The following is a 113,559-nucleotide window of genomic DNA, read 5'->3' as shown; positions in this document are numbered from 1 at the left end:
TCCATGGCGGCTCTTTCCTTGGCGGCGGCCGCGCCGCCGGCGGCGGGGCAGGGCTGGCCCGAGCGGCCGGTGCGCATCGTCGTGCCCTATGCCGCGGGGCAGGGCGCCGACATCCTGGCGCGCCTGCTGGCGGACGAGCTCGCCAAGCGGATCTCGCAGCCCATCGTCGTGGAGAACCGGGCGGGCGCGGGCGGGAATATCGGAACCGCGGCGGTGGCGCGCGCGCCCGCCGACGGCCATACCTTCCTGCTGGGCACGAACGCCACCAATGCCGCCAACGAATTCCTCTACGACAGCCCCGGCTTCAATGCCGCCACGGATTTCGCGCCGGTGGCCATGATCGGCCTGCTGCCCATGGTGATCTCCACCTCGACCGCCGACTTCCCCGTCAACGGCATCCCCCAATTGATCGAACAGGCGCGGGCCAAGCCCGATACGCTGAACGTGGGCCTGCCCAGCACGACGGCGCAAGTGGTTTTTTCGGAATTCGTGCGCGCCGGCAAAGCGCCTTTGTTCGCCGTGCGCTACAAGTCGTCCGGCCAATCCATGACGGACGCGATCGGCGGGCGCATTCCCTTGGTCATCGATACGGTGACGGCCACGCGTCCGCAGGTGGAAGGCGGCAAGCTGCGCGCCCTGGGCATCACCTCGTTGAAGCCCACCGACATGCTGCCGGGCGTGAAACCCGTGTCCGAGCAGGGCGTGCCCGGTTTCGACATCGTCGCCTGGGATGCGCTGTTCGCTCCGCGCGGCACGCCGGCCGATGCCGTCAAGGCCATGAGCGACCACGTCCAGGCCATACTGCGCCAAGCCGATGTCCGTAAAAGAATGCAGGATATCGGGGTGGAGCCGCTCATCATGAACGCCGACGAGCTGGGCGAGTTCGTGAAGAATGAACGCAAGAAGTGGGGCGATATCATCAAAGAAGCGGGAATCAGCCTGGGTTAAGCGGGAAGCACAGCGAAGTCGGCGCCAACGAGAGCGCGTTGACTTGTTTTTAAAAAGAATGCATTATGCATTTTATGTTTTCAACAGGAGCATACAAGTGAGTACAGTGGAAGAGATCCAAGCCGCGGTCGGCAATGCCCCGGCGGAAGGGCGCATCACGGACGAGGCCGTTGCGGCGGCGCGCGCGATGATTGGTTTGCAGCTGCGGCCCGAAGGCCCGTATCTGCAGGACGCGACGGCGGACACGCTGCGCAACTGGTGCAACGGCATCGGCGATTTGAACCCTCTTTACCGCGAAAGCGGATACGGGGCGGGCACCCGCTACGGCACCCAGATCGGCCATCCCATGTTCCCCATGGCATTCGGCTGGCTGGGGCGCACGCGCTGGGGCCTGCCGGGCGTGCATGGTTTCTATGCCGGCAACGACTGGGAACTGTTCCGCCACGTCCGCCCGGGCGACCGCGTCTCCGCCATCGAGCGCGTGGTGGGCGTCGAAGAAAAGGAAAGCAAGTTCTCGGGCCGGCTGGTGCTGCAGTACGTCGAGGCCTCCTACTTCAACCAGCGGGGCGAGCTGGTCGCCCGCGCCCTGGGAACCTGCACCCGCCACGAGCGCAAGGCGGCGCGCGACACCGGCAAGTACAAGGAGATCGAGCAGCATCAATACAGCAACGAAGAACGCGATCGCATCGATCAGATGGTGCTCGACGAGCCCAAGAACATCCGGGGCTCGGCCGTGCGCTACTGGGAGGAAGTCGAAATCGGGGAAGAGCTGCCGACCATCGCGCGCGGGCCTTTGTCCTTGATGGACACCATGGGGTTTCTGGTGGGCTGCGGGCGCGGCCATACGCACGGCGTGGTGCTGCAGGCCGCCGTCAAGCACCCGGGCCATTTTTTCCGCAACCCCGAAGCGGGCGGCGGGGTGGAATATACCGGCATCGGCCACCACCGGGAGTCCGTCGCTAAAGAAGTCGGCGTGCCGGGCACGTACGACTACGGTCCGCAGCGCTCGTCCTGGATGTGCTCCCTGGTCACCAACTGGATGGGCGACGCCGGCGTGCTCAAGCGCGTGCGCACCGAGATGCGGCGCTTCAACATCATGGGGGACACCACTTACTGCAAGGGCAAGGTCGTGCGCAAATACGTGAAGGACAACGTCGGGCTGGTCGATATCGAACTGGCCGCCGTCAATCAGCGCGGCGAAGTCACCACGCCGGGGCTGGCCACCGTGGCCCTTCCTTCGCGGGAGGTCAAGCATTCGGTGTTCATCGACGGCTCGGGCATCGATCTCGAATTGCCCGTCGTCCGCTGAGGTTTCCCCGGTAAAGCTGCGAGGCAGTCCTATGCATCCGAATGAATCGCCACATGTCGCGGACCAGCCCCTGGCGGGGTGCAGAGTCCTGGAACGGTCGCGTACGGTCGCCGCCGCGTACGCCGGCCGGCTGCTGTCGTCCATGGGCGCGGAGGTCGTCATGCTGGAGCCGCCCGGCGGTTCCCGGCTGCGTCGGGCCGGCCCCCACGTGCAGGAAACCGGGGAAAGCGCGCTGTTCGCCTATCTGGCGGTCGGCAAGCGCAGCCTGGTCTGCGACCCCGGCGGCGCGGAAGGGCGCTCGCTTCTGGCCCGCGAACTGTCGGCGGCCGACATCCTGATCGACGACACTCCCGTCGCCCTTCGCGGCGCCGAGGGGCTCGACCCCGAGGCGGTCGGGAAGATCAACCCCGCCGTGGTCCATGTCAGCGTCCTGCCTTTCGGCGCGGCCGGCCCCAAGGCGGGCTGGGATGCCGAAGAGGTCAATCTGCTGCACGCCGGCGGGGAAGGCTATTTGCTGCCCAACGGCCTGTCGATCGAACTCTTTCCGGAACGCCCGCCCCTGAAGATCCACGGCCACTTCGGCAGCTACCAGGGCGGATGCATGGCGGCCCTGGGCGCGCTTTCCGCCTGGTGGGCCGTGCCCGAGGCGGGCGGGCAGTATGTGGACGTCTCGGTCCAGGACGCCGTGCTCGCCGTCGGCGCGTTCGCGCTGCAGCGCCTGGGCGACGGCTCCCTGGAGCACCGCAGCGGGCGCAGTTTCCGATACGGCGGGGTGTTCGAGACACAGGACGGATACATCGAGCTGCTGACGCTGGAGGACCGGCAATGGGCTTCGCTGGTGGAACTCCTGGGCGATCCGGCATGGGCCCGGGATCCCGAGCTGCGCGATCCGCTCGTCCGCAGCGCCCGGGGCGGTGAGATCAATGGGCACGTGCGCGCCTGGATGGCCCGCCACCGGGCCGACGACATCGTCGAGCGGGCCCAGCAACTGGGCGTGCCCGTGGCCAAGTATCGCCCGCCCGGCGAAGTCGTGAACGGCGAACACGAGCGCGCGCGCGGCCTGTTCGCGCAGGGCACGCTCCAGAGCGGGAAAACCGCCGCTTTCCTGACGGCGCCTTTTCAGTTTCGCCGCAGCCCCCTGGCGGGCGGCGGCCGCGTGCCCGAACTCGATGAAATGGCCCAGGAGATCCCACTATGAGCGGCACACCCAGGGCTCCGCTGCACGGCGTGCGCATCGCCGATTTCACCATCCATGCGGCCGGCCCATTCTGCACGCATCTATGGTCGCAGCTCGGGGCGGAATGCATCAAGATAGAAAGCCAGACCCGGCTGGACGCCTTCCGCAAGCCGCATGCGGTCTACGGCAGGATGTCGGCGGCCACCTTCGACCAGGTTTCCGCCAACAAACTGTCGGTGCGCCTGAATTTGAAGCAGCCCGAGGCGGTCGCCCTGGCAAAGCGGCTGGTGTCCGTGTCGGACGTCGCCGCGGAAAGCTTCCGCCCGGGCGTCATGAAGCGGCTGGGCCTGGATTTCGACGCGCTGAAGGAAGCGAAGCCCGACATCGTCCTGCTTTCCCTGTCGTCCTGCGGACAGGACGGCCCCGATTCCCATTTCGCGGGCTATGCGCCGCTTTTCGGCGCATGGGGCGGGCTGGGCTGGATGAGCGGATACAGCGACGGGCCGCCGGTCGAAATGCGCCACGTCATGGACCACGCCGCCGGCACGCATGCGGCCCTGGCCCTGCTGGCGGCCTTGCACCAGAAGCGGCGCACGGGCCGCGCGCAGCACGTCGATCTCGCCGCCCGCGAAGTCGCATCGGCCATGATAGGCGAAGCATTGATCCTGGCCAGCCTGGGCCAGACGCCGGAGCGCATGGGCAACGCGGATTCAGCCATGGCGCCGCATGGCGTCTATGCCACGAATCGCCCGGACCGCTGGCTGACGCTCGCGGTCCGCGACGATGCGGAATGGCGCGCCCTGCTGCGCGTGCTGGGCCAGGAGGATGCGGACCCCCGCTACGCGTCCGCCGCCATGCGCTTGCGCCACCGTTCCGAGCTGGACGCGCAGCTTGCGCAGTGGCTCGCCCGCCATGACGCGGACAGCCTGGCGGAGCGCCTGCAGCAAAACGGCGTGTGCGCGCACGTATCCTGGAACATGCGGGACATTGCCGCCGATCCCCATTTGCGGGAGCGCGGGTCCGTGGTCGAAGTCAGCGGGCCCGGCATTCCGGCGCGGCTCGCGGTCGGGTCGCCGATCCGCTTCAGCGCGACACCGGAAGTCGGCATACGCAGGTTGACGCCCGAGCTCGGGCAAGACGAAGATTATGTATTTGGCGAACTATTGGGCTTGAACGCGGCGCAGCGCGCCGACCTGCAAGAACGCGAGATCATTTTCTGACTGACGAAAGGACTTCACCATGCAAGACGACAAGACAGGCTCCTCCATCTACCTGGTTCTCGACATGGAGAACGACCTGGTGCATGCCGACGGGCCCAACGGCAAGGCGGCATACGGCGAACAGGTGCGCGGCCGGCGGATACTGGAACATACCCGCCGCGCCATCGACAAGGCGCGCGCGGCGGGCGTGCCCATCGGTTTCGTGCGCGTCGGGTTCTCGCCGGACTACCGCGAATGCCCGCCGGCCTCGCCCATCTTTTCCGGCGCCCGCAAGAACGGGATCTTCAAGCTCGGGGAATGGGGTACGGAAGTCCACCCCGACCTGGGCCGGCAGCCGGGCGATCTCGATATCGTGAAACACCGGGTCAGCCCCTTCTATAGCACCACGCTGGAAGCCGTCCTGAGAGCCAAGGGGATACGCCGGATCTACTGCTCGGGCATCTCGACGAATGCGGTGGTGCAGGCGACGGTCCGCGAAGGGCACGATCGCGACTACGAAATGGTGGTGCTGGAAGACTGCTGCTGCGGCCTGAGCGCGGAAGAGCACGAGAACGCCATCAAGAGCCTGCAGCGGTTCTGCACCATCACCAATTCCCAGGACGTCGTTTTCGAGTAGCGGCATGGATGCACGGGTTGCGGCCATTTAGCAGGTAAACTCCGGGGTGTCGAGAATCACAGGCCCCAGTCGTTTCATTCCGGTCGGGCACGCAACTCAGGCTGAACCTATGGACTACAGAACGAAAGAAGAACAGGTTGCGGATTATCTGCGCGAGCGCATCATTTCGGGGGTCTATCCGCGGGGCTCCCGGCTGAAGCAGGCCGAGATCGCCGAGCAGCTGCAGCTGAGCATCACGCCGGTGCGCGAGGCGCTCAAGCTGCTGGAGGCCGAGGGCTATGTCGAGGGCGGTTCTTACCGGGGCGCCCGCGTCGTGCCATTCGACGAGGCCGCATCGAACGAGATCCTGCAGCTGCGCCTGATGCTCGAATCGCAACTGGTCCGCAGCGCGATCGAGAAGATCACGACGGACGACATCGACGAGCTGCGGGCGCTGGCGAAGGAGTTCGAGCAAGCTTTCGCGTCGGGCGACCGGGCGACGGCCCGGGGCATAAACTACCGGTTCCATCGCCGGCTCTACGATATTGCGGAACTGCCGCAAACACTGCATTTCGTCCAGATCCTGTGGGCGCGCTATCCGTTCGATCTCATCAATTCGGCGGAAGGGCGGGGCAAGGATGCGGTGGCGGAGCACGACGAGATCCTGCAGGCTTTCGCGGCCGGGGATGCGGCGGCGGCGATGCTGGCGATGCGGCGGCATATCGAATCAGGCTGGGCGGTGCTCCGGACGGTGCAGAAGGATGGGGCGTAGGCGCGGCGACGCCCCAGGCTCCGCTCACTCCACACTGAGCTTCAAATCCCTGATCACGCCTCCCCACCGGTCGATCTCCGTATTGAGAAACCGCCCGAATTCCCGCGGGCTCATGTTGCCCTCCGCATTGAAACTGTGCTTGGCCATCTGCTCACGCACATTCTGCTGCTGCAGCACCTTGTTGCTCACTTCATTGAGCCGATCGATGATGGCGGCCGGAGTGCCCGCCGGCGCAAAGATTCCGAACCAGGCAGTGATGTGCAGGTCCGGGTAGCCGGACTCGACCAGCGTCGGCACGTTCGGCAGTTCCGCCAGGCGATTCTTGCTCGTCACCGCAAGGGCGCGCAGTTTGCCGGCTTCGATGTGCGGAATCACCGCGCTGGGCGTCGAAAAATACATTTCGACATGGCCGCCGAGCAGATCGGAGACCGCCGGCCCGCCGCCCTTGTAGGCGACGCTGACGATGTCGACGCCAGCGCTTTTCTTGAAAAGCTCCCCGGCCAGGTGCGCCGTCGTGCCCACGCCGGAATTGGCGAAGTTGATGGTGGCCGGCTTCTTTTTCGCGAGTGCGATCAGTTCCTGTATGGATTGGGCGGGTACTTTGGGATTGACCACCAGCACCAGGGGCAGGGTCGCCGCCAGCGCGATGGGCGCCAAGTCCTTCTTGGTGTCGAAGGGCAGGTGCTTGTACAGCGTCGCATTGATGGGAAACGAGGTGATGGGCATCACGAGGGTATAGCCGTCGGGCGCGGCATGGGCGACATGGTTCACGCCCACGTTGCCGGCCCCGCCGGGCCGGTTCTCGACGATCACCGGCTGGCCCAGCTGCTTGGACATCTCGTCGGCCAGGAGGCGGGCGGTGAAGTCCGTGCCGCCTCCCGGCGCGACGGGTACGACGAGGTTGATCGGCTTGCTGGGGTAAGGGCTCGCGGCGGCAACGGAGCAGCCGGCCAGCAGGATGATCAAGCCTCGCTTTACAAGGGTGAATGGCCTTTGCATTGAATCAGTCTCCTATATTGGTTTAATAGTTGCATTATGCAGAATGCATTTTTATTCAGCCTTTCATTGCCACATCGCATCGTTGCAAGCTCGATGCGCGATATTCGCGCACATCAAAGGATTTCTGGAAGAAAGGCGGACGGAAAAACGGGGCGTCATATGCGCCCTGCTCTGTAAAATAATGCATTCTGCATTCAATGTCAAAGCTTATGCGCAGCGAGCGCGCAGCCCGTATGGCGCCGCCGCCCACGGAAGGAATCAGGCCGAAGGGGGAGGGTGTGTGCGAGCTCGCGCAAGCATGAGGCGATCGAGCGCATTGGCGAACGCGCGGCGGTCCGACTGGCTGAGCGCCGCGGGCCCCCCCGTGTCGACGCCCGCGCTGCGGAGCTCTTCCATCATGTCCCGTATTGCGAGGCGTTCGCGTATGGTGTCGGCGGTATAGCGCTCGCCCCGCGGACTGAGGGCGATTCCGCCTTTATCGAGGGTCTGGGCCGCCAGCGGGATATCGCTCGTTATGACGAGATCGCCGGGATTCAAGCGCTGGACGATGTAGTCGTCCGCCACATCGAAACCGCCTGGTACCTGGATGGCCCGCAGCCATGGGGAAGGAGGCGTGCGCAGCATCTGGTTGGCCACCAGCGTGAGATGCCGCCGCCATCGCTGCGCCGCCAGGTACAGGATGTCCCGGATGACGGCGGGACAGGCGTCGGCATCGACCCAGATGTGCATGCTATTGAGTTTTCAATGCGGATGGAGCGCCGGCGACGCCGGGTTCAGTACGTGCCCATGTAGTCCCGCTTGCCGATGGGCAGGCCGTTGTGGCGCAAGATGGCGTAGGCGGTCGTGACGTGGAAGAAGAACTGGGGCAGCCCGTAGTTCGCCAGATAGGTTTGGCCATCCAGCTTTTTCTCTTTCGGCGTGCCACGGCGAAGCACGATTTCCCTGGCCTCGCTGCCTTCAAACTGTTCGGGGCGGACGCTGTCCAGGAAGCCCAGCGTGCGGGCCAGGAGCGCGTCGAGATCCGCAAAGGTTTTTTCCGCGCCTTCGTAGGCGGGAACCTCGACACCGGCCAGACGGGCTGAAATCCCGCGCGCGAAATCGGAGGCCACCTGCACTTGCTTGATCAGGGGGTACATGTCCGGGAACAAACGCGCCTGAAGCAGAGCGTCCGGCTCGATGTTTCTTTCGGCGGCATGCGCGCCCGCCTGCGCCACGATGGCTTTCAGCGCCGTCAGCATTTGCTTGAAAACGGGCACGGAATGGATGTACATGGGATTGGTCATGGTTTTCCTTGATTCGGTTGAAGGCCAACCCGCACTGTAGCCCGAATCGGGCGCCGGCGCTGCGGCGTTTGTACGGTCATGGGATCAAGGGCCTTCGGGCGGCGGCGTTCGGCTCGATCGTCGGCCGGCATGCCTGTCGCGATGCCGGCCGATTGCAGGATGGTTAGTTGGCCACTTCCTGGTTGAAGCGCTCCACCCATTTCGCAATGTTGAGGTTCACCCACTTCTCGTCGAGCGTCACCATATCCTCCGGCTTGGGCATTTGAGCAGCCAGAGTCTCCGGAACCTTGGCGCCCTTGACCACCGGGCCCATGTTGGTATTGCTTGCAAGCTTTTCGTTTACGCTCTGCTCGAGCACGAAATTCACATATTGCGCGGCCAAATCTTCCTTGCCGCTTTTGATGATCGTCATGACGTCATAGTTCATGATGGCCGGCCGGGGGCTTACCACCGCGACAGGCAAGCCGGCGTCGGCGACGCGTTTGGCTGCCGCGGGCGTTCCCATCATGACTGCCGCTTCGCCCTGCGACAAAGCGGTACGCGCCTGGGCGTCCGAGGTATAGAAAATCGCGACCTGAGGCTTCAGCTTTACGAGCATCTCGAACCCCTTTTCATCGTCCGTCACGGAACCGCCGTTCGCCAGCGATGCGGTCATCAGGCTACGCCCCTGGTACATGGACATGGCTGGTATCGTGACCTTCCTGGCCAGGTCTTTGCGCGTCCATAAGTCGGTCCATTGCGTAATGGGTTCTTTGATCAAGTCGGTGCGATAGACGATCGAGATGGGATAGCCATAGGCGGCAACATAGTGCGAGGTCGAGGCGCCGGGCATGACGTTGGCGAGATTCGGAATCTTGTCTACCGGCAGGGGCACAAAGAGATCCGCGTCGGCAACGGCGCGTTCCGCGACCGATGCCGTGGTGAACCAGACGTCGGCGGGAGGCTTCGTCTTCATTGTCTGCAACTTGACGAGCCCCTCGCCGGACGAGGCCTGCGTCACCAGATTGACGTCGATGCCTGTCTTCTTCGTGAATTCCTTGCTGAGGTCGCGCAGGCCGGATTGCCAAGTGGTGCCCCAGGTCATGATATTGATGGACTTGTCTGCCGCAGCGGCCGGAGTGGCTGCACCGAAACCGGCTGCGAGCGCAAGTACTAGAATTTTATTGATGGGTTTAATCACAAATCGCTCCTTTGGTCTTTCTGTGGGGTGTAAAAAAGCATAGCGGCGCCGTTCGGAGCCTAGAGGTTCCCGGTGTGTCGCCGCTGGTCAAGCGCTCGGTTCAAGCTATACAAGAGATGGCTGCGAACCAGCTTTTCGGCACGCTTGCCGTCTCTGGCTCTCAAGGCATCGATGATTTCCTGGTGTTGTTTGAGCGCTGTTTGGGTATGGCGTTTCTGGTAGTGCAGCAGTTGGGAGGCATGCAGGAAGAACTCCTGGAATCCCTCCACCATGTGGATGAGCCGGGGGGCCCGGGACGCTTTCAGAATCGCTCCATGAAAGAGGTTATTGAGTTCCGTGCGCCGTTCGTAGTCATTCAGCTCGAGTGCGCGATGCCTATCCTGGATGGCTTGGAGTTCTTGCACCTCTTCGTCAGTGATGCGTTCGGCGGCCAGCCGCGCAGCCGTCCCTTCCAAGGCCTCGCGAATGGCATAGATGTCTTCCAGCTCATGCGTCATGTCCACCACTTCAACGCCGCCATAAGGCAAGGGCTGGACCAGCTGATCATTGATCAGGCGCGAGATCGCCTCGCGAACCGGCGTTCGACTCACTTCCAGCTTTGCGGCCAGTTCCAGCTCCACCAGCCGAGTGCGCGCGGGCAGGCCGCCGTCCATGATGGCCGTCCTCAGGCGGCGGTAGATTTGATCGGCCGCGCGCACTGCCGGCGTGGCGGTTGGCAACAGAGACATGGCTTCGTCTTTTATTTGTTTCATGGCTTGCGTATTAAAGTGGTTGGGCGTCCGGCAGTCGTTTTCGTTTCTGCCGGGCGCAAACGGCCGCAGTGCTAAGTGCACCGTGCGTTGCTAGTGTATTGGGCTCAGCAACCACGTCAAGGCAGCACATTTCAGTCCCGGTGGCTCGTGGCGTCGGGTGGCGACAGCCGGCGAACGAGCGCATTCCATTCCAGGGTCAGCGACGAGTTCTCCGGGTCGCGCCGGTGTTTTTCCACGCTGACCTCATACTGCCTTGCGGTGTGTTCGCATACGTCCGCCGGCACTTCCGATATGGGCATGCCGGTAGCCTGGAAAGCGATTTGGGCCTGGCAGGCGCATTCCAGGTTGCGCATGAGGATGAAGGCCTCCGCCACATCGCGGCCCAAGGTCAGCATGCCGTGGTTGCGCAATATCAAGGTTCTGTGCGTGGGACCTAAATCCTTGACGAGGCGTTCGCGCTCGGTGAGATTCAGGGCGATGCCCTCGAAGTCGTGATATGCCACGCGGTCATAGAATTGATAAGACCACTGGTTCGCGGGCACCAGGCCGCAAGCCAGCGATGAAACCGCGACACCCGCCACAGTGTGCAGGTGCACGACGCAGCCCGCGTCCTCTCGGGCGCCGTGAATGGCGCTGTGGATGGTGAAGCCGGCGGCGTTCACGTTATGGGGAGTGTCTTCGATGATCTCGCCGTCGACGCCGATCTTCACCAGGGACGAAGCCGTTACGTCGCGAAAAAGCACGCCGTGTGGATTCAGAAGGAACTGGTCATGATGACCCGGCACCCTCGCGGAAATGTGAGTCCAAATACTGTCTTCGAATCCCAGCAGAGCCACCAGCCGATAGGCGGCGGCCAGATCTTCGCGAACCTTGCGTTCATCGTCGGACCAGTTTTTCTTTGGCATGTGAATGTTTCCCTATAGCACTGCGGTTGCGGCAATTTCGACTAGATAGCCGGGGGCGAGTTTCGATTCCACGCATGCGCGTGCCGGAGCATTGCGGGGGGCGACCCAGCCATCCCAGACGCTGTTCATCGCGGCGGCGCTGTTCATGTCGGATAGCCAGATGGTGGCTTGTACGAGGCGTCGTTTGTCGATTCCGGCACTTGCCAGCAAGGAATCCAGCTGCGCCAGGATGTCAGCCGTCTGGCCGGCAACGTCCAGACGGGTGTCCCGGCTGACCTGCCCAGCGATGTAGACAGTGCTGTTGGCGACGACGACCGGACTGTAGCGTTGTTTCGGATTCAGGCGCTCGATGGGAGCGGATGTGGCTTGGGTCATGGTGGTGTTCCTGTATCGATCAGTATGGTTGCGGTGTGTTTATAGGGTTCGGCTTCCGGCTGTAAGTGGCCTTACGTGGCCAGGAACGGGAACTCGATGCCAGGGTCCCGTCCGGTCATGAGTGTGGCCAGGGCTTTGGCGGAGCCGGCGCTCTGGGTCCAGCCCAGCGTTCCATGGCCCGCGTTGATCCACAGGCCTTTGATCTTCGTGCCTCCGATAAGCGGTACGCTGCTGGGCGTGGCCGGGCGCAGGCCCGCCCAATAGCAGGGATCGCCGCCGTCTTCCATGCTGCGTGTGTCGCAGGCGCCGGGAAAAATGGCGTCGATCCGTTGCGCAAGGGCATGGCAGCGTATCTTCGCGATCCGGGTGTTCAAGCTGCGGTCATAACCGGCTATGGCCACGGTGCCGGCCACACGGATGCGGTCACCCAGGCGGCTGAGCGCCAATCGCTTGTCCTCGACGACCGATGCCCAGGGCGCGCGGTCGCCGTCGAGAATCGGAAAGGACGCGCTATAGCCCAGACCTGGATAGATGGGCGCATCCAGCCCCACGGTTCGCAACAGTCGCGGCGTGAACACGCCTGCGGCCACGACGATCGCGTCGGCACGCCACCGTGCGGGGATGCTTGACGGGCCCGCTTCCTGAACGATCACGCCCGTTTGCATACCGCCCTCTTGCTGGAGGCTGTGAACCTTCGTGTCCCAGGAAAAGGAAACACCTCTTTTCACGCAGGCCCGGGCCAACGCTTCTGTGAATAGATATGCATTTCCCGTCTCGTCGCTGTTGCTGTAGCTGCCTCCCGCGATTTGATCCTTGTAAGAGTGCAATGCAGGTTCGATCGACACCAGTTCTTCTGTGCTCACAAAGCGGCGGTCCACGCCGAGCGCCCGATAGAACGGCTCTGCGGAGCGTGCGGCGTTGAACGCTGCGGCATCGGAGTAGAAATGCACGATTCCCTTTTGCAGGCGCGCATACTGAATAGGCACTTGCTCCAGTATCTCGTGCAGCGCCTGGTGGCTATAGCGCCCCAATGCGAATATGCGGCGGAAATTTCGTTCATACGCGGCATCCGAACACTGAGTCAGGAACTGAAGGCACCAGCGCCACTGGCGCCAGTCTAGCCGCGGGCGCAGCAACAGCGGCGCGCCAGCGTCGAACATCCAGCGCAATGCCAGCCAGGGCGCCCTTTTATTGGCCCAGGGTGCGCTGTAGCTTGGCGAAATCTGCCCTGCGTTGGCGAAGCTGGTCTCCAGCGCCGGGCCGGAGCGGCCATCTATCACGTGAACATCCCAACCGCTTTGGCGCATATACCAAGCGGTACAGACACCCACTACCCCGGCACCGATCACGATTGCTTTCATGCTTGTATCCTGCCTCGTTGGCGCTTCAATAGCCACGGGCCCGGTCGACCCAGGTCCGTGGCCGCCCACCGGCACGGATGGCCAGCAGGTTGTCCAGCATCTGCCGCACGATTTGGTCATTCGGTGTACGGGCGCCTACATGCGGCGTCACGGTTATGCGCGGATGCTTCCAATACGGATGCTCGGGCGGTAGCGGTTCTTCGTGGAATACGTCCAGCGTGGCATGGGCAAGGAGCCCGGTGTCCAATGCAGAAAGGAGGGCGTCCTGATCCACGTGTTCGCCTCGGGAAGCGTTGATGACATGCGCATGCGGCGGCAATTGGCGAAGCACGCGCTCCCCGATGAAACCCTGGGTATCCGGAGTGAGCGGCAGCAGGCAGACCAGGGTGTCGCAGCCACTCAGGAAATCTTCCAGAGACTCGGGTCCCGCGAACTGCGTCAGTGCGGCCGGCATGTTCAGCTTGATATCGCGCGCCCAGCCGCGCACTTGAAACCCCAATTCCAGCAGTGTCCCGGCGCATGCCGCCCCGAGCTGACCCTGCCCCGCGATGCCCACGCAGTGTTCGCCGGCGGACTGCATCGGGTGCCGCAGCCATCGCCCTTCGGTTTGTTGAGCGGCATAGGCTTTGAATTGCCGCTGCTGGTTGAGGACCGCCCAGGCCACATAGCCTGACATGGCTCTGGACATGTGAGAATCGGTGACGCGGCAGACGGACAGGTCATCGGGCAGGCTCCGCAGGGCGGGATGCAGGTGGTCAGTTCCTGCTCCAAGCGACTGAATCAGTTCGAGCTTCGGATAGCGATGCAGGGCGTCGGGAGCGGGGTACCAGCAAAGCGCGACATCCACCACGGCAGGATCCGTGACCTGATCCGGCGATAGCCACGCCACTTCAGGCGCGACCCGCAGGAACGCGTCGGCCAGGAAGGCGTGCAGGTCGAGCACCGTGCTTTCCGCTACGACCGTTATCGCCTTCAGTGGCTCGGTCCCTGCGCTTGTCGAGAGCATATCCATATGCGCGCGCCCGATTGTCAGGCGACCACGGGAGTGGTTGCCCGCACTTCCGGACGGTCCCACACCGAAGCATAGGCTGCGGCAAGCCGCGGATAGCGAGTACGCCAGCCGAAGTCCGCATAGCGCAGGTCGAGGTAGCCCAACGCTGCAATGGTCGCAATCTCGCCGACATTGAGCGGCGCTCCGGGTACCGGCGCAGCAAATTCATCCTGCAGCGCCTCCAAGGCCGCTTCAAGCTTTTCCATTTGTGCGGCCGTCCAGTCGGGCCAACGCAAACCCTCGGGGCGAAGCGCATTTTCATATCGCAGCCCGACAGCAACGTCTAGAATCCCGTCGGCCAGCGCCTGCTGACGCAGCAGACGCCAGCGACCTGCGCCTTGTGCGGGCAGCACCGCGTCGTCGGGAGCCAAGGCGCATAAATACTCCGCTATCACCTTGGAGTCGACCAGGGCCAGCCCATCGTCAGTGATCAGGGTGGGGACTTTTCCCAAGGGGTTGCGTGCGGTGATGCGCGGGTCCCGCTTGAGCGGACTGGCTGCGCTGGGTAACCACTCAATGCAATGGTCGAGGCCCAGGGCATGCGCGAGCAGCACGGTCTTGCGCACAAATGGCGAGGAAGTGGAATAGAGCAGCTGCATCTTCTTTATCGTTGTCGATGAATGTTCAGAGTGATGGAAATCCGCATTGCTGCTATACGACGGCGCGATCGGGTGCAGCGGCGCGCGACACATAGCCAGGCAGCAAAGGCTCATAGACTTTCCAGAGCGACGCCAACGCATCGAGCGGTTCGGACTGGTCGTCTATGCGTAAATCGACGATCGGCCAACTCTGGCAATCGGACACTTGTATGCCGGCGGATCGCAATACCCTGGTTTCACCTCCTTGGCGAAGTCCCGCCTGCAGCGCCAGAATCAGCCGCTCGCTCAGCGAACAGCCGGATGCCTCGGCAAACGCATCGACCATGGCTTGCGGCACGCCGTCATTGGCGAGCAGGTTGCCTGCCGCGGCGCAGCCGGAGCCGATTGCGCTTGCCACCGTAGGTAGCGCTGAGGCACCCGTGTGCTGCGCCACCCGGCCTCGACTATCGATCACCTGCAGCTGGCGGTATGCCTGGCCTGGATCACCCGCTACCAGCATCGCCACCACCTGGCTGGCAGTTTGGTCCCGCATCAGCAGGTCGAGACCCATGGGTCCCAAAGCCGGGTCGGTGAGGTTCTGTGTGGCGACGGCGCCCACACCGGCACGGGTCCATGCGCACCGGCTGGCCACACAGACGCTGGACGAGGTCACCGCGACGCCAAACTGGCCGGTGAGTTCGCAATGTGCAACGATGGAGAACGTCATGTGTACAGCTCCTCCTGGATAGGCGCCAATGGACCGATGTGGCGATAGGCGCGGTCCGCGTACAGCAGCCCGCCTCGCGCACTGGACGCGACCTGTTCTACTCGGCCGATCAGAATGTAGTGGCTGCCGAAAGGCATTTCGCCCGCCAGAGTGCAGTTGAAGCTCGCCAGTGCTCCGCGCAATTGCGGGGCGCCGTTCTCGACTTCATCCCACTCGGCGCAGGCGAAGCGATTACTGCGCCATTGCGCGATTCGCCCCGCGAAGCTGTCCGCAACATGGGTTTGGTCGGTGGCCAGCAAATTGACGCATACGCGCCGGTTTTCCCGGATGAGCTTCAACACGGGGCTTGCCTGGTGAACGCATGCCAACACGCTGGGAGGGTCGGCCGATAATGAGCAGAACGCGCTGACGGTGACGCCGCCCCGTCCGGCTGGCCCGTCGGTCGTCAAGACAGTCACCGACGCGGCCGCATGGCGCATGGCATGCAAGAAGTCGCTGCGCAGTGTCCCGGCATCGCATATCGTTCCGGCGTGGCGATCCTCTCGGGAGCGAGTGGAACCATCGAGGGCGCAAATCATGTCGAAACTCCTTTTGAAGCGCAATCTGGAAGAATTGGTTGGATCGCAATGGCCATGGGTTACTCGACACGGAACATGCGATTGAGGCCCACCATGCGGCTCGCCAGCAGCACCAGCCCGGTGGAGATCGCGATCAGTATTACCGCCATGGCAGCCACCGTCGGATCATCGAAGTCCCGGATATAGCTATAGCCTTCCACGGGAAGCGGCGAAACCTTGGTGGTTGAAAGAAAGACCGAAATAGAGAAATTGTCGATGGCTTCGACGAACACGAAAGTTCCGCCCGCAAGCAAGCCGGGACGCAATTGCGGCAGCACGATTCTCCAGAAGACGGACCAGTTGCTCGCGCCCAGATTACGAGCGACTTCTTCGAGTTCGGGGCGCAGCCCGTGCATATTCGCGACCAGAGCCCGGACGCCGAAGGGGATACTGAAGCACGTCATGCCGATCACCAAGCCGGTGAAGCCGGGACCGACGCCGATGGCGCTCAGATAAATCAACAAGGCAATACCCGACACCACGCCGGGAATGACGATGGGCGACATGATCAAGGCGTTGACAAGATTCTGTCCGCGGAATTCGCAACGCACCAATGCGTATGCCGTCGGGATGGAGATGACGATGCTCAGCGGCGTGACAATCGCCGCCATCTTCATGCTGACCCAGAACGCATTCATGAAGCGTTCATTTTCGAAGAAGTTGACGAACCACTTCAAGGACAGGCCGGTCATCGGCAGTGAAAAATAGGCGCTGGGGTTGAAGGAGTAGAGGATGATGAAAAGCACCGGTCCCAGCATGAATGCGGCCGTGAACAACGCCACGGTCAGCGTCCCCGGGCCGTATATCTTGAAGTCCTTATGCATGCTGAATCCCTGCTGGCTGATGGTGGCGCACGACCATGCGCTGCATGGTTGCGAATGCCCAAACGAAGAACAGCGCCACAATGAGGAAGATCGTTGCCGTGGCGGCCGCAAATGGAAAATCGAAGCTTGTGAATATGTGCTCGTAGATGCTATTGGCCACCATCCGGACACGTCCGCCGCCCAGAATCAAAGGGAACACGAACGAACTCAAGGCCAATGCAAAGGCCAGCGAACTGGCGGAGATGATGCCCGGCAAGGACAATGGCAGGGTGACGAGCAGGAAGGATTGCGGACGCGATGCCCCCAGGTTGATCGCCGCCTCTTCGTAAGCCGGATTGATGTTCTTCAGAGGCCCCATCATCGTAAGCACGAAAAAGGGCAGAATGAAATGGAGCAGGGCGATGAACACCCCGAGCTCGTTGTAGACCAGTTGCAAAGGCTCGGCGATTACGGAAAGTTTCATCAATACGGTGTTGACTGCGCCATTGTTTCCGAGCAGGATCAGCCAGGCATACGCGCGCGTGACCGATCCCGACAGGAAGGTCATCACAATGGAGACCAGCAGGAAGTTTCGCAGCGCACTGCATTGTGTTCGCACGATGATGTACGCCACTGGATAGCCCAGCAGGAAGGAAGCGATCATGAGCTTCGTGGAAATCCATAAGGTGTCCCAAAGCACATTGAGATCGGTGGCCGACGTGAAGTAGCGCTGGTAGTTGGCCAATGTGATCTTGTCGCCGAGCTGTGCGGTGCCTGGAATGGCTTCTAGAAAGCTGGTGTTGAGGAATACCGCATAGGCGCTGAAAAACAGCCCCATGACGACAAACGCCGGAGCCAGATTCCATGGCGAGGCGCGATGCACAAGAGGGTCTTTAGCAGGGGCCATCGCTCATCGCTCCAGTATCACGCAGTCGTCCATGTGCGCCACGAGATGAACCGGCTGCCCGCGGGACCATAAGGCATCGGTCTGGCTGCGCGGCTGTTCCACCATGACCGTCCCGAACCCGGGGACTTCCACTTCATAGTTCACGACATTGCCGAGGTTCACGCAGTATCCGACAGTGCCTTTGAGCATGATGGAGTCGTCGCCTTGCTGGACGGCGTCCGCCGCGATGGCGCGCATGGCGCTCGGGCGCACTGCGATGCGCACGTCCGCCCCTGCGGAAAAACCGCCCCTTCTCAACATGCGGCCGGCCGTGCCGTCGGCCAGCTGAACCTCGCATGCACGGTCGTCATGCGAAGAAACGCGACCCTGCAGGATGTTCGAGCTGCCGATGAAGGTCGCCACGAAGTGTGATTTCGGCGTGTCATAAATTTCCAGCGGCGTGCCGAACTGTTCGAGCACACCGTGATTCATGACGGCGACATAGTCCGAGATCACCATGGCTTCCTGCTGGTCGTGCGTCACGCAAACCGTCGTCACACCGACGCTCTCCTGCAGCTTGCGCAATTCGACCTGCATCTCTTCGCGCAGATTCTTGTCGAGCGCTCCGAAGGGTTCGTCGAGCAGAAGCACCTTGGGGTCGGTCACCAGAGCGCGAGCCAATGCGGCCCGCTGCTGTTGGCCGCCGGAAAGCTGCGCGGGCACGCGATCGGCCAGATGCGACAGCTTGACCATCTCGAGCGCTTCCATGGCTCTTTGCTTGGCCTGTGCCTTGGGCACTTTTCGCATCTTCAAGCCGAACATCACGTTCTCGGCCACAGTCATGTGCGGAAAGAGCGCATAGTTCTGGAAGACCATGGCGGTTTGGCGCTGAAAAGGCGGCACCGCCGCGACATCCACGCCGTCGAGCAGAATGCTGCCTTCGCTGGCGCCGATGAAGCCGGCGATGATGCGCAGCAGCGTAGACTTGCCGCACCCACTGGGGCCCAGCAGCGTCAGCAGGGCACCGGGTGGAACGTTGAGGTGAATGTCTTTCAACGCATGGAAAGCACCATAATGTTTATGGATATGACGGATTTCCAGGCCCACGCCTTGCGGGCCGCTTTTCAAACTGGACATACGGTCAGCTCCAATTAGGCAGGCAGCGCCACCCCGGCGAGTTTCGCCGCGCGAGCCATCGAGCTCTTGCGGTCAAAACTGTTGTACAGGGACATGGCTTGCACCGATGGAGGACTTTCGGCGAACATCGCATACGCACACATGCGGCCGCCGAAGCTGGTCGCCGTCAACTCCGCTGCCAGGTTGAGGACTTTCAGGCGCTCGGCCGCGGACACCTTTCCGATCCGGAAATACTTCTGCACGTCGGGTCCGGTCAGCGGGCTGTCGAGCATTGCTTCGTCCGGCTGCATGACCGCGGTTCCACCGGCAAGGTCACGCAGTATCTGCGCCATCTCGTAGAAATGGCTCGAGGCATAGACGCGGCCGGCGTTCTGGATAGATAGATTGGGAACTACCATTCCGCTCTCGCTGACCTGATATTCCGATTCCGAAGCGAAGATGAAGGCACGGATGGTTTCGCGATACCCCATCAGCTTAGAGATCTTTTCGCGGATCGGGGGAACATTGGCCAGCCCGGTGTGCTCGGTGATCAAGAGCGCGGCGCCCACCAGTATGTCCGCCTTGGCATAGGAGCGATTCAGGAAGCCCTGTGCCGCCCAATTATGCAGGTCCTGGCGAATGAGCGCCGCCAATTCCGGCTTGCGTGAAAAGATGACGTTTTCCCAAGGCACGAATACATCGTCGAATACGATGAGCGTGTCCAGTTCATCGAACCGCGAAGACAAGGGCCTGTCGAACCCATTGGGTGTTTCGAAGTGGGGTGCGCGGCAGATGTGGCGCAGATTGGGTGAATTCAGCGGGACGATGCAGGCCACGGCATAGTCGGTGTTCTCGGGCACCCAGGCCCCGACCGTTGGTTTGACGAAAGCCGCATGTGCATAACATGCGCCGGTTTCGAATTTCGCGCCACGGATCACAATGCCGTCTTCCCGTTCTTCCACGACACGGGTAAACAGGTCGGGGTCATCCTGCTGGAACGGCTGCTTGCTGCGATCGCCTTTGGGATCCGTGTTGCCCGAGGTCAGGAACCAGTTGTTGCGTTGCAGTTTCTTTAGCCAATTGACGGCATTCTGATGATAGCGTGTGTCGTATTTGTCGAGCAGCGCCTTGCGGTCCTGCATCACAAACAGAGGGGTGACGGTTTCGTCGCCGAAGCGGTCAATTACCGGGCTTACCTCGTTGAGGATCGCGGCGGTCATTTCGCGCCGATTGCGCAGGTCTTCAATGGTGTCCGGCGATTTGTAGACGCGGCTACAGAGCTCTCCGTCTTCATTCACGAACCCGAATATATCCCTATAGCGCTCGTCATGCTGAAGATCATAGAGCTTGGCCATGGTGTCGATCATGGGGCGGATTGCAGGGTGGGTCGTGACGTCGTCCACTTGTTTGCCGCCTATGAATACTTGGCGTCCGTCCTTGAGGGATTCGCGATACTGCTGGCCGTTCATCAGTGCCATGGTTTCAACCTTTCGAAGAATTGAGAAGTGAGGGAATGCGTTCGATCAGGCCGCACAGGAGTGCGCCGCGGTCCACCAGGCTCTGCACCTCGATGGTCTCCTGGCGGCTGCAAATGTCGTGGCAGACGGGGCCAAGCCCGTCGAGCGTCGGTATGCCCATGGCAGCGGTGAAGTTTCCATCGGAGCCGCCGCCGGTGGGAGGAAATTCAAATACTTTCACCGATAATGCGTCGGCGACAGTCTGGGCAGCCTGCATCAATTCGCGATTCAGATCGGAAGAAAATGCCGGCCGGGTAAGCTGGCCGCTGAGTACAACGCGGACCCGCTCGTCCTTGCGGTCCCGGGCGATTCGCTCAATGGCTGCCTGTAGCTGCTCTGCTTGGGTTTGCGTGCGTGCGCGCAAATCGATGGCCATGTGGGCTTCGCCGGGTACCACTTGCCGGGCGGAACCGCCCTGGAGCACTCCCACGTTCACCACCATGCCCGCTTCAGGCTGCGAGAGCCCGTCCAGCGGCGCCACTTTCAACGCCAGTTCTCGAAGCGCGCTTACCCCTTTGTGATAATTGCTGGCGCAGTGGGCGCTGCAGCCCGTCGCATGGAGAAAATAAGCGCCCAAGGCCCCGCGCGCGGTGACGATGCCGCCGCCCGCACGGCCGGGTTCCAGAACCAGCACCACATCAGCGTCGGCGGCTTCTTCTTCGATCAGGCTGCGGCTGCCCACGCTGCCGAGTTCTTCGTCGGGCACAAAAACCCATTTGACGCTTTCAAGCGGCGTGCCGCCAAGTTCCGTCAGCGTCCGCAGTGCGTGCAGCGCCATGACGAGACCGCCCTTCATGTCGCCGACGCCCGGGCCAGTGGCTATCTCTTCCCCGATCATTTCGAAAGGCCATTCCTTGGCCGTTCCTTTTGGCCAGACCGTGTCCAGGTGACCGAGAATCAGCAAGCGTCCCGTGCCTCCATCGCGGCGTTCGGCGATGAGCATGTCGCCCCGGCCATCGACGTTTCGTCGGCGCAGTGCGAAACCTTGTTCAGCCAGGCGCTGCGCGAAGACTGCGGCCACCGCATTGACACCTTCGGCGTCATATGACCCGCTGTCGATGTTTACGATCCGTTCGAGCAAAGCAAGCATGTCGGACAATTGCGCACGCAGTCGGCTTTGGTATTCGTATAGTGGCAAGAGAAGCCTCCGGATTTGCAGTGCTTTCAGTGATGAGAAGAGCACTCTTGGTATGTATTTTTGTATTCCGTATTGTATGCAATGATATTTGTTAAGGTCTAGGTATTTTTTGCGAATTTACAGCGTACAAACTTGTCACAATGAAGCCAAACGAGTTTTTCATTGAAAAATTATCAGCTCATAATTTATTGATTTTCAATGAAAAACTTTATAAACAAAAGGAGAAATTTAGATTTTTGCCAAACATGTGCTATTGGTGAAATCCCTAGTAATTTCTGAGTTTGTAGGCAATTGCTGCATGCAGGATTTAAGGAGAAAAGTGAGTTTTTTTTGTTGTTTTCATGGATTAAGCATCAACTCAGGCGCTTGAGCTGCAAGAGCGCGATCGCATCCGTACGGAATGGGCTTTTCAAGGGCGAGAGGCGGCCGTTGAGCAATTGGGGCTCACTGTGGATGAACGGCGAGATGAAGGGCGCGCAGCGACGAAGGCTGCATTTTTCGCAGCCAGCAAGATGAAGGACGAATGAGCTCGTCAAAAAGAACAAGGGCTTACAGACCGAAATCTGTAAGCCCTTGGTTTTGTTGGTCGGGACGGCGGGATTCGAACTCGCGACCCCTTGCACCCCATGCAAGTGCGCTACCAGGCTGCGCTACGCCCCGAAACTAACGGCATGTTCGAAGCTTTTCAAAGCTTCAAAAACCCTTAGCATTTGACTGCAACTTCGCTTGCGGCGTATTTGCCGTAACGCGAAGACCGTAACTATAGCACAATATTTTTTGTTGTGGGAATGGGCCTGGCAAGCCGTTTCCGGCCGGCGCATCGGCCGCTTGGAGCAGGCGATATGGCTCATGGGCGCGCGGCGGGCGCGCCGCTATACTCTTTGCAAAAATCCAGGCATCGGGGGGAATCATGCGCACCAAGGCGGCGATGTTCAATGAACTCGAAAACCTGCTCGATGACGACCCCAGCGTGGCGCAGACCTTGCTGGGCGTGGGCAGCATGAAGCTTGCCTGCGGCATGCTGGCTGCGTTCGCCGAACTCAAGGGACTGGAGGTCGACCGGCAGGCGGTGTCCGACTTCCTGCTCGAGGTCGCCGGCATGGAGGACGACCGCAATCCCGACGAAGACAAACCGGCCAATCAAGAACCTTAGCGTACCGCCTCAAGCCAGCTGCGCCTGGGCTAGCCGCGCGAAAAGGCCGCCGGCCCGCATGAGTTCGTCGTAGCTGCCGGTTTCCACGATCCGTCCCGCGTCCATGACATAGATGCGGTTGGCTTTGAGCACCGTGCTCAGCCTGTGGGCCACCACGATGCGCGTGACCGAGAGCCTGTCCAGATGCTCGGTGATGGCGGCCTGCGTCTGGTTGTCCAGCGCGCTGGTGGCCTCGTCGAGCATCAGGATGCGCGGCTTGGAGACGATGGCTCTTGCAATCATCAGCCTTTGGCTCTGACCGCCCGACAGGGTGTCGGCGCCGTGCGAGACGGCCGTGTGCATGCCCATGGGCATGCGGTCGATGTCTTCCCCCAGGCCGGCCCGGTGCGCGGCGTCCCAGGCTTCTTGCATGGAGGCTCCCGTCATGCCGGCAATGTTGTCGAACAGCGTGCCCGACAGGGGCTTGCTGTTCTGCATGACCACGCCCATTTGCCGCCGCACCGCCACGATGTCCAGTTCCCGCAGGTCTTGCCCGTCCAGCAGTATGCCGCCGGAATCCGGCGTCTCGAAGCCCAGCAGCAGCCGCAGGAGCGTCGACTTTCCGCAGCCCGAGGGCCCGACGATGGCGATGAATTCGCCGGGCCGGGCCGTGATCGATACGTCGTCCACCGCCGGCGGCCCGTCGCTGCCGTAGCGGAACGAAACATGGTTGAACTCGACGGCGCCGGAGAGCTCGCCCGGGTCTTCCTTGCCTTCGCGGCCTTCGGTTTCGGCCCGCAAAATGGGGGCGACGCTTTGCAGCAGCGGCTGAACGGCGCTCAGCTCGCGCATGGCCCCGAGTATCTGCAGGATGCCGCCATTGAAGTGGCCGAAGGCGACGAGAAAGCCGGCGCAAGCGCCTATGGTCATGGCTTGCGGCCCACCCGCGTCGATGGACGCGCCCAGCAGCGTGAAAAGCAGCGCCAGGACGGCGAGGCCGTAGAACCCGTTCAGCAATGCCTGCAGGCTGTCGTAGCGCGTGGCGGCCAGCTGCTGCCGCTGCGCGGCGGAAAAGAGCCGCGCCCATTTTCCGAAGGCCCATATCTCCGAGGCCGACAAACGGATTTTGTCGATGCCGTTGATCAGCTGCAGCCCCAGGCCCTGCAGCTTCCCGCCGTATTCCGCCAGCGCTTTTTCCCGGTGCGCCAGCGCGCGCCCGAGCAGGAGGGCGAGGCCGGCGTAGGCCAGGGCGGCCGCCGCGGCCCAGGCGCCGGCGCGCAAGTCGTAATACAGCAGCAAGGCCAGGCTGAACGCGGCGAAAGCGCCGCTGAGGGCGGCCTGGGCCACCGCTCCGGACAGGGATTGTTCGAGGTGGTTGACGGCGCTCGCCCGCAGCGCCAGGTCGCCCGCGGAATATTCGCGGAAAAAGCGCACGGGCAGGCGCAGCAGTCGGTCGACGATGGCGGACTGCATCATGGGGCCGCCTCGGCCCCGGATGCGGCTGAAAGCGACCGAGCCGACGAACGCCATGATGAAGCCGGCCACGCCCGCCAGGCCCAGGGCGATGCCGGCATGCAGCAGCCGGCCATGATCCTGTTCGGGAAGCACGGCGTCGATCAGGTATGCCAGCATGATGGGCGCGGCCAGGCCGAGGATGCCGGCGAACAGGGCGGCCGCGGCCAGCGTCAGCAGGTCGCCGCGCGATCGCGCCGCCACGCGCCGCAGCAGCGGCGCCCAGCCCTGCGGGGCCGCGGGCAGCGGCGCGGTGAACGCCATGGCGTGCGAATCGATCATTTCCATCGCCTCGGGTCCGGACCATGTCCGCCCGCCGGTGGGGTCCGCCACCATGACGCTTTTTCCCGTCCTGGGTATGAGCGCCATGGGCCGGCCGTCGTCGCGCGCACGGCAAAGCAGGGCCGAAGCCGGTTCGGCCGCCGGGCCGGCGCGCAGCCTGACGACGCGCATGCGCAGGCCGCTGGCCTGGACGATGTCGCGCAGCGTGGGCGCCCTGCCCTCGTCGCCGCGCATGCGCTGCGCCGGCAGGCGTATGTCGAAGCCTTCATGGCGGCCGATCCATCGCATGGCCTGGATCAGCGCGGGCAGCCCATGATCGGCGTGGTCGCGTTCCGGGACGCCGCCGTCCAGTACCCCGCGCAGCTGCCGCAGGCTGCGGGTCCAGTCGCTGTCGCCGGCCTGGCGCCGCAAATGCAGGCGGTTGTATTCATCGACGTCGGACAGGCGCAGGTTCAGCGCGAGCGCGCCGGGCAGGACGTCATGCAGGGCTTGCAGGCCGGCCCACAGTTCGCCGTCCGCGGCGATCTGGGCCGTGTTTTTCGCGGCGACGGCCAGGTCCGCCGAACTCTGGATCCAGGCCGAGGGAGCCAGCGGGAACAGGCAAGCGCCGGGGCCCGGCGGGAGATCCTGCGTTCCCAGGAACCATACGGCATCCCGGGGCAGATCCAGCCAGATCACGCCGAGCGCGCTGCTGCTGCGGGTGTGGGCGGGTATGGTGCAGGCTTCGCCGGCGTGGATGGACTGGTGGATGAGGGGGCTGGGCGAGGCCCAGCGCGCCAGGCCTTCGGTCAATGCGCTTATCCACCGGTCGATGGGCGGGGCGAGCTCGTCCGGCCCATCGACCCGGGCGCAGAAATCGCGCAGGGCGCCGCAAGACAGGCGATGAATGCGGGTATCCGCGTGCGGCACCGCCAGCAGGCCCAGCCCGGCGCGGGTCCATTCGGGATGATCCAGCCCGAACAGCAGCGTGTCGGGCCCGACGGACGCCAGATGCCGCCGGGCGCCATGGGCGCCGTCCTTGCCGATTTCGGTGATGAACAGCTCGATGCGGCCGCGCTCGAGCCACCAGCATTCGTCCGCCGCATTCAGCAGGAAGGATTGATTGCCGCCGACCACGCATGCTTTGCCGGCGGCTCGCAGCAAGGCATGCAGGCCGCCGTGCGCGTCTTGCGACGCGGAGTGTTCAATATTCGACGAGTCCACGGTATGCGCCTTCCATCCGCATCAGCTGTTCATGCGTTCCGCGTTCCACGATTCTGCCCTGGTGCAGCACGAGTATCTGATCGCAATCCCGTATCGTGCTCAAGCGGTGGGCAATGATGATGCAGGTGCAGCCGCGCCGCCGCAGATTGGTGATGATGGCTTGTTCCGTGACGGTGTCCAGCGCGCTGGTCGCTTCGTCCAGAATCAGCACGCTGGGATTGCCGGCCAAGGCGCGCGCGATCTCCAGCCGCTGGCGTTGCCCGCCGCTGAAGTTGCGGCCGTTTTCTTCCACGGGCCCGTCGTAGCCGCCGCGCCGCGACATGATCACGTCGTGGATCATGGCGTCTTTGGCCGCCTGCACGATCTGGTCGATGGGCAGCGTGGCGTCCCACAGCGACAGGTTGTCGCGCACCGTGCCTTCGAAAAGGACGATGTCCTGGTCCACGACGGACAGCGATTGGCGCAACAGGGCGCGCGGAATGTCGGCGATGGGCCTGCCGTCGAAGGACAGGTCGCCGTCCCAGGGCGCCAGCATGCCGGACAGCACGCGGGCGATCGTGCTTTTCCCGCTGCCCGACGGCCCGACGATGGCGATGCGCGCGCCGGCCGGGATGTCCAGGTCCAGTTGCTGGATCAAGGGCGGATCCAGGGGGGAATAGCCCACCGTCACCTGCCGCAGGCCGATCCGACCGCTGAGCCGCAACGCCTGCCGCGTGGCGCCCGGCGTGTCGACGCTCGGCGCGAATTCCTTGGCGACGGGATGGCGCAAGGTGTCGTCGATCTGCGCCAGCGGGCCGCGGGCGCCGTGCACCGCCCGGGCGACGGCCATCAGCTCCTGCATGGGGAAGGGCAGCAGGCCCAGGACGACCATGAAGGCGACCAGCATGCCCACCGACATTCCGCCCTGGATGACGTAGGCTCCGCCCATGGACAGCACCAATGCCGCGGATATGGCGGCCGTGAGCACGGGCAGCGCGTCCGCCAGGGCCTGGCGCCGCGCCGCGCCTTGCCGGGCGTTGGCGAGCAGCGCCTGCAGGCCGGACCAGCGGGAAAAGAACAGGTCGTCGGCGCCGGTGGCCTTCAGGGTTTCGATGGATTGGATGCCCTGCATGAGTTCGCCCTCCATTTTCATGGCTTGCAGCGCCTGCTGCTGCGCCGCGTCGCCGAGGCGATGCTGCAGCATGGCGAACAGCGCCGCGTTCAACGCCGCGATCAGCAGGCACAGGGCTGCCAGGGGCGGGTGGTATTGCAGCATGAGAACGGAGAAAAAAGCCAGCGCGCTGAGGCTGAGGATGAGCCTGGCCGCATAATGCGATGCGAACCGGGCGATCTGTTCGGCCAGCGGGAGCCGGGCGCTGATCATGCCGCCATGGCGCTGGCTGAAGAAACTGGAAGGCAGCCGCAATATGTGCCAGGCCAGCCGGCTGCCCAGCACCAGGCTCAGCTTGACGTGCAAGCGCGCCAGCAGCCGCGCGCGCAGCCAGTACAGCGCACCCGCGAGCGCGCCGGCCGCCAGGGCGGCGAGCACGAGCGCATCCAGCCAGCCGGGCGGATTCCCGAGCAGAGGGTAGTCGACGAAGATCCGGTTGAGCGCCGGCCCCAGCATGGCGAAGCCCCCGAGCAGCGCGCTGCAGACGGCCGCCGCCCAAAGCGCCGTGCCGGATCCCCGGGTGGTGTCCAGCAGCGTGCGCAGAACGCCGCGGGGCGTGCCTTGCCTGCGGAATTCCGGCCCCGGGGCGAATACCAGGGCGATGCCGCTGAACATGGCGTCGAATTCTTCCCGCCCGACCCGGCGGCGCCCCACCGCGGGGTCGTTCAGCTGAAAGCCGTCGCCCCTGCGGCCTTCCAGGACCACGAAGTGATTCATGTCGACGAACAGGATGGCGGGCAGCGGTATGTGCGCGAGATCCGCCGGTTCGAGCCGCATGCCCTTGGCGTCCAGGCCCAGCGAGCGCGCGGCTTTCAGTATGTTGACCGCCTTGCTGCCGTCGCGCGATACGCCGCACAGCATGCGCAGCTGCTCGAGCGATTCCCATCTTCCGTGGTGGGCCAGGACCATGGCGAGGGCGGCGGCGCCGCACTCGCTGGCTTCCATTTGCAGGATGGTGGGCGTCCTGCGGATCCGGCTCGCATCGCTCTTGCCCATGGTCATTGCGCGGCCCGGGGCGTCGGCCCGAGCAGGCGGTCGAGCACGGGCAGGACCAGGCTGGCGATGCGCCGCCGTTCGATGATGAGGCTGGCGGTCGCCATGGTTCCGGCGTCGATGGCGGCGTCCGGGCCGCGCCCCGATGACCAGAGATAGCCGCCGCCCGCGCCGGGCGCGCGCCGGAGCTGGATCTCGACCTCGAAGGGCGCGCCTTCGCGCAGCAAGGTATCGACCAGGGTCGCATTGTTGAGGCGCCGCATGATGCCCTCGCGGCTGGAAGGAATGCGCCCGACCTTGGCCACGGTTCCGTAAATGAAGCCGTCTTTCTGGGGCAGGACGGTGGACGGCATGACTTGCGCATCCATGCCTTCATGGATCTTCTTGCCGTCGCGGTTGGAGACGAAGACGAAGGCGCGCAAGCCGCCTTGATCGCCGGCGGGGTCGGCAAGCAGGCGCATGACGGTCTGTCCGGGATGGACAAGGTCGCCGGGGTTGACGCCGATTTCAACGGCCGTGCCGGCGGTCGGCGCGACGACGACGCGGTTTCGTTCGTGTTCGCGCTCGAAGTTGGCCAGTTCGCGTTCCAGGGTTTCGGCGCGCAGGCGCGCATCGTGGACCCGGATGGGGTCGGCGTCCTGGCGGCGCAGGGTGTCGAGCAGGCCGCGGACCCCGTGCAGTTCCGCCTGCTTGGCTTCGATCGCGTCGACCGCGGCGGGCCGGCTGATCGTGGCCACGGCTTGCCCGGCGTCGACGTGCCGGCCTTCGGAGACCAGGATGCGTTCTATCTGCCCGCCGCCGGGGGCGCTGATGACGGCGACGCCGCTGGCGGAGAGAATGATGCCTTGCCCATGGACTTTGACCGGCGCGAAGGAGACGAGGCTCCAGGCGGCCAGCGCGACGACGGCGAGCAGGACGGCGGCGATGCCCGCGGCGTGCGCCGGACGGATCAGTTGCAGGGATTGGTCAAGCTGATCCGGGCCGGCAGTGTGTTCGAGCGCTTCCGGGCGGAACAGCTTGTTCATGCCATATTGGGTCGGAACAGGCTGAGAAATTGCTGGAGTTCGCTGGACGGGCCGTAGCCCTTGCTGACGCCGCCCGCGATGCCAAGCAACTGGGCGTCGTCGAGCACGGCCCCGCGCAGCGGCGGCGCGGCTTCCGGCGGGTGGTCCAGCATCATGCCCAGCGCGCTGGCGGCGTCGGCCGCGAACCGGACGTTCACGCCCTTGGGCACTTGTATGCCCAGCGCATTCAGGGCCGCGTGGGTGTCCCGCTTGACCAGCGCATGGAAGTCGGAATCCTGGTGGAAACGCTGGGCGAGCTGGCAGAGCGCATTGTCGGAGGGTGTGGCATCTTGCAGCATCGCGGCTCCCGGGTGATTGGACATGCGCGTGACGGACTCTTTTCACATGCCTTTGTTATATTGATTCAATTGTAGCGAAGAACTGTATCCAACGGTAATTGAGTTTTTATGGCAACGCCCAAGAAAAAATTGTTGATCGTGGCGGATGATCATCCACGCATACGCCAGGCGCTGGAAGACATCATCAGGGAATTGCACGGGTACACCACTCTCTATACCTCCGCGCAGCCGCGCGAGCTGCTGGCCTTGGCCGAGCGCCGCCTGGAGCACACCGAAGATTTGATGGTGGCCGATGTCTCCCTGCCCGAAGGCGCCCCGGCCACGCCAGCCGCCGCTTCGGGCGCCGATACGCCGCTTATGGTGGTGTCGATGCAGGAAAGAGGCATCACGGCCAACTGGTTCGTCGCGATCGACGACGAACGTGGCGCGGGCGCCACGACTTCACGCATCCAGGCGGCACTCGAGCAGCGCAAGCTGATCATGGAGATCATCCAGAGCCTGAACAGCGATGTCGCGGATCAGGAAAGCCGCATACAGGAGCCGATGTCGCAGGTGCCGAGCGCGCAGGATCTCACGCGGCTGGGCATTACCTTGCGGCAGGCGGAGGTATTGGTGCTGCTGGCCGATGGGCTTACGAACAAGGAAATCGCCCGCAAGCTGGATGTGTCGGAATGGACGGTGAGGCATCATGTGAGCTCCATCCTGGAGCGCCTGGAGGTCGGCAACCGCGGCAAGGCGGCGATTTTCGCCCGGAGGCTGGCGCAAGCGGGGGTTTGAGCCGCCGTCTCTCAGCCCACCTGGAACTCCGATTCGGGGTAGCGCACCCGGCTGCGTTTCTGAGTCGCCAGGCTATAGACCAGCGTCAGGGGCCCGATGCGGCCCACGAACATCAGGACCGCCACCAGCACCTGGCTGGGAGTGGTCAAATGCGGCGTGAAATCGCGGCTGAGCCCCGTCGTGCTCACCGCCGACACCACCTCGAACAGAATCGTGATGAAAGGCGCCTGCTCGAAAATGCTCATCAGCAGCGTGCCCGTGAAAATCAGCGCGCTCGTCACAAAAAGCAGCGCCAGGGACTTCTGCACGGTGTCCGGCGCGATCGAACGCTTGAACAGCACCACCTCCTTGCGGTGGAAAATATACGAATACACCGCCGCCAGCAGCACGATGAAAGTGCCCACCTTGATGCCGCTCGCCGTGCTCAGCGAACCGCCGCCGATGAACATCAACAGCATCAGCACCAAAGTCGTGCTGTCACGCAGCTGGGTGATGTCTATGCTGGTGAAGCCCGCCGTGCGCGCCGTCACGCTCTGCATCCACGCGGCCAGCGCCTGCCCGTGCAGGGGCAGGGCGCCCAGGGTGGCCGTATTGTTGAATTCCAGCAGCCAGATCGCGGCAAAGCCCGCCAGGTTCAGCGCCAGGGTCGCCACCAGCATCAGCTTGGTGTAGGGCATGAGCGTGGCCCAGCGTTTTTTATGCGAGACGTCGCTGAGCACCGAGAAGCCGATGCCGCCCAGGATGATGCTGCCCGTGATCACGAAAATGGTCACAGGATCATCCACGAAGTGGGCCAGGCTGAAAGGAAAGAGCGACAGCCCCGAATTGTTGAAGGCGGCTATCGTATGGAAGACCGCCTGGGATGCGGCGGTGGGCAGCGGGAATTCCCGCCACCACCACAGCGTCAGCACGATCGCGGCGGCGCCTTCTATGCATAGCGAGATCTTGATGACCGACAAGGCCGTGCGCTGGATCTTCGAGACGCTGGTCTGGTTGAACGCTTCCAGCGCCAGCGCCTGATGCTGCAGGCTCATCTTCTTGCCCAGCGTGATGGCCGCCAGCACCGCGAAAGTGACGAAACCCAGGCCGCCCAGCTGCACGAGCGAGATCAGCACGATTTGCCCGAAGGCGGTAAGCGTGGCGCTCGGATCGAAAATCGTCAGGCCGGTGACCGTCACCGCCGAAGTCGCCATGAAGAAGGCTTCGAACAGGCCGATGGGTTCCCGCTGCGAGAACGGCAGGCTGAACAGCGCGGTGCCCAGCAGGATCAGCGCGAAGAAGCCCGCGGCCAGGATGACGGGCGGGCTGGCACGCAGCATGCCCGTGCGTTTGATGCGCTTATAAGTATGATAGCCCTGCAGGGGCAGCCAATTACGCATGAATGTCAGACGAGCTTGGGCGCAATGGTTTTCAATGCCGATAGCTGGCCCAGCAGCACGAGCACGTCTTTGGCGTGCAGGGCGAAGTCGCCGGGAGGATGAACGGTGACTTGGGTCCTGCGCTTCACCAGCAAGGCGTGCAGCGATTCCTTCCCGTCTTTCAGCACCTGGTTCAAGGGCACGCCTTCGAGGTGTTCGCTGACGTCGATTTCCACGACGAATTCGCCGTTCCCGATGGAAATGTAGTCGTTCACCATGGGATAGCTCAGGGCCTGCGCCACGCGTATGCCCATTTCCTCTTCGGGGTGAATGATGCGGTCCACGCCCAGCTTGCTCAGGATAAGGTGCTGGGCATGCGAGGTCGCCTTGACCCATATGGGCTGTATGCCCAGCGATTTCAGGTGGACCACGCACAGCAGGCTGGCCTGGACGTCTTCGCCGATGGCCACCAGGATCACGTCGTAGTTGCTCAGGCCCAGCTCTTCGAGCGCGGCGCGGTCGGAGACGTCGGCGATGACGGCGTGCGTGATCTGGTCGGCGTGCTTGTCGATGACCTTGGGGTCGGTGTCCACGCCGAGCACGGAATGCCCCATTTTCATGAGTTCAAGAGAGGCGGCCGAGCCGAAGCGGCCCAATCCGATCACGGCGAACTGTCCCATGGATTCCACTCAAAAATGCTTGGTGACAAATAGCCTCATACGATAGCCGGATTGCGAAATTAACTCAAATTCTGGTAAAAACCCTTATAGACATATGAATTGTCCTTTACACTGTGTGGTTTTCCGGTGTGTTTACGGTCGATGCGGCCTGGAATCATTCAATCGTGATGAATATGGCAAGTTTGTTTGACCCCTTGGCTTTGGGGGCGGTAACACTGAAGAACCGGGTCGTGATGGCGCCGCTGACGCGCAACCGCGCTTCCGAAGGCAGAGTCCCCAATGACTTGATGCGCATGTACTACGCGCAGCGCGCAACGGCCGGCCTGATCCTGTCAGAAGCCACGTCGGTCTCGCGCCAAGGAGTGGGCTACCCCGCGACGCCGGGGATATGGTGCAGCGCCCAGGTGGAAGGCTGGAAAAAGATCACCCGCGCCGTCCATGAAAAAGACGGAAAGATCTTCCTTCAGCTATGGCATGTGGGGCGCGTGTCCGACCCGGAATACCTGAACGGGGAAATCCCCGTGGCGCCCAGCGCCATCGCCTGCGAAGGCAACGTCAGCCTGATCCGGCCCAAGCGCCCGTACGTCGTGCCGCGCGCGCTGCACATCGAGGAAATCCCCGGCATCGTCAACGATTTCGCGGAGGCGGCGCGCAATGCCTGGGAAGCCGGTTTCGACGGCGTCGAGATCCATGCCGCCAACGGCTATCTCATCGACCAGTTCCTGCATGACGGCAGCAATCACCGGAACGACGAGTATGGCGGCCCGATCGAGCACCGCGCCCGCCTGCTGCTCGAGATCGTGGACGCATGCATAGGCGTGCTCGGCGCGGGCAGGGTGGGCGTGCATCTGTCTCCGCGGGGCGACGCCCATTCCATGTCGGACTCCGATCCCCGCGCTTTGTTTTCCTATGTGGCCGGCGCCCTGGGCAGCCGGGAAATCGCTTTCCTGTGCCTGCGCGAGCGCCTGGGCGATGACAGCCTCATGCCCGAGATCCGCCGCTTGTTCGGCGGTCCCGTGATCGCGAACGAAGGCTACGGGCTGTCGACCGCGCAAAGCGTCGTCTCCGGCGGCTTGGCCGATGCGGTGGCTTTCGGGAAGCTTTTCATCGCCAACCCCGACCTGGTCGCGCGCTTCAAGACCGGGGCGCCGCTGAATGAATGGGATGCGGCGACCTTCTATACCGAGGGCAGCAGAGGCTACACGGATTATCCCTGCCTGGGCGGCGCGCCTTCTCTGCTGAAAGAGGCGTGTTCTTGAAGCGCCGCACAAAAAGCTTTCCCGCCGCGCTCAAGGCGTGCTAACTTTTGGTCATGGGCCGATACGCGGTTCCCGGCTTCTTCGAAGGGGGATCGGGCAAGGCGTTCATTTTCAGGAGATGGTGTGAAAGCGCTAGCAGTGAGTTTGGGAGTGGCGGTCTGCCTGTCGGGATGCGCGATGGGCATACAGAAGGGGGCGGATTCTCCCAGTGTGAGCTACACGGTTCCGCGCAATTACCAGACGGTATACCTTCGCGTCCAGAATCAGGCTGGCGAGTGTTTGCGGGGCAAGGGCCATTACGATGTCTATGCGGAGGTCGATCCCGCGATGCAGACGGGGTTGGTGGCGGTGCGCAGTCCTTTGGGCGCCGAGGTGGCGCGCACGGAGATCAAGGCTGTGGATGCCCGCAATACGCAGGTGACCCATACCGTTTGGGGCCATAGCCCCTGGGACGGCTCCGCGCTGAGCGCCATGCGGCAGTCGGTGATGATCGATACGTCGGTTTGCGTGGCTTATAAATAGGTCGTTGCTTCCGGGCGCTCGGGGGGCGGCCCCTGGCCGCACCCCGCGTCAAAGCCGCGCTTTCACCTGGGCCGATACGGCCGACATATCGGCGCGGCCGGCGAGCGCGGCCTTTACGATCGCCATGACCTTGCCCATGGCGGCGCCGCCGCCGGCGCCCTGGGCTTGCACCTCGGCGATGGCCGCGGCGATCGCGGCCTCGATCTCGTCCGGCGTGGCGGCCTGGGGAAGGAATTCCTGCAGCACGGCCATTTCGGCCTTCTCCTGCTCGGCGGTCTCCGTGCGGCCGGCTTGTTCGAACGCGGCGATCGATTCCCGGCGCTGCTTCACCTGTTTCTCGATGATCGCGGTGATGTCCGCATCGCTGAGTTCGCGCCGGTCATCGACCTCTTTTTGCTTGATCGCGGCCTGCAGCAGGCGCAACGTGCCCAGACGGGCGGAATCCTTCGCGCGCATCGCGGCTTTCACGGCGTCGGCGAGCTGGGGCTTGAGCGTGTTGCTCATGGCGGCATCCTGGATAAAAGACTTATTTTAATGGAAGTCGCGGCTGCGGGTCGGAAGGCTGCCCAACAGCGGGCTCAAGTCCACCAGCCGATTGGCCAGCAGATGGGCGGTGCCGTCCCGGCGCTGCCAGACCCCATAGACCCCCATCAGCTTGGAATGCACCAGCTCGGTGCGCTGGCGCTGCGCCAGGCCGGCGTGGACGATCACATTGACGTTGCCGGTTTCATCTTCGAGCGTGACGAAGACGGTCCCCTTGGCCGTGCCGGGACGCTGCCGGCCCGTCACGATGCCGCAGGCCCTGGCCAGGCGGCGGTCGGGGTAGTCCCGCCGCAGCGTTTCCGTGGTTTCGAAGCGCCGCTCGGACAGCTCGCGGCGCAGCAGCGACAGGGGATGCCGGCCCAGGGTCAAGCCCATGGACCGGTAGTCCGCGACGATTTCCTCTCCCTCGCCGGGCATGGGCAGCTGCAGCGGGTCGCCGTCCCGCAGCGGGGCATCGCGCAGCAGGCCTTTCTGGATCGGCATGGCGGCTTGCCAGCGGGCCTGGCGGCGATGGCCGCTCAAAAAGCGCAGGGCGCCGGCAGCGGCCAGCGCGTCGATGTCCCGGCGTTCGAGATCCGCCCGGGCGGCCAGATCGTGAAGGTCGGCATAGGGCCGCGCCAGGCGTTCGGCCTGGATGCGCAAGCCGGTGCCGCGGGCCAGGCTCTTGACCAGATTCAGCCCCAGTCTGACGGCGGGCCTGGCCGAGGGATCCGGCGGCCCGCCGGATGCGGGCGGCGCCGGGGGTTCCAGCGTGGCGTCCCAATCGCTGTGCATGATGTCGACGGGCAATACCTGGACGCCGTGGCGCCTGGCGTCCTGCACCAGCTGGCTGGGCGAATAGAAACCCATGGGCTGCGAGTTGAGCAATGCCGCCAGGAAGGCCTCGGGCTCGCGGTGCTTGAGCCAGGCGCTGAGGTAGGCGAGCTTGGCGAAGCTGGCCGAGTGGCTTTCCGGAAAGCCGTATTCGCCGAAGCCTTCGATCTGGCGGAAGATGCCTTCCGCGAACACCTTGTCGCAACCGTGCTCTTGCAGGCCCTGGATCAGGCGTTCGCGGAAATGCTCCACGCCGCCCCGGCGGCGCCAGGCGGCCATCGAGCGCCTGAGCTCGTCGGCTTCGTCGGCGCTGAAACCCGCGCCGACCATGGCGATCTGCATGGCCTGCTCCTGGAAAATGGGCACGCCCAAAGTGCGTTCCAGGACTTTGTCGATCTCGGGCGTGAGCTTGGCGGCCTCCTCCAGCCCCTGCCTGCGGCGCAGATAGGGATGGACCATGCCGCCCTGTATGGGGCCGGGGCGCACGATGGCGACCTGCACGACGAGGTCGTAGAATTTTTCGGGCCTGAGCCTGGGCAGCATGCTCATTTGCGCGCGCGATTCGATCTGGAATACGCCGATCGTGTCGGCGCGCGCGATCATGCCGTAGGTATCATCGTCATGCGGGGGAATGTCGTCCAGGGCAAAGGGCCGGCCGCGGCGCTGCGACACCAGGGCAAGGCAGCGCCGCAGGGCGCTCAGCATGCCCAGGGCCAGGACATCGACCTTCATCATGCCCATGGCGTCCAGGTCGTCCTTGTTCCATTGAACGATGCTGCGATCGGGCATGGCGGCGTTCTCTATGGGCACCATGCGGCATAGTTTGTCGCGGCCGATGACGAAGCCGCCGGGATGCTGGGAAAGATGCCGGGGGAAGTCGAGCATCTGGCCGACCAGGCTGCACCATAGCTTGGCCGGGTGCGAGTCCGCCGGCAAGCCGTGCTGGGCCATTTTATCCAGCAGGTGGTGGGAGCCGTCCCAGTATTTGCATGATTTCGCGACGCCGTCGATCAGCTCGGCGGGCAGTCCCAGGGCCTTGCCGGTGTCGCGCAGCACGCTGCGGGTGCGATAGGTGCTGACCACCGCGGTCAGGGCGGCCCGGTGGCGGCCGTATTTGTCGTAGATGTATTGAATGACTTCTTCGCGCCGCTGGTGTTCGAAGTCGACGTCGATGTCGGGCGGTTCTTTGCGCGCCTGGCTGATGAAGCGGGCGAAGAGGGCGTTGCCGCTTTCCGGGTCGACTTCGGTGATGCCCAGGCAATAGCAGACGGCGGAATTGGCGGCCGAGCCCCGGCCCTGGCACAGGATGTTTTTGGATCTGGCAAACTGGACGATGTTGTAGACGGTCAGGAAGTAAGGCTCGTATTGCAGGGTGGCGATGATGGCCAGTTCGCTTTCCAGCTGGCTGTGGACCTTGTCGCTGACGCCGTCGGGATAGCGCCGGCGGGCGCCCGCCAGGGTTTCCTGGCGCAGATAGGCGGAAGGGCTCATGCCGGCGGGGACGATTTCACGGGGGTATTCATAGCGGATTTCGTCCAGGCTGAACAGGCACAGCCGGCTGATGAAAAGGGTTTCGGCCAGCGCCTCGGGCGGGTAGGCCTGCATCAGCCGCATGCGGCTGCGCAGATAGTGTTCCGCATTCTGTTTGAGCGCGTAGCCGCAAGCCTGTATGGGCGTCTTCAGGCGGATCGCGGCCAGCGTGTCGTGCAGGGGCTGGCGCGAGCGCAAGTCCATTTCCGCCTGGCCGGCCGCCGTCAGCCGTATGCCGAAGCGCTGCGCGGCCTGCGCCAGCGTGGCCTGGTGCCGGCTGTCGGCATGGTGGTGGTGCAAGGTCAACCCCAGCCACAGCCGCCCCGGAAAAGCCGGCAGCAGGCGGGACAGCTGCCGGTGGAGTTCGGCGGGGTCGGGGTCGTAGCCGGGCTTGAATATGGCCAGGCAATCGGGCAGGTTCTTCAGGTGCTCGGAGCCGGCGGGAGGGTCGGTGATGTCGCGCAGGCTGAGCTGGTACTGGCCTTTTTCGCTGCGCCTGCGCGCCAGGGTGATGAATTCCGACAAGTCGCCATAGCCTTTCTTGTTGCGGGCCAGGACGATGATCTCCATGCCTTCGATGAGGAAGCGGCTGCCGATGATCAGCTTGAGCTGCTGTTTCTTGGCCTCGGTATGCGCGCGGACCACGCCGGCCAGCGAGCATTCGTCGCTCAGCGCCAGCGCCTGGTAGCCCAGGTGGGCGGCCCTGGCGACCAGTGCCTCGGGGTGCGCGGCGCCTTTCAGGAAGGAAAAATTGGAAATGCAATCCAGCTCGGCATACTCGGCGAGCAGGGAGGGGGCGTCCGTGGTCTTCATGGCGGGCCTCAGGAAAAAAAGCCGTGCAGGAACCAGCCGGCTTCCTGCGTTCCGCGCGGTTCGCGCAGCCGGTACAGCCAGTAGCGCGCCCCTTGCGGGTCCTGGGCGACGAAGTAGTCGCGTTTTTCATGGCCGTGGGGGCTCCACCAGCCGGTTTCCAGGCGTTCCGGGCCATGGACCAGGCGCAATGCCCGGCCCTCATGGACGGGCCGGTCACCTTCCATGGCCAGGGCGCGGGGGGTGGGCAGCAGCCAGAATGGGCGGGCCTGAGCGGCCAGGCGCGGCGCGGCGCTTCGGCACGCTTGCGCCGGCGCCGCAAGGCCGGGGCCGGGCCTAGCGGCGGCCTGGACGGATTGCCACAGATTGGCCTGCTCGGGCATGTAGTGGGCGCAGGGCGCCGGCTGCAGGACTCGGTCCGGCCCCAGGCGGGCTTGCAGGAGGTCCAGCAGCCGGCTTTCCTGGCGCTGCCATTGGCCGGGTTCCGGGAACAGCCCGGCGTTGGCGGGATTGCGGGGGCGGCTGCGCCCGGCGGCCAGTTCCATGGCAATGACGGGGGCGGGAAGCTGCAGGCCATGCAGTTGTTCGGCCAGCACCTGGGTGAAGTCCTCGGGCCGCCAGGCGTCTTCCGACAGGCGCAGCGCCATCCGGGAGGGTGGGCGCGCATGCCGGCCTTTTTCATGGTGCAGCAGCAGCGTGAGTTCGCCGCAGGCTTCCTGGCGGGACTGCAGCCAGCCGCAAAGCTGTTCGATCAGCCGTCTTGCAATGGCCAGGATGGCGTGGGTGTGCTCCAGCCGTTCGATGAGCTCATGGCGCCGGGCGAAGCGGGAAGGCGGCTGGAACCAGGTGAAGTGCTGTTCCGCAAGCCCATAGGCGAAATCCAGTTCTTGGACCACCTGGGGGCTGCTGCGCTGCTGCAGCCCCTTGCGCGGCAGGCGGCGCAACTGGCCCAGGCTGAGGCAGCCTATGCCTTCGAGCCAATCGCGGTAGGGCTGGGCGGACGGCAATGAAAATGCCGGCAGGGGATCCAGCCGCCATGGCAGTCGTCCGGCGCCGAGCAGGCGGACGGGCCTGGCCGTCCGGACGGCGAAGAGCCAGGCGGCCAGCGCGGTGGGCGCCATGCCCAGGCGGGCGTGGCAGATGCCCAGTTTGCGCAGGCTGCCGCGGATCAGGCGGCACAGATTGGGCGCCCCGTTGAAAAGGCTCAGGCTGGCCTGGACTTCGAGCAGTATGGAATGCTCGCCGAAGCAGGCCACGTTCGGTGTGTATTGCAGCAGCGCCAGGGCGGCTTCAGGCGAAGTGGCGGCGGGCGGACAGGAAGGCAGGTAAAGGCTGATCCAGAGGGACATGATCGGAAGGAAGCGGAGGCGCGGGGAGCCGCGGACCGTACAGGGAAAGAGGGATGGGCCGGCTTGCCAGGGGCCCGCGGCGCTTGTGGATGTGGACTTCCAGGCCCTGCGGCAGCGGCTGCAGCAGCATGCGCAGGACGGCGGCGCTGGCTTGCTGCAAGGCGGCGGGCGGGCGCATCAGCACGAACAGCGTGTCGCTTTGCTGGGCGGCCAGGTGCAGGCGCCGCAGCGCGGCGGCGCGCGGCGCGGCCGCCCAGCACAACAGGGCGCCGCAGGCATTGTGCCGGAGTATGGTTTCGGCGGCCCAGAGCGTGTCGGACGGGGTTTTGGGCGCAAGCCACAGCAGCCGCCGGTTTTCCAGGCGCCAGTTGACCCAGCAATGGAATTGCGGCGTATAGGGAGGACACAGGAGAATGACGCTGCGGCCGGGCTCCAGACCGGCAAGGGCGGGCTGCAGCAGGAAGAGTTCGCCGATGCCGGTTTGCCGGGGCATGAGTTCGATGAGGGCGCCCATGGGCCAGCCATGGCCGGGCAGCTCGGCGTCCAGCGGGGGAAAGCCGGTGGAAAGCGTGGGCCGGCCGGCTTGCGCCAGCTGCGTCCCCCGCCAGAGCGCCGGGTGGATGCCTGCCGGATTCTGCACGGAACGAGGAGGGATCAGGGAAGTCATTCAGGCTTGGGCACACCGATATGAATACTGTTCAAATATACAGTATTTTACGGTGGCGGCGCTTGCCGTCCATGCACTGTCGTACAATTTTCAGATTACCGACGTCCAGTCGAACTGGCGCAGGAGTCGTTTTATGGCCATCAACAAACCCCGAAGCCCCGATCCGCTCATCTTCGTTCCCAGGCAGGGCAAGCCGCAGCTGCTGTTCGTCTTGCTGCATGGCGAATCGGCTTCTCCGGAGCAGCTGTTTCCGCTTGCCGACGCCATCAAGCAGGCGTTCCCCGCCTCCATGGTGGTGCTTCCCTATGCTTTTGAAAACATCGAGGCGGGCGACGGAAAACAAGGCATCGCCGGCTACCACTGGATCGACCCCATCGGCTTGCAGGAAAGCAACTATGCCGGCCGCGTCGCACAGAGCCTGCCCTTGCTGATCCGGCAGATCCGGGAAATCCAGGCGCGGTTCGGGTTGACGGGCCAGCAGACGGCCCTGGCGGGGTTTTCGCAAGGCGCTTCCATGGCGCTGGAGGCCAGCCAGGCCGAGCACGATCTGGCCGGCCGCGTGCTGGCTTTTTCCGGGCTGTATGCCAAGCCGCCGGTGTCGGTTTCGCCCGCCACGGTGCTGCACTTCTTCCATGGCGCCAACGACCAGCAAGTGTCCGTCGATCAGGTCGAGTCCACCTTGGTGAGGCTGGGCGAACTACAAGGCGACGCCACCCTCGACGTCGCTTCGCGCATCGGCCACGAGCTGCACGATGCGCTGATCAAGCAGGCGATCGTGCGCCTGCAGACCTGTGTGCCTTTGCGCAGCTGGGAAGACGCCATGAATGCGCTCCATCAGCATTCATCCGGCCGGGGCGGCAACACCTTGCATTGAGGTCTACGGGGCCGTCCGCGCAAGCTGGAACGGCCAATCGTGGCGCTGGACGGGAATCCCGGCCGCGTCATAGCTCTGTTCGCTGAACAGGGCGCGGCCGTCGGCATGGACGGCCACGATGGTGGAGCAGCGCGTCCCGTACTCGGGGCTGATGATGAAAGCGCTGCTGAGCAGGCGCTCGCGTTCGACCGGCAGGCCGGTATCGGGCAGGTCCCCGTCGTCGGCGATGCTCGTGTCTTTCAGTATCTCGAAAATCGGCGTCAGCGATGTGTCCAGCTGCGCCATGGGCAGCGTGTCCAGTGCATGGCGCAGGCGCCGCGCCTTGGGCCAGGGCGTATCGAGCAAGTGGTTCGAGAGCACGTAGCGGCCCGGCTCCAGCCTGGCCGCGGAAGCCGATCCCCGATTGCTCAGGTACCAGGCGCCGGCCGGATCGCCCACGATGAGGTTGAAGCCGTTATAGGCGGGCGCTTCGCTTTCCAGCCCGCGCGCGTAATCCCCGGGCGCCGCCACGCCCGTCAGGAAACGCCGGACCAGATCGCCGCGCGACGGCGCGCCGGGCATGAAGGATGCCGGGTCGCGGTAATTGGTGACCAGCGCGAACCGGCCGTCGCGCCTGAGGCCCAGCCAGCTGCCCTGGGCCTGGAGGTCCAGGCCCGCGATGATGTCCGGATGATCGGGCCAAGGGGCGGCCGGCCTGCTTGGACGAGCGTGGAATTCGTCCCGGTTGGCCGCGATGAAGAGCGGCCATTCAGGGTGCGCGGCAATGGCCAGGTAAGCAATGCACATCTTGCCGCGATCAGAGCATGGCCAGCTTGCTTTCGTTTTCCACCAGATTGCGGATGCGGACGGCGTCGCCGATGCGGGAATAGCGCCCCGAGGAGTTCAAGAGCACGATGGCGACGTCGCGGTTGTCGATCCGGGTCAGCATGACCAGGCATTCGCCCGCTTCATTGATGAAGCCCGTCTTGGAGACGGTGATGTCCCAGTCGGCATTGCGGACCAGGCGATTGGTGTTGTTGTACACCAGCTGGCGGCCGCGCCCGACGGTGACTTCGTATTTGTCGTCAGTGGTGTAGCGGTGTATGAGCGGCTGCTTGCTGGTCGCGCGCAGGAGCTTGACCAGGTCCTTGGGCGTGGAAACGTTGTCGCTGGACAGGCCCGTGGGCTCGACGAAGTGCGTATTGCGCATGCCCAGCGCGCGGGCCTTGTCGTTCATGGCGCGAACGAAGGCCGCCATGCCGCCCGGATAGTAGCGGCCCAGGGCATGGGCCGCCCGGTTTTCGGAAGACATCAGGGCCAGGTGCAGCATGTCGGCCCGGCTGAGCCGGGTTCCCACGGCGAGCCGGGACCGGGAATGCTTCAGGCGATCGATGTCGGCTTCGGAAATTTGCAGCATTTCGTCCATCGGCAGACCGGCCTCGGCCACGACCAGCGCGGTCATCAGCTTGGAAATCGATGCGATGGGGCGGACCTCGCCGCCGTTCTTGTCGTACAGGACCGTGGCGCTTTCCAGGTCCTGGACCAGCACCGCCTCGGAGCGCAGCTTGGCCAGGTTGCCGGGCAGGGGGTCGACGGCGGTTTCGCCCCGGCCGCCGGGCGCGCTCAGCGCGTCGCCGTGGGACGAGTTGCCGTAGGACACGGGCTGCAGATTCTGCGCGGTGACGAGCCGCGTGCGATAGACGGTCTTGCCCGGCGTTGCATGGGCATGGCCGGCGTCGAGGGCGGCGAAGCCGTTGAAGGCGATGGTTTGGGGCTGGGCGGCTGTTTGCGCGATGGCGGGCAGCGTGTTCAAGCCGAATGCGGCGGCCACGGCAATGAAGGCCGGCCGGAAAACGCGATGCAGTAGCGATTTTCGGATGAGAGGCATGGCGGATACATGGGCTTATGATCGGATTGAGCTCGATGGTAGCAGAAAAATCGCAGGCATATTAGTAAGTTACATCATTTTTTTAATAATTTTCTTAGCTCCGCGAGGCGTTCCTGTATGCCTGTACAGCGCTTGTTGCATCGTTCGGCGCTCGATTCGGAAATCGTGGGCGCCCCGGGGGGGGCCGGCCGGGCGCCCCAGTCGTCACGGGGCCAGGCCGCGTACCCGGTCGGTTCCCGCCACGGCCCATTTGCCCGGCCGCCGGGCCCGCAGCAGCAGGAAGCCGACGATGCTGACGTTCAGCAGGTTCCAGGCGATGCCGTTCATGAACGCCGCCCGGTAGGAGCCGGTGAGGTCGAAGATGGCGCCGGACATCCACCCGCCCAGCGCCATGCCGAGCAGCGTGGCGGTGAGGATGACGCCGACGCGCGAGCCGGCTTCGCGGGGCGCGAAGTATTCGCGCACCACCAGCGCATAGGCCGGGACGATGCCGCCCTGGAACAGGCCGAAGAGCGCCGACACCACGTACAGGGAGACGAGGCCGTTGCTGGGCAGGAAAAGCAGCAGGGCGATGCCTTGCAGCACCGAGCCCAGCAGCAGCGTGCGCAAGCCGCCGATGCGGTCGGATATCCAGCCCGAGACCAGGCGGCTGACGATGCCCAGGCCCAGCATGATGGCGAGCATTTCTGCCCCGCGCGCGGCGCCGAAGCCGAGATCGCCGCAATAGGCGACGATGTGGACCTGGGGCATGGCCATCGCCACGCAGCAGGCCACGCCCGCGGTGGCGAGCAGGGCCTGCAGGGTGGCCGGCGACAGGCCCAGGGGCTGGGCCGGATCGGACCGGGACGCTTCGATCATGAAGGGCGCCCGCATGCGTTTTTGCGTGACGGGCGGCATGCCGGCGGGCTGGGCCGGCGGGCGCCGCCTGTAGGTGAGCGCCAGCGGCAGCATGGTCAGCAGGCAGAAGACGCCGATGCCGATATAGGTGGGGCGCCAGCCCGCGGTGTCGATGAAATGCTGCATGATGGGGGGCCAGAACGCGCCCGCCACATAGTTTCCGCTCATGCAGACGGCCAGGGCGATGCCGCGCCGGCGCGTGAACCACTGCGAGGTATCGGCCACCAGCGGCGTCATGGTGGAGGCCGACCCCAGCATGCCTATGAGCAGGAATTGGGCCAGGCTGTATTGCCACAGGCTCTGCGCCGAACCCGCCCAGACAAAGCCCGCGCTGATGCCCAGCGTGCCCAGGACCAGGGTGACCAGCACGCCGAACCGGTCGGAAAGCCGGCCCATCAGCATGCTGCCCAGGCCGAAGCCGATCATGGTCAAGGTGTAGGGCAGGGAGGCTTCGGAGCGGCTGATGGCGAATTCGGCCTGGATCTGCGGCAGCACGACGGTGACCGAATACATGCCGGAACCGCCTATGGTCATCAGCAATAGCGAGACGACCAGCCGTGCCCAGGCATAAGGGGATTCGATGCCGTCGGAGGCGGCGGGGGCTGTGGTGGTGCTGCTGCGGGTCATGTCTCTGGGGGCTTCACGTATTGTTTTCTTGACGGCGCGCCATGTCCGTGGCGGCAGGCCCTCAAGTATAGTGCTGCTTCGGGTTTTTTTATATCGGAGCATGAATATGGCGGACCCTTCCGTGGTCGAGAAACTCATAAGGCGATACGGGCTCCTGCCGCATCCCGAGGGCGGTTTCTATGCGGAGACCTACAGAAGCCCGCAGCGGGTCCTGCGCTCGGCCGGCGGCGCCGGCCGTTCGGCGTGCACGGCGATCTATTATCTGCTGGACCGCCAGGCTCATTCCGCATGGCATCGGATCGCTTCCGACGAGATGTGGCACTTCTACCTGGGCTCTCCGCTGGACATCCACATATTGGGGGACCATGGCGCGGTGGAAACTCGGCGACTGGGCAATCCGCTGGAACACGAGGCCGCGTCTTTCCAGGTGCTGGTGCCGGCCGGGTGCTGGTTCGGGGCCGAACTCGCCGAAGCGGGCGGCTATGCCCTGGCCGGATGCACCGTGGCGCCGGGCTTCGAATTCAGCGAGTTCGAACTTGCCGAACCGGACGCCCTGCTGCGCGCCTACCCTGGGCACGAGGCCTTGATCCGGCGGCTGGCGCGCGCGCGGTAAGGCGCGCGCCGCTACAATGAGAGCAATGAATACGCTCGCTCATTTCACGGCCGCCGACGCGCGGCCGGACCAGAGCCCGGCGGCGTCCTCGGCGTCTCCGGTCTCGGCGGAACTGGTCGCCGTTCTGGTCGCGGTCACCGACGCCCAGCCCCGGGTCCTGACCCGGGAGCGCACCCATGCCTTGCCGGCGGGCCCCTTCGAATCCTCGCACCGGTCGCTGCAGGCCGGGCTGCGCGCCTGGGTCGAAGCCCAGACGCACCACCCCCTCGGATATGTCGAGCAGCTCTATACGTTCGCCGACCGGGACCGCGCGAACACCCAGGGCCAGCGCATCATCTCGGTAAGCTATCTCGGCCTGACGCGCGAGTCGGGCGACCTGGGCGTAGAGTCCGTCGGCTGGCAGGACTGGTATCGCTATTTTCCCTGGGAAGACTGGCGCGACGGCTGCCCCGGCATGATACGCGAGCGGATCCTGCCCGCGCTGCAGGAATGGGCCGCGGGCGCCGACGGCGCCGCGGGGCAGCGGGAACGGCGGCGGCGCATCGGCTATACCTTCGGCACCGACATGGATTCCTGGAACGAGGAAATGGCGCTGCAGCGCTACGAGCTGTTGTTCGAGGCCGGCCTCGTGCCGGAAGCGGCGGAGCGCGAGGGCGCGCAGGCCGACCGCATGCTGCCCGGCGATCCCATGCATCACGACCATCGCCGCATTCTCGCCACCGCGATGGCGCGCCTGAGAGCCAAGATACGATACCGCCCGGTGGTGTTCGAGCTCATGCCCCGCGACTTCACTCTGCTGCAACTGCAGCAGGCGTTCGAGGCGCTGGCGGGGCGCAGGCTGCACAAGCAGAATTTCAGGCGCTTCATCGAGCAGCAGTCCTTGGTCGAAGACACCGGGCGCATGGCGCGCGGAACCGCGGGCCGGCCGGCAAAGCTGTTCCGCTTCCGGCGGGACGTCATGCTGGAGCGCGCCATCGCCGGCAGCAAGCTGCCGCTGGCGCGCTGAGCGGCATGGCCCGGCGCGGCGGGCGCGTCGAACCGGCAGCCCTTGACGAATAATTATGCTCACTGTTAGCATAACTGGGTGCGCTGAAAACCGGCTTGCGGCAGCGGCGCTTTCGCGGCGGAACATGGGCTCCGCATTGTTTTTTATTCACTCCATTAATACTCATAATGAGCATAATTACGACTCCTGAACCATCGGCTTCCTTCGACGACCAGAGGAGGGTTCCGCCTTTGCCCGCCATCATGCTGGAGCCTGTGCTGCGCAGCGCGCTGCTGGAAGACCTGGGGCGCGCGGGCGATCTGACGTCCGACGCCATCGTGCCGGACGGCGCCCGCAGCGCGATGCGCCTGGTGGCGCGACAAGCCGGCGTGCTGGCCGGCCTGGACCTCGCCTGCATGGCGTTCCGGATGATGGATCCCGGCGTGGGCATCGAGCCGCGCCTGCGCGACGGGCAGCGCCTCGAGCCCGGCCAGGAGATCGCCCGCATCGAAGGGCTGGCGCGGCCGATGCTCGGCGCCGAGCGCACCGCCTTGAATTTCCTGTGCCACCTCAGCGGAGTGGCGAGCGCGACGGCCTCCATTGCCGACGCCATCCGGCCTTACGGCACGCGCGTCACCTGCACGCGCAAGACGGTGCCGGGCCTGCGCGCGATACAGAAATACGCCGTCCGCGTCGGGGGCGGAAGCAATCACCGCTTCGGCCTCGACGACGCCGTCCTCATCAAGGACAACCATGTCGCCGTCGCGGGCGGAATCGGCGTGGCCGTCGCCCGCGCCCGCGCCGCCGTGGGCCACATGGTTCGCATCGAGCTGGAGGTGGACACGCTGGACCAGCTCGTCGAAGGGCTGGAGGCGGGGGTGGACGCCGTGCTGCTGGACAACATGCCGCTGGAAACCCTGGCGGCGGCCGTGCGCATGGTGGACGGCCGGGCCATCACCGAGGCGTCCGGGCGGATCACGCCGGACAGCGCGCCCGACGTGGCGCGCACGGGCGTGGACTTGATCGCGGTCGGCTGGCTGACGCACAGCGCGCCGGTTCTGGACATAGGGCTGGATTCATGATGATGCGCCAAGCGACGCGCGTGCTCGCGCTCTGCGCCGGCTTGCTGGCCGCGGCGGCGCCGGCGGCAAAGACGCCGGCCCATGCGCCCGTGCCCGAGGAGTCCGCGCTTTCCTATCCCTCGCGTCCCATCACCCTGGTGGTCACCTTTCCGCCGGGAGGCGGGACGGACCTGCTGGCGCGCCGCCTGGGCTCCTGGCTGGAGCGGGATCTCGGGCAGCCGGTGGTCATCGAAAACCGGGCCGGGGCGAGCGGCAATATCGGCGCCCAGGCGGTGGCGCGCGCGCCGGCCGACGGCTACACGCTATTGATGGTCAACAGCAGCTATGCCGTCAACCCGGGCGTGTTCCGCGATCTCGGCTTTTCGCCCGAACGCGACCTCAAGGGCGTGGTCAACATCGGCTTCGTGCCGTCGGTGCTGGTGACGTCGGCGCGCTCCTCCTGGAGCAGTTTGCAACAGGTGCTGGACGGCGATGCGCAAAGCGACAAAGGCGTGGCCTATGCGTCCTGCGGCAATGGCACGCCCCAGCATCTGGCCGGCGAGATGCTGGGCCGGCGCGCGGGCGGCAAATGGCTGCACGTGCCTTATCGCGGCTGCGGGCCCGCGCTGACGGACGTGCTGGCGGGCAACGTGCCTTTGGGGATGGTGACGGCATCGTCGGCGATGCCTTTCATCCAGGCGGGCAGCCTGCGGGCGCTGGCGGTGACGGCGCCCAGGCGCTCCGCGTTCCTGCCGGAAGTGCCGACGGTGGCGGAGCAGGGCTTTCCGGGCTACGAGCTGGATCAATGGCACGGCATCCTGGCGCCCGCCTCGACGCCGCCGGCGGTCGTGGACAAGCTTTCGGCCGCCGTGAACGCGGTGCTTGGGCGGCAGGAGGTGATGAACGATCTGCGCGCGCTGGGCTATAGCGTGGCGGGTGGCGATCCGGATGCGTTCCAGGACCTGATCTTGCGCGATATCGCGCGGTTTGCGGAACTGACGGGGCAGATAGGGTTGCGAATCGACTAGGGGCGATGCTGCGGCGATCCGCGCAAAATCCAGCGCGGACGACGCATATTTTGACCGGGCGCCGCTTTTTTCCGTGCTATCGTCATCCTCTTCGCTACTTATTTAGATACATTCATGCAACCCGTCCTGCCCGCTTATCTGCTCGCCCGCTGGCTGCTAGTACTGGTCGTTCTGGTGGGGTTGTATTTTCTGAGCGGCTTCCTGGTTCCCGTCCTGGCGGCCCTGATCATCTGCCTGGCAAGCTGGCCGCTGTATCAGCGGCTGCTGCGGCGCTGCGGCGGGCGCAGCGCCGTGGCGGCGTCGATCGCGCTGGTGATGGTCATACTCGTGCTCATCGTGCCCTTGTCCATGGCGCTGACCTACGCCATCAAGGAAGCCAACAGCTTCATTGCCTGGGCCCTGGCGGCCAACCGCAACGGCATGCCGACGCCCGCATGGATCGTCGCCTTGCCCGTGGTCGGGCCGCACCTGGCCGAATACTGGGTCCAGTACCTGGGCGAGCCCCACGCCCTGGGCGCGCTGGTCGAACTGGTCAGCGGCGAGCACCTGGGCAATATCTACCGCATGCTGCTTTCCGCGACGGGAGACATCTTCCAGCTGCTGCTGACCGTCATCTTCATGCTGATCACTCTGTTCTTCATCTACAAAGACGGCTTGCGCATCGTCGGCCAGCTCGACATCATCGGCGAGCGCATCCTGCCGGGGCGCTGGCAGCGCTTTTCGCGCGTGGTGCCGGCGACCATCAATTCCACGGTCACGGGCATGGGCCTGATCGCCCTGGGGGAAGGCCTGGTGCTGGGCGTCGCCTACTGGATCGCCGGCGTACCGTCGCCGGTGCTGCTGGGCGTCATCACCGGCTTCATGGCGCTGATCCCGGGCGGCGCGCCCGTCTCGTTCACGCTGGTCTCGCTATACCTGGTGGGTTCGGGCAACGCCATGGCGGGGCTGGGGCTGTTCCTGTGGGGCACCATAGAGCTCTTCATCGTCGACAAGACCTTGCGCCCGCATCTCGTGGGCGGGCCGGTCAAACTGCCTTTCCTGCCCACGTTCTTCGGGCTGGTCGGGGGGGTCAAGACCATGGGGATAGTGGGGCTGTTCATCGGCCCGGTGCTCATGGCTCTGCTCGTGGCCATCTGGCGCGAATGGCTGCACGTCGAAGAGCTGCGGGCTCATGACGAGATGATCGCCGCCAAGGAAGAGGCGGCCACGCCCCTGCGCGCGCCCGAGTCCGTCAGGCATGGGATCAGGCACCACGGCGGGGCCTGATCCGTCTATTGCGGTTTCGTGCTGGGTGCAGACCTAGGTATGCGGTTTTGCAGGATGCCCGGCGTCAAGACAGGGCTTCGATGACGGCCTGCGGTCACTCGATGTTCTGCGCCTGCTCACGCAGCTGTTCGATCAGCAGCTTGAGGTCGATGGCCGCGCGCGTGACGTTCAGCGCGCCGGCCTTGGAGCCCAGCGTATTGGCCTCGCGGTTCATTTCCTGGCACAGGAAATCCAGGCGCTTGCCCACGCTCCCGGCGCTGGATTTCTTGGACGGCTGCGTTCCGGCCTGGCCGTCGCCCAGCAGATGCCGCAGCTCGTCGATGTGCGAACGCAGGCGCGACAGTTCTTCGGCGACGTCGATGCGCAAGCCGAACAGGGAGGCCTCCTGGGCGATGCGCGCGGACAGCTCGGCGCCGCTGATGTGGGCATAGCCGTCGGGGCTGACGGCTTGCAGCGCGTCGCGCAGCTTCTGCGTGACCCGTTCCTGGTGTTCCGCCAGGATGGCGGGCAGCTCATGCTCCACCCGGTCGACGATTGCCGACATGTCGCGTGAACAAGCCAGCATCATTTCCGCCAGGCGCGCGCCTTCCCGTTCGCGGGCGGCCTGGAGTTCGGCCAGGGCCTGGCGGGCGGCGTCCACGCACATCGCCGTCCATGCCTCGGCGTCGAGGGCGGCGCCGTCGTCGGAGCCCGAGGAGCCGTTCAGCAATTCAATCAGGGTGGGCGCCGGCACGTCCGGAATGGCCAGCCGGGCCTGCCGCAATTGCTCGCTCATGATGTCGAGCCGTTCGGGATCCAGCGTCTTGGCCAGAGGTTTTTCGCTGCGGGAATAATTGATCCGGATGTCGACCTTGCCCCGCTTCACGATCCGGCCCAGCTCTTCGCGCACGGCGCCTTCGGCCATGCGCAGGTCTTCGGGCAGCCTGAAATTGATGTCCAGGAAGCGGCTGTTGACCGTGCGGAATTCAATGGTGAGGCTGCCCAGTTCGGTTTCCGAACGGGCATTGCCGAAGGCGGTCATGCTGCGGATCATGGCGTGTCCTGTGGGATCGTCGAAAAAGGCTATTGTAAGTGCAGGGCGTCTTGCGGGGCGGTGCCCGGCGCGGCGGCTGTGAGAAAATGCGGCTATCGTCTTCATCCATCAGGAGGCCCACGTGCCGGAATCTTTGCCACCCACATCCACCTCGGTCCGCCCCTCCGGGCGGCAGCCGGACGAATTGCGGCGCTTTTCGATGCAGCTCGGCTATACGCGCCATGCCGAAGGCTCCGTCCTGGTCCAGGCGGGCGACACGCACGTCCTGTGCAATGCCAGCGTGCTGGACAAGGTGCCGCCTTTTCTGAAAGGGAAGGGGCAGGGCTGGGTGACGGCGGAATACGGCATGCTGCCGCGTTCGACGCATACGCGGTCCGACCGCGAGGCGGCGCGCGGCAAGCAGAGCGGCCGCACCCAGGAAATCCAGCGCCTGATCGGCCGCAGCCTGCGCGCCGTGTTCGACTTGACCGCGCTGGGCGAGCGCACGCTGCATCTGGATTGCGATGTGCTGCAGGCCGATGGCGGCACGCGATGCGCAAGCATCACCGGCGCCTGGGTGGCGGCGGCGCTGGCGGTGCGGGGGCTCTTGAACGGCGGGGTGCTGCTGTCGAATCCTCTGCTGGATCACGTCGCTGCGGTGTCGGTCGGTTTCGTGAACGGCGAACCCGTCCTGGATCTGGATTACATCGAGGACTCAGGCTGCGACGCGGACATGAACGTGGTGATGACGGGCGCGGGGCATTACGTGGAAGTCCAGGGGACGGCTGAGGGCCGGGCGTTCAGCAGGCAGGCGCTGGACGGCTTGTTGGACCTGGCGGAGACCGGCGTCCGGAGCCTGGTTGCGATTCAGAAGAGCGTCTTGGGGACGGATGCCTGCGGTGCTTCTTGAATCACGCCCCAAGCCGCTTTGGACTCACCCCAAAACCCCCACCCCCACAACAAACGCACCAACCAGCTCCACCTCGCCCAGCCCCCAAACCCGCCCGATGAGCGCCTCGGCCTCTTCGGGGGTCGCCGCATTCCGGTAGGTGGCGAGGCGGCGGGTCTTGTCTTCCAGCTCCGCGCGGCTCAGCGTATTGCCCGGATCGCCCTTGGGCTCGTCGACCCGCGACTCCAGGACCCGGCCGTCGGTGGTCGTCACGCGCACCTTCCCTATCCATTTTTCCGGATACGCCCGATCGACCTCCGGGTCCAGCGCCATCGTCACCTTCTTGCGGAAAGCCGCGATGGCCGGATCGTTCAGCGCGGCATCGAATTCAGGCAGGCCCGCGCGGCCATGCCGCGCGATCAGGCCCAGCACCGTTCCCATGGAAAACTTCGATTGATGCACCGTCGCGGGATCGACCACCGGCCCGAGGACGTCGATGGCGCCTTGGTGAACCAGCGCCTCCACCCGCGCGATGTCGTCGAGGGACAGCGCATGAGCCTGGATCAGCGCCAGCAAGGCGTCGGCCGCCGGGTGGGTGTGGCGGCAGGAGGCGTGGTACTTGAACGAAGTTTCCAGCACCGTCCAGCGGCTGCCCAGACCCTGCGCGAGGCGCGCCGGGTCGGCGTCGCGGGACATGCCCGCCCCCATGCCCTGGGCGCCTTCCAGGATGCGGCGCGCGCCCGTGAAGCCGTCGTTGGCCAGATAGGCGGCCATGATGCCGTTGGCCGCCGCATGGGACGTATGCAGCTGCTTGGAGTCGGCCGCGTCTTTCAGGAATTCCCACAAGCCGGCGGCCTGCGTGCCGGCCGAGCCGAAGGCATTGAGCATCTGCTCGGGGTTCAGGTTCAGCAGCCGCCCCACGGCCGCCGCGGCGGCCAGGGCGCCGGCGGTGCCGGTGGTGTGGAAGATCTTGTAGTGCGAGCGCCCCAGGAATTCCCCCACGCGTATGCCGGTTTCGTATCCCGCCACGCAGGCGGTCAGCAATTCCTTGCCCGACCGGCCCAGCGCCTGGGCCACCGCGATGGCGGGCGGGAACACGACCGCCCCCGGGTGGAAGACCGATCCGTTGTGCACGTCGTCCTGTTCGACCATGTGGGCCGCGGCGGCATTCGCCATGGCCGCGAACAGCGGGCTGCTGCTGCGGCGGGTGACCATGTTCTCGGACGGCCCGCTGGTGGGGCCCATGGCGTCGGCGAAGCGGGCGACGCTGAGGACGGGGCGGGCGCTGGAGCCGGCCAGGACGGAAGCCAGGCAGTCCAGCATGAGGTCCTCGGCCCGGCGCAGCACCGGCGAGGGGATGTCTTCGTATTTCAGTTCGGCCGCGAATTCGGCGAGCCTGGCGCTGGGATGGTTCATGGACGGCCTCAGAAGGAACGGGGTAGCCCCAGGACGTGTTCAGCCACGTAGGACAGGATTAGATTAGTCGATATGGGCGCGACCTGGTAGAGACGGGTTTCGCGGAATTTCCTTTCGACGTCGTATTCGTTGGCGAAGCCGAAGCCGCCGTGGAATTGCAGGCAGGCGTTGGCGGCCTCCCAGGAGGCGTCGGCGGCCAGCAGCTTGGCCATGTTGGCCTGGGCGCCGCAGGGCTGCCTGGCGTCGAACAGCCGGGCGGCCTCGAAGCGCATGAGACTGGCGGCTTCTATGTTGATGTGCGCCCGGGCGATCGGGAACTGCACGCCCTGGTTCTGCCCGATGGGGCGGCCGAACACGATTCTTTCCTTGGCGTAGGCGGTGACCTTGTCGATGAACCAGCGGCCGTCGCCTATGCATTCCGCCGCGATAAGGGTGCGCTCGGCGTTCAGGCCGTCGAGTATGTACTTGAAGCCCTTGCCTTCCTCGCCGATGAGGTTCTCGGCGGGGATTTCGAGATTGTCGAAGAACAGCTCGTTCGTTTCGTGGTTCACCATGTTGGGGATGGGGCGCACCTGCATGCCGTGGCCGATCGCCTGGTGCAGGTCGACGAGGAAGATGGACATGCCTTCGGACTTCTTCTTGACCTGTTCCAGCGGGGTGGTGCGGGCCAGCAGTATCATCAGGTCGGAGTGCTGGATGCGCGAGATCCATACTTTCTGCCCGTTGACCACGTAGCGGTCGCCTTTTTTCACGGCGGTGGTCTTGATGCGCGTCGTGTCCGTGCCCGTCGTGGGCTCGGTCACGCCCATGGACTGCAGGCGCAGTTCGCCGCTGGCGATGCGCGGCAGGTATTGCCGCTTCTGCGCGTCGGAACCATGCCGCAGCAGGGTGCCCATGTTGTACATCTGCCCGTGGCAGACGCCGGAATTTCCGCCGTTGCGGTTGATTTCCTCCATGATCACCGACGCCTCGGTCAGGCTGAGGCCCGAGCCGCCGTACTCTTCGGGGATCAGCGCGGCAAGCCAGCCCGCCTCGGTCAGCGTCTGGACGAAGGCTTCGGGGTAGCCGCGCTCTTCGTCTATCTTGCGGAAGTACTCCGGCGGAAACTGCGAACACAGATCGCGGATGGCGTCGCGGATGTCCTGGAAGTCGTTTGCTTGCGGTGTCATGGGTTCCTGCGTGGTTCATTACAATAGCGTGAACTTTGCCTGATTGCGGCCGGCTTGACCATTGTTCGTTGATTAAGCGGGTGTTTGCCAATATTTAAGAGTGGGCCACATGGCTATCTATTTCGACCTGACCGACATGCACCTCATGGTGAACGTGGCGGCCGCCCGGAGCATGACGAAAGGGGCCGAACAGTCCTTTCTGTCGCTGCCCGCGGCAAGCAACCGGGTCAAGAACCTGGAAAGCCGGCTCGGCACCGCGCTGCTTTACCGCAACAGCCAGGGCGTGACGCTGACGCCCTCGGGCGAGGCCTTCGTGCGGCATGCGCGCATCGTCCTGAGGCAGCTCGAACACCTGCGCGGCGACATCCAGGAGTACGCCAGCGGCATCAAGGGGCGCGTGCGCATCTACGCGAACACCACGGCGATGAACGAGTTCATGCCCGACATCCTGGCCCGCTACCTGGCCGAGCATCGCGACGTCAACGTCGAACTGCGCGAGCGCCTGAGCCCCCAGGTGGTCAAGGCCGTGGCCGACGGCACGGCCGACATCGGCATCACGGCAAAGACGGACGGCGGCGAAAACGTCGAATTCCTGCCTTACCGCAACGACCGCCTCGTGCTGGTCACCCATGCGGACCACCCCCTGGCCGCCCACGAGTCCGTGGACTTCACCGAGACGCTCGCCTACGACTACGTCAGCCTGTCCGAAAGCAGCGCGATCCACGCCTTCCTGCTGCAGGCCGCCGACGAACTGGGCCGCGCGCTGCGCTTCAGGGTCGAGGTGGGCAACTTCGAGGCCGTCTGCCGCATGATCGCGGCCAACGTCGGCATAGGCGTGATCCCCGCAACGGCCGCCAGGCGCTATGTCCGCGATCTTCCGCTCAGGCGCGTCGCGCTGAACGACGCCTGGGCACTGCGCCGCCTGCACATCTGCGTCAAGCAGTTCGACAGGCTTCCTGTATTCGCCAAAGAACTGGTCTCCGTCCTGCTCAAGGACGAGGCCGAAGGTGTCACGAATGACTAAAGTCGTGCTCGCGTCCAACAACGCGGGAAAGCTGCGGGAATTTTCCGCGATTCTGTCCGAGGCCGGGCTGGAGATGGTGCCGCAAGGCGCGCTGGGCGTGCCCGAGGCCGAGGAGCCGCATCCGACCTTTCTTGAAAACGCGCTGGCCAAGGCCAGGCATGCCAGTCGCCTGACGGGGCTGCCCGCGCTGGCCGACGATTCCGGCCTTTGCGTGCGGGCGCTGGGCGGCCGGCCGGGCGTCCATTCCGCGCGCTATGCGGCCCTGGCGGGCGGGGAAAAGTCGGACGCCGCGAACAACCGCCGCCTGGTCGGGGAACTCGCTTCCGTCCAGGATCGCCGCGCCGGCTATGTCGCGGTGCTGGTGTACGTGGAATCGGCGGACGATCCCAGGCCCATCGTCGCCGAAGGCTACTGGGAAGGCGAGATCATCGGCGAGCCGCGCGGCGGCAACGGCTTCGGCTACGACCCCCATTTCTACATCCCCGCCCTGGGAAAAACGGCGGCCGAGCTCGCGCCCGCGCAAAAGAACGCCCACAGCCATCGCGCCATGGCGCTGCAGTCCCTGCTGCGGGCGCTGCGCGCGCGCGGCGGAGCCTGACCCATGGCCACCATCGTCCAGCGGAATCCGGGCCCGGAAGCCGTTCTGGCGGCCCGCAAGCCCGGCGTGATTCCCGGGCCGGGCGGCCGGACCATCCTGTCCAGCCTGCCTCCTTTGTCGCTGTACGTGCACGTGCCGTGGTGCCTGCGGAAATGCCCGTACTGCGACTTCAATTCGCACGAGCTGAAGGGCGAGCTGCCCGAGCGCGATTACCTGGAAGCCCTGCAAGCGGACCTGGAACAGGCCCTGCCCCTGGTGTGGGGCCGGCAGGTGATTTCCATCTTCATCGGCGGCGGAACGCCCAGCCTGCTGTCTGCGGCGGGCCTGGACCGCATGCTGGCGATGTTCCGGGCCTGCCTGAATGTGCTGCCCGATGCCGAGATCACCATGGAAGCCAACCCGGGCGCCGCCGAAGCCGGGCGCTTCCGGGATTACGCCGCCAGCGGCGTGAACCGGATGTCGCTGGGCATCCAGAGCTTCGACGACCGCGCCTTGAAGGCCTTGGGACGCATACACGACGCAAGGCAGGCCAGGGCGGCCATCGAGATGGCCCAGCGCGCCGTGCCGCGGGTCAACCTGGACCTGATGTTCGCCTTGCCGGGCCAGACGCTGGAGGAGTGCGAGCGCGACCTGCGCCAGGCCATGGCGTTCGGAACCGAGCACCTGTCCCTGTACCACCTGACGCTCGAGCCCAACACGGTCTTTGCGAAGTATCCGCCCGCGCTTCCCGACGACGACACCGGCGCCGCCATGCAGGAATTGATCGCCGACGCCGCGGCCGCCCAAGGCTGGGAGCGTTACGAAATCTCCGCCTATGCCAAGCCGGGCGGGCGCTGCCGGCACAACGTCAATTACTGGGAGTTCGGCGATTACCTGGGCGTGGGGCCCGGGGCGCACGGCAAGCTTTCCTTCCATGACCGCATCGTGCGCCAGGCCAAGCTGAAGAATCCGGCCTCATGGATGGAAAAGGCCTTGCGGCGCGACGGCAGCCATCTTGCCGAGGACCGGCCGGTGCAATGGAAGGAGCTGGGTTTCGAGTTCATGCTCAACGCCTTGCGCCTGAAGGAGGGCGTCGAGCGCGGCAGTTTCGTCGAGCGCACCGGGCAGTCCCTGTTCGCCATCGCGCCGGCCATAGAACGGGCCACGGCGAAGGGCTTGCTGGATCCCGATCCGGCACGCCTGCGCGCCACGCCCCTGGGCTGGGCCTTTCTGAACGACCTGCTGGCGGAGTTTCTGGATTGAACCGTTGCGCGCCGCGTTTTGCACTAAAATTTGCACCATGATGGTGCCGGCCGCCCCGGTTTGGTGTATTGCCATGTCATCGGGGCGGTCAAGCTGCGCGTTCGCGGGGCTCAAAACTGGCACGGCGTTTGCGTAATGCCTGGTGTCTTTACTCATTCTTGTGGTTTTACTGGTTCAGGAGCCTTTTCTATGTCCACCCCCGAAGATGTCTTGAAATTGATCGCCGAACGCGAAGTGACTTTTGTCGATTTTCGTTTTACGGATACCCTGGGCAAAGAGCATCACCTCACGGTGCCCGCCCATACGGTGGACGAAGAAAAGCTGGAAGCCGGCGTCGCGTTCGACGGCTCGTCGATCGCCGGCTGGAAAGGCATCGAAGCCTCCGACATGGTGCTCATTCCGGATCCCCGTTCGATGCGCATGGATCCGTTCCGCGAAGAGCCCACGCTCAACCTGACCTGCGACGTGGTCGAGCCTTCCGACCTGAAAGGCTATGATCGCGACCCGCGCTCGCTGGCCAAGCGCGCCGAGGCCTATCTGAAGTCCAGCGGCCTGGGCGATACCGCGTTTTTCGGCCCCGAGCCCGAATTCTTCGTCTTCGACGGCATCACCTGGAACGACGACATGTCCGGCTCCTTCGTCAAGATCAAGTCCGAAGAGGCCTCGTGGTCGCGCGGGCTGGATCTGGAAGGCGGCAACATGGGGCACCGTCCGGGCGTCAAGGGCGGCTACGTTCCCGTGCCGCCGGTCGACTCCTTCCATGACATGCGTTCCGAAATGTGCCTGCTGCTGGAGCAGCAGGGCGTTCCGGTCGAAGTGCACCACCACGAGGTCGCCGGCCCCGGCCAGCTCGAGATCGGCACGCGGTTCAGCACCCTGGTGGAACGCGCCGACTGGAGCCAGATCCTGAAATACACCGTGCACAACGTGGCGCACGTCTATGGCAAGACGGCCACCTTCATGCCCAAGCCCATCGTTGGCGACAACGGGTCGGGCATGCACGTGCACCAGTCCATCTGGAAGGACGGCCAGAACCTCTTCGCCGGCAACGGCTACGCCGGCCTGTCGGAATTCGCGCTGTACTACATCGGCGGCATCATCAAGCACGCCAGGGCGCTGAATGCCATCACCAACCCCAGCACCAATTCGTACAAGCGCCTGGTGCCGCACTACGAGGCGCCGGTCAAGCTGGCGTATTCGGCGCGCAACCGCTCGGCGTCCATCCGCATCCCCTATGTGGGCAGCCCCAAGGCGCGGCGCGTCGAAGCGCGCTTCCCGGACCCCATGGCCAACCCCTACCTGGCATTCGCGGCGCTGATGATGGCGGGGCTGGACGGCGTGCAGAACAAGATCCATCCCGGCGACCCGGCGGACAAGAACCTGTACGATCTGCCGCCCGAAGAAGACGCGAAGATCCCCACCGTCTGCGTCTCGCTCGAAGAAGCCCTGGAGGCGCTGGACCGCGACCGCGAGTTCCTGACCCGCGGCGGCGTGTTCAGCAACGACATGCTCGACGCCTACATCGAACTCAAGATGGGTGAAATCACGCGCCTGCGCATGACGCCCCATCCGGTCGAGTTCGATATGTACTACAGCCTCTGAGCATGCGGGGCGGCCCGCCCGTCAACGGGTCGGGCCGCCCCTCCTGCCAGGCCAACAAGCCCTGGGTGCAAGCATGGACGTGGCCGGCTACGACCTCTTGTCGACGGCGGTGCTGCTGCTGGACGAGGCGGGCCGCGTCCAGCACGCAAACACCGCGGCGCAGGAATTGTTCAGCGTCTCGCGCAGGCAGTTGCTGGGCCGTCCGGTGGACCAGCTGTTCGGCGGGGATCCGGAACTGGCGGCCCGTCTGCCCGACGCGATCCGCGGCAAGTTCGGCGTCTTGCGCCAGGACCTGGCGGTCGAGCGGCGCGGCGACCTGGTGCCCGTCAGCCTGGCCGTCGTGCCCCTGCAGAAGCAGGAATGGGCCGCCTTGCTGGAGGTGCGGGTGCTGGAGCACCACGTCCTGCTGGACCGGCACCGGCAGCTCAGCAAAGAACTCGCCACGCAGCGCGAGTCCCTGCGCAATCTCGCCCACGAGGTCAAGAACCCCTTGGGCGGCATCCGCGGGGCGGCGCAATTGCTGGAGGCCGAACTGGCCGCGGATTCCCTGCGCGAATACACGCAGGTGATCATCGCCGAGGCCGACCGGCTGGCCGGGCTGGTGGACCGCCTCATCGCGCCGCAGGGCGCCACGCTGAAAAAAACGTATTTCAACATCCACGAGATCTGCGAACGGGTGTACACGCTGGTCCGCTCGGAGTTCCCGGGAATCGAATTCATCCGCGACTACGACGCGTCGGCGCCCGAGCTGGCGGGCGACCGCGAGCGATTGATGCAGGCCTTGCTGAACATGGCGCGCAATGCCGCGCAGGCGCTCGATGAAAGCGGGGCGCGGGCGGCGGGCGAGATCACCCTGCGCACCCGCGTCGGGCGCCGGCCGCTGCTGGCGTCGGGCCCGGCCAAGCTGGGCATCGTGGTGTCGGTGATAGACAATGGGCCGGGCGTGCCGGCGGACCTGCACGGCAAGATCTTCCACCCCCTGGTCACGGGCAGGGCGAGCGGCACCGGGCTCGGGTTGAGCCTGGCGCAGGAGTTCGTCCAGCAGCATGGCGGCGTCGTGGAGTTCGATTCAGTCCCGGGACGAACCGAATTCAGGATGATCCTGCCTTTGGAGCAAGCATGAAAGCGGTATGGATTGTTGACGACGACCAGAGCATACGCTGGGTGCTGGAAAAAGCGCTGGCACGGGCATCCATGCCCGTCCGCAGCTTCGCCTCGGCGGCCGAAGCCCTGGACGCGCTCCAGGACGGCGCGCCCGCGGTGCTGGTGACCGACGTGCGCATGCCCGGCCAGGACGGCCTGGCGCTCCTGCAGCGGATCAAGCGCGAGCATCCCGGCCTGCCGGTCATCGTCATGACGGCGTTCTCCGACCTGAACAGCACGGTCGAGGCATTCCAGAAAGGCGCGTTCGATTACCTGCCCAAGCCTTTCGACGTCAATGTGGCGCTGTCCTTGATACGGCGCGCCGCGCAAACGGCGGAGCCCGACGATGCCGCCGTGCCGGACACGGGCGGCGGCGCGGCCGCCGCGGGGCGGATCATGATGCAATCCTTGGCGCCGGCCATGCAGGAGGTGTTCCGCGCGATAGGCCGCCTGGCGTCGAGCGCGGCCACCGTGCTGATCACCGGCGAGTCGGGCACGGGCAAGGAACTCATCGCCCGCGCCCTGCACGAGCACAGCAACCGCGCCGGCGGGCCTTTCGTGGCCTTGAACGCCGCGGCCATCCCCAAGGACCTGCTCGAAGCCGAATTGTTCGGCCACGAGCGCGGCGCCTTCACCGGCGCGACCCAGCAGCGTCGCGGGCGCTTCGAAGAAGCCGGCGGCGGCACCCTGTTCCTGGACGAGATCGGCGACATGCCCTTCGAGCTCCAGACGCGCCTGCTGCGCGTGCTGGCCGAAGGCAGCTTCTACCGGGTGGGCGGCTCGCAGGCGATCCGGGCCGACGTGCGCATCGTCGCGGCGACGCACCAGCCGCTGGAGCAGCGGGTGGCCGAAGGACGGTTCCGCGAAGACCTGTTCCATCGCCTGAACGTCATCCGCCTGCGCCTGCCGCCGCTGCGCGAGCGCAAGGAAGACATTCCCGCCCTGGTCCGGCTGTTCCTGCAGCATAGCGCGGCCGACATGGGGGTTCCCGTGCGCCGCCTGACGCCCGAGGCCCTGCGCGCCTTGAGCGCCTTCGACTACCCCGGCAATATCCGCCAGCTCGAAAACTTCTGCCAATGGCTGACGGTGATGTCGTCCGGCCAGGTGATCGAACCCAAGGATTTGCCGCCGGAGATCCTGGCCTGGCAGGAGCGCGGTGCCGCGCCGACGGGCTCGGCGGCCGCGCAGGATGGCGGCGCCCTGGCGCCGGATGCGCCGGCGGCCGAGCCGCCGTCCCCCGAATGGCTGGAGCCGCTGGCCCGCGAGGTGGGCCGCCGCCTCGCGCGCAACGAGCCGGCGGTCATGGCCACGCTGGCGCGCGATTTCGAGCGCGTGCTGCTGGAGACGGCGCTGGATTACAGCAGGGGCCGGCGCATGGAAGCCGCCCAGCGCCTGGGCATAGGGCGCAACACGCTGACCCGCAAGTGCGCGGAACTGGGGATAAGCGACTAGGGCCGGTGACGCCTGCCTTTTAGCGTCAACAGGCCCTAGGCGGGCCGGGCCCCGGGGCTCAGGCCGCTTGCGGCACGGGCCTGGCCTTCAACTGGCTTCGCCGCGCAGATAGGCCTGGGCGCGCTGGGCCATCAAGGCTTCGCGCTTGATGAAATCGGCCACATAGTCGTTGACCGGATGGTGATGCAGCCCGTAGGGTGTATCCCATTGCACGATGGTGCCCGCCTGCATCACGCCGATCTTGTCGGCGATGGCGAAGGCCTCGGCCTGATTGTGCGTCACCAGTATGGCGGTGTGGCCGGTCTTCTTCAGGATGTCGCGCACTTCGAACGCCAGGCGCTCGCGGGTGTCGACGTCCAGATTGGAAAACGGCTCGTCCAGCAGCAGCAGCTCGGGCTCGGGCGCCAGCGCGCGGGCGAGCGCCACGCGCTGCTGCTGGCCGCCCGAAAGTTCGTGCGGATAGCGCTGCGCCGAGCCTTCCAGCCCGGTGAGGGCCAGCAGTTCTTTCACGCGCTGCTCGCGCCAGGCCTTGGGGCGCTTGCGCAAGCCGAAGGCGATGTTCTTCTCCACGCTGAGATGGGGGAACAGGGCGTAGTCCTGGAACATCATGCCCACGTGCCGGTGCTCGGGCGCCACCTGCCGGCCGGGCTCGGACAGCACGGCGCCGCCCAGCAGGATGCGGCCCGCGCGCAGCGGCTCGAAGCCGGCGATGGCCCGCAGCACGGTCGTCTTGCCGCAGCCCGAGGCGCCCAGCAGGCAGCCTATGGCGCCTTTTTCCAGGCCCAGCGACAAATCGCGCACGACCGGAACCAGGCCGCCCTCGGTTTCATAGGACAGGCTGATGTGGTCCAGTGTGAGCAGATCGGTCATGCCGGTTTTTCGTATGGATGCTTAATGGGTGGGCCGCAGCTGGGCGCGAGCGAGCAGGATCACGGGCAGCAGGCCCGCCACGACGATGGCCAGCGCCGCGACGGCGCCTTCTTCGTAGGTGCCGCGCGCCGCCTCGGCGTAAAGCCAGGTCGAAAGTGTATCGAAATTGACGGGCCGCAACAAAAGCGTGGCGGGCAGCTCCTTCATGGCATCGACGAAGATCAGCAGCGCCGCCGCGCCCAGCGCCGGCCGCAGCAAGGGCAGATGGATGCGCCGGAGCGCGCCGCCCGGCGTTTCGCCCAACAGGCGCGCCGCCTGTTCCATGGACGGCGGAATGCGTGCCAGGCCCGATTCGATGCCCCCGATGGAGATGGCCAGGAAGCGTATGGCGTAGGCGCACACCAGGGCGGTGCTGGTGCCCATCAGCAGCAGCCCCGGATCGGGATGGCCCAGACGCTGCCACAGCCACGACCCCAGGCCGTCGATCAGCATGAGCGGCGTGAGCAGGCCGATGGCCAGCACCGTGCCGGGAATGGCGTAGCCGCTGGTGGCCAGGCGGGCGGACAGCTTGGGCAGCCGCGGGCCCTTGCCTTGCCGCTGGGATCTGGCCGCCCAGGCGACGGCCAGGCCGGCCGCCAGGGTGGCCAGGGTGGCGATGAAGGCGATCCTGGCGGTGTTGTAGGCGCTCAGCAGCAGCTGGTCGGACACCGAACCCACCGTATGGAAGTGCTTGAGGGTTTCGCTCAGCAGGTAGATCGACGGAGCGATGAAGCCGATGACGACCGGCGCCCAGCCCAGCCCGAAAGCGAGCAGGGCGGCGGAGCCCTTCAGGCGGCGGGGCCGTATGGAACGCGTGCGCTGGGTGCTGGCGTAGCGCTGGCGCCGGCGGCCGTGGCGCTCGACTAGGATCAGGACGGCGACGATGGCCAGCATGGCCAGCGCGATCTGGGCCGCGCCGGCCAGGTCCGAGCGCGTGACCCAGGTGGTGTAGACCGAGACCGTCAGGGTCTGGATGCCCAGGAATTCGGAGGCGCCGATGTCGTTCAGCGTTTCCAGCAAAGCCAGACTGATGCCGACGGCGATCGCCGGCCGCGCCATGGGCAGGGCGACCCGCAGGAAGGCGCCGCGCCCGCCGGCGCCCAGGACGCGCGCCGCTTCGATCAGGCTGGCCGCCTGGGTGGCGAACATGACGCGCGTGCTGAGGTAGACGTAGGGGTAGAGCACGAAGCCCAGCAGCAGGATCGCGCCCAGCAGGGAGCGCAGGTCGGGCAGCCGGAACTGGCGCGGGCTGGTGTAGCCCAGCAGTTCCCGTATGGCGGTCTGCACCGGGCCGATGGGGTGGAGGATGTCCAGGTAGGCGAAGGCGACGATGTAAGTGGGCACCGCCAGGGGCAGCAGCAGCGCCCAGGAAAGCATGCGGCGGGTAGGGAAATCGAAGGCGGTGATCAACCAGGCGCTGCCCACGCCCAGGCAGCCGACCAGGACGCCCACGCCCAGCAGCAGCAGCGCGGTATTGCGGAACGCCGTGGGCAGGACGAATTCGAGCAAATGCCGCCAGTGTTCGAGATTGCCTTGCAGGGCGAACCACAGCAAAGCCGCCAGGGGGGCCGCCACCCCCGCGGCGACCAGCAGCGAAGCCAGGCGCCAGCCCGTGCCCGATTCGAGCGCCCTGGCCCGGCGCAGGCGCAGCGGCGGATCTTGCGGCAATCGAGAAAAAGCGGGCTGTGGCGCCCGCTTTTCCTGGAGGGAAGCAAAAGAGTCTTTAGTTGTTGAATCCAACTTTGTCTACCAGTTCGCTGGCCAGCTTGCGATGCTTCGCAATTTCGGTGAGCGGCAAGGGATCGACCACCAGTTCCCCGAAGCTGGCCACGACCGGGTCGAGCTTCACGCCTTTCCTGACCGGATATTCGTAGTTCGCGTTGGCGTACAGATTCTGGGCCTTGTCCGATACCAGGTATTCGAGCAGCTTGACGGCGTTGTCCTTGTTGGGCGCGTGCTTGGCCACGGAAGCGCCCGAGATATTAACATGGGTGCCCTTGCTCTTTTCGTTGGCGAAAGTGGGCCGCACGACCTTGATGGCGTCGCCCCATTTGCGCGCGTCGGTGCCGGGCTCGGAATTCTTCATGCGCCCGACGTAATAGGCGTTGGCGATGCCGATGTCGCAGATGCCGCCCAGGATGTCGCGGGCGACATCGCGGTCGCCGCCCGCGGCCTTGCGCGCCAGGTTGTTCTTGACGTTGCGCAGCCAGGCTTCGGCGGCCTCGGGGCCGTCGTGGGCGATCATGGCGGCGATGAGCGCCGTGTTGTAGGGGTGCTGGCCCGAGCGTATGCAGACCTTGCCTTTCCATTTGGGGTCGGCGAAGGCTTCGTAGGTGATGGCGTTGACGTCGAGGTCTTTGGCCACGTAGGCCACCCGGTCGCGCAGCGACAAGGTATACCACTGGTTGTCGGCGCCGCGCAGGTTGGCGGGGATGACCTCGTTCAGCGTGCTGGATTGCACGGGCTGGGTGATGCCGGCCTCGACCAGGTCCAGCAGATTGCCGATGTCCACGGTCATGAGGACGTCGGCGGGCGATTTTTCGCCTTCGGCCTTCACGCGCTCGATCAGGCCGTCCTTGACGAAGACGGTGTTGACCTTGATGCCGGTGTCTTTGGTGAATTCGTCGAGCAAGGGCTGGATCAGCTTGGGCTCGCGGGTCGTGTACAGGTTCACGTCGGCGGCGACGGCGGCGGACGACAGGCTTGCCAGTCCGACGAAGCCGGCTGCCAGCAGGGTGCCGACGAGTTTCCGTGGCTCTAGGGTTGAGCGCATCGAGGTCTCCAGAAGATGAAAGCGCGGCGCAGCGGCTGCGCCGGCCGGAAGGGATAGAGAATAAAAATGATTCTCATGATTAGAGTCCGAAAGATAGCAGAGTCCGCAAAAGTATTCAATGAAAAGCGGCCGCTCCCGGCCGCAGGACGCGGCGGCTTATTTCCCTTCGATTTGATCCAGATTAAAGAACCGTCCGGCGATTCCTGCCGGGCGCCTTGATTTATGCGGCCCAGGCCTTAATATCCCTGCAAAGGGCCCGGCGCGGCGCGCTTGCCGCCCGGCCTGGGCTAAAATCCCGATTCCACTTGTGCGGCGCAACGTTCCCGGCGGCAGGGCCGGCCGGGGGCGCGCAACCATTCTTCGATTACCCATGGCAGCCTTCAATACCGAGCAAGTCCAGAGCGTTCATCATTGGAACGACACCCTTTTTTCCTTCACCACGACGCGCGATCCGGCCTTGCGGTTCCACAACGGGCATTTCGTCATGATCGGCCTCGAGGTCAACGGCAAGCCCCTGATGCGCGCCTACAGCATCGCCAGCGCCAACTACGAGGAAAACCTCGAATTCCTCAGCATCAAGGTGCCGGACGGCCCGCTCACGTCCCGTTTGCAGCACCTGAAACCGGGCGACACGGTGCTGGTCAGCAAGAAGCCGGTCGGCACGCTGGTCATCGACGACCTCAAGCCCGGCAAGCACTTGTACCTGTTCGCCACGGGCACCGGCCTTGCGCCCTTCATGAGCATCATCAAGGACCCGGATACCTACGAGCGTTTCGAAAAAGTCGTCCTGCTGCACGGCGTGCGCTACAAGAGCGAGCTCGCCTATTCGGACTTCATCGAAAACGTGCTGCCCAACAATGAATACTTCGGCGACATCGTGCGCCGGAAGCTCATTTATTATCCGACGGTCACGCGCGAGCCTTTCCGCAACGAAGGCCGGATCACCCAACTGGTCGAAACCGGCAAGCTGTTCGAAGACATCGGGCTGCCGCCGCTGAATCCTGAAACCGACCGCGCCATGCTTTGCGGCAGTCCCAGCATGCTGGCCGATATCTGCAGCATGCTCGATGCGCGCGGGTTCACCATATCGCCCGGCGTCGGCCAGCCCGGCGATTATGTCATCGAGCGGGCCTTCGTCGAAAAGTAAACGCCATGCAGACCCCCCGAAGGCTGGACCGATGCCCAACCTTCGGGATGCGGTTCATGGGGCAGGGCTTTTAATTTTGACTATAGATGATTAAACTCTGATAGCTGTTGTGTTCATTCCATCCAACGAAACAGAGAAATCATTCATGGCCAAGCAAATCATCCACACCGACGCCGCGCCCGCCGCCGTGGGTCCCTATTCGCAGGCGGTTGCCGTCGCAACCGGTAAAACCGTGTATTTGTCGGGCCAGATCGGGCTCGAACCGGGCACGGGCGAACTCGTCTCCGAAAACTTCGAAGGCCAGGTGCGCCAGTCCTTCGCCAACATGCAGGCCGTCATCGAGGCCGCCGGCGGCACGCTGGACAACATCGTCAAGCTCACCCTGTTCCTGACGGACCTGAGCAAGTTCGCCAGCGCCAACGCCATCATGGCCGACATCATCCCCCAGCCTTACCCGGCCCGTTCCACGATAGGCGTGGCCGCGCTGCCCAAGGGCGCGCAGTTCGAAGTCGAAGCGGTCATCGTCATCTGACACCCGCCGAGCCAGGCATTGGCAGGTACGAACGCAACGGGTCCGCGCACGGTGCGCGGGCCGGCCGGAGCTTCCGGCGGCGCGGCCGCGCAGGGCGGCGGCGCCGGCCCGCGCGGCGGTTCTCTGCTGGAACGCAAATTCCAGCGCCTGGGCCTGTTCGGCCCCGCCGATTTCATCGTGCACCTGCCGCTGCGCTACGAAGACGAAACCCGCATACAAGCGATCGCCGAATTGGTGCCGGGCGTGCCGGGGCAGGTCGAGGCCGAGGTCATGCATAGCGAAGTCCAGCTTCGTCCGCGGCGGCAGCTGCATGCCGTGGTCCGCGACGACACCGGGCAGATCGCGCTGCGCTGGCTGCATTTCTATCCCAGCCAGCAAAAGCAGCTGGCGGCGGGGCGGCGCCTGCGCGTGCGCGGCGAGCTGCGCCACGGCTTCGGCGGCTATGAAATGGTCCACCCCAGGCTCAGCGCCGCCGGCAGCCCTTTGCCGCAAGCGCTCACGCCGGTCTATCCCACCACCGACGGCCTGCCCCAGGCCAGCTTGCGCAAAGCCATCGATCAGGCGCTTGCGCAGGCCGACCTGTCCGACACCCTGCCCGACGCCTTGCTGCGGCGGTACGGGCTGATTCCCTTCGCCGACGCCATCCGGGTGCTGCATCATCCTCCCGCCGGGGCGTCCTATCAGGACCTGCTGGAGCGCGAGCATCCCGCCTGGCTGCGCATCAAGTTCGACGAGCTGCTGGCGCAGCAGCTGTCCCTGGCGGAAGCGCGCGCGGCCCGGCACAAGCAGCGGGCGCCGGTCCTGCCCGCGCGCGGCGGCGGCTTGCCGCGGGCGCTGCGCGACAGCCTGCCGTTTGCCCTGACGGCGGCGCAGAAACGGGTGGTGCGCGAGATCGCGGCCGATCTGGCGCGGCCCTTTCCCATGCATCGCCTGCTGCAAGGCGACGTGGGCAGCGGCAAGACCATCGTGGCGGCCTTCGCGGCGGCGCAAGCCATTGCCGCCGGCAGCCAGGTGGCCATCATGGCGCCCACCGAGATCCTGGCGGAGCAGCACTATCACAAGCTCGGGGCCTGGCTGCGGCCGCTGGGCGTCGAAACGGCGTGGCTGGCCGGCAGCCTGGGAGCCAAGGCGCGCAAGGCGGCGCTGGAAGCCGTCGCCGGCGGCCGGGCGCAGCTGGTGGTCGGCACCCAGGCCCTGATCCAGGAAAAAGTCGACTTCCACAATCTCGGCCTGATCGTCCTCGATGAGCAGCACCGTTTCGGCGTCGGCCAGCGGCTGGAGCTCAGCCGCAAGGGCGAATCGGTCGTCGCCGGGCGGAACCTGATTCCGCACCAGCTGAACATGAGCGCCACGCCCATTCCCCGCACGCTGGCCATGACCTTCTTCGCGGATCTTGACGTCTCGATCATCGACGAACTGCCGCCGGGCCGCAAACCGGTGCTGACCAAGCTCATCTCCGATGCCCGCCGCGAACAGGTGCTGGGCAGCGTCATGGCGGAAGTCCGCAAGGGCCGGCAAGCGTATTGGGTCTGCCCCCTGGTCGAGGAAAGCGAGGCCCTGCAACTCCAGACGGCGATCGACACGCACGCCATGCTGGTCCAGGCGCTGCCCGACATGCGTATCGGACTGGTGCACGGCAAGCTGGCCACGGCGGCCAAGCAGGAAGTGATGCAGGCGTTCCGCGATGGCGAAATCGACCTGCTGGTGGCGACGACCGTCATCGAGGTGGGCGTCGACGTCCCGAACGCCTCCTTGATGATCATCGAGCACGCCGAGCGTTTCGGGCTGGCGCAGCTGCACCAGTTGCGCGGGCGGGTGGGCCGGGGCGCCGCCGAATCCATCTGCGTGCTGATGTACCAGCCGCCGCTGTCGGGCGTCGCGCGGCAGCGCTTGCGGGCCATGTACGAAACCGGCGACGGCTTTGAAATCGCCCAGCGCGACCTGGATCTGCGCGGGCCCGGCGAGTTCCTGGGCGTGCGGCAGTCCGGCCAGGAGCTCCTGCGCTTCGCCAGCCTGGAAACCGACGCGCGCATCGTCGAGCAGGCGCAAGAGGCGGTCCCCATCATGCGCGACCAGTATCCGGAACACGCAAGAGCCCATCTGGACCGCTGGATGCGCAATCGAAAGGATTATCTGCGCACCTGACGCAGGTGCTTTTATTCGCGAGACACATCATGACTTTGACCGAGCTGAAATACATCGTGGCCGTTGCGCGGGAACGGCATTTTGGCCGTGCCGCCGAGGCATGCTTCGTGAGTCAACCCACCTTGTCCGTCGCCATACGCAAGCTGGAAGAAGAGCTGGGCGTGGTGTTGTTCGAGCGCGGCGGCGCGGAGGTGGGCATCACGCCCATCGGCCTGCGCGTGGTGGCGCAGGCCCAGAAAGTGCTGGAAGAGGGCGCCAACCTGCGCGAGATCGCCCGCCAGGGGCACGACCCGCTGGCCGGCCCCTTGCGCGTCGGCGTGATCTACACCATAGGCCCGTACCTGCTGCCGCGGCTGGTCCCCACGCAGATCGCCTCCACCCCCCAGATGCCCCTGGTGCTCCAGGAAAACTACACGGCGCGCCTGCTAGAGCTCTTGCGCCAGGGCGAGATCGATTGCGCCATCGTGGCGCTGCCCCTGCCCGACGCCGGGCTGGCGATGCGGCCGCTGTACGATGAGCCGTTCTTCGTGGCGGTGCCCAAGAGCCACCCATGGGCCAGGCACAAAGAGATCGAAGCTTCGGCCCTGAAGGACGAGACCATGCTGCTGCTGGGCAGCGGCCATTGCTTCCGCGACCAGGTGCTCGAAGTCTGCCCGGAATTCTCGCGCTTTTCGGCGGCCAGCGACGGCATACAGCGCACCTTCGAGGGCTCGTCCCTGGAAACGATCCGGCACATGGTCGCCGCCGGCATCGGCATCACGGTCCTGCCGGCCAGCTCGCTGGCGGTGGCGGGCAAGGAAAACGAGCTCCTGGCGTTCATTCCCTTCAAGAAGCCGGTGCCCGACCGCAGGGTGGTGCTGGTGTGGCGCAAGAGCTTCCCGCGCGCCGCGGCGATCGACGCGTTGGTCGCGGCCATCCATGCCTGCGACTTGCCCGGCGTGCGCTATCTCGACGAATCCAGCCTGGAGGCCGAGCCGGCCTGAGGCCGGGCGCACGCGATTCCCGGCCCGCGGCTCCCGGTTTTTGCGCGGCTTTGCGCAGACTTTTCAGGCGGCCGCATGGTATCCTAAAACTTGTCTGATCAACCGGTTTTATCCTGGAGGTTTTATGGCGAAAACAAACAAGCTGGATGCCAAAACAGCAAAAATGAGCGATAAGGGTCTGCCCATAGACATCGGCATCTCGGACAAGGATCGCGCCACGGTGTCACAAGAATTGTCGAAAATGCTGGCGGATTCCTACACCCTGTATTTGATGACGCACAATTTTCACTGGAACGTCACCGGCCCTCTGTTCAACACCCTGCACGCCATGTTCATGACGCAGTACACCGAACAATGGCAGGCGCTCGACAGCATCGCGGAACGCATCCGCGCGCTGGGCCATTACGCCCCGGGCACCTACGCGGAATACGCCCGGCTTTCCTCCATCGCCGAAACCTCTTCGGTTCCCAGCGCCGAGGAAATGATCCACCTGCTGGTCAAGGGCAACGAGGCCGTCGCCAAGACCGCGCGCGCGGCGCTGCGCAAGGCCGACGAGGTCGACGACCAGCCCACCGTGGACTTGCTCACCCAGCGGCTGGACGTCCACGAAAAGAACGCCTGGATGCTGCGCAGCCTGCTGCAGTAGGCGAAGCCCGGGCCCGCCGGCGTCGAAGCCGGGGCCCTAGCGTAAACCCTGAAAGCGGATCCCCGTCGCCGGCAATATTTCGGTGTATCCTTTGCTGGCTACTTTCAGGAGGTATTATGAAAATCCGCTTTACGCCCGTTGCGGCGGCCCTCGGTCTGGCCGCCGGCATGTTCATGTCGGCCGGCGCCATGGCCGACACCATCAAGATCGCCATCGCCGGTCCCTTCACCGGTGCGCTGACGCAGTACGGCACCATGGTCAAGGAAGGGGTCGACACCGCCATCGAGCAAATCAACGCCGCCGGCGGCGTCCTGGGCAAGAAACTCGAAGCCGTCACCATCGACGACGGCTGCGAACCCAAGCAGGGCCCGGTCGTCGCCAACCGCGTCGTGAACGACAAAATCCATTACGTGGTCGGCCACGTATGCTCCGGCGCCACCATTGCCGCCACCGACATCTACAACAATGAAGGCGTCCTGATGGTGACCCCGTCGGCCACGTCGCCCGCCGTGACCGATGGCAAGAACTACGACATGATCCTGCGCACCATCGGCCGCGACGACCAGCAAGGCCCGGCCGCCGCCAAGTTCATCATCGAAAAAATCAAGCCCAAGCAAGTCGCCGTCCTGCACGACAAGCAGTCTTACGGCCAGGGCATCGCCAGTTCGGTCAAGTCCGAACTCGAAAAAGCCGGGGTGAAGGTCGTCCTGTTCGAGGGCATCAACGCCGGCGACAGCGATTATTCCGCGGTCATCACCAAGCTCAAGAGCTCGGGCGCCGATTTCGTCTATTACGGCGGCTATCACCCGGAAATGGGCCTGCTGCTGCGCCAGGGCGCCGAGCAAGGCCTGAAGGCGAAGTTCATGGGCCCCGAGGGCGTCGGCAACCCCGACATCAACGCCATCGCCGGCGCCGCGGTCGAAGGCCTGCTGGTCACGCTGCCCGCCGACTTCACCAAGGACGCCGCCAACGAGGCCATCGTGAAGGCGTTCAAGGACAAGAAGCGCGATCCCGGCGGGGCCTTCCAGCTGACGGCGTATTCGGCCACCAAGGCCATCGCTGAAGGCATCAAGGGCGCAGGCAAGGACGACCCGGTCAAGGTAGCCCAGTATCTGCACGCCAATAGTGTCGAAACACCCATCGGGAAGATCTCCTGGAACAAGCAGGGCGACCTGAACGATTTCAAGTTCGACATCTTCAACTGGCACAAGGATGGCTCCAAGACCGTCTATCAGTAAGCCGATCCCACAGGCTGCCTGATTTCCACGGCCTTGCGGCTCAGGGCGTCTTGCCCTGGGGCGCAAGGCCTTGCGGTTCTGGGCCTGCTTACGCGCCGATCCGCTTTCCCGTCGCCGCATCGAACCAATGCGGCGCGTGAATCCCGTCCCATCCCACCTGCACGGCCTCGCCCACCTGCAAAGGATAATCCCGAGTCAAACCCACCGGGCAGCGCAGCACGATGGGCGTGTCCGCATGCATGCCGTGTATCAGCTGTTCCGACCCCAGCACCTCCACCATCTCGACATTGATCGGAATGCCATCCGCGTGCAGCTTCATGTGCTCGGGCCGCAAGCCCATGATCACCTTGCGGTTCGCCATCTCCGGAGGAACGAGCGAGGCCGGGAACTGCAGGGGCGCGTCGTTCTCGTCATGCACCTGGCGCTGCGCGTCGACCCGGGCCGGAATCAGATTCATCGGCGGCGAGCCGATGAAGCCCGCGACGAATACGGACGCCGGCTTTTCGAATACCTCGATGGGCGTCCCGATCTGTTCGGGCACCCCTTTGTTCATGACCACCATGCGCTGCGCCAGCGTCATGGCTTCGACCTGGTCGTGCGTGACGTAGAGACTGGTCGTTTTCAGCCGGCGGTGCAGCTTCTGGATTTCCAGCCGCATCTGCACGCGCAGCTTGGCATCCAGGTTGGACAGGGGCTCGTCGAACAGGAACACCTTGGGGTCGCGGACGATGGCCCGGCCCATGGCCACGCGCTGCCGCTGGCCGCCCGACAGCTGGCGGGTGCGGCGGTCCAGCAGATGAGTGAGTTCGAGGATCTTGGCGGCCTCCTGCACGCGGCGCTGGATTTCTTCCTTGCTGAACTTGCGGATCTTCAGCCCATAGGCCATGTTGTCGAACACCGACATGTGCGGGTACAGCGCATAGTTCTGGAACACCATGGCGATGTCCCGCTCAGCGGGCTCCAGGTCGTTCACGACCTTGCCGCCGATCAGGATCTCGCCTTCGGTGACCGTTTCCAGCCCCGCCACCATGCGCATCAAGGTCGACTTCCCGCAACCCGACGGGCCGACGATGACGATGAATTCGCCGTCCGCGACGTCGATGTCCACGCCGTGGATGACGGCGATGTCGCCCGGATAGGTCTTCTTGACCTTGCGAAAACTCAGTGTAGCCATGTGCGATTCCAAATCCGGAGACGGCGGCCAGGGCCGCCGCTTATTTTTCCGAGTCGATCAGACCCTTCACAAACCATTTCTGCATCAAAACGACGACCAGCACCGGAGGGATCATGGCCAGCAGCGCGGTGGCCATGACCAGGTTCCACTGGGTGACGCTGTCGCCGCCCGAGATCATGCGCTTGATCCCGATGACGATGGGATACATGTCTTCCTGGGTGGTGATGATCAGCGGCCACAGGTACTGGTTCCACCCGTAGATGAACTGGATGACGAACAGCGCGGCGATGCTGGTGCGCGACAGCGGCAGCAGGACGTCCTTGAAAAACCGCATCGGGCCCGCGCCGTCGATGCGCGCCGCCTCGACGAGCTCGTCGGGCACGGTCAGGAAGAACTGGCGGAACAGGAAGGTGGCGGTGGCGGAAGCGATCAGGGGCAGCGTCAGCCCGGCGTAGCTGTTCAGCATGCCCAGGCTGGACACCACTTCATACGTGGGCGCGATGCGCACCTCGACCGGCAGCATCAGGGTGATGAAGATCATCCAGAAGAACAGCATGCGGAAGCGGAAACGGAAGTAGACGACGGCGAAGGCCGACAGCAAGGAAATGGCGATCTTGCCGACGGCGATGGCCAGCGCCATGACGGTGCTGACCCACATCATGCGCGCCACGGCGGGCGCCGAGCCGGCCCCGCCGGTCAGCACGGCGACGTAGTTGTCGACGAAATGGCGGCCCGGCAGCAGTGACATGGGCGCGCGCGCGACCTCTTGCGCGGTTTGCGTCGACGCGATGAAGGTCACGTACAAGGGGAAGGCGATCACCGCCACCCCCAGCAGCAATACGAGGTGGGTGACGATGTCCAGGATGGGGCGGCGTTCGATCATGGCTCGGTTCGGATGTGTTGACAGGCCCGGAAGCTGGCGTGGACGCGGGGCGTCAGTAATTGACCCGGCGGTCGATGTAGCGGAACTGGACGATGGTCAGCGCCACGACGATGATCATCAGTATGACCGACTGCGCCGCCGACGAGCCGATGTCCAGCCCTTTGAATCCGGCGTTGTACACCTTGTAGACCAGGATGGAGGTGCTGGTGCCCGGCCCGCCTTGCGTGACGATGTCGATGATGGCGAAGGTGTCGAAAAAAGCATAGATGACATTGATGACCAGCAGGAAGAAGGTGGTTGGCGACAGCAGGGGGAAGACGATGGTCCAGAACCGGCGCGCGGGGCCGGCGCCGTCGATGGCCGCCGCCTCGATCAGCGAGCGCGGTATCGCCTGCAGGCCGGCCAGGAAAAACAGGAAGTTGTACGAAATCTGTTTCCAGACGGCGGCGATCACGACCAGCATCATGGCATCGGCCGAATCCAGGCGCGGGTTCCAGGCGATGCCGGCCTCCATCAGGTAGACGGCCAAGATGCCCACCGACGGCGAAAACAGGAACAGCCACAAGACCCCCGCGATGGCGGCCGCGACGGCGTACGGCCAGATCAGCAGGGTCTTGTAGACGGCCGCGCCTTTCACGGCCCGGTCGGCCATGACGGCCAGCAGCAGCGAAATCGACAGGCCCAGCACGGCCACCAGCGCGGAGAACAGGGCGGTGACCTTGAAGGAATCGAGGTAGTCGGAGCTGGACAGCAGTTCGGCGTAATTGGCCAGGCCCACGAATTCCGAAGACAGGCCGAAGGCGTCTTCGAGGCGGAAGGACTGCCACATGGCCTGGCCGGCGGGCAGGAAAAAGAAGATCACGGTGACCGCCAGCTGCGGCAGGACCAGCAGATAGGGCAGGATCTTGTGGTTGAAGACGACGCGCTTTTCCATGTTCAGCGGAGCCTTGTTCTTGAATGGATATGAGCGTGCGGGGGGCGCAGCAAATCGCAAGGGGCGCCCGGGTTCCGGGCGCCCCTGCCGCCTCATTTTAATGCAAGGCCTACCTGGCGCTCTTCTCGAAGCGCTCCAGCAGTTCGTTGCCGCGGCGCGCCATGTTCGCCAGGCCGGCCTCGGCCGTCAACTGGCCCGAGAAGATCTTTTCCATTTCGCCGTCCTCGATCTCGCGAATCTGCGGCAGGAAGCCCAGGCGGATGCCGCGTGAATTTTCCGTGGTGGCGGCGTCCAGTTGCTGCACTGCAATAATGGTGCCGGGGTTCTTGTCATAGAAGCCGGATTTTCGCGTCAGCTCGTAGCCTTCCTTGGTCACCGGCACATAGCCGGTCTGCTGGTGCCATTGGGCGGCCTTTTCGGGGCTGGAAATGAACTTGAAGAACTTGGTCACGCCTTTCTGGACTTCAGGCGATTTCCTGGCGAACACCCACAGCGACGCGCCGCCTATGATGGTGTTCTGCGGCGCGCCCGGCACGTCGGCATGGTAGGGCAGGGAAGAAATCCCCAGTTCGAAGGCGCCGGTCTTGAGGATGTTGGCGCGGCTGCCGCTGGAGCCGGTGAACATGCCGCATTTGCCGGAAGTGAAAAGCGCGTTGGGCGCGTCGCCGCGGCCTCCGTAGGTGAAAGTGCCTTCCTTGGCCATCATGGCGAGATAGCCCAGGTGCTTGGCGAACACCGGGTCTTCGAGCTTGAGGCGGGCGTTCAGCCCGCCGAAGCCGTTGTCCTGGGAAGCATAGGGCACGTTGTGCCAGGCGGCGAAGGTTTCGAGCTGTATCCAGGCCGGCCAGCCGGTGGTATAGCCGCATTCCATGCCGGCGGCGCGCAGCTTCTTGCCCGCCTCGTGCACTTCCGGCCAGGTCTTGGGCGGGTGGTCGGGATCCAGGCCGGCTTTCTTGAAGGCGTCCTTGTTGTAATAGAAGACGGGCGTGGAGCTGTTGAAAGGCATGGACACCAGCTTGCCGTCCGGCGACGAATAATACCCGGCGACCGCGCCCAGGAAGTCGGACGCCCGGATCGGGTCGCCGGCTTTCTCGGACATTTCCTGAACGGGCTGCACGGCGCCCTTGGCGTACATCATCGTGGCGGTGCCGACCTCGAACACCTGCAGGATGTCGGGCGCATTGCCGGCGCGGAAGGCGGCGATCCCCGCATTCATCGATTCGCCATAGGCGCCCTTGTAGACCGCCTTGACGACGTAATCCGACTGGCCGGCGTTGAATTCGCCGACCAGGGCGTTGACGCGTTCGCCCAGCGCGCCTTCCATCGAATGCCAGAAAGTGATGTCCGTGGCGGCGTGCGCCGTACCGATGCCGGCGACCAGGCCGGCGAAGGACAGGGCGATCAGTTTGGCTTGCATGTGCTTCTCCTTGACGATTCCATGTGGCCGGAGCGGTAAACTCCGTTGGCCGGAAGCATATATTGCGCTCATGACACGGGCGTGACGGCGGCCGGCCCCCGCTGTGGCGCGCCCAGCAAATAATGCGCCCGGCCTCCCCAACTCGTACAATGGCGGCTTATGACCCAAGAACTCACCATAGCATTCATCGGCGGCGGCAACATGGCCACCGCCCTGGCGGCAGGCTTGATCGGCAAGCGCTGCGGGGCGCACGACGTCCACGTCATCGACAAGAATCCCGCGGTGCTCGACCGCTGGGCCCAGCAGGGCGTGTCGGTCGCGCAGGCGCCCGACGCCACGCTGGCCGGCCGCCGGGTCTGGATCCTCGCCGTCAAGCCGCAGTTCCTGAAAGAAGCCGTCGAATCCTGCCGGCCCTTCCTCGTCCCGGACACGCTCGTCGTCAGCGTGGCGGCCGGCATCCCGGCCCGGGCCATCGGCGCCTGGCTGGCCGGCCCGGACGGCCGGCCCCACACCCGGCTGATACGCTGCATGCCCAACACACCCGCCCTCATCGGGTCGGGGGCCAGCGGCCTGATGGCCCTGGACGGCGTGACGCAAGACGACCGCCTGGTCGCCCAGCAGATGCTGGGCGCGGTGGGCGAGGCCGTCTGGGTCCAGGACGACGCCCAGATCGACGCGGTCACGGCTTTGTCGGGCAGCGGCCCGGCCTACGTGTTTCTGTTCATCGAGGCCCTCATCCAGGGCGCCGTCCGCCAGGGGCTGACCGACGACCAGGCGCGCACCCTGGCCCTGGCCACGCTGAACGGCGCGACCCAGCTGGCCGCGCTGTCGCATGAAAGCCTGGCCGTCCTGCGCGAGCGCGTCACCTCCAAGGGGGGCACGACGGCCGCGGCGCTGGAAGTCCTGGACGCCCGCGGCTTCGCCGCCATCGTCCAGCAAGCCATGGACGCCGCCCGGGACCGCGCCGCCGAGCTCTCCAGGGAATTCTCCTGACGAAAGGCCCGATAAGGGCTTATCCGTAGTGACAGCCATCGGGGGAGTCGTCAGAATACGCTAGCCGTTTCAGGCCGAGCTAATAACATGGCTTGCCGCTGATCACGAGCATTCCCACCAGGAAGGCTCTGAACGGCAAGCCCAACCGGAGATTCCCAGGCATGAAGTCCTTCAAACGCGTAACACCCCTGGTCATGGCATTGGGCGCCCTGGCCATCGCAGGTAGCGCCTATGCAGCCGACACCATCAAAATCGGCATTCCTCAGCCCATGACGGGTCCCGCCACGCAATACGGCGACCAGATCCAGGCCGGCGCGCTCACCGCCATCGAAGCCATCAACGAGGCCGGCGGCGTCAAGGGCAAGAAGCTCGAACCCCTGCTGATCGACGACGGCTGCGAACCGAAACAGGCCGTGCCCGCCGCCAACCGCGTCATCAATTCGGGCGCCAAGTTCGCCGTGGCCCACGCGTGCTCGGGCACCACCGTGCCCGCGGTGAACGTCTACGAGCAGGAAGGCATCGTCGCCATCACCCCGGGCGCCACCTCGCCCCTGGTCACCGACACCATCAAGCCGCATTACTTCTTCCGCACCATCGGCCGCGACGACCAGCAGGGCCCGTTCGCCGCCGGCTACATCGCCAAGCACCTGAAGCCGAAGTCCATCGCCATCCTGCACGACAAGCAGACCTACGGCTCGGGCGTCGCCACCCAGGTGCGCGACAACCTCACCAAGAACGGCGGCAACGTCACGCTGTTCGAGGGCATCAACGTGGGCGACAGCGATTATTCCGCCGTCATCACCAAGCTCAAGTCGCTGAATCCCGATCTCATCTATTTCGGCGGCTATCACGCCGAGCTCGGGCTGCTGCTGCGCCAGGCGCGCGAGCAAGGGCTGAACACCCAGTTCATGGGGCCGGAAGGCGTCGCCAACAAAGACCTCGTCGCCATCGCCGGCCCCGCCGTGAAGGGCCTGCTGGTCACGCTGCCGTCCGACTTCACCAAGCTGCCCGGCAACGAAAAAGTGCTCGAGCACTTCAAGAAGTACAAGCGCAGCCCCGACGGCGCCTTCACGCTCACCGCCTATGCCGCGGTGCAGATCCTGGCGGACAGCATCAACGCCGTGGGCGCCGATCCGGCCAAGGTGGCCGACTACATGCACAGCAACACCTTCAACACCGCCATCGGCAAGGTCGAATACGACGCCAAGGGCGACCTGAAGGAATTCGAGTTCGCCGTCTTCAAATGGGATGACGCCGGCAATCTGGAGCAACTGAAACTGTAAAATCGGCCTCGCCAGCTCCAGCCTTATCCAGGCTGGAGCCTTTCTTTTTCCCGGTCCTCCCCATTTCACCCGGGGCCGATCCACCGGAATACGTGGTTTCTATGTCTGAACTCATACCCCAACTCACACAGCAGCTATTCAACGGTCTGTCGCTGGGCGCCATCTACGCGCTCATCGCCATCGGCTACACAATGGTCTACGGCATCATCGGCATGATCAACTTCGCCCATGGCGAAATCTACATGATCGGCGCCTACGTCGGCCTGGTCACCTTGTCGGCCATCGGCGTCAACAGCGGGCTGCCGGTTCCGGCCGTCATCCTCGTCATGCTGATCATCGCGGTGCTGATCACCGGCGTCTACGGGTTCGCCATCGAAAAAGTCGCCTATGCGCCGCTGCGCGGCGGGCCGCGCCTGGTGCCCCTGATCTCCGCCATCGGCATGTCGATCTTCCTGCAGAACTGGGTCGCCATCGGGCAGGGCGCCCGCGACATGGCCGTGCCCGCGCTGGTCACGGGCTCCCTCCAGTTCAAGCTCGGATCCGATTTCGTCATCACGGCGCCTTATTCGCGCATCATGATCATCGTCGTCACGGTGCTGCTCATGATCGCGCTGTCGCTGTTCATCAAGTATTCGCGCATGGGCCGCGCGTCGCGGGCCTGCTCGCAAGACCTGCGCATGGCCAATCTGCTGGGCATAGACACCAACCGCATCATTTCCTTCACCTTCATCATCGGGGCCATGCTCGCCGCGGTGGGCGGCGTGCTGATCGCGCTGGCCATCGGCAAACTCAATCCCTTCATCGGCTTCATCGCCGGCATCAAGGCTTTCACCGCGGCGGTGCTGGGCGGCATCGGCAGCATACCCGGCGCCATGCTGGGCGGCGTGCTGCTGGGCCTGGCGGAAACCTTTGCGGCGGCGTATATCTCGTCCCAATACAAGGACATCGTCGCTTTCGGCCTGCTGGTCTTCATATTGCTGTTCCGGCCTACCGGCTTGCTTGGCAAACCCGAAGTGGAAAAAGTGTAATGGGCAACAACTTCAAGAATGCGCTGATCGCGGCCTTCATGGCCGGCGTGATCATAGCGCCCGTCTTCGGCCTGCAGATCGTCCGGGCCGGCATGCAGACCCACCTCGAACCCGAATGGGACATGGTCCTGTACGGCATGGCCATCGTCTTCGTCTTCCAGATGATCCGGCCCCTGTTCCGCAAGGTGTTCAAGCGCGGCGAGAAAAAGCGGGCGATGCCCGTGCTGCCCGACGCCGTCCGCCGCGGGCTCATCTTCCTGCTGGTCGCGCTCGCCCTGGTCTGGCCCTTCTTCACCGGCCGCGCCCAGGTGGACATCGCCACGCTGGTGCTCATCTACATCATGCTCGGGCTGGGCCTGAACATCGTGGTCGGCTTCGCCGGCCTGCTCGATCTGGGTTTCGTGGGCTTCTATGCGGTCGGCGCCTATACCTACGCCTTGCTGTACCACTGGGCGGGCTGGGGCTTCTGGGAGGCCCTGCCGTTCGCGGGCGCCATGTCGGCGCTGTTCGGCTTCCTGCTCGGCTTCCCCGTGCTGCGCCTGCGCGGCGACTACCTCGCCATCGTCACCCTGGGCTTCGGCGAAATCATCCGCCTGCTCCTGATCAACCTGTATACGCTCACGGGCGGTCCCGACGGCATTTCCGGCATACCCAAGCCCACGGTGTTCGGCTTCCCCATGGCCCGGCGCGCGCCCGAAGGCGTGACCACCTTCCATGAGCTCGTCGGCTGGAACTTCGACAACCAGGACGTGATCATCTATCTCTATCTCATGGCCTTGTGCCTGGCGCTCGTCACGCTCTTCGTGTCCAACCGCGTGATCCGCATGCCCATCGGCCGGGCCTGGGAGGCGCTGCGCGAAGACGAGATCGCCTGCCGCTCCCTGGGCCTGAACCCCACGCGCATCAAGCTCTCCGCCTTCACCATGGGCGCGATGTTCGCCGGCTTCGGCGGCGCCTTCTTCGCCGCCCGGCAGGGTCTGGTCAATCCCGAGTCCTTCACCTTCATGGAATCCGCGCTCATCCTGGCCATCGTGGTCCTGGGGGGCATGGGCTCGCAGGTCGGCGTGATCCTCGCGGCCATCGTGCTGACCGTGGTCCCCGAAATCGCGCGTGAATTCGCGGAATACCGCATGTTGATATTTGGTCTGGTGATGGTGCTGATGATGATGTGGCGTCCGCAGGGCTTGCTGCCGGTCAAGCGTCCTCAAGTGGAGCTGAAGGCATGAGCGAAACATTATTGAAGGTGTCGGGCCTTACCATGAGGTTCGGCGGCCTGCTGGCCGTGGACCAGGTGGAATTCGAAGTCCGCAAAGACGAGGTCTTCGCCATCATCGGGCCCAACGGGGCCGGCAAGACCACGGTGTTCAACTGCGTGGGCGGCTTCTACAAGCCCACGACCGGCAGCATACTGATGGACGGCAAGAAGATCGACGGCATGCCCAGCCACAAGGTGGCGCAGCAAGGCCTGGTCCGCACCTTCCAGAACGTGCGCCTGTTCAAGAACCTGACCGTGCTCGAAAACCTGCTGGTCGCCCAGCACACCCATATCGAAACCAGCCTGGTCAAGGGGTTGTTCAAGGTGCCGTCCTACCGCAAGTCGGAACAGGACGCGCTCAAGAGCGCGGCCGAATGGCTGGACTTCATGGGCATCCGCCAGTTCGCCAACCGCGAGGCCGGCAACCTGGCCTATGGGCACCAGCGCCGGCTGGAAATCGCCCGCTGCATGATCACCCGTCCGCGCCTGCTGATGCTGGACGAGCCGGCGGCGGGCCTCAACCCCCAGGAAAAGCGCGACCTGCAGCAGCTGATCGACCAACTGCGCAAGGAATTCGGCGTGGCGGTGTTGCTGATCGAGCACGACATGAGCCTGGTCATGGGCGTGTCCGACCGCATCATGGTCATGGAGCACGGCAAACCCATCACGACCGGCCTGCCCGCCGACGTCCGTTCCGACCCTCGCGTCATCAAAGCCTACCTGGGTGAGGAATAAAAGTGCTGAAGCTTCAGAACGTACACACGCATTACGGCGCCATCCAGGCGCTCGACGATGTCTCGGTCGAGGTCAACCAGGGCGAGATCGTCACCCTGATCGGGGCGAACGGCGCGGGCAAGACCACGCTGCTCATGACGGTCTGCGGCTCGCCGCGCGCCAGCAGCGGAACCGTCACCTTCCTGGGCGAAGACATCACCCATTGCGACACCCACACCATCATGCGGCGCGGCATCGCGATTTCCCCGGAGGGCAGGCGGGTGTTCCCCGACCTGACCGTCTCCGAGAACCTGAAGATGGGCGGCTTCTTCCTGACGGCGCGGCAGATCGACGAAGGCCTGCAGCACGTCTATGAATTGTTCCCCCGCCTGAAGGAAAGGGCCAACCAGCGCGCGGGCACGATGTCGGGCGGCGAGCAGCAGATGCTGGCCATCGGCCGCGCGCTGATGACGCGGCCGCAGCTCCTGCTGCTGGACGAGCCCACGCTGGGCCTGGCGCCGCTGATCATCGCCCAGATCTTCGAGATCATCCAGACCATCCGGCGGGAAGGGGTCACGGTGTTCCTGGTGGAGCAGAACGCCAACAAGGCGCTGCAGGTGGCGGACCGCGGCTATGTGCTGGAAACCGGTAAGGTGGTGCTGGCGGATACGGGCGCCAATCTCCTGGTGAACGACCAGGTGCGCAAGGCCTATCTGGGGGCTTAGCATCTGCGGGCTTGGCGGCCTGGCCGGCAAGGGGCCGGCTCGGGGCCGTACCCCATCCGGGAGGCCCGGCCCCGAGCCCTTGAGTGGCTACAGGCCCTGTTCCTTCAGCGCCTTCCGCACCCCCGGGTCGGCTTCCATGCGGGCGTAGAAGGCCTGCAGGTTCTTGTAGCGGCTCAGGTCCAGTTCCTTCGCCTTGGCCCAGCGCATGACGGTGTAAAGATAGGGGTCGGCGATGGACCGCGCCCCGGCGACCCATTCCTTGCCCTCCAGCTGCCGGTCGACGATGGCGAAGATGCCGAGCAGCTTGGCCCCGCTTTTCTCGGCCAGCTCACGCTGCCCCTCCGGCGTGCTCATGAACTGCGCCGCGCCGAAGAGATTTCCGAAGGTGCGGTGGATGTCCGCGTTGATCAAGCCCAGCCAGCGGCGGACCTCGGCGCGTTCGCGCGGCGTGTCCGGCATCAGGCCGGCTTCGGGGTGGGTTTCCGCCACGTATTCCAGAATGGCCGCGCTTTGGGTGAGCGTCAGGTCGCCGTCCACCAGCACCGGCACCGCGCCCATGGGATTCAGGGCGAGATAAGCCGGCTGCTTGATTTCCTCGCGGCTGACGGCCTGCAGCTCGTAAGGCGCGTTTGCCCAGTTCAGGGCGATATGCGTGGCCAGGGGGCAGGCGCCCGGAAGGTAATACAGCTTCATCATGTGTTTTCTCCATCAAGCTCGGGTAGAAGATGCTGTGCCAGGAAACGCTCCATCCGCTCATAGAATTCGAATTTGTTTTCATCGTTGTGAAAACCATGGCCTTCGTTGTCCTTGACCATGTATTCGACCTCGACGCCGCGGTCGCGCAAGGCCTGCACCATCTGATCGCTTTCGTCCTTGTTGACGCGCGGATCATGGGCGCCCTGCGCGATGAACAGCGGCGTCTTGATGCGTTCGGCGTTCAAGGCGGGCGACGTGGCGACCAGCCGTTCGCGGTCGGCGTCAGGGTCGCCCACCATGCTGTGCATCTTGACCAGCATGGGTTTCCAGTAAGGGGGAATGGTGTTCATGAAAGTGAGCAGATTCGATACGCCGACATAATCGACCGCCGCGGCGTACAGATCGGGGGTATACGTGATGCCGGCCAGCGTGGCATAGCCGCCGTAGCTGCCCCCGTAGATCGCGATGCGGCGCGGATCGGCGATGCCTTGTTCGATCAGCCACTGGACGCCGTCGGTGATGTCGTCCTGCATGCGCAGGCCCCACTGGCCGAAGCCGGCCTCCCAGAACTTCCGTCCGTAGCCCGTGGACCCGCGGAAATTCATCTGCAGCACGCAATAGCCACGATTGGCGAGAAATTGCGCTTCGGGATTGAACCCCCAGCCGTCGCGCGCCCACGGGCCGCCGTGCGGGTTCACCACGCAGGGCAGTCCGGCGGCGGGCCGGCCCAGGGGCAGGGTCAGATAGCCATGGATGGTCAGGCCGTCGCGCGAGGCGTACTGGATGGGCCGCACCGGAGCCATGGCGCTTTCCGGCAGATAAGGGTTGATGTCCCCCAGCTTGTGCAGGGTGTCGCGCTCGGCGTCGTATAGATGACGGCTGCCGGGGCTGCGGTCGTTGTAGGCCGCGATGATGAACTTGCTTTCGTCGCGCGTGCCGCTCTGGAAGGCGATTTCGTAGCCCGGCAGTTTTTCGGCGACGCGCGCGTGGCGCTGCGCGCTGAGCTCGTCGAAGAAATGGTATTGGGGCTTGTCGGTCTGGTAGGCCGCCACCGTCAGGACCCGCCGCAGCCGGGAATGGCCCGCCGCGTCCAGGTCGTGGCCGTCCACTTCGTAGACGAGTTCCTCGTCGTCCGGACGGGCGGGGTCGATGATGACCAGCGCCAGGCAATCCCGGTTGCGATTGCTCAGGGCGTACAGGCGTTCGTCGTCGAAAGTGAAGAACTCGGGGCTGACGGTGGTGCGGAAATCGGTGTGGATCAGCGCGCGGAAGCCGTCCGATTCCCGGTCGCGGTACAGCAGGGTGGTGTGCAGCCCGTCGCTGGCGATTCCCACCCTCACGCGGCCCTGGTGATCGGTCTGCCATCCGACGATGTTGCCGGGGTTCTCGGCGACGAGCGTCAGTTCGCCGCTGCGGATGTCGGCGCGGTAGACGTCGAAGACTTCGGGGTTGCGCCCGTTGTGGCTGATCAGCAGGTGGCCGGGATCGTCCGGCAGGTCGTCCTGTATGCCGGCCCGCACGCCGGGGAAGGGGGTGAGGTCGGTCAGCCCGCCGCTGGCGGCGTCGACCGCCAGGACGTGGAAGTTCTCGTCCCCGTTGAAGTCTTTTTCGTAGATGATGGTGTCCGAGCCCTTCCAGAAATACTGGGCGATGTCGCGCTCGGTTTCAGAGGTGAGGCGCCGGGCCTCGCCCACGGGCGTGCTGCCGTCGAGCGCCTGCACGAATACGTTCATGCGGGCGGGCGAACCGCCGATGCTGACGGGCTCCATGTAGGCCAGCAGGGCGCCGTCGTCGGAAAGGCGGAAGAAGCCGCGATCGGGGTTGCGAAAGAAGTCCTGGACGGGGTATTTTTCTGGCTGCATCCAACGTAATCCTGTATAACCTGTGTGCCCGGCAATCCCATTACTATATCGGATTTGATCCCGCCAACCACCGGGCGTTACAAGCACAAGGAAAAAGATATGGCCGCGCAACCCCTGCAAATCGTCTTCCTAGACCGAGACACCATTTCGCCGTCGACGGTGCTGCGCAAGCCTTCATTCCCGCATGAATTCAAGGTGCATGCGCGGACCCGCCCCGAAGAAGTGGCCGAACGCATCGCGCAGGCCGACATCGTCATCGTCAACAAGGTGCCGGTGCGGCGGGAGGCCATCGAGCAGGCGGCGCGCCTGAAGATGATCGCCCTGGCGGCCACCGGCACCGACAACGTCGACCTGGGCGCCTGCGAACGCAAGGGCGTGGTGGTGTCCAACATACGGCGCTATGCCGTCAATACGGTTCCCGAGCATACCTTCGCGCTCATTTTCGCGTTGCGGCGCAGCATCGTCGCCTACCGCGAATCGGTCAAGGCGGGGCGCTGGCAGGAGGCCGGGCAGTTCTGTTATTTCGACTACCCCATCAAAGACCTGGCCGGGTCCACGCTCGGCATCATCGGCGAAGGCGTGCTCGGGCAGTCGGTGGCCGCCATGGGGCGGGCGCTGGGCATGCGGGTGCTGTTCGCGGGGCGCAAGGGCGCCGGACGCCAGGGCAGCCTGTACACCCCCTTCGAGCAATTGATCGCCGAAAGCGACGTCATCACCCTGCATTGCCCGCTGAACGAGCACACGCGCGACCTGATCAGCGATGCGGAATTCCGGCTCATGACACGCAAGCCGCTGCTCATCAACACCGCGCGCGGCGGCCTGGTCAACGACGAGGCCTTGGCGCGCGCCATGCGCTCGGGCGTATTGGGCGGCGCGGGCTTCGACGTCACGACGCCCGAGCCCCCGCCCGCCGACCATCCCTTGATGCAATTGCTCGACCTGCCCAACTTCATACTCACGCCGCACGTCGCCTGGGCGAGCCAGGAAGCCATCCAGGGGCTGGCGGACCAGCTCATCGACAACATCGACGCCTTCCATGCGGGCGCGCCGCGCAACGTCGTCAGGCCGGCCGCGCGCGGCTAGGCCTTTTCAACCTCGACAAGCCTTTAGGGCCGCCATCTCTCACATCATCGGGTTGCCGTTCATGCGTATCGTCATTGCTCCGGACTCATTCAAGGAAAGCCTCAGCGCCACGGGGGTCGCGGCCGCCATTGCCGAAGGGGTGCGCGATGCGGCGCCCGACGCGGACATCGTGTGCGTGCCCATGGCGGACGGCGGCGAAGGCTCGCTCGACGCGGTGCTGGCGGCCACCGGCGGCGAGCGGCGCGAACTGCGCGTCCGCAACGCCAACGGCGAGTCCGCCCCGGCCGGCTGGGCCTGGCTGGGCCAGGGCAGGGCTTTCATCGAGATGGCGTCCGCCGCCGGCCTCGAACAGATTCCGCCTGCGGAACGCAAGCCGCTGGAGGCCAGCACCTACGGCGTGGGCCAGCTGATCGCCGCCGCCCTGGACAGCGGGGCGCGCCACATCGTCATCGGCCTGGGCGGCAGCGCCACCAACGACGCGGGCGCCGGCCTGCTGCAGGCACTGGGCGTCAAGCTGCTGGACGCCGGCGGCGAAGCGCTGCCGCCCGGCGGCGCGGCGCTGGCCCGTCTGCACCGCATCGATTTGCGGGACGCCGACCCGCGCCTGAAAGACACGGTCTTCGAACTGGCGGTCGACGTGGACAACCCCTTGTGCGGGCCGCGCGGCGCGTCGGCGATCTTCGGTCCCCAGAAAGGCGCGAGCCCCGCGGACGTCGCCACGCTGGATGCCGCCATTGCGCGTTTCGCCGACGTCTGCGCCGCCCATTTCGGCCGCGACGAGCGCGACACCCCTGGTATGGGGGCCGCCGGCGGGCTGGGCTTTGCCGTCAAAACGTGTTTCACCGCCGGCTTCCGGCCGGGCGTCGAACTGGTGGCCGAGCTCTCGGGCCTGGCCGCGGCCTTGAAGGGCGCGGACCTCGTCTTCACCGGGGAAGGGCGCATGGACGCGCAAACCCTGCTGGGCAAGACGCCGGCGGGCGTGGCCCGCTACGCCGGGAAGGAAAACATACCGGTCATCGCCCTGGCCGGTTCGCTGGGCGAGGGCTACGAGCAGCTCTACCAGGCGGGCATCACCGCGGCGTTCAGCATCGCCCCGGGCCCCGTCACCCTGCAGGACGCCTGCCGGAACGCGGCCGGCTACCTGCGCCACCGGGCCCGCGACTGCATGCGCGCATGGCTGGCGGGGCGCGCCGCCGGCCGCCCGGGCACGGCGCCCAACTGACGCCGGGGGCCGCACATGCTTGAAAAACCTGACTTTTCCCTGCAAGGCAAGACCGCATTGATCACCGGGTCCACTCAGGGCCTGGGCCTGGAAATCGCGCGCGCCTATGCGGCGTCGGGCGCCCGGGTGGTCGTCAACAGCCGCCAGGCCGAACGCGCGGCGCGGGTCGTCGCCATGCTGCGCGACGAGGGCGCCCAGGCCGAAGCCTTCGTCCACGACCTGGCCGACCTCCGCGGCCTGGAGCATGGCTATGCGCAGCTGTGCCGAAGCGTGGGAACGCCCGACGTCCTCGTGAACAACGTCGGCATCCGGATCCGCAAGCCCATGGCCGAGGCGACGCTCGACGACGTCGTGCGGCTAATGAACGTCGACTTGATCGCGGCGGTGGAATTGTCGCGCCTGGCCGCGCAAGCCATGGCGGCCGCGGGCGGGGCTGGGCGCATCATCACCCTGACCTCGATCGCCGGCGAGCTGGCGCGCGCCGGCGACGCCATCTATCCCATCGCCAAGCAAGGCCTGGCGGGACTGGTGCGGGCGCTGGCGGTGGAATACGGGCAGCACGGCATCACCAGCAACGGCATCGCGCCCGGCACCTTCGCCACGGAAACCAACGCCGCCCTGGCGGCGGACCCGGTCAAAGGCCCCATCGTGGTCGGCCGCAATCCCCTGGGCCGATGGGCGCGCCCCGATGAAATCACCGGCGCCGCGGTATTCCTGGCCTCGCCCTCGGCCTCGTACGTGAACGGCCACATCCTGGTCGTCGACGGCGGTTTTTCAGTGACCTTCTAAGGGCTGTCGACGTCGAAGCGCCCTAAGCGGCGGGGTCCCCGGGCTCGCGCAGCCGGTCTTTCAGGTACTGCACGAATGCGTTGACCGCCCTGGGCACGTAGGCGCTGTAGGGGCGTATGGCATAGATGGCGTCGCCGAACACGCCCACGGGCTTCCATTGCGGCAGGAGCTGCACCAGCCGGCCGACCCGCACGTCTTCGCCGGCGCTGAAATCGGGCAGCAGCGCGATGCCCTGGTCGGCCATGACCACTTCGCGCAGGGCTTCGCTGTTGTTGGCGCAGAAGTTGCCCTTGATGGCCACGCTCTGCCGTTCGCCCTTGCGCCGCGCGGGCTCGAAGCTCCAGGCCGGCGACGCGGCGGAGCGCATGTAATAAAGGCAGTTGTGGCCGGAAAGGTCTTCCGGCTTGCGCGGCTTGCCATGCCGCGCCAGGTATCCCGGCGTGGCCACCAGCAGGGTCTCGCAGGGGCGCAGCAGCCAGGCCACGTGGGTCTCGGGCACCGTGCTGGTGTGGCGTATGGCCAGGTCGAAGCCTTCCTGGGCCAGGGAACTGATGTGGTCCGAGAGCTCGATTTCGATCCGGACTTCCGGGCATTCCTGCAGGAAGCGCCCCATCAGCGGGATGATCTTCTGGCGCCCCAGGGCCACCGGCGCCGTGACCCGCACCGCCCCGCGCGGCACCTGGGCAAGGTCGCGTATGCTGTCGAAGCCTTGCTCTATGGAGGCATAAGCCTGGCGGGTGCCGTCGACCAGGGCCTGCCCGGCTTCGGTCAGGCGCACGCTGCGGGTCGTGCGCTGCACCAGGGCGATGCCGGACGCCTGCTCCAGTTCGGCGATGCGCTGGCTTACCGCGCCCTTGCTGACGCCCAGGCGCTTGGCCGCCGCCGTGTAGCTGCCCGCGCTGCCCAGCATGCTCAGCCAATAGATGTGGGACCACATCATTTCTTTTTTGTACTCGTTCATGCCGCCCTCCGTGCCAGATTGATTGTTCAATATTTTAAACAATGAATCCAGCGATACGCTCTTGTGGCAAGGGCTGCCCCTGCCTATACTTTTCGCATTCCATCCAGCACACCAGGGAGATAGCAATGAAAGACGCAGCCAGCGGGCTCAGCGCGCAACCGGCCTACACCGACAGCGGCGACGTGGTCAACTACATCGACGGCCGGCAAGTGCCCAGCACGGGCGCGCGCAGGCAGGCGGTGTACAACCCCTCGACGGGGCAGGTCGCCCGCCACGTGGCGCTGTCCACCATCGAAGACGTCAATGCGGCGGTGGCCGCGGCCAAGGCGGCGGCGCCCGCCTGGGCCGACACGCCGCCCCTGCGGCGCGCGCGCATCCTGAACCGCTTCCTGGCCCTGATGAACCAGCATACCGACGAACTGGCCGCCATGATCACGGCCGAGCACGGCAAGGTGTTCACGGACGCGCAGGGCGAAGTGGCGCGCGGCATCGACATCATCGAATTCGCTTGCGGCATTCCCCAGCTGCTGAAAGGCGATTTCACCGAGCAAGTGTCCAACGGCATCGACAACTGGACCATGCGCCAGCCGCTGGGCGTGGTCGCCGGCATCACCCCCTTCAATTTCCCCTGCATGGTGCCGTGCTGGATGTTCCCCGTGGCCATCGCGGCCGGCAACACCTTCATCCTGAAGCCCAGCGAGCGCGACCCCAGCGCCTCGCTCTTCATGGCCCGGCTGCTGAAGGAAGCCGGCTTGCCGGACGGCGTCTTCAATGTGGTCCAGGGCGACAAGGCCGTGGTGGACGCGCTGCTCGAACACCAGGACGTCGCGGCGCTGAGCTTCGTGGGCTCGACGCCCATCGCGCAATACATCTACGAGCGCGGCGCGCATTTCGGCAAGCGCGTCCAGGCCCTGGGCGGCGCGAAGAACCACATGGTCATCATGCCCGACGCCAACATCGAGCGCACGGTCGACGCACTGGTCGGGGCGGCCTACGGGTCGGCCGGCGAACGCTGCATGGCGATTTCCGTCGCCGTGCTGGTGGGCGACGTCGGCCGGAAGATCATTCCCGCGCTCATCGAGCGCGCCAGGACGCTCAAGGTCAAGGACGGCATGCACCTGGACGCCGAAATGGGTCCGGTGGTCACCAAAGACGCCCTGCAGCGCATCGAGAACTACATCGCCATCGGCGTCGAGGAAGGCGCCGAGCTGCTGGTGGACGGCCGCAACTTCACGGTGCCGGGCCATGAAAACGGCTTCTATGTCGGCGGGACCCTGTTCGACAAGGTGACGCCGGACATGCGCATCTACAAGGAAGAAATCTTCGGCCCGGTGCTGGCCTGCGTCCACGTCGACGACCTGGGCGCGGCGGTCGACCTGGTCAATCGCCATGAGTTCGGCAACGGCGTGTCCTGCTTCACCAGCGACGGCCACACCGCGCGCGAATTCGCGCGCCGCATACAGGTGGGCATGGTGGGCATCAACGTGCCGATTCCGGTGCCCATGGCCTGGCACGGCTTCGGCGGCTGGAAGCGCAGCCTGTTCGGCGACATGCATTCCTATGGCGAAGAGGGCGTGCGCTTCTACACCAAGCAGAAGTCCGTCATGCAGCGCTGGCCCGAAAACATCAGCAAGGGCAACGAGTTCATCATGCCGACCATGTCGTAGGAAGCCCCGGGGGCCGGGTCTCGCGCGGGGTCCGGCCCCTCGAACCGTAGTACAGTTGCGGTATTGTCATTCTTCCGCGAGTCCGAGCAGGTCATGAAGCATCCATTACGTCTGGCGATCAACGGCTATGGCCGCATCGGCCGTTGTGTCTTGCGGGCCCTGCAGGAATCGGCGCTCAAGGACAGTTTCGAAGTGGTCGCCATCAACGAACCCGCCGACCTGGCGACCATGGCCTACCTGACGCAGTTCGACTCCACGCACGGCATTTTTCCGGGCCGGGTGGAGCAGGCCGGGGAAGACCTGATGGTGAACGGCCGCCGCATCCGCGTCAGCCACAGCCGGCGGCCCGACGGCGTCGACTGGGCCGGCCTGGGCGTGGACATGCTGCTCGAATGCTCCGGCCAGTACGGCTCGCGCGAACAGCTGCAGGTATTCCTGGAAGCGGGCTGCCCGCGGGTCCTGGTGTCGCATCCGGGCGGCAGCGCCGCCGACGTCGACTACACCGTGGTCTACGGCATCAACGAGCGGGGCTTGACGGGGTCGGAGCGCATCGTGTCGAACGCCTCGTGCACCACGAACGCCATCGTGCCGGTGCTCGCCGAACTCGACGGCGCATTCGGCGTGGCCCATGCCTTCCTGACCACCCTGCATTCGGTCATGAACGACCAGCCCATGATCGACGGCTACCACCATTCGGACCTGCGCCGGACGCGTTCCGCCATGCAGTCCATCATTCCCGTCGCCACGGGCCTGGCCCAGGGCGTGGAGCGCCTGCTGCCGCGGCTGAGCGGCAAGGTGCAGGCCAAGGCCATCCGCGTGCCCATCCTGAACGTCTCGGCCATCGACCTCATGGTCAAGCTCGAGCGCGACGTCGCCGCCGACGAGATCAACGCCTTGATGATGGACGCCACGCACCGGTATCCGGGCCTGGTGTCCTATTCCTTCCATCCGCATGCCTCAGTCGACTTCAACCACGATGCGCATTCCGCCATCGTCGACGGCAGCCAGACCCGCACGAACGGCGACGGCTTCGCCAACCTGTTCGTCTGGTTCGACAACGAATGGGGTTTCGCGAACCGCATGCTGGACGTCGCCAAGGCGTGGTCCGACCGCATCGGGTGACGCGTCCCGGCGCCGCAAGCGAGCGCACAGCCTGAATGAATCTATCGTGCACAACACACAAAGGAGCATGTCATGACAGCCAGCCGCATCGAATCCGACTCCATGGGCGAGATCGAGGTTCCCGCCCAGCACTATTGGGGTGCGCAGACGCAGCGGTCCATCCAGAATTTCCCCATCGGCGTATCGCGCTTCAAGTGGCAGGAGCCGATCATTTCGGCGCTGGGCATCCTGAAGAAAGCCGCCGCCCAGGCCAATGCCGAACTGGGCGAACTGCCAGGCGACATCGCCGACCTGATCGTCTGGGCGGCCGACGACGTCATCAACGGCAAGCTCAACGATGAGTTCCCCCTGGTCGTGTTCCAGACCGGTTCGGGCACGCAGTCGAACATGAATGCGAACGAAGTCATTTCCAACCGCGCCATCGAGCTGTCCGGCGGCAACAAGGGCAGCAAGAAGCCGGTGCATCCCAACGACCACGTGAACCGCGGCCAGTCTTCCAACGACACCTTCCCGACCGCCATGCACATCGCGGTGGCGCAGCAGCTGGGCAAGCGCCTTTTTCCCGCCGTCGGCGCGCTGCGCAACACGCTCGCCGCCAAGGCCGAGGCCTACCAGGACATCGTCAAGACCGGGCGGACCCATCTGCAGGACGCGACGCCCATCACGCTGGGCCAGGAGATCGGCGCCTGGGTGGCCCAGATCGATTTCGCGCTGGACGCGGTCCAGGCCGATCTGCCCGGCATCTACAGCCTGGCCATAGGCGGAACCGCCGTCGGCACGGGGCTGAACGCGCACCCGCGCTTCGGCGAACTGGCGGCGCAGAAAATCTCCGACATCACCGGCCTGCCTTTCCGGTCGGCCGACAACAAATTCTTCGCCTTGTCCGCCCACGACGCGCTGGTGAACCTGTCCGCGTCCTTGCGCACGCTTGCGGGCGCGCTCATGAAAATGGCCAACGACGTGCGCTGGCTGGCCAGCGGCCCGCGCTGCGGCCTGGGCGAGCTCGTCATCCCCGACAACGAGCCGGGCTCGTCCATCATGCCGGGCAAGGTCAACCCGACCCAGTGCGAAGCCATGACCATGGTGTGCGTGCAGGTCTTCGGCAACGATGCCGCCGTCGCCTTCGCGGGCTCGCAGGGCAATTTCCAGCTGAACGTCTACAAGCCGGTCATGGTGCACAACGTGCTGGAAAGCATAGAGCTCATCAGCGATGCCTGCCTGGCGTTCAACGACCATTGCGCGGTGGGCATAGAGCCGAACCGCGAACGCATCGCGGAAAACCTCTCCAGAAACCTCATGCTCGTGACCGCGCTGAACCGGCACATCGGCTACGACAAGGCCGCCGCCATCGCGAAGAAGGCCCAGAAGGAGGGCAGCACCTTGCGCGAGGCGGCATTGGCCCTGGGCTACGTGACGGCGAAGCAGTATGATGAATGGATCAATCCCATCGATATGACGCATTCCGGCTAAGGAGGGCGGGCCATGCCACGGCAGGTGCAGATCAAGCGGGTCTACGACCCCCCGCAGCGGGGCGACGGCTATCGTGTGCTGATCGACCGGCTGTGGCCCCGCGGCGTCAAGAAGGAAGAGCTCGAGCACGACGCCTGGATCAAGGACCTGGCGCCCAGCCCCGGGCTGCGCAAATGGTTCGGCCACAAAGTCGAGCACTGGGACCGCTTCCGCGACGGCTACCAGGCCGAATTGCGCGCGCCGGAGCAACAGGCCCGCATGCGAGACCTGATCCAGGCGGCCGGCAGGAAGAAAATCACTTTGCTGTATGCGGCCAAGGACGACAAGCACAATCACGCGCTGATCCTCGCGGACGAACTGAACCGTCTATACTGACCGCAAGCTTCGGCACAGGCGCGGCGGCCCGGGCAAGCGCCTTGCTGCGCGCGCTTCACAAGGGGGCACCATGAGCGTTCCATACTGCATGCGCGGGATCTTCATCTTCCTGCTCGCCGTGGCGGCCGGCATCTGCGGCGCCGTGTCCGCGGCTCCCGCCGGGGCGGCGGCGGGGGGTCTGGTCATGGTGCTGAAGGTGGAAGGCATCATCAGCCCCGCGACGTCCGACTTCATCACCCGGGGCCTGAAACAGGCGCAGGACGGCGGCGCGGCGCTGGTGGTGCTCGAACTCGACACGCCGGGCGGCCTGGACACCTCCATGCGCTCCATCATCCGCCAGATACTGTCCTCGCCCGTGCCGGTGGCCACTTTCGTCGGCCCCGCGGGCGCGCGGGCGGCCAGCGCCGGCACTTTCATCCTCTACGCAAGCCACGTCGCGGCCATGGCGCCCGCCAGCAACCTGGGCGCGGCGTCCCCCGTCTCCATCGGCGCGGGCGCGCCGGCGCAGGGCAAGGACGCCGACAAGGACAGCGGCGCCGACACCCTGACGCGCAAGGCAACCAACGACGCGGCGGCCTACATCCGCAGCCTGGCCCAATTGCGCGGCCGCAATGCGGACTTCGCGGAAAAAGCCGTCCAGGAGGCGCACAGCATGTCGGCCCAGGAGGCCTTGTCCGCGGGCGCCATCGACCTGATCGCCGCCAACGTTCCCGAATTGCTCCGGAAACTCGACGGCAGGACCATCAAGCTGGACAGCGGGGCCGCCGTCACCCTGGCGACCGAGGGCGCCCGGATCGAGCGGGTCGAGCCCGATTGGCGCAACCGCATCCTTTCCCTGCTCGCCAATCCCCAGATCGCCGTGCTGTTGATGATGGTCGGCATCTACGGCCTGTTCTTCGAGCTCACCAGCCCCGGGGCGGCGCTGCCCGGCGTCGCCGGGCTCATCTGCCTGCTGCTGGGACTGTACGCCTTCCAGATGCTGCCCGTCAATTGGGCGGGCGTGGGGCTGCTGGCCGCGGGCGCGGCCATGATGATCGCCGAGGCCTTCCTGCCCAGCTTCGGCGTGCTGGGGGTGGGCGGCATCGTGGCCTTCGTGCTCGGCGGCCTGCTGCTGATCGACACCGACATACCCGGCTACGGCTTGACGCTGCCGTTCCTGGCCGGGGTCGCGCTCACCGGCTTGGGCATGATCCTGGCCACCGGCTGGCTCGCGGCGCGCGTCAGGCGGCAGCGCGTCGTCAGCGGCGAAGAGCAGATGCCCGGCCTGCCGGGCGTCGTGACCGCCGTGGGGGAGGGCACGATATATGCCGAGGTCCGCGGCGAAAACTGGCGCGTCGCCTGCGCCCAGCCTCTGCGGGTCGGGGACCGGATCCGGGTCCTGGCCATCGACGGCCTGCTCTTGACGGTCGAGCGGGTGTCCGGCCCGGGCGGGGCCGCCGCCGGGCAATATTCAAAAGGGGATACGCATGTACTATAGCTTCAACATCGGCCTGAGCGCCGTCGTCATCATCCTGCTTTTCGTGGTCTTCAACGCGATCAAGATCCTGCGCGAATACCAGCGCGGGGTGGTGTTCACGCTGGGCCGGTTCACCAGCGTGAAGGGGCCGGGGCTGGTCTTCGTGGTGCCCGTGCTGCAGCAGATGGTGCGCGTGGATTTGCGCGTGGTGACCATGGACGTCCCCAGCCAGGACGTGATTTCACGCGACAACGTGTCGGTCAAGGTGAACGCCGTCATTTATTTTCGCGTCGTGGCGCCCGAGAAGGCCATCATACAGGTGGAGCGCTATCTCGAAGCCACCAGCCAGCTCGCCCAGACCACGCTGCGCGCCGTGCTGGGCAAGCACGAACTCGATGAAATGCTCTCGGAGCGCGAAAAGCTCAATATCGATGTGCAGACCATCCTGGACGCGCAGACCGATTCCTGGGGCATCAAGGTCACCAATGTCGAGATCAAGCACATCGACCTGAACGAAAGCATGGTCCGCGCCATCGCCCGCCAGGCCGAGGCGGAGCGCGAGCGGCGCGCCAAGGTCATCCACGCCGAAGGCGAGAAACAGGCGGCCCAGTCCCTGATGGAGGCGGCGGAAATACTCGCGTCGCAGCCTCTGGCGATCCAGCTGCGGTATCTGCAGACGCTCACGCAGGTCGCCGGCGACAAGAGCTCGACGCTGGTGTTCCCGGTGCCGGTGGACCTGCTTTCCACCTTTCTCGACAAGAAGCCCGGCGCCTGATGCGGGCGCCGCCGGGTTTGTGGCAGGATGATGTTTTCTTTCTAGGGGATGTGCATGCAATTGGGTATGGTTGGTCTGGGACGCATGGGCGGCAACATGGTGCGGCGGCTGCTGGACCGCGGCATCGAATGCGTGGTGCACGACAGCCACGCCGCCTCGCGCGAGCGGGCGGCCGATATGGGCGCGCGGCCTTGCGCGACGCTGCCGGAGTTGATCGGGACGCTGGCACGGCCGCGCGCCGTCTGGCTGATGGTGCCGGCCGCCGTGGTGGATGCGGTCCTGGCCGAGCTCGTGCCGCTGCTCGATGAAAACGACCTGGTCATCGACGGCGGCAACTCGTCCCACCACGGCGACATCCGCCGGGCGCGCGAACTGGCCGGGCGCGGCCTGCGCTACATGGACGTCGGCACCAGCGGCGGGGTGGCGGGGCTGGAGCGCGGCTATTGCCTGATGGTGGGCGGCGACCGGGCCGATTTCGATCGCCTTGCGCCGGTTTTCGAAGCCCTGGCGCCCGGCGCCGGGGCGGCGCAAGCTACGGCGGGGCGCAGCCGCCTCACCACGGCCGACCGCGGCTACCTGCATTGCGGCCCCCATGGCGCCGGCCATTTCGTGAAGATGATCCACAACGGCATCGAATACGGGATGATGGCGGCCTATGCCGAAGGCCTGAACATCCTGCGCCATGCCGGCATCGGCCGGCACGACCGCGAGCAGGACGCCGAGACGACGCCCTTGCGCCACCCGGAGCACTACCAATACGATTTCGACATCGCCGAAATCACCGAAGTCTGGCGCCGCGGCAGCGTGGTCAGCTCCTGGCTGCTCGACCTGACCGCAAGAGCCTTGCAGGACGACCAGGGCCTGGCGGGCTACAGCGGCCACGTCTCCGATTCGGGCGAAGGGCGTTGGGCCCTGGCCGCGGCCGTGGACCAGGGCGTGCCCGCGCCCGTGCTCAGCGCGGCCCTGTTCTCGCGCTTCGAATCGCGGGGCAACGCCGATTATGCCAACCGCATTCTGTCGGCCATGCGGCATCAGTTCGGCGGCCATGTGGAAAAGAAGAAGGGAGGGCCCTCGACTTGACGGAAGCGACGCCCGCGCGCTCCGACGCCCTGGTGCTTTTCGGCATGACGGGCGACCTGGCGCACAAGAAGATATTCCCGGCCTTGTACGCCATGGCGCGCGGCGGCGCGCTGGACGTGCCCGTGGTCGGCGTGGCCTCGTCCGAAATGGATCGCGCCCAGCTGAAGGAACGCATCATCGACAGCCTGGAGCGGTCCGGCGCCCCGCCGGACCAGGAAGCGCTGGAAAAACTGCTGCGGCTGGTCAGCTACGTGAACGGCGATTACCGGCAGGCCGCCACCTTCCAGCGCCTGAAACAGGCCCTGGGCGCCAGCGTCCGGCCCGCGCATTACCTGGCCATTCCCCCGGCGCTGTTCGAAACCGTGATCAAGGGGCTGGACGCTTCCGGCCTGGCCCGGGACGCCCGCGTGATCGTGGAAAAGCCCTTCGGTCGCGACCTCGAATCGGCGCGCGAGCTGAACCACCTGGCATGCTCGGTGTTTCCCGAGGAAGCCATCTTCCGGATCGATCACTTCCTGGGCAAGGAGGCGATCATGAACATCCTGTATTTCCGCTTCGCCAACTCCTTTCTGGAACCGATCTGGAACCGCAATTATGTGGAAAGCGTGCAGATCACCCTGGCCGAATCCTTCGGCGTCGGCAACCGCGGCGCTTTCTATGAAAGCGCGGGCTGCTTGCGCGACGTGGTGCAGAACCATCTGTTCCAGATACTCGCGCTGCTCGCAATGGAGCCACCCGCCTACCGCGGCTATGCCGCCGTGCATGCCGAGAAGGCCAAGGTGTTTCATGCGATGCGGCCCGTGCAGGCGCACGACCTGGTGCGCGGCCAATACGAAGGCTACCGCAATGCGCCGCACGTCGCGCCCGACTCGGACGTGGAAACCTTCTGCGCGCTGCGGCTTTATGTCGACTCATGGCGCTGGGCCGGCGTTCCCTGGTTCCTGCGCTCGGGCAAATGCCTGGCCGGCGATTTCGCCGAGATCATCGTGCAGCTGAAAGCGCCGCCGCAGCCCTTGTTCGCGGACGCGCAATCCGACGCCGAGCGGTCCAATTACGTGCGCCTGCGCCTGTCCCCGCGTTCCGCCCTGGCGCTGGCGGCGCGCGTCAAGCGCCCGGGCAAGGAGTTCGTGGGCGAGCAGTTCGAATTGTCCCTGCTCGACGCCGACGCCGGCCAGGAGTCGCCCTATGCGCGCTTGCTGGCGGACGCCATCGCCGGCGACCGCGCGCTGTTCGCCGGCGAAGCGGCCATCGAAGCGGCCTGGGCCGTTCTGGGCAGGGTGCTGGACCAGCATCCCAAAGTGCTGCCCTATGCGCCGGGAAGCTGGGGGCCGGCCAAGGCCGACGAACTCATCGCCTCCTATGGCGGCTGGCATAATCCCGCCGCGGCGCAAGAATGAATGGAGCACATGCCATGATTTTCTCCAGGGCTTTCAATAGGCATGCGGCGGGGTCCTCGATGCGGGCGGCCGTCGCCGGACTGGGCCTGCTGGCCTGCCTGGCGGCCTGGGCGCCGGCCAAGGTCCACGCCCGCGCGGCGGCGGCGCCGCAGCCGGCCGACCGGGTCGAAGTCAAGGAAATCGCCGGGAATCTGCAACACCCCTGGGCCCTGGCTTTTCTGCCCGATGGGCGGGGCATGCTGATCACCGAAAGGCCGGGCGCGCTTCGCAGGCTGGGCCCGGACGGCAAGCTGTCGGAACCCATCCGGGGCGTGCCCAAGGTTTTCGCGCGCGGGCAGGGCGGCCTGCTCGATGTCGCCCTGGCGCCCGATTTCCGCAGCAGCCGCCGGGTCTATCTGACCTATGCGGAAGAGGGCGACGGCGGCCGCGCGGGCACCGCCGCGGGCTATGGCGTGCTGTCCGACGACGCCCGCGAATTGCGCGATTTCAAAGTCATATTCCGGCAGGCGCCCAAGCTGTCGTCGGGCCACCATTTCGGCTCCCGGCTGGTGTTCGACCGCCAGGGCCATTTGTTCATCGCCCTGGGCGAGAACAACCAGCGCCCCACCGCCCAGGACCTGGACAAGCACCAGGGCAAGATCGTGCGCCTGCTTCCGGACGGCGCCGTGCCGCCGGACAATCCCTTCGTCGGGCGCGCCGGCGCGCGGCCGGAAATCTGGTCGTACGGGCACCGCAACCAGCAGGGCGCGGCGCTCAATCCCTGGACCGGGCGGCTCTGGACCCACGAGCACGGCCCCCGGGGCGGCGACGAAATCAACATTCCCCTGGCGGGCCGGAACTATGGCTGGCCGAAGGCAACCCATGGGGTGAATTATTCGGGCTTCGGCATTCCGGAGGCAGAAGGCGCGGAAGCCGCGGGCATGGAGCCGCCCATCTATTACTGGAAAGTGTCGCCGGCGATCTCCGGCATGGCCTTCTACGATGCCGACCGGTTTCCGGCATGGAGGCATTCTTTGTTCATCGGCGCGCTGAAGGACCAGGAGCTGATACGGCTGACCCTGGACGGCGACACGATAAGCGGCGAGCAGCGCCTGCTGGGGAATCTGCGCGAACGCATACGCGATGTGCGGGTGGGGCCCGATGGCTATGTATACGTGCTGACCGATGCCCCGAAGGGCAGGCTGCTGCGGGTGGGCCTGCCGGAATAGCAGGCCGGGCGGGGCTTATTTGACCAGGGTGACGGGGATGTCGACCAGGCTGAGCACTTTGGTGGCAATGGAGCCCAGCACCATGCCGGTCACGCTGCCCAGGCCGCGCGTACCCATGATGATCAGGTCGCAGCCGTGATCCTTGGCGTATTTGGCGATGGTGGGCGCCACCGGCCCCACTTGGACCGAGTCCTCATAGCTGATGCCGGCTTCATCGAGCACGGTTTTTGCTGGGAGCAGGGCGTTGCGGCCTTCGTCCTGGTAGTAGTCGTTGATGGCTTCCGCTGAGAAAAACCGTTTTACGTTGCCTGAAACAATGGGAGGATGCACCGTGATGATATGCAGCTTGGTGTCTCCGAGCTCCTTCATTGCCTGAATGGCGGCCTTGACTGCGCGTACGGAAGAATCGGAGCCGTCTACGGGAACTAGGATGTTTCTCATTAAAGCCTCTTTAATGGGTTGCGATTGATATTCACGGCGGCCCCCCTTGCGTTTGGCGCGAGCCGGACGGCAGCCTTATATTAGATTAGAAGCTACAGTATACGGCGTACTGAGCAAAATCAAGAGTGCGTCGCTATCGTATCAGGCTTTGAATCCATCCCTTTTATCGCAGCGATTTGTCAGGAGGAATATGGCATCCCGAATCGAAGACTATGCATTGCTGGGCAACTGCCGCACCGCGGCGCTGGTGTCCAAGGAAGGCGCCATAGACTGGCTGTGCTTCCCGCGTTTCGATGCGCCGGCCTGTTTTGCCGCCTTGCTGGGCACGCCGGAAAACGGCCGGTGGCAGATAGCGCCGACGGCGCCCGTGCGGCGCGTATCGCGCCAGTACCTGGACGGCACCATGATCCTGGAAACCACGTTCACCACCGACGAGGGCGAGGCCAAGCTGATCGACTTCATGCCGTCCACGTTCCGCCATTCCAGCGTCGTGCGCATCGTGGTGGGCGTCAGAGGCCGCGTCGCCTTCAATATGGACCTGGTCATCCGCTTCGATTACGGCCGCACCGTTCCATGGGTCGAGCGCCACGATCCGCTTACGCTCACGGCGGTGGCGGGGCCGGACATGCTGGTGCTGCGCACCCACACGCCCATCAAGGCGCGGGCCCTGCATTCCACCGCCCGCTTCAGCGTCGGCGCGGGCGAGCGCAGGTCGTTCACCCTGACGCACCAGCCGTCGCACGAGCCCGTCGCCGAAGGCTTCGATCCCGAGGCGTCGCTGGCCAAGACCCGCTATTTCTGGCATGAATTCTCCAGCCGCTGCCCGGACGTCGGGCCCATGTCCGCCCTGGTCAAGCGCTCGCTGATCACTCTGAAGGCGCTGACCTATCTGCCCACGGGCGGCATCGTGGCCGCGGCCACCACGTCGCTGCCGGAACAGATCGGCGGGCAACGCAACTGGGACTACCGGTATTGCTGGCTGCGCGACGCCACCATGACCCTGCTGGCCTTCATGAACATGGGATACTTCGAGGAAGCCAGCGCCTGGCGCGACTGGCTGACCCGTTCGGTGGCGGGCAGCCCCGATCAGATGCAGATCATGTATGGCCTGGGCGGCGAGCGCCGCCTGCATGAATACGAATTGCCGTGGCTCTGCGGCTACGAGGATTCCCAGCCCGTGCGCATCGGCAACGCCGCCGCCACCCAGACCCAGCTCGACGTGTTCGGCGAGGTCGCCGACGCCATGGCCCAGGCCATCAAAGGGCATCTGCCCAGGCATCCACGCATCGAAGCCATCGCCGAAGTCATCGTGCCTTTCCTTGAGAAGGCCTGGCGCAATCCGGACGAGGGCATCTGGGAGATCCGGGCGGCCCAGCGGCACTTCACGCACTCCAAAGTCATGTCTTGGGTCGCGTTCGACCGCATCGCCCACGTGGCGGGCGCGATGGAGAACGGCCAGGAATTCGCCCGCAACTGCCGCCGCATCGCCGACGAAATACATGAAGAAGTCTGCCGTCGCGGCTTCAATGCCGACATGAACAGTTTCGTGCAGTCCTACGATTCCACGCTGCTGGACGCCAGCCTGCTGCAGATCCCGCTGACGGGCTTCCTGCCGGCCGACGATCCGCGGGTGGCGGGAACGGTGGCGGCGATCGAAAAGCGGCTGATGCGCGACGGCTTCCTGCTGCGCTATGAGACCGAGCACGGCGTCGACGGCCTGCCGCCCGGCGAGGGTACCTTCCTGGTGTGTTCGTTCTGGCTGGCCGACGTCTACGTGCTGTTGGGCCGCGACGAAGACGCCCGCGAGCTGTTCACCCGCCTGGCGGGCCTATGCAATGACGTGGGCCTGCTTGCGGAGCAGTACGATCCCTTGCACAAGCGCATGCTGGGGAATTTCCCGCAGGCGTTCAGCCATGTGGGCATCATCAATACCGCATTAAACTTGCATCGTGTGCAGGCGCCGGCACAGGAAAGGGCGCATGCTTGAAAATTGTAGTGGAATCATGAAGAAGCTGGATCGAGTCGATGAGGTTGAAACGATACGCGCCCGGGTGACGGGCCGTGTGCAGGGCGTGGGTTTCCGGGCGGCGGCGGTCCGGCAGGCGCACCTGCTGGGGGTGACGGGCTGGGTGCGGAACGACCCGAACGGCTCGGTGGAGGTCCTGCTGCAAGGCGGGCATGACCGCGTGGACCGCATGCTGTCCTGGCTGCATGTGGGCCCGCCCGGGGCGAGGGTCGCGGAAGTGGCGCATGCGACCGAGCAGACCGAGAGGCGCTACGACCGGTTCGAGCGGATTTGAGGCCGCCGCGGCCGCAAGCCCGAACGGCGGGCGGGCGCGGCGGTCACGCGTGTTTTCTTACCCAGGCCGCGTACTGATTCATCCAGCCCTGCAGAAAACCCTTGCTGCCCTCGTTCAGGTTCCCGTCCGCATCGTACAGCGCGTCATTCGAATGGATGAACGCCTCCGGCTGCCCCATCGTCGGCATGTTCAGATACGCCAGCACATTGCGCAAATGCTGCTGCGCCAAAGCGGAGCCGATCGACCCGATCGACGTGCCGATGACGCCCGCCGGCTTGCCCGCCCAGGCGCTCTGGCCATAAGGACGCGACGCATGATCGATGGCGTTCTTCAGCACTCCCGGTATGGAACGGTTGTATTCCGCGGTGACGAAGACCACCCCTTGCGACGCGCTGATCTCGGCCTTCAGCCGCTTGACGCTGGGGGCCTGGTCGCCGTCGTCGTCCTGGTTGTACAAGGGCAGGTCGCCGATTTCCACGTACTTGAAGGAAAATTCGGGCGGCCCGAGCTTGACGAGCGCCTGGGCGAGCTTGCGATTGAGGGAATCCTTTCTGAGACTGCCGACGACCACGGCGATTTGGTACTGGCTCATGAACGTGCTCCTGCAAAGTGAATCGACGGTTCGAGCATAGGCGCGGCGTCAAGCCGCGTCAACCGGCGGGGCGCGGGCAAGCGGCTGTGGATTCAGCGCGCGCGCCGGGTGGACAGCGCGCGCGACCACATGCCTTCCCCGCAGCGCGGGCATTTCAATTGCCCGCGCTCGGGGATTTCTTCGACGTTGCCGCAATTGATGCAGGCATGCAGCCCCGCGCAGGGCGTGGTCTCGTAAGCCGGCCTGTGTTCGGGTGGAAGCACCGAGAGGCCGGGCCTGAGGTCGTCGTCCTCATAGAAATAAAGGCTGATGTTGCCGTCGACCTCGATGACCGCCAGCCTGACCTGGCCCAGGTGCTCCACGCTCTGCTGCCGCAATTCCATCAGGAACTCGTCTTCGGACACATTCAGCCGGCGCATGTTCTCGATTTCGTAGAGGCCTTCGCGGATGAAGGTGACCGGCTCGCCTTCCATCCAGTAGCTGAAACGGACGCTGCGCGACATGAAGAACGTGGTCAGCCGGTACATGACCAGCAGCACGGAGAAGATCATGAAGACCGGCAGCAGGGGCACGTCGCCGTAAAGGGTGACGTCGCCGGCGGCCGAGCCCAGCGTGAGAATGACGACGACTTCGAAGAGCGACAGCTGCTTGATGCCCCGGCGCCCGGATATCTTCAGGAACGCGAACACCAGGACATAGGCCACGGCGGCCCGGAAAGCGACTTCCCCCAGAAAGGTCCAGGGGAATTTGTCCAGCAGCATGCGCTGCCAGTCGAAGGCGTTCATGCTGGCAGCAGCCGGATCTGCGTCGGTTCCAGGCCCACGGACACGGCGGCTCCGGGTTCGTACAGCGTGATGCCGGCAAAATGCGCCTGGTCCGCGGTGAGCGTCTGCTGCCCGACCTGGACGGCGTAGCGCGTGAACTCGCCCAGGAATTCACTGTGCCGGACGATGCCGGGCAGCCAGATGAAGCGCTTGGTCTGGCGCTCGGGCAGCTCTTCGAGCTGGACGGTGTGCGGGCGGAAGCTGACGGCGAGCCTGTCGTTGATGGCGGCGTTGGTCTGCAGGGGCAGGGCGATCTCGCCCACGCCCGCGACTTCCATCGCCACTATTCTGTCGCTTTGGCCCCGGACCTGGCCCTCCAGCACGTTCATGGTGCCGACGAAGTTCGCGACGAAGCGATTGCACGGGAAATCATAGAGCTCGGACGGCCTGCCCACCTGCTGCACGACGCCCTGGTCCAGGACGGCCATGCGGTCGGCGGTCGTCATGGCTTCTTCCTGATCGTGGGTGACGAAAATGGTGGTGATGCCCAGGCGTCTTTGCAGCGACAGCAGTTCCTGGCGCATCTGCACGCGCAGGTTCTTGTCCAGGTTGGACAGCGGTTCGTCCAGCAGCAGGACTTGCGGCTCGATCACGATGGTGCGCGCCAGCGCGACCCGCTGCTGCTGGCCGCCGGACAGCTCGTTGGGCCTTCTTTTCGCATAGTCGGACAGCCCCACCAGGGCCAGCACGGAAGCGACGCGCTCCTTGATTTCGGCGGAAGGCAGGCGCCGTTCGACCAGGCCGAAGGCGACGTTGTCCCAGACCGTCATGTGGGGCCAGAGCGCATAGCTCTGGAAGACCATGCCGATGTTGCGCTTGTGGGCGGGCACCGCGCTGATGTCCCGGCCGTCGACCAGCAGGCGGCCCGCATTGTGCCGGTTGAAGCCGGCGATGAGCCGCAGCAAGGTGGACTTGCCCGAGCCCGAGGGCCCGAGCAGGGCGAAGAACTCGCCCGGCTCGATGCGAAGATTGATGTCCTTGAGGACCTCGGTGGCGCCATAAGACAGCCGTATGTTCTGGCATTCGACACTGACTTTCTTCATGGGGATTCCTTCAGGGCATGTTTGCGTTCACCGGCGCCAGCCCGCGCGCCGGGCGCTGGCGGGCCGAGGCGCGTTCAACGATGAGATGCGATGCATAAGTGCCCACGGCGACCGCGACGACGGCGAGCACCCCCAGGGCGGCGCCCGGCCCGCGGCCGGACGCGCTTTGCATGTACAGATAGATGCCGTAGCTCATGGGCGCGTCGCTGTCGCGCGTGACCAGCATGATGGTGGCCGAGAGCTCGACCGCCGCGGTGATGAAGCTGGTGACGAAGCCGGCCAGCATGCCGCCCGCCATGAGCGGTATGACGACGCGCCGGATGGTGCTGTAGCGGCCGGCGCCCACGGAGGCGGCCGCTTCTTCGAGCGAAAGATTGATCTGCTGCAGCGCCGCCACGCAGGAGCGCAGCGCATAGGGCAGGCGCCTGACGGAATAGGCGATCATGATGAGTATCCAGGTTCCCGTCAGGGCGGTGCCCGTGCCGGGGATCTCGATGCCGCGGAAGGTGCGCATGAAGCCGATGGCGAGCACGATGCCCGGCACGGCCAGGGCGGCCGAGGCGATCCAGTCCAGCCATTGCCGGCCGGGCAGGCGGGTGCGCAGCATGAGATAGGCGATGGCGGTGCCCAGGATGACGTCGATGCCGGCCGCCAGGCCGCAGTACAGCAGCGTGTTGCCGATCATGCCGGGGGAGTCCTGGAAGATCGTGGCGTAGTGCTCGAGCGTATAGCCGTCGGGCAGCGGAGCATAGCTCCAGACCGTTGCCAGCGACAGCAGCAGCACGCCGATGTGCGGCGACAGCACGAGCAGCAGCACCAGCAGTATCCAGGCATAGGCCAGTATGGTCTGCAGCCCGGTGAGTTCGCGCTGCTGCAGCGAGCCGCCGCCCTTCTGCAGCGTGGAGTAATCCTTGCCCTTCAGGGCCTTGGCCGAGAGCCACAGCGCGAGTATGGAAAAGCCGATCATGATCACGCTGATGACGTAGCCCAGCGGGTCGTCCAGGCCGACCTGGGTGATGCGCAGGTACGCCTGCGGCGCCAGCATGTTGGTCACGCCCAGCACCAGGGGCGTTCCCAGGTCGTCGAACACCTTCACGAAGACCAGCGAGGCGCCGGCGACGTAGCCGGGCAGGCCCAGCGGAAAGATGACGCGCCGGAACAGCCGCCAGCCCTTGGCGCCGAGGTTCACCGCGGCTTCTTCCATGGCGCCGTCGATGTTGCGCAGCGCCACGGTCAGATTGAGCAGGATGAAGGGAAAATAATGCAGGGACTCGACGAAGATGATGCCGTTGAGCCCGTCCATGATGGGCAGGGTGACGCCCAGCCATTCATCGAGCAGCAGGTTGAGGCTGCCCGAGCGGCCGAAGATCAGCTGCAGCGCGACCGCGCCCACGAAGGGCGGCATGATCAGCGGCAGCACGCCCAGGGTCTGGATGATGAGCGCCCCGCGGAACCTGAAGCGGATGGTCAGGTAGGCGAGCGGAACGGCGATGATGGACGCCCAGAACGTGGAGGCCAGGGCGACGTACAGGCTGTTGAAGAAGGAGTCCTTCAGGAGCGTCTGGTGAAAGAAGGCCCCGAAGTGCCCGAAGGTGAAGCTGCCGTCGGCGTTGACGAAGGCGCTGTAGAACACGCTGCCGACGGGTACGACCAGAAACAGGACCAGGAAGGCCAGCACCAGCATTGCTGCGAGCGCCAGGCCTGGAGAAAAGCGGAGCTGACCATCTTGGTTGTTGCGCATGCGGCGGGATCCCGTCTATTTCGTGGCGGCCTGTTGTGCCAGAGCGGCCGCCTTGCCGTAGTTCTCGCCGGCCTGCCGGTTCCAGTCGCCCTGGAGCTTGGACAGCTTCTGGCTGATCTCGGCGTCTTTCTTGTTGCCCGCGAACACGGCGACGAGTTCCGGGTCGGAGACCTGCTTGGCGTCCAGAACCGGACTCCAGGCCAGCTTCTTGGCCTCGTCCAGCAGTTTGGCGGCTTCGCCGCTTGGCTTGGCGCCCAGCTTTTGCGTCGCGTCGTGGATGGCCTTGGTGGCCTGCTGCAGCTCTTTCAGGCGGAAGGTGATGGTCTGGTCGAAAAGCGACTGCACGATGTAGTAGCGGCTTTGCGACAGGTTGACGTCGAACTGCACCTTGCTGCGCTTGGCGATGGCGCCCGGGTCGGGATAGCCTTCGGGGATGTTGCTCAGGTCGGCGTAGGGCAGGACCGGCAGCCGCGAAATCTGGGGCTGCAGCAGGATTTCCTGGCCGGCCTTGCTGAGGGCGAACTGGATGAACTTCTTGCCTTCGGCGGGGTTGGACGAGCCCGCGATGAGCGCGATGTTGGCCGGCACGATGGAGGTTTCCTCGGGATAGACGAATTCCACGGGGAATTTCGAGTACTTGCTGGACAGCCCGAAGAAGTCGATCACGGGCCCTGCGCCGAACTGGCCGTTGTTGACGCCGTCGGGCACGCCGAAAGAGCGCTCCGTGACGGCGGCGCTGTTGCCCGCCATGCGCAGCATGGTGTTCCAGCCTTTTTCCCAGCCTTCGCCCTGAAGTATGGTTTCGACCGTCAGGTGCATGGTGCCGGAGCGCGAAGGCGACGTGATGCCGACGTTGCCGAACCATTGGGGCTCGAGCAGATCGGCCCAGGTGGTGGGCTCGGGCAGCTTCTTGGCCTTGAGCAGGCGCGTGTTGTACATGATGCCGTAGCCCGCCAGCGCCTGGCCCATGAACATGCCGTTGGGGTCGTTGATGGGGAAGCTGCCGATCTTGTCGGGGACGTTGGGGTTGGCGACGTCGGTGGCGCTTTCCAGCAGCTTGTCGTTGGCCAGGACCTCGAAGGCGTCCGGGGCGCTGGCCCAGAAGACTTCGGGCCGCTTGCCGGCAGGCGTTTCCTTCACGTAGGCGATGCCCGACACCGTGTTCTTGTTCAGGATTTCGAGCTTGATGTCGGGATGCGCTTTTTCGAACGCCGTCTTGTAGGCCTGGGTGAGTTCCTTGGGAAAGGACGTGATGACGGTCACCGTCCCGGCCAGCGCGGGCGCAGCCGCCGCAAGCGTCAGTGCCGCCAGCAGCGGCCTCAGTTTCATCAGGTTCATGTTCGTCTCCGGTTGTCGCCTTGCGTGGCTTGTGTTAGACATGCAACAGTCGGCGTCAAGTCTAATGAAAAAACCTCGACGCGCCAATCGACAAAGGAATGCGCGCGAAATAATCCGGGTTAATACTAGGGCTTTTATTTTCTTGAAAATTACGATGGATCAGGTTTGAGATTTTCGCTTACTATTCGTGACAATGCATAGTGCAGCCACGCTTACAGACGAATTATGGCGAAAAGAACAGATGGGTGCTTTTTCCGTGACTAAGTTTTTTTCCGCCGTTCGTTATGGCGGCGGCTTCCGCCTGATTGCGGCCCTGGCGCTCGCCCTGGCGCCCGTTCTGTGGCTGTCGGTCAGCCCGCAGCATGCCTGGCCGGTCGTGCCGGAAACCTATCTTCCCATCCATACGGCGATGGAGGTCTTTTCCGTCGTCGTGTCCGCCATGATCTTCGCCATGGGCTGGCACAGCTTCGAGCACCGCACGCCGGCCGCCGTGGCGGTCCTGTCCACGGGCTTCCTCATGGTCGGCCTGCTGGACATCGGGCACTTGCTGTCCTTTCCGGGCATGCCCGACTTCGTCACCCCGAGCTCCGTCGAGAAAGGCATAGAGTTCTGGCTGGCGGCCCGGTTCATCAGCGCCGCCGCCATACTGGCGGTGGCCGCCATGCCGTGGTCGTGGATCTGTCCGCCGTCGATGCGCTACGCAAGCCTGGCGCTGGGCATGGGGCTCGTCGGCCTGGTGTTCTGGGTGATACTGTTCCACCCTTCGTACATCCCGGACACTCACATTGAAGGGCGGGGGCTCACCCCCCTGAAGATCGCCGCGGAATATCTGGTGATCGGCATGTATCTCCTGGCTGCCTTCCTGCTCCTGCCGCGCGCCTCCAACGAAGGCGACCAGCGCCGGGGCGGCTATCTGGCGATCGCGGCGGTCATCCTGGCCCTGGGCGAATTGTGCTTCACCATGTATTTCGAGGCCCAGGACCTGGCCAATCTGCTCGGGCATGTGTACAAAGTGGTGGGCTGCGTGTATTTGTACCGCGCAATATTCGTGTCGGGCGTGAACGAACCCTATCAGCGCCTGCAGCGCTCGCGCGAGCAGCTGCGGCAAAGCGAAAGCAAGTTCAGGGACTTGATGGAATTCGCGCCCGACGCCATTTTCCTGATCGACCAGGCGGGCAGGATGCAGGTCGTCAATGCGCGCGCCGAATCGCTGTTCGGCTTTGCGCGCGGGCGGGCGCTGGGCTCGCCCGTCAGCCAGTTCATACCCTCCTGGCCGCAATGCCCGCTCGACAGCGACGTGCTGTGCCGGAATTCCAGCGGCCAGATCTTCCATGCGGAAATCAGCAGGGGCGTGCTGGAAGCCGACGGCGGCGCGCTCACGATGGCGATCGTGCGCGACCTCACCGAACGCCGCAAGCTGGAAAGCGCGCTGGTGGACCAGCTCAGCCACGACGCCATGACGGGGCTGCCCAACCGCTCCCTGATCCTGTCCAAGCTGGCCGAGGCCATGCTGCGTTCCCGCCTGAGCCGGCACATGGTGGCGGTGCTCTTCCTGGACCTGGACTTCTTCAAGAAGGTCAACGACACCTTCGGGCATGCGCAAGGAGACGAGGTCCTGCACGAAACGGTCAGGCGCATCAAGTCGCAGCTCACCGACGATGAACTCGTCGCGCGCCAGAGCGGCGACGAGTTCATCGTCGTCCAGAGCGCGGTCAAGGACATCTCCGAGGTTTCCGAGCTGGCTGAAAGGCTGCTCAAGATCATGCGCGTGCCGTTCAGCATCCAGGGGCACGACGTCTTCCTGAGCGTCAGCATAGGCATCGCGGTCTATCAGAACGACGAGACCTCGGAAGAAGGCCTGCTGCACAAGGCCCATCTGGCCTTGACCAACGTGAAGAGCGATGCGCGCAACAACTACCGCTATCACGCGCCCGACATGGAGCGCGGCCTGAAGGAAAAAGTGGCCATCGAAGGCCTGTTGCGCCAGGCGATCGACAAGAACGAACTGCTGCTGCATTACCAGCCGCGCATCTGCATGCGCACGGGGGTGTTGAAGGGCGTCGAGGCGCTGGTGCGCTGGCAGCAACCCAAGCTGGGCATGATACCGCCCGGGGAATTCATCCCGGTCGCCGAGGAAAGCGGCCTGATCGACTCCATCGGGACCTGGGTCTTGCAGGAAGCCTGCGCCCAGGCGGTGGCCTGGCGCGAGCAGGGGCTGGGGAAACTGCGCGTGGCGGTGAACTTGTCGCCGCGCCAGTTCCACTATGCGAATCTGGTGGCGCAGGTGCAGGGCATTCTGGCGCAAGCGGGCCTGGAGCCCGACCACCTGGAAATCGAGATCACGGAAAGCGCGGTGATGAAGGACACGGAATCCGCCATCAACACCCTGCATCTGCTGAAGGAGCTCGGCGTCGTCGTGTCGGTCGACGACTTCGGCACGGGCTATTCCTCGCTCAGCTATCTGAAGCTGTTCCCCATCGACATCCTCAAGATCGACCAATCCTTCGTCAGGGACATGCTGGACAATCCCAGCGACGCCGCGATCGCCAAGGCCATCATCGCCCTGGGCCAGAGCCTGCGGCTCACGGTCGTGGCGGAAGGGGTCGAGACCCGCGGCCAGGCCCAGTCATTGAAGGCCCTGGGCTGCGACGAAATGCAGGGCTATTACTTCAGCCGCCCGGTCCCGGCCGCGCAGATCATCGAAATCGCGCAGCGGCACAGCCCCGCGCGCGCCGGGGAATGGGTGGACGAGATCAGCCAGACCGCGCCGGACTGAAACCCGGCCGGCGCAACGGCGCCCGGTGCTCGCCGCATGGCGCGCGCCATGCGCCGGGGCCGGGGCGGAGCAGGGCAAGATTCGCGGCGCGCTCCATGGGTCCGGCCTGCTGTATCGGACAGCTTTGTTCATGAAAGTTTATTTTTCGTGATAAAAATCATGGTACATTGCCAAACACATAATCTGTTACGTTTTTGCAGCCACGACAAAGCAGTCAGCAGGGCGGCAAGACGCACTCTCATGCGGTGTTTGTTCGAGTTCGTCTGGGTGGCCGCGCCATCAACTGGAGAATACTTTGAACAAGACCCTTCCAGCTTTGTTTGCGACAGGCCTCGCCGCAATCACTCTCAGCGCCTGCGACGGCAGCAGCGGCGTCGCTTCCAGCGACGGGCCCGGCAAGCCGAACATACTGTTCGTGATCATGGACGACGTGGGCATAGACCAGATGGCGTCCTTCGGCTATGGCGGGGCGGTGGCGCCCAAGATGCCCAATATGGACGCGGTCGCCACCGCGGGCATACGGTTCCGCAATACCTGGTCCATGCCCGAGTGCTCGCCCGGGCGCGCCGCCTTCTTCCTGGGCCGCTACCCCATGCGCACCCATATCTTCCAGGCCATCGGGCCCAACGACCTCGCCAATTCCCAGGTCTCGCCGTATGAAATGACGGCGCCCAAGGTGCTGAAGCGGGCCGGCTACGAAAGCGCGATGTTCGGCAAGTTCCACCTTGCCGGGCCCGAAAACAACGAGGCGGGCAATGCCACGCCCAGCGTGCTCGGCTGGGACTATTTCTACGGCTGGGTGGGCGGGCTGCCCGGTTCGGTCGACGCCACCGCGGGCGGCGCCGCATCCAGCGAAATCTACTCCTGCGGCTTCGTGCCCGGCAAGCTGGCTGGCGGCGCGGACACCGGCGCCTGCCACCAGCCCGACGGCCGCTGCTCCGTCATCACCGGCAATGCGCGCACGCAGGACTCGCCGGGGCTGCAATGCCTGGACTCGGGCGGCATTTTCGTGCCGAACCAGACTTGCGGGCCGCGGCCGTCCACGCTCGACTTCACGCGCTTGAACGGCTATTACGTCTCGCCCCTGGTCATCATCGACAAAGGCAAGGTGGAAGAAGTGCCGCCCACCGACGCGCGCGCCCGGGGCTATCGCACCCGCATCGAGACCGATGCGGCCATAGACTGGATCAACACCCGCGCTCCCGGCAAGCCTTGGATGGCGACGGTCAGCTACACCGCCGCGCATACGCCTTGGCAACAGCCGCCGCGCGACCTGCTTTCGGCCTCCGGCCCCGTTTCCGACGGCCTGGACTGCAAGGGCTCGGCGGCCGGGCGGCTCATACAAGACAAGATGACCGAGGCGATGGATACCGAATTCGGGCGGCTGCTGGTCGAAACCGGCCTGGCGCGCCGCGGAGACGGCGGCAAGCTGGTCTACGACCCCAAGGCCACGAACACCGTCATCGTCATCATGGGCGACAACGGCTCGCTGGGCACGGCGGTCAAGCAGCCTTTCATCCCGGGGCAGGCCAAGGGCACCGCCTACCAGACCGGCGTCTGGGATCCGCTCATCATCGCGGGCCCGCAGGTGGCGCAGCCGGGCCGCGAAGTCGGGCACATGGTCAACGCCGTGGACCTCTTCCAGCTGTTCGGCGAGCTCGCGGGCCTGGACGTGCACAAGGAGGTCCCCGGCACGGTCGATTCGGTCGGCGTCCTGCCTTACCTGAAGGATCCGGCGCAACCCAGCCTGCGCAGCATCAACTTCACGATGGGCGGGCTCAACCAGCAGGCCAACGGCGCGCGGAACGGGCCTTGCGTGATCAGCGGCAGCTGCACGCACATTCCGACCTCCAAGAGCGTATGCGAAGACAATCAAGGCGTCTGGTGGGGGCCGGGCTATACCAGCGATACCGTGGTGAAGAACGGCGGCGCGGGCTACGAGCAGTGCGTGCAGGTCAACCAGGCTCTTTTCAAAGCCGGGCGCGACCTGATCAGCATCATGCCCGAGACCTCGGCCGCCATCCGCGACGAGCGCTACAAGCTGGTGCGCAACATCACGCCCGCCTACGACACGGCCACGGACAGCTTCGTTTCCACGGTGACCGAAGAGCTCTACGAGGTGAACCAGGCCGCGCCCGTGCCGCTGCTGGATACGCCCGACCGCAACTTGCTGCTCAGTCCCTCCGCCGACACCCAGGCGATCCATGAACGCTTGCAAGCCCAGCTGGACCGCATGCTGGCCTCCGCTCCCGATTGCCCGGGCGACGGCAACATGGACGGCGTGGTCGACGGCAAGGACCTGGACGAATGGGGCCGCATCGCCCATGCCTGGGGTCTGTCCAGCGTCTACGACTTCGTGGTCAACGGCCTGCGGGACGGCCTGACCAACACCGCCGACGCAGGCGTCATCCAGAACAATCTGGGCAAGACCTGCGAGCGTTCCTATGGCATCTATTGAGCCCGGACGGCGCAGGATGCTGGCCGCGGGCGGCGGCGCGCTCGCGCTGCTGGCCGGCGGGGCCGCCTTCGGGTGGCTCAGGCGGCCCGCGCCGCCGCCGGCCGAGCCCGCCGTCATCCTGGGCGACGGAATCGCCACGCCCAAGGGCATGGCCTGGGTCCCGCCCGGCACGTTCCTGATGGGCAGCGACAACCGGCTGGCCCAGCCGAACGAGCGCCCGGCCCACGCGGTCCGCGTGCGCGGCTTCTGGATGGATCTCACCCACGTCACCAACGACCAGTTCGCCGAATTCGTGCGGCAAACCGGCTATGTCACGACCGCGGAAAAAATCCCCGATTGGGAGACCATCCGGGTACAGCTGCCTCCCGGCGTTCCGAAGCCGCCGGACGGCGTGCTGGTGCCCGGCGCCATGGTCTTCGTCGGCACCAAGGGTCCGGTCGACCTGGCCGACTATACCCAATGGTGGCGCTACGTGCCGGGCGCGGACTGGCGGCATCCGCAAGGGCCCGGCAGCTCCATCGCGGGCAAGGGCGACCACCCGGTGGTCCAGGTCAGTCACGAAGATGCCCTGGCTTATGCGAAATGGGCGGGAAAGCGCCTGCCGACCGAGGCCGAATGGGAATACGCGGCGCGCGGCGGCCTGGAGCAGGCCACCTATGCCTGGGGCGACGACGCGATGCCCGAGGGCCGGATGCTGGCCAATTACTGGGACACCCGGCAGCGCAGCTTCCCGGTGGTCAGCCCCCAGGCCGGCGGGGCCGCCGGCACCCTGCCGGCCGGCACCTTCCCGCCCAACGGCTACGGCCTGTACGACATGACCGGCAATGCCTGGCAATGGGTGGCCGACTGGTATCGGGCCGATTACTTCGCCCGCCAGGCCCGCGCCGGCAAAGCCCCGGCCGACGATCCGCAAGGCCCAGCGGAATCCTTCGATCCCTCCGATCCCGGCGTGCCGGCCGGCGCGCCCAAGCGGGTCATCCGGGGCGGCTCCTTTCTTTGCAATGAAAGCTATTGCCTGTCCTACCGGCCCAGCGCCCGGCGCGGCTCCGATCCCTACAGCCCCATGTCCCACGTGGGCTTCCGGCTGGTGCGGGACGGCCCGCCGGTCAACGTATCATCTGGTTGATCTCGATGATGGGCAGCATGACGGCCAGCACGATGAACAGTACGATCCCGCCCATGACCAAGGTCATCAGCGGTTCCAGCAGCGCCGTCATGGCGAGCGCGCGCCGCTCCAGCTCGTTGGACAGCGTGCGCGCCGCGCGTTCCAGCATGGCCGGCAATTCCCCCGTCCGCTCGCCGCTGCCTATCAGGTGGATCAGCAGCGGCGGGAAGGCCTTCTGCGCCTGCAGGGCCGGCGCGAGCGGGCTGCCTTCGCGCACCCGCCGCGCCGCGTCTTCCACCGCCAGGCCCAGCCTGTCGTTGCTCAGCGTGCGGCGCGCGGCGTCCAGCGCGGCCAGCAGGGGGACCCCGCTGCTGGTCAGGATGGCCAGGGTCGAGGCATAGCGGGCGGTGTTCACGCCAAGCACGAAGCGGCCCAGCAAGGGCAGGCGCAGCACGCGCGCGTGCCAGGCCAGGCGGGCGGGCGGGTGGCGCAAATACCAGCGCCAGCCGGCGAACAGCAAGGCGAGCGCCAGGGCCGCAAGCGCGCCCCAGTCGCGCAGGAAGGCGCTGGCGGACAGCATGATGCGCGTCAGCAGGGGCAGGGCCTGCTGGGTCTGGGCGAAGGCGCCCACCACCTGGGGCACGACGTAGCTGAGCAGGAAGATCACGATGGCGATGGCCGTCACGGTCACGATCGCGGGGTAGATGAAGGCCGTCAACACCTTGTTGCGCAGGGCGCCGCGCGACTCGATGTAGTCGGCCAGCTTTTCCATCACCTGGGACAGCTCGCCGGACTGTTCGCCCGCCTCGATCAGCGCCCGGTAGACGGACGGGAAGTCCCGCGGCCGCGCCGCCATGGCGTCGCACAGGCGGTGCCCGGCGCGCACGTCGGCGCGCACCGCCGCCAGCGCGTGGGCCACGTGCCGGCGCTCGGCCTGCTCGAGCGTGGCGCTCAGCGCGGCCTCCAGGGGCAGGCGCAGATC

General features: G+C 65.3%; 102 protein-coding genes and 1 tRNA gene (1 of these 103 only partly in view). 52 read left to right on the top strand and 51 right to left on the bottom strand.

Annotated elements, in window-relative coordinates:
• The 6 genes from H0A72_RS19010 to H0A72_RS18985 all read left to right on the top strand — a co-directional run.
• Window positions 1-948, top strand: partial view of a Bug family tripartite tricarboxylate transporter substrate binding protein gene (locus tag H0A72_RS19010; protein WP_180158078.1) — the 3' portion only. 51 nt of this gene lie to the left of the window's left edge; only the last 948 of its 999 coding nucleotides appear in the window; its start codon lies off the left edge, out of view; its stop codon occupies window positions 946-948.
• 97 nt (window positions 949-1,045) lie between these two features.
• Window positions 1,046-2,257, top strand: coding sequence for an FAS1-like dehydratase domain-containing protein (locus H0A72_RS19005; RefSeq protein WP_343060126.1), 1,212 nt, complete (start codon window positions 1,046-1,048; stop codon window positions 2,255-2,257).
• A 31-nt stretch (window positions 2,258-2,288) separates the two neighbouring features.
• Window positions 2,289-3,455, top strand: a complete 1,167-nt coding sequence (locus H0A72_RS19000; protein WP_180158076.1) for a CoA transferase — start codon at window positions 2,289-2,291, stop codon at window positions 3,453-3,455.
• On the top strand, window positions 3,452-4,654 hold the full coding sequence (locus H0A72_RS18995; RefSeq protein ID WP_180158075.1) for a CaiB/BaiF CoA transferase family protein: 1,203 nt from the start codon (window positions 3,452-3,454) through the stop codon (window positions 4,652-4,654). The genes H0A72_RS19000 and H0A72_RS18995 overlap by 4 nt, the downstream gene beginning before the upstream one ends.
• A gap of 19 nt (window positions 4,655-4,673) precedes the next feature.
• Window positions 4,674-5,270: a cysteine hydrolase family protein gene (locus H0A72_RS18990; protein ID WP_180158074.1), complete on the top strand. Its 597-nt coding sequence runs from the start codon at window positions 4,674-4,676 to the stop codon at window positions 5,268-5,270.
• Between the two features lie 109 nt (window positions 5,271-5,379).
• Entirely contained in the window at window positions 5,380-6,021 is a 642-nt protein-coding gene (locus tag H0A72_RS18985) for a GntR family transcriptional regulator (RefSeq protein WP_180158073.1), read from the top strand.
• Between the two features lie 24 nt (window positions 6,022-6,045).
• Here H0A72_RS18985 and H0A72_RS18980 read toward each other — a convergent pair whose 3' ends face one another.
• From H0A72_RS18980 to H0A72_RS18895, 18 genes are all read right to left on the bottom strand, one after another.
• Entirely contained in the window at window positions 6,046-7,020 is a 975-nt protein-coding gene (locus tag H0A72_RS18980) for a Bug family tripartite tricarboxylate transporter substrate binding protein (RefSeq protein WP_180158072.1), read from the bottom strand.
• Window positions 7,021-7,278: 258 nt separating this feature from the next.
• Window positions 7,279-7,749, bottom strand: a complete 471-nt coding sequence (locus H0A72_RS18975; RefSeq protein WP_180158071.1) for a YaiI/YqxD family protein — start codon at window positions 7,747-7,749, stop codon at window positions 7,279-7,281.
• A 44-nt stretch (window positions 7,750-7,793) separates the two neighbouring features.
• A complete protein-coding gene (locus tag H0A72_RS18970) occupies window positions 7,794-8,303 on the bottom strand; it encodes a DUF1993 domain-containing protein (RefSeq protein ID WP_180158070.1) in 510 nt (169 codons plus the stop codon).
• Between the two features lie 163 nt (window positions 8,304-8,466).
• On the bottom strand, window positions 8,467-9,483 hold the full coding sequence (locus H0A72_RS18965) for an extracellular solute-binding protein (RefSeq protein WP_180158069.1): 1,017 nt from the start codon (window positions 9,481-9,483) through the stop codon (window positions 8,467-8,469).
• A 59-nt stretch (window positions 9,484-9,542) separates the two neighbouring features.
• A complete protein-coding gene (locus H0A72_RS18960) occupies window positions 9,543-10,235 on the bottom strand; it encodes a GntR family transcriptional regulator (protein WP_180158068.1) in 693 nt (230 codons plus the stop codon).
• A gap of 131 nt (window positions 10,236-10,366) precedes the next feature.
• Complete coding sequence (locus H0A72_RS18955; RefSeq protein WP_180158067.1) at window positions 10,367-11,140, bottom strand: class II aldolase/adducin family protein; 774 nt, start codon at window positions 11,138-11,140, stop codon at window positions 10,367-10,369.
• 12 nt (window positions 11,141-11,152) lie between these two features.
• Window positions 11,153-11,515: a RidA family protein gene (locus H0A72_RS18950; protein ID WP_180158066.1), complete on the bottom strand. Its 363-nt coding sequence runs from the start codon at window positions 11,513-11,515 to the stop codon at window positions 11,153-11,155.
• Window positions 11,516-11,586: 71 nt separating this feature from the next.
• Window positions 11,587-12,876 carry a D-amino acid dehydrogenase gene (locus H0A72_RS18945; protein ID WP_180158065.1) on the bottom strand — a complete coding sequence of 430 codons (1,290 nt, stop codon included), beginning with the start codon at window positions 12,874-12,876 and terminating at the stop codon, window positions 11,587-11,589.
• A 25-nt stretch (window positions 12,877-12,901) separates the two neighbouring features.
• Window positions 12,902-13,819 (bottom strand): NAD(P)-dependent oxidoreductase, encoded by a 918-nt coding sequence (locus tag H0A72_RS18940; RefSeq protein ID WP_180158064.1) that lies wholly within the window; start codon window positions 13,817-13,819, stop codon window positions 12,902-12,904.
• Between the two features lie 86 nt (window positions 13,820-13,905).
• Complete coding sequence (locus H0A72_RS18935; RefSeq protein WP_180158063.1) at window positions 13,906-14,526, bottom strand: glutathione S-transferase family protein; 621 nt, start codon at window positions 14,524-14,526, stop codon at window positions 13,906-13,908.
• A gap of 52 nt (window positions 14,527-14,578) precedes the next feature.
• On the bottom strand, window positions 14,579-15,232 hold the full coding sequence (locus tag H0A72_RS18930) for a DUF1028 domain-containing protein (protein WP_180158062.1): 654 nt from the start codon (window positions 15,230-15,232) through the stop codon (window positions 14,579-14,581).
• The gene (locus H0A72_RS18925) at window positions 15,229-15,711 is read right to left on the bottom strand and encodes a flavin reductase family protein (RefSeq protein ID WP_246436839.1); all 483 of its coding nucleotides are present in this window, start codon (window positions 15,709-15,711) and stop codon (window positions 15,229-15,231) included. The genes H0A72_RS18930 and H0A72_RS18925 overlap by 4 nt, the downstream gene beginning before the upstream one ends.
• Window positions 15,712-15,869: 158 nt before the next feature.
• The gene (locus H0A72_RS18920) at window positions 15,870-16,607 is read right to left on the bottom strand and encodes an ABC transporter permease (protein ID WP_180158060.1); all 738 of its coding nucleotides are present in this window, start codon (window positions 16,605-16,607) and stop codon (window positions 15,870-15,872) included.
• Window positions 16,608-16,665: 58 nt separating this feature from the next.
• Complete coding sequence (locus H0A72_RS18915) at window positions 16,666-17,559, bottom strand: ABC transporter permease (protein ID WP_180158059.1); 894 nt, start codon at window positions 17,557-17,559, stop codon at window positions 16,666-16,668.
• Window positions 17,560-17,562: 3 nt separating this feature from the next.
• Window positions 17,563-18,675 (bottom strand): ABC transporter ATP-binding protein, encoded by a 1,113-nt coding sequence (locus H0A72_RS18910; RefSeq protein WP_180158058.1) that lies wholly within the window; start codon window positions 18,673-18,675, stop codon window positions 17,563-17,565.
• Window positions 18,676-18,689: 14 nt separating this feature from the next.
• The gene (locus tag H0A72_RS18905) at window positions 18,690-20,132 is read right to left on the bottom strand and encodes a 4-hydroxyphenylacetate 3-hydroxylase family protein (protein WP_180158057.1); all 1,443 of its coding nucleotides are present in this window, start codon (window positions 20,130-20,132) and stop codon (window positions 18,690-18,692) included.
• A 4-nt stretch (window positions 20,133-20,136) separates the two neighbouring features.
• Window positions 20,137-21,309: a M20 family metallopeptidase gene (locus H0A72_RS18900; protein WP_180158056.1), complete on the bottom strand. Its 1,173-nt coding sequence runs from the start codon at window positions 21,307-21,309 to the stop codon at window positions 20,137-20,139.
• A 583-nt stretch (window positions 21,310-21,892) separates the two neighbouring features.
• Window positions 21,893-21,969 (bottom strand) — tRNA-Pro (locus tag H0A72_RS18895).
• A gap of 250 nt (window positions 21,970-22,219) precedes the next feature.
• On the opposite strand from H0A72_RS18895, the gene H0A72_RS18890 reads away from it, so the two are divergent.
• The gene (locus H0A72_RS18890) at window positions 22,220-22,462 is read left to right on the top strand and encodes a hypothetical protein (RefSeq protein WP_180158055.1); all 243 of its coding nucleotides are present in this window, start codon (window positions 22,220-22,222) and stop codon (window positions 22,460-22,462) included.
• Between the two features lie 9 nt (window positions 22,463-22,471).
• On the opposite strand, the gene H0A72_RS18885 is transcribed toward H0A72_RS18890, so the two are convergent.
• The 4 genes from H0A72_RS18885 to H0A72_RS18870 are packed head-to-tail and all read right to left on the bottom strand — an operon-like array spanning window position 22,472 to window position 28,968.
• Window positions 22,472-25,438, bottom strand: coding sequence for an NHLP bacteriocin export ABC transporter permease/ATPase subunit (locus tag H0A72_RS18885; protein ID WP_180158054.1), 2,967 nt, complete (start codon window positions 25,436-25,438; stop codon window positions 22,472-22,474).
• Window positions 25,419-27,584: an NHLP family bacteriocin export ABC transporter peptidase/permease/ATPase subunit gene (locus H0A72_RS18880; protein WP_218953398.1), complete on the bottom strand. Its 2,166-nt coding sequence runs from the start codon at window positions 27,582-27,584 to the stop codon at window positions 25,419-25,421. The genes H0A72_RS18885 and H0A72_RS18880 overlap by 20 nt, the downstream gene beginning before the upstream one ends.
• 2 nt (window positions 27,585-27,586) lie before the next feature.
• Window positions 27,587-28,606, bottom strand: coding sequence for an NHLP bacteriocin system secretion protein (locus tag H0A72_RS18875; protein ID WP_180158052.1), 1,020 nt, complete (start codon window positions 28,604-28,606; stop codon window positions 27,587-27,589).
• Window positions 28,603-28,968: a hypothetical protein gene (locus H0A72_RS18870; RefSeq protein WP_180158051.1), complete on the bottom strand. Its 366-nt coding sequence runs from the start codon at window positions 28,966-28,968 to the stop codon at window positions 28,603-28,605. Before H0A72_RS18870 ends, H0A72_RS18875 begins: the two co-directional genes overlap by 4 nt.
• Before the next feature lie 84 nt (window positions 28,969-29,052).
• Here H0A72_RS18870 and H0A72_RS18865 point away from each other — a divergent pair, with 84 nt between their 5' ends.
• On the top strand, window positions 29,053-29,721 hold the full coding sequence (locus H0A72_RS18865) for a response regulator transcription factor (protein ID WP_180158050.1): 669 nt from the start codon (window positions 29,053-29,055) through the stop codon (window positions 29,719-29,721).
• An 11-nt stretch (window positions 29,722-29,732) separates the two neighbouring features.
• Here H0A72_RS18865 and H0A72_RS18860 read toward each other — a convergent pair whose 3' ends face one another.
• Both H0A72_RS18860 and H0A72_RS18855 read right to left on the bottom strand, forming a co-directional pair.
• Entirely contained in the window at window positions 29,733-31,100 is a 1,368-nt protein-coding gene (locus tag H0A72_RS18860; protein ID WP_180158049.1) for a TrkH family potassium uptake protein, read from the bottom strand.
• A gap of 5 nt (window positions 31,101-31,105) precedes the next feature.
• The gene (locus tag H0A72_RS18855) at window positions 31,106-31,759 is read right to left on the bottom strand and encodes a potassium channel family protein (protein WP_180158118.1); all 654 of its coding nucleotides are present in this window, start codon (window positions 31,757-31,759) and stop codon (window positions 31,106-31,108) included.
• 173 nt (window positions 31,760-31,932) lie between these two features.
• Here H0A72_RS18855 and H0A72_RS18850 point away from each other — a divergent pair, with 173 nt between their 5' ends.
• Both H0A72_RS18850 and H0A72_RS18845 read left to right on the top strand, forming a co-directional pair.
• Entirely contained in the window at window positions 31,933-33,018 is a 1,086-nt protein-coding gene (locus H0A72_RS18850) for an alkene reductase (protein ID WP_180158048.1), read from the top strand.
• A gap of 123 nt (window positions 33,019-33,141) precedes the next feature.
• Window positions 33,142-33,540 (top strand): BPTD_2524 family lipoprotein, encoded by a 399-nt coding sequence (locus H0A72_RS18845; RefSeq protein ID WP_180158047.1) that lies wholly within the window; start codon window positions 33,142-33,144, stop codon window positions 33,538-33,540.
• Between the two features lie 48 nt (window positions 33,541-33,588).
• Here the strand turns inward: H0A72_RS18845 and H0A72_RS18840 are convergent, their stop codons facing one another.
• Genes H0A72_RS18840 through imuA form a run of 4 tightly spaced genes read right to left on the bottom strand, consistent with a single transcriptional unit; the run spans window position 33,589 to window position 39,225 of the window.
• Window positions 33,589-34,044 (bottom strand): GatB/YqeY domain-containing protein, encoded by a 456-nt coding sequence (locus tag H0A72_RS18840; protein ID WP_180158046.1) that lies wholly within the window; start codon window positions 34,042-34,044, stop codon window positions 33,589-33,591.
• A gap of 27 nt (window positions 34,045-34,071) precedes the next feature.
• Window positions 34,072-37,239 (bottom strand): error-prone DNA polymerase, encoded by a 3,168-nt coding sequence (locus H0A72_RS18835; RefSeq protein WP_180158045.1) that lies wholly within the window; start codon window positions 37,237-37,239, stop codon window positions 34,072-34,074.
• Window positions 37,240-37,247: 8 nt separating this feature from the next.
• Window positions 37,248-38,585: a Y-family DNA polymerase gene (locus H0A72_RS18830; RefSeq protein WP_180158044.1), complete on the bottom strand. Its 1,338-nt coding sequence runs from the start codon at window positions 38,583-38,585 to the stop codon at window positions 37,248-37,250.
• Window positions 38,527-39,225: a translesion DNA synthesis-associated protein ImuA gene (gene imuA, locus H0A72_RS18825; protein ID WP_180158117.1), complete on the bottom strand. Its 699-nt coding sequence runs from the start codon at window positions 39,223-39,225 to the stop codon at window positions 38,527-38,529. The genes H0A72_RS18830 and imuA overlap by 59 nt, the downstream gene beginning before the upstream one ends.
• A 160-nt stretch (window positions 39,226-39,385) precedes the next feature.
• Between imuA and ypfH the strand changes: the two genes are divergently transcribed.
• The gene (gene ypfH / locus H0A72_RS18820) at window positions 39,386-40,126 is read left to right on the top strand and encodes an esterase (protein ID WP_180158043.1); all 741 of its coding nucleotides are present in this window, start codon (window positions 39,386-39,388) and stop codon (window positions 40,124-40,126) included.
• Window positions 40,127-40,129: 3 nt separating this feature from the next.
• Here the strand turns inward: ypfH and H0A72_RS18815 are convergent, their stop codons facing one another.
• From H0A72_RS18815 to H0A72_RS18805, 3 genes are all read right to left on the bottom strand, one after another.
• Window positions 40,130-40,912 carry an NRDE family protein gene (locus H0A72_RS18815; RefSeq protein WP_180158042.1) on the bottom strand — a complete coding sequence of 261 codons (783 nt, stop codon included), beginning with the start codon at window positions 40,910-40,912 and terminating at the stop codon, window positions 40,130-40,132.
• A 10-nt stretch (window positions 40,913-40,922) separates the two neighbouring features.
• Window positions 40,923-41,993, bottom strand: coding sequence for a D-alanyl-D-alanine endopeptidase (gene pbpG, locus H0A72_RS18810; protein ID WP_180158041.1), 1,071 nt, complete (start codon window positions 41,991-41,993; stop codon window positions 40,923-40,925).
• Window positions 41,994-42,197: 204 nt separating this feature from the next.
• Complete coding sequence (locus H0A72_RS18805; protein WP_180158040.1) at window positions 42,198-43,517, bottom strand: MFS transporter; 1,320 nt, start codon at window positions 43,515-43,517, stop codon at window positions 42,198-42,200.
• 106 nt (window positions 43,518-43,623) lie between these two features.
• On the opposite strand from H0A72_RS18805, the gene H0A72_RS18800 reads away from it, so the two are divergent.
• From H0A72_RS18800 to H0A72_RS18780, 5 genes are all read left to right on the top strand, one after another.
• A complete protein-coding gene (locus H0A72_RS18800) occupies window positions 43,624-44,130 on the top strand; it encodes a cupin domain-containing protein (RefSeq protein ID WP_180158039.1) in 507 nt (168 codons plus the stop codon).
• 25 nt (window positions 44,131-44,155) lie between these two features.
• The gene (locus H0A72_RS18795) at window positions 44,156-45,136 is read left to right on the top strand and encodes an NUDIX hydrolase (protein WP_221305980.1); all 981 of its coding nucleotides are present in this window, start codon (window positions 44,156-44,158) and stop codon (window positions 45,134-45,136) included.
• A gap of 167 nt (window positions 45,137-45,303) precedes the next feature.
• Window positions 45,304-46,197: a carboxylating nicotinate-nucleotide diphosphorylase gene (gene nadC, locus H0A72_RS18790; protein ID WP_180158038.1), complete on the top strand. Its 894-nt coding sequence runs from the start codon at window positions 45,304-45,306 to the stop codon at window positions 46,195-46,197.
• Between the two features lie 2 nt (window positions 46,198-46,199).
• Window positions 46,200-47,204, top strand: a complete 1,005-nt coding sequence (locus H0A72_RS18785) for a tripartite tricarboxylate transporter substrate binding protein (protein ID WP_180158115.1) — start codon at window positions 46,200-46,202, stop codon at window positions 47,202-47,204.
• 114 nt (window positions 47,205-47,318) lie between these two features.
• Window positions 47,319-48,470, top strand: a complete 1,152-nt coding sequence (locus tag H0A72_RS18780) for an AI-2E family transporter (RefSeq protein ID WP_180158037.1) — start codon at window positions 47,319-47,321, stop codon at window positions 48,468-48,470.
• A gap of 94 nt (window positions 48,471-48,564) precedes the next feature.
• Here H0A72_RS18780 and H0A72_RS18775 read toward each other — a convergent pair whose 3' ends face one another.
• Window positions 48,565-49,503, bottom strand: a complete 939-nt coding sequence (locus tag H0A72_RS18775) for a YicC/YloC family endoribonuclease (protein ID WP_180158036.1) — start codon at window positions 49,501-49,503, stop codon at window positions 48,565-48,567.
• A gap of 133 nt (window positions 49,504-49,636) precedes the next feature.
• Here H0A72_RS18775 and rph point away from each other — a divergent pair, with 133 nt between their 5' ends.
• On the top strand, window positions 49,637-50,392 hold the full coding sequence (gene rph, locus H0A72_RS18770; RefSeq protein WP_218953401.1) for a ribonuclease PH: 756 nt from the start codon (window positions 49,637-49,639) through the stop codon (window positions 50,390-50,392).
• 24 nt (window positions 50,393-50,416) lie between these two features.
• Here the strand turns inward: rph and H0A72_RS18765 are convergent, their stop codons facing one another.
• Entirely contained in the window at window positions 50,417-51,787 is a 1,371-nt protein-coding gene (locus H0A72_RS18765; protein WP_180158034.1) for an MmgE/PrpD family protein, read from the bottom strand.
• 8 nt (window positions 51,788-51,795) lie between these two features.
• Window positions 51,796-52,956: an acyl-CoA dehydrogenase family protein gene (locus tag H0A72_RS18760; protein ID WP_180158033.1), complete on the bottom strand. Its 1,161-nt coding sequence runs from the start codon at window positions 52,954-52,956 to the stop codon at window positions 51,796-51,798.
• A 109-nt stretch (window positions 52,957-53,065) separates the two neighbouring features.
• On the opposite strand from H0A72_RS18760, the gene H0A72_RS18755 reads away from it, so the two are divergent.
• The 6 genes from H0A72_RS18755 (at window position 53,066) to ntrC (ending at window position 60,017) form a co-directional block, all read left to right on the top strand.
• Complete coding sequence (locus H0A72_RS18755; RefSeq protein WP_180158032.1) at window positions 53,066-53,980, top strand: LysR family transcriptional regulator; 915 nt, start codon at window positions 53,066-53,068, stop codon at window positions 53,978-53,980.
• Window positions 53,973-54,578, top strand: a complete 606-nt coding sequence (rdgB, locus tag H0A72_RS18750) for an RdgB/HAM1 family non-canonical purine NTP pyrophosphatase (protein ID WP_180158031.1) — start codon at window positions 53,973-53,975, stop codon at window positions 54,576-54,578. Before H0A72_RS18755 ends, rdgB begins: the two co-directional genes overlap by 8 nt.
• A 3-nt stretch (window positions 54,579-54,581) precedes the next feature.
• Window positions 54,582-55,820: a radical SAM family heme chaperone HemW gene (gene hemW, locus H0A72_RS18745; RefSeq protein ID WP_180158030.1), complete on the top strand. Its 1,239-nt coding sequence runs from the start codon at window positions 54,582-54,584 to the stop codon at window positions 55,818-55,820.
• A gap of 189 nt (window positions 55,821-56,009) precedes the next feature.
• Entirely contained in the window at window positions 56,010-57,422 is a 1,413-nt protein-coding gene (glnA, locus tag H0A72_RS18740; RefSeq protein WP_180158029.1) for a type I glutamate--ammonia ligase, read from the top strand.
• A 73-nt stretch (window positions 57,423-57,495) separates the two neighbouring features.
• Window positions 57,496-58,545 carry a nitrogen regulation protein NR(II) gene (glnL, locus tag H0A72_RS18735; RefSeq protein WP_180158028.1) on the top strand — a complete coding sequence of 350 codons (1,050 nt, stop codon included), beginning with the start codon at window positions 57,496-57,498 and terminating at the stop codon, window positions 58,543-58,545.
• Window positions 58,542-60,017, top strand: coding sequence for a nitrogen regulation protein NR(I) (gene ntrC, locus H0A72_RS18730; protein WP_180158027.1), 1,476 nt, complete (start codon window positions 58,542-58,544; stop codon window positions 60,015-60,017). Before glnL ends, ntrC begins: the two co-directional genes overlap by 4 nt.
• An 87-nt stretch (window positions 60,018-60,104) precedes the next feature.
• Here the strand turns inward: ntrC and H0A72_RS18725 are convergent, their stop codons facing one another.
• The 3 genes from H0A72_RS18725 to H0A72_RS18715 are packed head-to-tail and all read right to left on the bottom strand — an operon-like array spanning window position 60,105 to window position 63,699.
• Entirely contained in the window at window positions 60,105-60,887 is a 783-nt protein-coding gene (locus H0A72_RS18725) for an ABC transporter ATP-binding protein (protein WP_180158026.1), read from the bottom strand.
• Window positions 60,888-60,908: 21 nt separating this feature from the next.
• Window positions 60,909-62,594 carry an ABC transporter permease gene (locus H0A72_RS18720; RefSeq protein WP_180158025.1) on the bottom strand — a complete coding sequence of 562 codons (1,686 nt, stop codon included), beginning with the start codon at window positions 62,592-62,594 and terminating at the stop codon, window positions 60,909-60,911.
• 55 nt (window positions 62,595-62,649) lie between these two features.
• Window positions 62,650-63,699, bottom strand: a complete 1,050-nt coding sequence (locus H0A72_RS18715) for a Fe(3+) ABC transporter substrate-binding protein (RefSeq protein WP_180158024.1) — start codon at window positions 63,697-63,699, stop codon at window positions 62,650-62,652.
• Between the two features lie 370 nt (window positions 63,700-64,069).
• On the opposite strand from H0A72_RS18715, the gene H0A72_RS18710 reads away from it, so the two are divergent.
• The 6 genes from H0A72_RS18710 (at window position 64,070) to H0A72_RS18685 (ending at window position 70,390) form a co-directional block, all read left to right on the top strand.
• The gene (locus tag H0A72_RS18710; RefSeq protein ID WP_180158023.1) at window positions 64,070-64,846 is read left to right on the top strand and encodes a ferredoxin--NADP reductase; all 777 of its coding nucleotides are present in this window, start codon (window positions 64,070-64,072) and stop codon (window positions 64,844-64,846) included.
• 145 nt (window positions 64,847-64,991) lie between these two features.
• Window positions 64,992-65,378 carry a Rid family detoxifying hydrolase gene (locus tag H0A72_RS18705; RefSeq protein WP_180158022.1) on the top strand — a complete coding sequence of 129 codons (387 nt, stop codon included), beginning with the start codon at window positions 64,992-64,994 and terminating at the stop codon, window positions 65,376-65,378.
• Window positions 65,379-65,429: 51 nt separating this feature from the next.
• A complete protein-coding gene (recG, locus tag H0A72_RS18700) occupies window positions 65,430-67,523 on the top strand; it encodes an ATP-dependent DNA helicase RecG (RefSeq protein ID WP_180158114.1) in 2,094 nt (697 codons plus the stop codon).
• Between the two features lie 29 nt (window positions 67,524-67,552).
• Window positions 67,553-68,506 carry a LysR substrate-binding domain-containing protein gene (locus H0A72_RS18695; RefSeq protein ID WP_180158021.1) on the top strand — a complete coding sequence of 318 codons (954 nt, stop codon included), beginning with the start codon at window positions 67,553-67,555 and terminating at the stop codon, window positions 68,504-68,506.
• A 124-nt stretch (window positions 68,507-68,630) separates the two neighbouring features.
• Window positions 68,631-69,152, top strand: coding sequence for a Dps family protein (locus H0A72_RS18690; protein ID WP_425502480.1), 522 nt, complete (start codon window positions 68,631-68,633; stop codon window positions 69,150-69,152).
• Between the two features lie 116 nt (window positions 69,153-69,268).
• Complete coding sequence (locus H0A72_RS18685; protein WP_180158019.1) at window positions 69,269-70,390, top strand: branched-chain amino acid ABC transporter substrate-binding protein; 1,122 nt, start codon at window positions 69,269-69,271, stop codon at window positions 70,388-70,390.
• Window positions 70,391-70,478: 88 nt separating this feature from the next.
• On the opposite strand, the gene H0A72_RS18680 is transcribed toward H0A72_RS18685, so the two are convergent.
• From H0A72_RS18680 to ugpB, 4 genes are all read right to left on the bottom strand, one after another.
• Complete coding sequence (locus H0A72_RS18680; protein WP_180158018.1) at window positions 70,479-71,564, bottom strand: sn-glycerol-3-phosphate import ATP-binding protein UgpC; 1,086 nt, start codon at window positions 71,562-71,564, stop codon at window positions 70,479-70,481.
• Between the two features lie 40 nt (window positions 71,565-71,604).
• Window positions 71,605-72,447, bottom strand: coding sequence for a sn-glycerol-3-phosphate ABC transporter permease UgpE (gene ugpE, locus H0A72_RS18675; RefSeq protein ID WP_180158017.1), 843 nt, complete (start codon window positions 72,445-72,447; stop codon window positions 71,605-71,607).
• A 52-nt stretch (window positions 72,448-72,499) separates the two neighbouring features.
• Window positions 72,500-73,381 (bottom strand): sn-glycerol-3-phosphate ABC transporter permease UgpA, encoded by an 882-nt coding sequence (gene ugpA, locus H0A72_RS18670; RefSeq protein ID WP_180158016.1) that lies wholly within the window; start codon window positions 73,379-73,381, stop codon window positions 72,500-72,502.
• A gap of 109 nt (window positions 73,382-73,490) precedes the next feature.
• Window positions 73,491-74,798, bottom strand: a complete 1,308-nt coding sequence (gene ugpB / locus H0A72_RS18665; RefSeq protein WP_180158015.1) for a sn-glycerol-3-phosphate ABC transporter substrate-binding protein UgpB — start codon at window positions 74,796-74,798, stop codon at window positions 73,491-73,493.
• Between the two features lie 159 nt (window positions 74,799-74,957).
• Between ugpB and proC the strand changes: the two genes are divergently transcribed.
• The 6 genes from proC (at window position 74,958) to H0A72_RS18635 (ending at window position 80,796) form a co-directional block, all read left to right on the top strand.
• Window positions 74,958-75,791, top strand: a complete 834-nt coding sequence (proC, locus tag H0A72_RS18660) for a pyrroline-5-carboxylate reductase (protein ID WP_180158014.1) — start codon at window positions 74,958-74,960, stop codon at window positions 75,789-75,791.
• 161 nt (window positions 75,792-75,952) lie between these two features.
• Entirely contained in the window at window positions 75,953-77,074 is a 1,122-nt protein-coding gene (locus H0A72_RS18655) for a high-affinity branched-chain amino acid ABC transporter substrate-binding protein (protein WP_180158013.1), read from the top strand.
• 101 nt (window positions 77,075-77,175) lie between these two features.
• A complete protein-coding gene (gene livH / locus H0A72_RS18650; protein ID WP_180158012.1) occupies window positions 77,176-78,102 on the top strand; it encodes a high-affinity branched-chain amino acid ABC transporter permease LivH in 927 nt (308 codons plus the stop codon).
• Window positions 78,102-79,328, top strand: a complete 1,227-nt coding sequence (locus H0A72_RS18645) for a high-affinity branched-chain amino acid ABC transporter permease LivM (protein WP_180158011.1) — start codon at window positions 78,102-78,104, stop codon at window positions 79,326-79,328. Before livH ends, H0A72_RS18645 begins: the two co-directional genes overlap by 1 nt.
• Window positions 79,325-80,092, top strand: coding sequence for a high-affinity branched-chain amino acid ABC transporter ATP-binding protein LivG (livG, locus tag H0A72_RS18640; RefSeq protein WP_180158010.1), 768 nt, complete (start codon window positions 79,325-79,327; stop codon window positions 80,090-80,092). The genes H0A72_RS18645 and livG overlap by 4 nt, the downstream gene beginning before the upstream one ends.
• Window positions 80,093-80,094: 2 nt before the next feature.
• Window positions 80,095-80,796: an ATP-binding cassette domain-containing protein gene (locus H0A72_RS18635; RefSeq protein WP_180158009.1), complete on the top strand. Its 702-nt coding sequence runs from the start codon at window positions 80,095-80,097 to the stop codon at window positions 80,794-80,796.
• 87 nt (window positions 80,797-80,883) lie between these two features.
• Here H0A72_RS18635 and H0A72_RS18630 read toward each other — a convergent pair whose 3' ends face one another.
• Both H0A72_RS18630 and H0A72_RS18625 read right to left on the bottom strand, forming a co-directional pair.
• Window positions 80,884-81,489: a glutathione S-transferase family protein gene (locus H0A72_RS18630; RefSeq protein WP_180158113.1), complete on the bottom strand. Its 606-nt coding sequence runs from the start codon at window positions 81,487-81,489 to the stop codon at window positions 80,884-80,886.
• Window positions 81,489-83,354, bottom strand: a complete 1,866-nt coding sequence (locus tag H0A72_RS18625) for a S9 family peptidase (protein WP_180158008.1) — start codon at window positions 83,352-83,354, stop codon at window positions 81,489-81,491. Before H0A72_RS18625 ends, H0A72_RS18630 begins: the two co-directional genes overlap by 1 nt.
• Before the next feature lie 99 nt (window positions 83,355-83,453).
• Here H0A72_RS18625 and H0A72_RS18620 point away from each other — a divergent pair, with 99 nt between their 5' ends.
• The 3 genes from H0A72_RS18620 (at window position 83,454) to H0A72_RS18610 (ending at window position 86,448) form a co-directional block, all read left to right on the top strand.
• Entirely contained in the window at window positions 83,454-84,437 is a 984-nt protein-coding gene (locus tag H0A72_RS18620) for a D-2-hydroxyacid dehydrogenase (protein WP_180158007.1), read from the top strand.
• A gap of 61 nt (window positions 84,438-84,498) precedes the next feature.
• A complete protein-coding gene (locus H0A72_RS18615; protein WP_180158006.1) occupies window positions 84,499-85,659 on the top strand; it encodes a glycerate kinase in 1,161 nt (386 codons plus the stop codon).
• Window positions 85,660-85,674: 15 nt separating this feature from the next.
• Window positions 85,675-86,448 (top strand): SDR family oxidoreductase, encoded by a 774-nt coding sequence (locus H0A72_RS18610; protein ID WP_180158005.1) that lies wholly within the window; start codon window positions 85,675-85,677, stop codon window positions 86,446-86,448.
• A 22-nt stretch (window positions 86,449-86,470) separates the two neighbouring features.
• Here H0A72_RS18610 and H0A72_RS18605 read toward each other — a convergent pair whose 3' ends face one another.
• Window positions 86,471-87,409 carry a LysR family transcriptional regulator gene (locus H0A72_RS18605; protein ID WP_180158004.1) on the bottom strand — a complete coding sequence of 313 codons (939 nt, stop codon included), beginning with the start codon at window positions 87,407-87,409 and terminating at the stop codon, window positions 86,471-86,473.
• 125 nt (window positions 87,410-87,534) lie between these two features.
• Here H0A72_RS18605 and H0A72_RS18600 point away from each other — a divergent pair, with 125 nt between their 5' ends.
• From H0A72_RS18600 to H0A72_RS18560, 9 genes are all read left to right on the top strand, one after another.
• Window positions 87,535-89,076 (top strand): CoA-acylating methylmalonate-semialdehyde dehydrogenase, encoded by a 1,542-nt coding sequence (locus H0A72_RS18600; RefSeq protein ID WP_180158003.1) that lies wholly within the window; start codon window positions 87,535-87,537, stop codon window positions 89,074-89,076.
• A 93-nt stretch (window positions 89,077-89,169) separates the two neighbouring features.
• Window positions 89,170-90,198: a type I glyceraldehyde-3-phosphate dehydrogenase gene (locus H0A72_RS18595; RefSeq protein WP_180158002.1), complete on the top strand. Its 1,029-nt coding sequence runs from the start codon at window positions 89,170-89,172 to the stop codon at window positions 90,196-90,198.
• A gap of 72 nt (window positions 90,199-90,270) precedes the next feature.
• Entirely contained in the window at window positions 90,271-91,668 is a 1,398-nt protein-coding gene (fumC, locus tag H0A72_RS18590; protein WP_180158001.1) for a class II fumarate hydratase, read from the top strand.
• Between the two features lie 12 nt (window positions 91,669-91,680).
• Window positions 91,681-92,043, top strand: coding sequence for a DUF488 domain-containing protein (locus H0A72_RS18585; protein WP_180158000.1), 363 nt, complete (start codon window positions 91,681-91,683; stop codon window positions 92,041-92,043).
• Window positions 92,044-92,113: 70 nt separating this feature from the next.
• Entirely contained in the window at window positions 92,114-93,520 is a 1,407-nt protein-coding gene (locus H0A72_RS18580) for an NfeD family protein (protein WP_246436820.1), read from the top strand.
• Window positions 93,510-94,274, top strand: coding sequence for a slipin family protein (locus H0A72_RS18575; protein ID WP_180157999.1), 765 nt, complete (start codon window positions 93,510-93,512; stop codon window positions 94,272-94,274). The genes H0A72_RS18580 and H0A72_RS18575 overlap by 11 nt, the downstream gene beginning before the upstream one ends.
• Before the next feature lie 54 nt (window positions 94,275-94,328).
• Window positions 94,329-95,354 (top strand): phosphogluconate dehydrogenase (NAD(+)-dependent, decarboxylating), encoded by a 1,026-nt coding sequence (gene gnd / locus H0A72_RS18570; RefSeq protein ID WP_180157998.1) that lies wholly within the window; start codon window positions 94,329-94,331, stop codon window positions 95,352-95,354.
• Window positions 95,351-96,751 carry a glucose-6-phosphate dehydrogenase gene (gene zwf, locus H0A72_RS18565; protein WP_246436819.1) on the top strand — a complete coding sequence of 467 codons (1,401 nt, stop codon included), beginning with the start codon at window positions 95,351-95,353 and terminating at the stop codon, window positions 96,749-96,751. The genes gnd and zwf overlap by 4 nt, the downstream gene beginning before the upstream one ends.
• Window positions 96,752-96,765: 14 nt before the next feature.
• Window positions 96,766-97,959 (top strand): PQQ-dependent sugar dehydrogenase, encoded by a 1,194-nt coding sequence (locus tag H0A72_RS18560; RefSeq protein ID WP_425502479.1) that lies wholly within the window; start codon window positions 96,766-96,768, stop codon window positions 97,957-97,959.
• Window positions 97,960-97,974: 15 nt separating this feature from the next.
• On the opposite strand, the gene H0A72_RS18555 is transcribed toward H0A72_RS18560, so the two are convergent.
• Entirely contained in the window at window positions 97,975-98,400 is a 426-nt protein-coding gene (locus H0A72_RS18555) for a universal stress protein (protein WP_180157997.1), read from the bottom strand.
• Between the two features lie 190 nt (window positions 98,401-98,590).
• Here H0A72_RS18555 and H0A72_RS18550 point away from each other — a divergent pair, with 190 nt between their 5' ends.
• Together H0A72_RS18550 and H0A72_RS18545 are read left to right on the top strand one after the other, a co-directional pair.
• Window positions 98,591-100,387, top strand: a complete 1,797-nt coding sequence (locus H0A72_RS18550) for a glycoside hydrolase family 15 protein (protein ID WP_180157996.1) — start codon at window positions 98,591-98,593, stop codon at window positions 100,385-100,387.
• A gap of 16 nt (window positions 100,388-100,403) precedes the next feature.
• The gene (locus H0A72_RS18545) at window positions 100,404-100,700 is read left to right on the top strand and encodes an acylphosphatase (RefSeq protein WP_180158109.1); all 297 of its coding nucleotides are present in this window, start codon (window positions 100,404-100,406) and stop codon (window positions 100,698-100,700) included.
• A gap of 43 nt (window positions 100,701-100,743) precedes the next feature.
• Here H0A72_RS18545 and H0A72_RS18540 read toward each other — a convergent pair whose 3' ends face one another.
• The 5 genes from H0A72_RS18540 to H0A72_RS18520 form a co-directional block, all read right to left on the bottom strand.
• Window positions 100,744-101,292, bottom strand: a complete 549-nt coding sequence (locus H0A72_RS18540; protein WP_180157995.1) for an NADPH-dependent FMN reductase — start codon at window positions 101,290-101,292, stop codon at window positions 100,744-100,746.
• A 92-nt stretch (window positions 101,293-101,384) separates the two neighbouring features.
• A complete protein-coding gene (locus H0A72_RS18535) occupies window positions 101,385-102,077 on the bottom strand; it encodes a DUF421 domain-containing protein (RefSeq protein WP_180157994.1) in 693 nt (230 codons plus the stop codon).
• Window positions 102,074-103,159 carry an ABC transporter ATP-binding protein gene (locus tag H0A72_RS18530; protein WP_180157993.1) on the bottom strand — a complete coding sequence of 362 codons (1,086 nt, stop codon included), beginning with the start codon at window positions 103,157-103,159 and terminating at the stop codon, window positions 102,074-102,076. Before H0A72_RS18530 ends, H0A72_RS18535 begins: the two co-directional genes overlap by 4 nt.
• Window positions 103,160-103,169: 10 nt before the next feature.
• Window positions 103,170-104,900 (bottom strand): ABC transporter permease, encoded by a 1,731-nt coding sequence (locus tag H0A72_RS18525; RefSeq protein WP_180157992.1) that lies wholly within the window; start codon window positions 104,898-104,900, stop codon window positions 103,170-103,172.
• 15 nt (window positions 104,901-104,915) lie between these two features.
• Window positions 104,916-106,238 (bottom strand): ABC transporter substrate-binding protein, encoded by a 1,323-nt coding sequence (locus tag H0A72_RS18520; protein ID WP_425502478.1) that lies wholly within the window; start codon window positions 106,236-106,238, stop codon window positions 104,916-104,918.
• Between the two features lie 256 nt (window positions 106,239-106,494).
• Here H0A72_RS18520 and H0A72_RS18515 point away from each other — a divergent pair, with 256 nt between their 5' ends.
• The 3 genes from H0A72_RS18515 to H0A72_RS18505 all read left to right on the top strand — a co-directional run bounded on the left by H0A72_RS18515 (window position 106,495) and on the right by H0A72_RS18505 (window position 112,598).
• The gene (locus H0A72_RS18515; protein WP_180157991.1) at window positions 106,495-109,014 is read left to right on the top strand and encodes an EAL domain-containing protein; all 2,520 of its coding nucleotides are present in this window, start codon (window positions 106,495-106,497) and stop codon (window positions 109,012-109,014) included.
• Between the two features lie 295 nt (window positions 109,015-109,309).
• A complete protein-coding gene (locus H0A72_RS18510; RefSeq protein WP_180157990.1) occupies window positions 109,310-111,472 on the top strand; it encodes a sulfatase-like hydrolase/transferase in 2,163 nt (720 codons plus the stop codon).
• Window positions 111,459-112,598: a formylglycine-generating enzyme family protein gene (locus H0A72_RS18505; protein WP_246436817.1), complete on the top strand. Its 1,140-nt coding sequence runs from the start codon at window positions 111,459-111,461 to the stop codon at window positions 112,596-112,598. Before H0A72_RS18510 ends, H0A72_RS18505 begins: the two co-directional genes overlap by 14 nt.
• Here the strand turns inward: H0A72_RS18505 and gspF are convergent.
• Window positions 112,579-113,559 (bottom strand): type II secretion system inner membrane protein GspF (gspF, locus tag H0A72_RS18500; RefSeq protein ID WP_180157989.1); only part of this gene is annotated, 981 nt, incomplete at its 5' end. The genes H0A72_RS18505 and gspF overlap by 20 nt on opposite strands.

Source organism: Parapusillimonas granuli, assembly GCF_013416525.1.
Taxonomy (GTDB): Bacteria; Pseudomonadota; Gammaproteobacteria; order Burkholderiales; family Burkholderiaceae_B; genus Parapusillimonas; species Parapusillimonas granuli.
Note: the sequence above shows the minus strand (reverse complement) of the source record. Positions and strands in the feature narration are given on the sequence as shown.

What these genes read in the sequence shown, in the direction of transcription:
- H0A72_RS18545 (WP_180158109.1), top strand. Translation starts at nt 100,404, where the DNA reads ATGAAGAAGCTGGATCGAGTCGATGAGGTTGAAACGATACGCGCCCGG.
- H0A72_RS18905 (WP_180158057.1), bottom strand. Translation starts at nt 20,132, where the DNA reads ATGGCACTGATGAACGGCCAGCAGTATCGCGAATCCCTCAAGGACGGA.
- H0A72_RS18935 (WP_180158063.1), bottom strand. Translation starts at nt 14,526, where the DNA reads ATGCAGCTGCTCTATTCCACTTCCTCGCCATTTGTGCGCAAGACCGTG.
- nadC (WP_180158038.1), top strand. Translation starts at nt 45,304, where the DNA reads ATGAGCATAATTACGACTCCTGAACCATCGGCTTCCTTCGACGACCAG.
- H0A72_RS19000 (WP_180158076.1), top strand. Translation starts at nt 2,289, where the DNA reads ATGCATCCGAATGAATCGCCACATGTCGCGGACCAGCCCCTGGCGGGG.
- H0A72_RS18695 (WP_180158021.1), top strand. Translation starts at nt 67,553, where the DNA reads ATGACTTTGACCGAGCTGAAATACATCGTGGCCGTTGCGCGGGAACGG.
- H0A72_RS18835 (WP_180158045.1), bottom strand. Translation starts at nt 37,239, where the DNA reads ATGAAGACCACGGACGCCCCCTCCCTGCTCGCCGAGTATGCCGAGCTG.
- H0A72_RS18775 (WP_180158036.1), bottom strand. Translation starts at nt 49,503, where the DNA reads ATGATCCGCAGCATGACCGCCTTCGGCAATGCCCGTTCGGAAACCGAA.
- H0A72_RS18975 (WP_180158071.1), bottom strand. Translation starts at nt 7,749, where the DNA reads ATGCACATCTGGGTCGATGCCGACGCCTGTCCCGCCGTCATCCGGGAC.
- H0A72_RS18765 (WP_180158034.1), bottom strand. Translation starts at nt 51,787, where the DNA reads ATGAACCATCCCAGCGCCAGGCTCGCCGAATTCGCGGCCGAACTGAAA.
- H0A72_RS18505 (WP_246436817.1), top strand. Translation starts at nt 111,459, where the DNA reads ATGGCATCTATTGAGCCCGGACGGCGCAGGATGCTGGCCGCGGGCGGC.
- H0A72_RS18575 (WP_180157999.1), top strand. Translation starts at nt 93,510, where the DNA reads ATGTACTATAGCTTCAACATCGGCCTGAGCGCCGTCGTCATCATCCTG.
- hemW (WP_180158030.1), top strand. Translation starts at nt 54,582, where the DNA reads ATGGCCACCATCGTCCAGCGGAATCCGGGCCCGGAAGCCGTTCTGGCG.
- H0A72_RS18830 (WP_180158044.1), bottom strand. Translation starts at nt 38,585, where the DNA reads ATGTCCCTCTGGATCAGCCTTTACCTGCCTTCCTGTCCGCCCGCCGCC.
- H0A72_RS18690 (WP_425502480.1), top strand. Translation starts at nt 68,631, where the DNA reads ATGGCGAAAACAAACAAGCTGGATGCCAAAACAGCAAAAATGAGCGAT.
- H0A72_RS18995 (WP_180158075.1), top strand. Translation starts at nt 3,452, where the DNA reads ATGAGCGGCACACCCAGGGCTCCGCTGCACGGCGTGCGCATCGCCGAT.
- H0A72_RS18540 (WP_180157995.1), bottom strand. Translation starts at nt 101,292, where the DNA reads ATGAGCCAGTACCAAATCGCCGTGGTCGTCGGCAGTCTCAGAAAGGAT.
- ypfH (WP_180158043.1), top strand. Translation starts at nt 39,386, where the DNA reads ATGGCCATCAACAAACCCCGAAGCCCCGATCCGCTCATCTTCGTTCCC.
- H0A72_RS18685 (WP_180158019.1), top strand. Translation starts at nt 69,269, where the DNA reads ATGAAAATCCGCTTTACGCCCGTTGCGGCGGCCCTCGGTCTGGCCGCC.
- H0A72_RS18525 (WP_180157992.1), bottom strand. Translation starts at nt 104,900, where the DNA reads ATGCGCAACAACCAAGATGGTCAGCTCCGCTTTTCTCCAGGCCTGGCG.
- H0A72_RS18755 (WP_180158032.1), top strand. Translation starts at nt 53,066, where the DNA reads ATGGCTATCTATTTCGACCTGACCGACATGCACCTCATGGTGAACGTG.
- livG (WP_180158010.1), top strand. Translation starts at nt 79,325, where the DNA reads ATGAGCGAAACATTATTGAAGGTGTCGGGCCTTACCATGAGGTTCGGC.
- H0A72_RS18920 (WP_180158060.1), bottom strand. Translation starts at nt 16,607, where the DNA reads ATGCTGGGACCGGTGCTTTTCATCATCCTCTACTCCTTCAACCCCAGC.
- H0A72_RS18550 (WP_180157996.1), top strand. Translation starts at nt 98,591, where the DNA reads ATGGCATCCCGAATCGAAGACTATGCATTGCTGGGCAACTGCCGCACC.
- H0A72_RS18930 (WP_180158062.1), bottom strand. Translation starts at nt 15,232, where the DNA reads ATGACGTTCTCCATCGTTGCACATTGCGAACTCACCGGCCAGTTTGGC.
- H0A72_RS18970 (WP_180158070.1), bottom strand. Translation starts at nt 8,303, where the DNA reads ATGACCAATCCCATGTACATCCATTCCGTGCCCGTTTTCAAGCAAATG.
- H0A72_RS18950 (WP_180158066.1), bottom strand. Translation starts at nt 11,515, where the DNA reads ATGACCCAAGCCACATCCGCTCCCATCGAGCGCCTGAATCCGAAACAA.
- H0A72_RS18530 (WP_180157993.1), bottom strand. Translation starts at nt 103,159, where the DNA reads ATGAAGAAAGTCAGTGTCGAATGCCAGAACATACGGCTGTCTTATGGC.
- H0A72_RS18870 (WP_180158051.1), bottom strand. Translation starts at nt 28,968, where the DNA reads ATGTCCAATCACCCGGGAGCCGCGATGCTGCAAGATGCCACACCCTCC.
- livH (WP_180158012.1), top strand. Translation starts at nt 77,176, where the DNA reads ATGTCTGAACTCATACCCCAACTCACACAGCAGCTATTCAACGGTCTG.
- H0A72_RS18605 (WP_180158004.1), bottom strand. Translation starts at nt 87,409, where the DNA reads ATGAACGAGTACAAAAAAGAAATGATGTGGTCCCACATCTATTGGCTG.
- H0A72_RS18535 (WP_180157994.1), bottom strand. Translation starts at nt 102,077, where the DNA reads ATGAACGCCTTCGACTGGCAGCGCATGCTGCTGGACAAATTCCCCTGG.
- H0A72_RS18960 (WP_180158068.1), bottom strand. Translation starts at nt 10,235, where the DNA reads ATGAAACAAATAAAAGACGAAGCCATGTCTCTGTTGCCAACCGCCACG.
- H0A72_RS18555 (WP_180157997.1), bottom strand. Translation starts at nt 98,400, where the DNA reads ATGAGAAACATCCTAGTTCCCGTAGACGGCTCCGATTCTTCCGTACGC.
- H0A72_RS18865 (WP_180158050.1), top strand. Translation starts at nt 29,053, where the DNA reads ATGGCAACGCCCAAGAAAAAATTGTTGATCGTGGCGGATGATCATCCA.
- H0A72_RS18980 (WP_180158072.1), bottom strand. Translation starts at nt 7,020, where the DNA reads ATGCAAAGGCCATTCACCCTTGTAAAGCGAGGCTTGATCATCCTGCTG.
- H0A72_RS18760 (WP_180158033.1), bottom strand. Translation starts at nt 52,956, where the DNA reads ATGACACCGCAAGCAAACGACTTCCAGGACATCCGCGACGCCATCCGC.
- H0A72_RS18610 (WP_180158005.1), top strand. Translation starts at nt 85,675, where the DNA reads ATGCTTGAAAAACCTGACTTTTCCCTGCAAGGCAAGACCGCATTGATC.
- H0A72_RS18850 (WP_180158048.1), top strand. Translation starts at nt 31,933, where the DNA reads ATGGCAAGTTTGTTTGACCCCTTGGCTTTGGGGGCGGTAACACTGAAG.
- gnd (WP_180157998.1), top strand. Translation starts at nt 94,329, where the DNA reads ATGCAATTGGGTATGGTTGGTCTGGGACGCATGGGCGGCAACATGGTG.
- H0A72_RS18860 (WP_180158049.1), bottom strand. Translation starts at nt 31,100, where the DNA reads ATGCGTAATTGGCTGCCCCTGCAGGGCTATCATACTTATAAGCGCATC.
- H0A72_RS18680 (WP_180158018.1), bottom strand. Translation starts at nt 71,564, where the DNA reads ATGGCTACACTGAGTTTTCGCAAGGTCAAGAAGACCTATCCGGGCGAC.
- H0A72_RS18725 (WP_180158026.1), bottom strand. Translation starts at nt 60,887, where the DNA reads ATGACCGATCTGCTCACACTGGACCACATCAGCCTGTCCTATGAAACC.
- H0A72_RS18645 (WP_180158011.1), top strand. Translation starts at nt 78,102, where the DNA reads ATGGGCAACAACTTCAAGAATGCGCTGATCGCGGCCTTCATGGCCGGC.
- glnL (WP_180158028.1), top strand. Translation starts at nt 57,496, where the DNA reads ATGGACGTGGCCGGCTACGACCTCTTGTCGACGGCGGTGCTGCTGCTG.
- H0A72_RS18580 (WP_246436820.1), top strand. Translation starts at nt 92,114, where the DNA reads ATGAGCGTTCCATACTGCATGCGCGGGATCTTCATCTTCCTGCTCGCC.
- H0A72_RS18785 (WP_180158115.1), top strand. Translation starts at nt 46,200, where the DNA reads ATGCGCCAAGCGACGCGCGTGCTCGCGCTCTGCGCCGGCTTGCTGGCC.
- H0A72_RS18620 (WP_180158007.1), top strand. Translation starts at nt 83,454, where the DNA reads ATGGCCGCGCAACCCCTGCAAATCGTCTTCCTAGACCGAGACACCATT.
- H0A72_RS18955 (WP_180158067.1), bottom strand. Translation starts at nt 11,140, where the DNA reads ATGCCAAAGAAAAACTGGTCCGACGATGAACGCAAGGTTCGCGAAGAT.
- H0A72_RS18600 (WP_180158003.1), top strand. Translation starts at nt 87,535, where the DNA reads ATGAAAGACGCAGCCAGCGGGCTCAGCGCGCAACCGGCCTACACCGAC.
- H0A72_RS18890 (WP_180158055.1), top strand. Translation starts at nt 22,220, where the DNA reads ATGCGCACCAAGGCGGCGATGTTCAATGAACTCGAAAACCTGCTCGAT.
- H0A72_RS18880 (WP_218953398.1), bottom strand. Translation starts at nt 27,584, where the DNA reads ATGGGCAAGAGCGATGCGAGCCGGATCCGCAGGACGCCCACCATCCTG.
- H0A72_RS18800 (WP_180158039.1), top strand. Translation starts at nt 43,624, where the DNA reads ATGGCGGACCCTTCCGTGGTCGAGAAACTCATAAGGCGATACGGGCTC.
- H0A72_RS18985 (WP_180158073.1), top strand. Translation starts at nt 5,380, where the DNA reads ATGGACTACAGAACGAAAGAAGAACAGGTTGCGGATTATCTGCGCGAG.
- ugpA (WP_180158016.1), bottom strand. Translation starts at nt 73,381, where the DNA reads ATGGAAAAGCGCGTCGTCTTCAACCACAAGATCCTGCCCTATCTGCTG.
- H0A72_RS18625 (WP_180158008.1), bottom strand. Translation starts at nt 83,354, where the DNA reads ATGCAGCCAGAAAAATACCCCGTCCAGGACTTCTTTCGCAACCCCGAT.
- H0A72_RS18595 (WP_180158002.1), top strand. Translation starts at nt 89,170, where the DNA reads ATGAAGCATCCATTACGTCTGGCGATCAACGGCTATGGCCGCATCGGC.
- H0A72_RS18710 (WP_180158023.1), top strand. Translation starts at nt 64,070, where the DNA reads ATGGCAGCCTTCAATACCGAGCAAGTCCAGAGCGTTCATCATTGGAAC.
- H0A72_RS18780 (WP_180158037.1), top strand. Translation starts at nt 47,319, where the DNA reads ATGCAACCCGTCCTGCCCGCTTATCTGCTCGCCCGCTGGCTGCTAGTA.
- H0A72_RS18705 (WP_180158022.1), top strand. Translation starts at nt 64,992, where the DNA reads ATGGCCAAGCAAATCATCCACACCGACGCCGCGCCCGCCGCCGTGGGT.
- H0A72_RS18585 (WP_180158000.1), top strand. Translation starts at nt 91,681, where the DNA reads ATGCCACGGCAGGTGCAGATCAAGCGGGTCTACGACCCCCCGCAGCGG.
- ntrC (WP_180158027.1), top strand. Translation starts at nt 58,542, where the DNA reads ATGAAAGCGGTATGGATTGTTGACGACGACCAGAGCATACGCTGGGTG.
- H0A72_RS18655 (WP_180158013.1), top strand. Translation starts at nt 75,953, where the DNA reads ATGAAGTCCTTCAAACGCGTAACACCCCTGGTCATGGCATTGGGCGCC.
- pbpG (WP_180158041.1), bottom strand. Translation starts at nt 41,993, where the DNA reads ATGCCTCTCATCCGAAAATCGCTACTGCATCGCGTTTTCCGGCCGGCC.
- H0A72_RS18925 (WP_246436839.1), bottom strand. Translation starts at nt 15,711, where the DNA reads ATGCGCCATGCGGCCGCGTCGGTGACTGTCTTGACGACCGACGGGCCA.
- H0A72_RS18815 (WP_180158042.1), bottom strand. Translation starts at nt 40,912, where the DNA reads ATGTGCATTGCTTACCTGGCCATTGCCGCGCACCCTGAATGGCCGCTC.
- fumC (WP_180158001.1), top strand. Translation starts at nt 90,271, where the DNA reads ATGACAGCCAGCCGCATCGAATCCGACTCCATGGGCGAGATCGAGGTT.
- ugpB (WP_180158015.1), bottom strand. Translation starts at nt 74,798, where the DNA reads ATGCAAGCCAAACTGATCGCCCTGTCCTTCGCCGGCCTGGTCGCCGGC.
- H0A72_RS18990 (WP_180158074.1), top strand. Translation starts at nt 4,674, where the DNA reads ATGCAAGACGACAAGACAGGCTCCTCCATCTACCTGGTTCTCGACATG.
- proC (WP_180158014.1), top strand. Translation starts at nt 74,958, where the DNA reads ATGACCCAAGAACTCACCATAGCATTCATCGGCGGCGGCAACATGGCC.
- H0A72_RS18715 (WP_180158024.1), bottom strand. Translation starts at nt 63,699, where the DNA reads ATGCGCTCAACCCTAGAGCCACGGAAACTCGTCGGCACCCTGCTGGCA.
- H0A72_RS18630 (WP_180158113.1), bottom strand. Translation starts at nt 81,489, where the DNA reads ATGAAGCTGTATTACCTTCCGGGCGCCTGCCCCCTGGCCACGCATATC.
- H0A72_RS18875 (WP_180158052.1), bottom strand. Translation starts at nt 28,606, where the DNA reads ATGAACAAGCTGTTCCGCCCGGAAGCGCTCGAACACACTGCCGGCCCG.
- H0A72_RS18615 (WP_180158006.1), top strand. Translation starts at nt 84,499, where the DNA reads ATGCGTATCGTCATTGCTCCGGACTCATTCAAGGAAAGCCTCAGCGCC.
- H0A72_RS18560 (WP_425502479.1), top strand. Translation starts at nt 96,766, where the DNA reads ATGATTTTCTCCAGGGCTTTCAATAGGCATGCGGCGGGGTCCTCGATG.
- glnA (WP_180158029.1), top strand. Translation starts at nt 56,010, where the DNA reads ATGTCCACCCCCGAAGATGTCTTGAAATTGATCGCCGAACGCGAAGTG.
- H0A72_RS18945 (WP_180158065.1), bottom strand. Translation starts at nt 12,876, where the DNA reads ATGAAAGCAATCGTGATCGGTGCCGGGGTAGTGGGTGTCTGTACCGCT.
- H0A72_RS18855 (WP_180158118.1), bottom strand. Translation starts at nt 31,759, where the DNA reads ATGGGACAGTTCGCCGTGATCGGATTGGGCCGCTTCGGCTCGGCCGCC.
- H0A72_RS18840 (WP_180158046.1), bottom strand. Translation starts at nt 34,044, where the DNA reads ATGAGCAACACGCTCAAGCCCCAGCTCGCCGACGCCGTGAAAGCCGCG.
- rdgB (WP_180158031.1), top strand. Translation starts at nt 53,973, where the DNA reads ATGACTAAAGTCGTGCTCGCGTCCAACAACGCGGGAAAGCTGCGGGAA.
- ugpE (WP_180158017.1), bottom strand. Translation starts at nt 72,447, where the DNA reads ATGATCGAACGCCGCCCCATCCTGGACATCGTCACCCACCTCGTATTG.
- H0A72_RS18915 (WP_180158059.1), bottom strand. Translation starts at nt 17,559, where the DNA reads ATGGCCCCTGCTAAAGACCCTCTTGTGCATCGCGCCTCGCCATGGAAT.
- H0A72_RS18520 (WP_425502478.1), bottom strand. Translation starts at nt 106,238, where the DNA reads ATGAACCTGATGAAACTGAGGCCGCTGCTGGCGGCACTGACGCTTGCG.
- H0A72_RS18795 (WP_221305980.1), top strand. Translation starts at nt 44,156, where the DNA reads ATGAATACGCTCGCTCATTTCACGGCCGCCGACGCGCGGCCGGACCAG.
- H0A72_RS18805 (WP_180158040.1), bottom strand. Translation starts at nt 43,517, where the DNA reads ATGACCCGCAGCAGCACCACCACAGCCCCCGCCGCCTCCGACGGCATC.
- H0A72_RS18910 (WP_180158058.1), bottom strand. Translation starts at nt 18,675, where the DNA reads ATGTCCAGTTTGAAAAGCGGCCCGCAAGGCGTGGGCCTGGAAATCCGT.